Source organism: Ruminiclostridium josui JCM 17888, assembly GCF_000526495.1.
In the GTDB taxonomy this organism is placed as follows: domain Bacteria; phylum Bacillota; class Clostridia; order Acetivibrionales; family DSM-1351; genus Ruminiclostridium; species Ruminiclostridium josui.
The window spans coordinates 2,290,001-2,405,343 of the sequence record NZ_JAGE01000001.1 but is presented as its reverse complement, the minus strand read 5'-3'; the positions used below and the strand labels follow the sequence as shown (position 1 = coordinate 2,405,343).

Annotated in this window: 86 protein-coding genes, 2 rRNA genes and 2 pseudogenes (2 of these 90 running past the window's edge); 9 read left to right on the top strand and 81 right to left on the bottom strand. The window is 36.4% G+C overall.

What is annotated here, in order from left to right; all coding sequences use genetic code 11:
• The 4 genes from K412_RS20670 to K412_RS0111050 all read right to left on the bottom strand — a co-directional run.
• Nucleotides 1–39, bottom strand: partial view of a DEAD/DEAH box helicase family protein gene (locus K412_RS20670; protein ID WP_340139726.1) — the 5' portion only. Its footprint begins 348 nt before the window's first position; 39 of the gene's 387 nt are visible here — the first part of the coding sequence; its start codon is at nucleotides 37–39; the stop codon falls past the left edge of the window.
• 3 nt (nucleotides 40–42) lie between these two features.
• Nucleotides 43–156, bottom strand: a complete 114-nt coding sequence (locus K412_RS22990; RefSeq protein WP_340139725.1) for an AAA family ATPase — start codon at nucleotides 154–156, stop codon at nucleotides 43–45.
• Nucleotides 157–190: 34 nt separating this feature from the next.
• Nucleotides 191–1,048 carry a PHP domain-containing protein gene (locus tag K412_RS0111055; RefSeq protein ID WP_024833173.1) on the bottom strand — a complete coding sequence of 286 codons (858 nt, stop codon included), beginning with the start codon at nucleotides 1,046–1,048 and terminating at the stop codon, nucleotides 191–193.
• A gap of 66 nt (nucleotides 1,049–1,114) precedes the next feature.
• The gene (locus K412_RS0111050) at nucleotides 1,115–1,597 is read right to left on the bottom strand and encodes a DUF402 domain-containing protein (RefSeq protein WP_024833172.1); all 483 of its coding nucleotides are present in this window, start codon (nucleotides 1,595–1,597) and stop codon (nucleotides 1,115–1,117) included.
• 185 nt (nucleotides 1,598–1,782) lie between these two features.
• On the opposite strand from K412_RS0111050, the gene K412_RS0111045 reads away from it, so the two are divergent.
• Both K412_RS0111045 and K412_RS0111040 read left to right on the top strand, forming a co-directional pair.
• Nucleotides 1,783–2,088, top strand: a complete 306-nt coding sequence (locus K412_RS0111045; protein WP_024833171.1) for a hypothetical protein — start codon at nucleotides 1,783–1,785, stop codon at nucleotides 2,086–2,088.
• Between the two features lie 94 nt (nucleotides 2,089–2,182).
• Nucleotides 2,183–2,905, top strand: a complete 723-nt coding sequence (locus tag K412_RS0111040; protein WP_034847442.1) for a lytic transglycosylase domain-containing protein — start codon at nucleotides 2,183–2,185, stop codon at nucleotides 2,903–2,905.
• A 257-nt stretch (nucleotides 2,906–3,162) separates the two neighbouring features.
• On the opposite strand, the gene tsaD is transcribed toward K412_RS0111040, so the two are convergent.
• The 18 genes from tsaD to K412_RS0110945 all read right to left on the bottom strand — a co-directional run bounded on the left by tsaD (nucleotide 3,163) and on the right by K412_RS0110945 (nucleotide 21,561).
• The gene (gene tsaD, locus K412_RS0111035) at nucleotides 3,163–4,224 is read right to left on the bottom strand and encodes a tRNA (adenosine(37)-N6)-threonylcarbamoyltransferase complex transferase subunit TsaD (RefSeq protein ID WP_024833169.1); all 1,062 of its coding nucleotides are present in this window, start codon (nucleotides 4,222–4,224) and stop codon (nucleotides 3,163–3,165) included.
• A 124-nt stretch (nucleotides 4,225–4,348) separates the two neighbouring features.
• Nucleotides 4,349–4,540, bottom strand: coding sequence for a holin (locus K412_RS0111030; protein ID WP_024833168.1), 192 nt, complete (start codon nucleotides 4,538–4,540; stop codon nucleotides 4,349–4,351).
• A gap of 259 nt (nucleotides 4,541–4,799) precedes the next feature.
• The gene (locus tag K412_RS0111025) at nucleotides 4,800–5,468 is read right to left on the bottom strand and encodes a thermonuclease family protein (RefSeq protein ID WP_024833167.1); all 669 of its coding nucleotides are present in this window, start codon (nucleotides 5,466–5,468) and stop codon (nucleotides 4,800–4,802) included.
• 282 nt (nucleotides 5,469–5,750) lie between these two features.
• A complete protein-coding gene (gene lonB / locus K412_RS0111015; protein ID WP_024833166.1) occupies nucleotides 5,751–7,433 on the bottom strand; it encodes an ATP-dependent protease LonB in 1,683 nt (560 codons plus the stop codon).
• A 154-nt stretch (nucleotides 7,434–7,587) separates the two neighbouring features.
• Complete coding sequence (gene clpX, locus K412_RS0111010) at nucleotides 7,588–8,883, bottom strand: ATP-dependent Clp protease ATP-binding subunit ClpX (RefSeq protein ID WP_024833165.1); 1,296 nt, start codon at nucleotides 8,881–8,883, stop codon at nucleotides 7,588–7,590.
• A gap of 13 nt (nucleotides 8,884–8,896) precedes the next feature.
• A complete protein-coding gene (gene clpP, locus K412_RS0111005) occupies nucleotides 8,897–9,481 on the bottom strand; it encodes an ATP-dependent Clp endopeptidase proteolytic subunit ClpP (RefSeq protein WP_024833164.1) in 585 nt (194 codons plus the stop codon).
• A gap of 105 nt (nucleotides 9,482–9,586) precedes the next feature.
• Entirely contained in the window at nucleotides 9,587–10,873 is a 1,287-nt protein-coding gene (gene tig / locus K412_RS0111000) for a trigger factor (RefSeq protein WP_024833163.1), read from the bottom strand.
• A gap of 234 nt (nucleotides 10,874–11,107) precedes the next feature.
• The gene (locus K412_RS0110995) at nucleotides 11,108–11,809 is read right to left on the bottom strand and encodes a metallophosphoesterase (RefSeq protein ID WP_024833162.1); all 702 of its coding nucleotides are present in this window, start codon (nucleotides 11,807–11,809) and stop codon (nucleotides 11,108–11,110) included.
• A 21-nt stretch (nucleotides 11,810–11,830) separates the two neighbouring features.
• Nucleotides 11,831–13,672 (bottom strand): excinuclease ABC subunit UvrC, encoded by a 1,842-nt coding sequence (gene uvrC, locus K412_RS0110990; RefSeq protein WP_024833161.1) that lies wholly within the window; start codon nucleotides 13,670–13,672, stop codon nucleotides 11,831–11,833.
• A gap of 170 nt (nucleotides 13,673–13,842) precedes the next feature.
• Complete coding sequence (locus K412_RS0110985) at nucleotides 13,843–14,100, bottom strand: HPr family phosphocarrier protein (protein ID WP_024833160.1); 258 nt, start codon at nucleotides 14,098–14,100, stop codon at nucleotides 13,843–13,845.
• Nucleotides 14,101–14,180: 80 nt separating this feature from the next.
• Nucleotides 14,181–15,086, bottom strand: coding sequence for a hypothetical protein (locus K412_RS0110980; RefSeq protein WP_024833159.1), 906 nt, complete (start codon nucleotides 15,084–15,086; stop codon nucleotides 14,181–14,183).
• Nucleotides 15,083–15,649, bottom strand: a complete 567-nt coding sequence (locus K412_RS0110975; protein WP_024833158.1) for an anti-sigma factor family protein — start codon at nucleotides 15,647–15,649, stop codon at nucleotides 15,083–15,085. The genes K412_RS0110980 and K412_RS0110975 overlap by 4 nt, the downstream gene beginning before the upstream one ends.
• Nucleotides 15,646–16,200 carry an RNA polymerase sigma factor gene (locus K412_RS0110970; protein WP_024833157.1) on the bottom strand — a complete coding sequence of 185 codons (555 nt, stop codon included), beginning with the start codon at nucleotides 16,198–16,200 and terminating at the stop codon, nucleotides 15,646–15,648. The genes K412_RS0110975 and K412_RS0110970 overlap by 4 nt, the downstream gene beginning before the upstream one ends.
• A gap of 109 nt (nucleotides 16,201–16,309) precedes the next feature.
• A complete protein-coding gene (locus K412_RS0110965; RefSeq protein WP_024833156.1) occupies nucleotides 16,310–18,712 on the bottom strand; it encodes a Lon protease family protein in 2,403 nt (800 codons plus the stop codon).
• 42 nt (nucleotides 18,713–18,754) lie between these two features.
• Complete coding sequence (rimI, locus tag K412_RS0110960; RefSeq protein ID WP_024833155.1) at nucleotides 18,755–19,207, bottom strand: ribosomal protein S18-alanine N-acetyltransferase; 453 nt, start codon at nucleotides 19,205–19,207, stop codon at nucleotides 18,755–18,757.
• Nucleotides 19,200–19,913 carry a tRNA (adenosine(37)-N6)-threonylcarbamoyltransferase complex dimerization subunit type 1 TsaB gene (gene tsaB / locus K412_RS0110955; RefSeq protein ID WP_024833154.1) on the bottom strand — a complete coding sequence of 238 codons (714 nt, stop codon included), beginning with the start codon at nucleotides 19,911–19,913 and terminating at the stop codon, nucleotides 19,200–19,202. Before tsaB ends, rimI begins: the two co-directional genes overlap by 8 nt.
• A gap of 12 nt (nucleotides 19,914–19,925) precedes the next feature.
• A complete protein-coding gene (tsaE, locus tag K412_RS0110950; protein WP_024833153.1) occupies nucleotides 19,926–20,378 on the bottom strand; it encodes a tRNA (adenosine(37)-N6)-threonylcarbamoyltransferase complex ATPase subunit type 1 TsaE in 453 nt (150 codons plus the stop codon).
• Entirely contained in the window at nucleotides 20,371–21,561 is a 1,191-nt protein-coding gene (locus K412_RS0110945; RefSeq protein WP_024833152.1) for an amidohydrolase, read from the bottom strand. The genes tsaE and K412_RS0110945 overlap by 8 nt, the downstream gene beginning before the upstream one ends.
• 219 nt (nucleotides 21,562–21,780) lie before the next feature.
• Between K412_RS0110945 and K412_RS0110940 the strand changes: the two genes are divergently transcribed.
• Entirely contained in the window at nucleotides 21,781–22,260 is a 480-nt protein-coding gene (locus tag K412_RS0110940; protein ID WP_024833151.1) for a metal-dependent transcriptional regulator, read from the top strand.
• 407 nt (nucleotides 22,261–22,667) lie between these two features.
• Here the strand turns inward: K412_RS0110940 and K412_RS0110935 are convergent, their stop codons facing one another.
• The 14 genes and pseudogenes from K412_RS0110935 to fabD form a co-directional block, all read right to left on the bottom strand.
• On the bottom strand, nucleotides 22,668–44,825 hold the full coding sequence (locus K412_RS0110935) for a non-ribosomal peptide synthetase (RefSeq protein WP_024833150.1): 22,158 nt from the start codon (nucleotides 44,823–44,825) through the stop codon (nucleotides 22,668–22,670).
• 45 nt (nucleotides 44,826–44,870) lie between these two features.
• Nucleotides 44,871–45,572: pseudogene (locus K412_RS20665) on the bottom strand (thioesterase II family protein).
• A 28-nt stretch (nucleotides 45,573–45,600) separates the two neighbouring features.
• Nucleotides 45,601–53,196 carry a non-ribosomal peptide synthetase gene (locus tag K412_RS0110925; protein WP_024833149.1) on the bottom strand — a complete coding sequence of 2,532 codons (7,596 nt, stop codon included), beginning with the start codon at nucleotides 53,194–53,196 and terminating at the stop codon, nucleotides 45,601–45,603.
• A gap of 130 nt (nucleotides 53,197–53,326) precedes the next feature.
• Entirely contained in the window at nucleotides 53,327–55,903 is a 2,577-nt protein-coding gene (locus K412_RS0110920) for a B12-binding domain-containing radical SAM protein (protein WP_024833148.1), read from the bottom strand.
• Between the two features lie 55 nt (nucleotides 55,904–55,958).
• On the bottom strand, nucleotides 55,959–57,077 hold the full coding sequence (locus tag K412_RS0110915; protein WP_024833147.1) for an ABC transporter permease: 1,119 nt from the start codon (nucleotides 57,075–57,077) through the stop codon (nucleotides 55,959–55,961).
• Nucleotides 57,074–58,201 (bottom strand): ABC transporter permease, encoded by a 1,128-nt coding sequence (locus tag K412_RS0110910; protein ID WP_024833146.1) that lies wholly within the window; start codon nucleotides 58,199–58,201, stop codon nucleotides 57,074–57,076. The genes K412_RS0110915 and K412_RS0110910 overlap by 4 nt, the downstream gene beginning before the upstream one ends.
• 17 nt (nucleotides 58,202–58,218) lie before the next feature.
• Nucleotides 58,219–59,148 carry an ABC transporter ATP-binding protein gene (locus K412_RS0110905; RefSeq protein WP_024833145.1) on the bottom strand — a complete coding sequence of 310 codons (930 nt, stop codon included), beginning with the start codon at nucleotides 59,146–59,148 and terminating at the stop codon, nucleotides 58,219–58,221.
• Between the two features lie 20 nt (nucleotides 59,149–59,168).
• Nucleotides 59,169–60,137: an HAAS signaling domain-containing protein gene (locus tag K412_RS0110900; protein WP_024833144.1), complete on the bottom strand. Its 969-nt coding sequence runs from the start codon at nucleotides 60,135–60,137 to the stop codon at nucleotides 59,169–59,171.
• A complete protein-coding gene (locus K412_RS0110895) occupies nucleotides 60,127–60,459 on the bottom strand; it encodes a PadR family transcriptional regulator (RefSeq protein ID WP_024833143.1) in 333 nt (110 codons plus the stop codon). Before K412_RS0110895 ends, K412_RS0110900 begins: the two co-directional genes overlap by 11 nt.
• A gap of 196 nt (nucleotides 60,460–60,655) precedes the next feature.
• Nucleotides 60,656–62,566 (bottom strand): beta-ketoacyl synthase N-terminal-like domain-containing protein, encoded by a 1,911-nt coding sequence (locus K412_RS0110890; RefSeq protein ID WP_024833142.1) that lies wholly within the window; start codon nucleotides 62,564–62,566, stop codon nucleotides 60,656–60,658.
• Nucleotides 62,567–62,583: 17 nt separating this feature from the next.
• Entirely contained in the window at nucleotides 62,584–63,546 is a 963-nt protein-coding gene (locus K412_RS0110885) for an ACP S-malonyltransferase (RefSeq protein ID WP_024833141.1), read from the bottom strand.
• Nucleotides 63,547–63,583: 37 nt separating this feature from the next.
• Nucleotides 63,584–68,425: an SDR family NAD(P)-dependent oxidoreductase gene (locus K412_RS0110880; RefSeq protein WP_024833140.1), complete on the bottom strand. Its 4,842-nt coding sequence runs from the start codon at nucleotides 68,423–68,425 to the stop codon at nucleotides 63,584–63,586.
• 18 nt (nucleotides 68,426–68,443) lie between these two features.
• On the bottom strand, nucleotides 68,444–73,150 hold the full coding sequence (locus tag K412_RS0110875) for an SDR family NAD(P)-dependent oxidoreductase (RefSeq protein WP_024833139.1): 4,707 nt from the start codon (nucleotides 73,148–73,150) through the stop codon (nucleotides 68,444–68,446).
• A gap of 93 nt (nucleotides 73,151–73,243) precedes the next feature.
• Nucleotides 73,244–74,476 carry an ACP S-malonyltransferase gene (fabD, locus tag K412_RS0110870; RefSeq protein ID WP_024833138.1) on the bottom strand — a complete coding sequence of 411 codons (1,233 nt, stop codon included), beginning with the start codon at nucleotides 74,474–74,476 and terminating at the stop codon, nucleotides 73,244–73,246.
• A gap of 746 nt (nucleotides 74,477–75,222) precedes the next feature.
• Here fabD and K412_RS0110865 point away from each other — a divergent pair.
• Together K412_RS0110865 and K412_RS0110860 are read left to right on the top strand one after the other, a co-directional pair.
• Nucleotides 75,223–76,812, top strand: a complete 1,590-nt coding sequence (locus K412_RS0110865; protein ID WP_024833137.1) for a recombinase family protein — start codon at nucleotides 75,223–75,225, stop codon at nucleotides 76,810–76,812.
• A gap of 9 nt (nucleotides 76,813–76,821) precedes the next feature.
• Nucleotides 76,822–77,982: pseudogene (locus K412_RS0110860) on the top strand (Nramp family divalent metal transporter); the annotation flags it as partial.
• Nucleotides 77,983–78,063: 81 nt separating this feature from the next.
• On the opposite strand, the gene K412_RS0110855 reads toward K412_RS0110860, so the two are convergent.
• From K412_RS0110855 to K412_RS0110840, 4 genes are all read right to left on the bottom strand, one after another.
• On the bottom strand, nucleotides 78,064–79,728 hold the full coding sequence (locus tag K412_RS0110855; RefSeq protein ID WP_024833135.1) for an HD domain-containing protein: 1,665 nt from the start codon (nucleotides 79,726–79,728) through the stop codon (nucleotides 78,064–78,066).
• Between the two features lie 10 nt (nucleotides 79,729–79,738).
• Nucleotides 79,739–80,119 (bottom strand): hypothetical protein, encoded by a 381-nt coding sequence (locus tag K412_RS0110850; protein ID WP_024833134.1) that lies wholly within the window; start codon nucleotides 80,117–80,119, stop codon nucleotides 79,739–79,741.
• Nucleotides 80,120–80,388: 269 nt separating this feature from the next.
• Nucleotides 80,389–83,175 carry a WG repeat-containing protein gene (locus K412_RS0110845; RefSeq protein WP_024833133.1) on the bottom strand — a complete coding sequence of 929 codons (2,787 nt, stop codon included), beginning with the start codon at nucleotides 83,173–83,175 and terminating at the stop codon, nucleotides 80,389–80,391.
• 240 nt (nucleotides 83,176–83,415) lie between these two features.
• A complete protein-coding gene (locus K412_RS0110840; protein ID WP_024833132.1) occupies nucleotides 83,416–85,980 on the bottom strand; it encodes a beta-L-arabinofuranosidase domain-containing protein in 2,565 nt (854 codons plus the stop codon).
• 589 nt (nucleotides 85,981–86,569) lie between these two features.
• On the opposite strand from K412_RS0110840, the gene K412_RS0110835 reads away from it, so the two are divergent.
• Nucleotides 86,570–87,424: an AraC family transcriptional regulator gene (locus K412_RS0110835; RefSeq protein ID WP_024833131.1), complete on the top strand. Its 855-nt coding sequence runs from the start codon at nucleotides 86,570–86,572 to the stop codon at nucleotides 87,422–87,424.
• 156 nt (nucleotides 87,425–87,580) lie between these two features.
• Here K412_RS0110835 and K412_RS0110830 read toward each other — a convergent pair whose 3' ends face one another.
• The 6 genes from K412_RS0110830 to K412_RS0110800 form a co-directional block, all read right to left on the bottom strand.
• A complete protein-coding gene (locus K412_RS0110830; protein WP_024833130.1) occupies nucleotides 87,581–87,799 on the bottom strand; it encodes a hypothetical protein in 219 nt (72 codons plus the stop codon).
• A gap of 384 nt (nucleotides 87,800–88,183) precedes the next feature.
• Nucleotides 88,184–88,576 (bottom strand): 30S ribosomal protein S9, encoded by a 393-nt coding sequence (rpsI, locus tag K412_RS0110820; protein ID WP_024833129.1) that lies wholly within the window; start codon nucleotides 88,574–88,576, stop codon nucleotides 88,184–88,186.
• An 18-nt stretch (nucleotides 88,577–88,594) separates the two neighbouring features.
• Entirely contained in the window at nucleotides 88,595–89,029 is a 435-nt protein-coding gene (gene rplM / locus K412_RS0110815; protein WP_024833128.1) for a 50S ribosomal protein L13, read from the bottom strand.
• A 231-nt stretch (nucleotides 89,030–89,260) separates the two neighbouring features.
• On the bottom strand, nucleotides 89,261–89,998 hold the full coding sequence (truA, locus tag K412_RS0110810; RefSeq protein ID WP_024833127.1) for a tRNA pseudouridine(38-40) synthase TruA: 738 nt from the start codon (nucleotides 89,996–89,998) through the stop codon (nucleotides 89,261–89,263).
• 23 nt (nucleotides 89,999–90,021) lie between these two features.
• Complete coding sequence (locus K412_RS0110805; RefSeq protein WP_024833126.1) at nucleotides 90,022–90,825, bottom strand: energy-coupling factor transporter transmembrane component T family protein; 804 nt, start codon at nucleotides 90,823–90,825, stop codon at nucleotides 90,022–90,024.
• A gap of 25 nt (nucleotides 90,826–90,850) precedes the next feature.
• Complete coding sequence (locus K412_RS0110800) at nucleotides 90,851–91,693, bottom strand: energy-coupling factor transporter ATPase (protein ID WP_024833125.1); 843 nt, start codon at nucleotides 91,691–91,693, stop codon at nucleotides 90,851–90,853.
• A 196-nt stretch (nucleotides 91,694–91,889) separates the two neighbouring features.
• Here K412_RS0110800 and K412_RS0110795 point away from each other — a divergent pair, with 196 nt between their 5' ends.
• Nucleotides 91,890–92,486 carry a class I SAM-dependent methyltransferase gene (locus tag K412_RS0110795; RefSeq protein ID WP_024833124.1) on the top strand — a complete coding sequence of 199 codons (597 nt, stop codon included), beginning with the start codon at nucleotides 91,890–91,892 and terminating at the stop codon, nucleotides 92,484–92,486.
• Here K412_RS0110795 and K412_RS0110790 read toward each other — a convergent pair whose 3' ends face one another.
• The 33 genes from K412_RS0110790 to rpsJ all read right to left on the bottom strand — a co-directional run bounded on the left by K412_RS0110790 (nucleotide 92,487) and on the right by rpsJ (nucleotide 110,231).
• On the bottom strand, nucleotides 92,487–93,332 hold the full coding sequence (locus K412_RS0110790; RefSeq protein ID WP_024833123.1) for an energy-coupling factor transporter ATPase: 846 nt from the start codon (nucleotides 93,330–93,332) through the stop codon (nucleotides 92,487–92,489).
• A 151-nt stretch (nucleotides 93,333–93,483) separates the two neighbouring features.
• Entirely contained in the window at nucleotides 93,484–94,008 is a 525-nt protein-coding gene (locus K412_RS0110785) for a bL17 family ribosomal protein (RefSeq protein ID WP_024833122.1), read from the bottom strand.
• 67 nt (nucleotides 94,009–94,075) lie between these two features.
• Nucleotides 94,076–95,023 (bottom strand): DNA-directed RNA polymerase subunit alpha, encoded by a 948-nt coding sequence (locus K412_RS0110780; RefSeq protein WP_024833121.1) that lies wholly within the window; start codon nucleotides 95,021–95,023, stop codon nucleotides 94,076–94,078.
• Between the two features lie 122 nt (nucleotides 95,024–95,145).
• Entirely contained in the window at nucleotides 95,146–95,772 is a 627-nt protein-coding gene (rpsD, locus tag K412_RS0110775; protein WP_024833120.1) for a 30S ribosomal protein S4, read from the bottom strand.
• A 30-nt stretch (nucleotides 95,773–95,802) separates the two neighbouring features.
• The gene (gene rpsK / locus K412_RS0110770; protein WP_024833119.1) at nucleotides 95,803–96,204 is read right to left on the bottom strand and encodes a 30S ribosomal protein S11; all 402 of its coding nucleotides are present in this window, start codon (nucleotides 96,202–96,204) and stop codon (nucleotides 95,803–95,805) included.
• Between the two features lie 21 nt (nucleotides 96,205–96,225).
• Nucleotides 96,226–96,594: a 30S ribosomal protein S13 gene (gene rpsM / locus K412_RS0110765; RefSeq protein ID WP_024833118.1), complete on the bottom strand. Its 369-nt coding sequence runs from the start codon at nucleotides 96,592–96,594 to the stop codon at nucleotides 96,226–96,228.
• A 233-nt stretch (nucleotides 96,595–96,827) separates the two neighbouring features.
• The gene (rpmJ, locus tag K412_RS0110760) at nucleotides 96,828–96,941 is read right to left on the bottom strand and encodes a 50S ribosomal protein L36 (RefSeq protein WP_024833117.1); all 114 of its coding nucleotides are present in this window, start codon (nucleotides 96,939–96,941) and stop codon (nucleotides 96,828–96,830) included.
• Between the two features lie 98 nt (nucleotides 96,942–97,039).
• Complete coding sequence (infA, locus tag K412_RS0110755) at nucleotides 97,040–97,258, bottom strand: translation initiation factor IF-1 (RefSeq protein ID WP_004620820.1); 219 nt, start codon at nucleotides 97,256–97,258, stop codon at nucleotides 97,040–97,042.
• Between the two features lie 51 nt (nucleotides 97,259–97,309).
• Complete coding sequence (locus tag K412_RS0110750) at nucleotides 97,310–97,591, bottom strand: KOW domain-containing RNA-binding protein (protein WP_024833116.1); 282 nt, start codon at nucleotides 97,589–97,591, stop codon at nucleotides 97,310–97,312.
• Between the two features lie 108 nt (nucleotides 97,592–97,699).
• The gene (gene map, locus K412_RS0110745) at nucleotides 97,700–98,467 is read right to left on the bottom strand and encodes a type I methionyl aminopeptidase (RefSeq protein WP_024833115.1); all 768 of its coding nucleotides are present in this window, start codon (nucleotides 98,465–98,467) and stop codon (nucleotides 97,700–97,702) included.
• A 1-nt stretch (nucleotide 98,468) separates the two neighbouring features.
• Complete coding sequence (locus K412_RS0110740; RefSeq protein ID WP_024833114.1) at nucleotides 98,469–99,113, bottom strand: adenylate kinase; 645 nt, start codon at nucleotides 99,111–99,113, stop codon at nucleotides 98,469–98,471.
• Between the two features lie 100 nt (nucleotides 99,114–99,213).
• Nucleotides 99,214–100,506, bottom strand: coding sequence for a preprotein translocase subunit SecY (gene secY, locus K412_RS0110735; RefSeq protein ID WP_024833113.1), 1,293 nt, complete (start codon nucleotides 100,504–100,506; stop codon nucleotides 99,214–99,216).
• Between the two features lies 1 nt (nucleotide 100,507).
• The gene (gene rplO, locus K412_RS0110730) at nucleotides 100,508–100,951 is read right to left on the bottom strand and encodes a 50S ribosomal protein L15 (RefSeq protein WP_024833112.1); all 444 of its coding nucleotides are present in this window, start codon (nucleotides 100,949–100,951) and stop codon (nucleotides 100,508–100,510) included.
• A 15-nt stretch (nucleotides 100,952–100,966) separates the two neighbouring features.
• Complete coding sequence (rpmD, locus tag K412_RS0110725) at nucleotides 100,967–101,146, bottom strand: 50S ribosomal protein L30 (protein WP_024833111.1); 180 nt, start codon at nucleotides 101,144–101,146, stop codon at nucleotides 100,967–100,969.
• Nucleotides 101,147–101,158: 12 nt separating this feature from the next.
• Nucleotides 101,159–101,659 (bottom strand): 30S ribosomal protein S5, encoded by a 501-nt coding sequence (gene rpsE / locus K412_RS0110720; RefSeq protein ID WP_024833110.1) that lies wholly within the window; start codon nucleotides 101,657–101,659, stop codon nucleotides 101,159–101,161.
• An 18-nt stretch (nucleotides 101,660–101,677) separates the two neighbouring features.
• Entirely contained in the window at nucleotides 101,678–102,046 is a 369-nt protein-coding gene (rplR, locus tag K412_RS0110715; RefSeq protein WP_024833109.1) for a 50S ribosomal protein L18, read from the bottom strand.
• Nucleotides 102,047–102,063: 17 nt separating this feature from the next.
• Nucleotides 102,064–102,615, bottom strand: a complete 552-nt coding sequence (gene rplF / locus K412_RS0110710; RefSeq protein ID WP_024833108.1) for a 50S ribosomal protein L6 — start codon at nucleotides 102,613–102,615, stop codon at nucleotides 102,064–102,066.
• Nucleotides 102,616–102,731: 116 nt separating this feature from the next.
• Complete coding sequence (rpsH, locus tag K412_RS0110705) at nucleotides 102,732–103,130, bottom strand: 30S ribosomal protein S8 (protein WP_024833107.1); 399 nt, start codon at nucleotides 103,128–103,130, stop codon at nucleotides 102,732–102,734.
• Between the two features lie 24 nt (nucleotides 103,131–103,154).
• On the bottom strand, nucleotides 103,155–103,340 hold the full coding sequence (locus K412_RS0110700) for a type Z 30S ribosomal protein S14 (protein ID WP_004620848.1): 186 nt from the start codon (nucleotides 103,338–103,340) through the stop codon (nucleotides 103,155–103,157).
• 15 nt (nucleotides 103,341–103,355) lie between these two features.
• Nucleotides 103,356–103,898, bottom strand: coding sequence for a 50S ribosomal protein L5 (rplE, locus tag K412_RS0110695; protein ID WP_024833106.1), 543 nt, complete (start codon nucleotides 103,896–103,898; stop codon nucleotides 103,356–103,358).
• 27 nt (nucleotides 103,899–103,925) lie between these two features.
• On the bottom strand, nucleotides 103,926–104,276 hold the full coding sequence (rplX, locus tag K412_RS0110690) for a 50S ribosomal protein L24 (RefSeq protein WP_024833105.1): 351 nt from the start codon (nucleotides 104,274–104,276) through the stop codon (nucleotides 103,926–103,928).
• An 18-nt stretch (nucleotides 104,277–104,294) separates the two neighbouring features.
• Nucleotides 104,295–104,663: a 50S ribosomal protein L14 gene (gene rplN / locus K412_RS0110685; protein WP_024833104.1), complete on the bottom strand. Its 369-nt coding sequence runs from the start codon at nucleotides 104,661–104,663 to the stop codon at nucleotides 104,295–104,297.
• Between the two features lie 43 nt (nucleotides 104,664–104,706).
• A complete protein-coding gene (rpsQ, locus tag K412_RS0110680; RefSeq protein ID WP_020816383.1) occupies nucleotides 104,707–104,964 on the bottom strand; it encodes a 30S ribosomal protein S17 in 258 nt (85 codons plus the stop codon).
• Between the two features lie 120 nt (nucleotides 104,965–105,084).
• Nucleotides 105,085–105,285 (bottom strand): 50S ribosomal protein L29, encoded by a 201-nt coding sequence (gene rpmC / locus K412_RS0110675; protein WP_004620858.1) that lies wholly within the window; start codon nucleotides 105,283–105,285, stop codon nucleotides 105,085–105,087.
• Nucleotides 105,275–105,712 (bottom strand): 50S ribosomal protein L16, encoded by a 438-nt coding sequence (rplP, locus tag K412_RS0110670; protein ID WP_024833103.1) that lies wholly within the window; start codon nucleotides 105,710–105,712, stop codon nucleotides 105,275–105,277. The genes rpmC and rplP overlap by 11 nt, the downstream gene beginning before the upstream one ends.
• The gene (rpsC, locus tag K412_RS0110665; protein ID WP_024833102.1) at nucleotides 105,712–106,380 is read right to left on the bottom strand and encodes a 30S ribosomal protein S3; all 669 of its coding nucleotides are present in this window, start codon (nucleotides 106,378–106,380) and stop codon (nucleotides 105,712–105,714) included. Before rpsC ends, rplP begins: the two co-directional genes overlap by 1 nt.
• 19 nt (nucleotides 106,381–106,399) lie before the next feature.
• The gene (gene rplV, locus K412_RS0110660; protein WP_024833101.1) at nucleotides 106,400–106,744 is read right to left on the bottom strand and encodes a 50S ribosomal protein L22; all 345 of its coding nucleotides are present in this window, start codon (nucleotides 106,742–106,744) and stop codon (nucleotides 106,400–106,402) included.
• A 195-nt stretch (nucleotides 106,745–106,939) separates the two neighbouring features.
• Entirely contained in the window at nucleotides 106,940–107,221 is a 282-nt protein-coding gene (gene rpsS / locus K412_RS0110655; protein WP_024833100.1) for a 30S ribosomal protein S19, read from the bottom strand.
• An 84-nt stretch (nucleotides 107,222–107,305) separates the two neighbouring features.
• Complete coding sequence (gene rplB / locus K412_RS0110650) at nucleotides 107,306–108,139, bottom strand: 50S ribosomal protein L2 (RefSeq protein ID WP_024833099.1); 834 nt, start codon at nucleotides 108,137–108,139, stop codon at nucleotides 107,306–107,308.
• Between the two features lie 31 nt (nucleotides 108,140–108,170).
• Nucleotides 108,171–108,524 carry a 50S ribosomal protein L23 gene (gene rplW, locus K412_RS0110645; protein WP_024833098.1) on the bottom strand — a complete coding sequence of 118 codons (354 nt, stop codon included), beginning with the start codon at nucleotides 108,522–108,524 and terminating at the stop codon, nucleotides 108,171–108,173.
• Nucleotides 108,524–109,147, bottom strand: a complete 624-nt coding sequence (gene rplD / locus K412_RS0110640) for a 50S ribosomal protein L4 (protein WP_024833097.1) — start codon at nucleotides 109,145–109,147, stop codon at nucleotides 108,524–108,526. Before rplD ends, rplW begins: the two co-directional genes overlap by 1 nt.
• A 24-nt stretch (nucleotides 109,148–109,171) precedes the next feature.
• Nucleotides 109,172–109,810 (bottom strand): 50S ribosomal protein L3, encoded by a 639-nt coding sequence (gene rplC, locus K412_RS0110635; protein ID WP_024833096.1) that lies wholly within the window; start codon nucleotides 109,808–109,810, stop codon nucleotides 109,172–109,174.
• A gap of 109 nt (nucleotides 109,811–109,919) precedes the next feature.
• Nucleotides 109,920–110,231: a 30S ribosomal protein S10 gene (gene rpsJ / locus K412_RS0110630; RefSeq protein ID WP_004620876.1), complete on the bottom strand. Its 312-nt coding sequence runs from the start codon at nucleotides 110,229–110,231 to the stop codon at nucleotides 109,920–109,922.
• A 453-nt stretch (nucleotides 110,232–110,684) separates the two neighbouring features.
• Between rpsJ and K412_RS20660 the strand changes: the two genes are divergently transcribed.
• Nucleotides 110,685–111,629 (top strand): helix-turn-helix domain-containing protein, encoded by a 945-nt coding sequence (locus tag K412_RS20660; protein ID WP_242835602.1) that lies wholly within the window; start codon nucleotides 110,685–110,687, stop codon nucleotides 111,627–111,629.
• A complete protein-coding gene (locus K412_RS22740) occupies nucleotides 111,587–111,985 on the top strand; it encodes a hypothetical protein (RefSeq protein WP_242835600.1) in 399 nt (132 codons plus the stop codon). Before K412_RS20660 ends, K412_RS22740 begins: the two co-directional genes overlap by 43 nt.
• A 325-nt stretch (nucleotides 111,986–112,310) precedes the next feature.
• Here the strand turns inward: K412_RS22740 and rrf are convergent.
• Nucleotides 112,311–112,427: ribosomal RNA gene (gene rrf, locus K412_RS0110620) — 5S ribosomal RNA — on the bottom strand.
• Nucleotides 112,428–112,544: 117 nt separating this feature from the next.
• Nucleotides 112,545–115,343: ribosomal RNA gene (locus K412_RS0110615) — 23S ribosomal RNA — on the bottom strand (it continues 256 nt past the right edge of the window).

Here is a 115,343-nt window from a genome sequence, read left to right as displayed (position 1 = left end):
CATTGCTTTCGTTTCATCATTAACCGTAAACGGAGTCATGTCCTAGCACCAGTCACCGTCAAGAAAAACATTTAGCGGCAGGATTTTTTGTAGTTCTCGACACGTAGTTGTTTTACCTACACCCATTGTGCCATTTATTATTACTAAATTCTTCACACAAAAACCTCAAAAATACAAATATTCTTCGTTTCTATATATTCATATTATTCCGGTATTCTCTAAGTTTGTCCAGCAATTCATATGAAACTTTGAGACCGCCTCTTCCGCATCCCAGCTTAATTCCTGGTTTAAAACTTCCGTGAAAATCACTTCCCCCGGTTACAACCAATCCATGCTTAATAGCAAGCCTTAAAAAGTTACCAGTATCTTCATTAGTATTTTCACTATAATATGCTTCTATGCCTCCTAGACCGTACTCTTTGAGCTCTTGCAGCAGCTTGTCCATCTCATCATAGCTTTTCCTCAAAAAAACAGGATGGGCAATAATCGGCACACCTCCAAATTTTCTTATAGCCTTAATTCCATCCACAGGCTCAAGTTCAAATCTCTGAAAATAAGCAAGACCTTCCTTAGATAAATAAATGTCAAAGGCTTCATCTATGGTTTTGACATAACCTTTAGCCACTAAAACTCTGGCGATATGGGGTCTTCCGGTAATATCCCCCATGGCTTCGTCCTTTACCTCATCCTCGGTTATTTCAATTCCCAACTCATTAAGCCTATTTATTATCTTTCTGTTTCTGTCTTCCCTTCCTTTTTTTACAGTCAACAGCTCAGAACGGATATCAAGATAATTATCAGAATCGGGAAACAAGCCCAAAATGTGCATTTCAGGCTTATATCTGACACTCATTTCTATCCCGGGTATAACTTCAACACCTGACCGTTTTCCTTCTTTGATAGCCTCTTCAATTCCATCCACAGTATCATGATCGGTTAACGCTATTGCTGCAAGACCTATATCCTTAGCATGGCGGACAAGCTCTGCCGGACTCATGCTTCCGTCTGATGCTGTACTATGCGTATGCAAATCTATAAATTTTTCCATCCAATCATCTCCGTGTTTAAAGTAATCGGGATATCCCTCTTCGTTTATCCTAAATCGTAATATTAACTAAACCTTCCAATACATTTCTTCCATACATATTGCAGGTGGAAAAACACCTTTATAAATCTGCTGTAGAATATTGTCCATTTTTTTTAGAGAGCTGCAGGCCTGTTCTTGGGTTATCAGGCCCTTTTCCAGTGCTTCTGCAAGTTCGTCGGCATCAAGTACTTTCATAGTACCATCCGGCATCAACTTGACATCTAAAAGTAAGTCAATCAATGTAAATCTGTCTGCTTCATTATCATATTCAACATCAATTATATCACAATACCAATACGCAAATCTTTTTTCTGCGTCGTAGAAACGACTTATCTTAATGCCTTCTTTCAAAAAAGTATATGAAATTCCACCGGAAATATCATTTCTAGGTCTAATTGCCTTCCACCTTGTAATTAATAACTCCTCATCCCTAAACAAAAGCTCGTCGCTGGAAATATCAACAGTCTCAAATGGGATATATCTAGTTCGAAATATGCTTGGCTTATTCATTTTATCTCCTAAAATCGTCAAAAAATTCTTATGGTTAATTATACATTACAACTAATTATTTTTGAAGTATCTATATTATTATATGCTATATGTATTTCCCATTTTATCACTTTTATAACAGTTAGTGCTATAATGTAGTAAATCATTTTATTTTATGGCAGTTTGGGTCACGGAGGTTTAAAAATATGAAACACAAGAAGTGCTGCAAAAGCTGTGAGAGAGGGTTATCCCTGCATCTGACAAATGATATTTTATGCAAATACCACGGGGTTGTAACGGCAGATTACGTTTGTTTCAGATACAAGGAGAGTACTGTTTTAACCGCTTCAAAAGACGTTAACCTTAAATGTATTCACTGTGAAAATTTTATTGTACATATTGACTCTCCAAATGAAAATGTAGGCCGTTGCAAGCTCTTCTCAGAAAGGCATTTTGATGGTACAAACAGGAAATCTTGCTCAAAATTCAGCAAAAAAATATTAATATCATAATGCAGTATATAAAATGCATATTAAATGTTTATTCAGTTATACCGATATAATTAATGTAGTTTATACTTACAAATGAAAATGTTAAGGTGATTATATGAATATAGATATAGACGCAATTTTTAAACAAAAACTGGCAGAGATAGAAAGCAGACTAGCTGGTATTCCCGGAATTAATACAGGAAACTCCAGCAGCTCAGATATTCCTTTTAAAAAGTATCTTGATGACGTAACTCAGTCAGGTTTAGCTAATTCCCTTAACGGGCTTGAAGCAAACTCTTTGCAGGATACGTCACTGACAGACTTACTAGGTCAGCTTAGTAACAGCAGTACAAGTAGTAGTAGTACCAGTAACATTTTAAAAGCCCGTACGGCTCTGGCAAATTCAAAAGCATATATACCCACTGATATAACTGAACTGATGAACTTAATCAATTCAAGTATTGACAATGCCTCGGCAAAGTACGGAGTAGACAAAGAATTAATTAGAGCAGTCATTAAGCAGGAGTCCTCCTTTGACCCTACTGCTATTTCTACCGCAGGAGCACAAGGTTTAATGCAGCTTATGCCAGGTACCGCAGACGGACTTGGTATAAAAGATCCTTTTGATATTGCTCAAAACATCGACGGTGGAACCCGTTATTTAAAAACTCAGTTGGAAAGATTCAACGGAAATATAAGTCTTGCCTTAGCAGCATATAATGCTGGTCCAAACAGTGTAAACAAATACGGAGGAATTCCCCCCTATACAGAAACGCAAAATTATGTAAAAAATGTCACAGAGTATTTTAATCAGTACAAAATGTCAACAAGCAGGTAATCACCTGCTTGTATTTTATTTCTAGCTATTACATTTCCTGAATTTTAGAACAGTTAACCCCAAACTTATTCACAATATCCACAAATTTATCCACAAGTCTCAAACACTTATTTCCCAAATGTTCTACCGGGTTTCCACAGAATCTATAAATTATTCACAGTTTTTTATTCACATTTAAGACTTCAAAGGCCAGAACACCTATGTTTACATGGTTTAACGGTGATTATAAAAATTGTGTAAAAAAATGTAATACTCTTCTACTTACTAATATCACTGTGAAAGGGGGCACTCTTGTCTTTGGAAATACTTGTGGATAACTTTAATCCTGGAACTGCATTTAAGTCCATCCCTGCTCTTTTTCCATTAATAAATTCGTAGTAAGCTGCACACCCTATCATAGCAGCATTATCTGTACAAAGAATCAATTCTGGATACATTACCTTGATACCTTGCTTTTCGGCTGTATGCTTCATATCATTTCTAAGTTGTGTATTAGCGGCAACTCCGCCTGCTAAAGCTATTTTATTAATATTTTTCATTTTTGCTGCTGCGATTGTATTTCTTACCAAAACATCCACAACTGCCTGCTGAAAGCTTGCTGCAACATCAGGAATATTAATCTTCTCCCCTGTTTGCTCCATCCTGTTAAGGTAATTCAAAACCGCTGTCTTAAGCCCGCTAAAACTAAAATCCAGAGAACCGTCATCAAAGGTTACACGTGGAAATTGAATTGCTTTACTGTTGCCAGTCAGCGCATTTTTATCAATTAAAGGTCCTCCCGGATATCCCAATCCGATAGCTCTGGAAATCTTATCAAAAGCCTCTCCAGCAGCATCATCCCTGGTTTGTCCAAGAATTTCAAATTCGCTGTAACTTATAACATGGACAATATGACTGTGCCCCCCTGAGGCTACAAGGCATATAAAAGGCGGCTCCAACTCGGGCTCCTGCAAGTAGTTTGCCGCAATATGCCCCTCAATATGATGTACGCCAACAAGAGGCTTGTTAGCAGCAAATGCAATTGCCTTGGCAGCAGTCAACCCAACAAGTAGAGCTCCTACCAATCCGGGCCCATAAGTAACACCTACAGCATCTATTTCTTTTAAGGAAACACCTGCCTCCTCTAGTGCCTGATGGATAACCGGCATAATCAATTCTACGTGCTTTCTTGATGCGATTTCAGGAACAACTCCGCCATACTTTTTATGCAAATCTATTTGAGATGAAATAACATTTGACATTATATATCTTCCGTTTTTTATAACCGAAGCAGCGGTTTCATCACAGCTGCTTTCTATACCAAGTATAAGTGTATCCATTTATTTTCCTCCGACTTTATATGCTTTATTTTATCATAGCTTAATGAATCTCAATAATCAAGGATTGGGAAAAGTGGTGGTTTCAAAATAAAAACTTTCTGTTTCGTAACCACCACTTTTGCTTCTAGAATGAATCTTTATCTGTTGGGTTGTTAAAAATACCAAAGGCTGTAAGGGCAGCAAAAATAAGGGTTGTCAATTCCTTAAAGCTATCCTCACTCAAACCTATAGGTGCAAGAAAGTTAAATGTTTTCAGTACAAACAATACTAAAGCTGCAAAAGCTGTCCATGCAACCGGGCTTCTTAATCTGTTCATAAATCCTCCTATTACGTACCATTTGAATATCATAGTACATAATATGAAAATCTCTGTTTTATGTTTACTTGTTCCATTAATTTGAAAAAAAGGGAAACAAAAAAACATGGAGCCTTCGGGCTCCATGCCCCTAAAAAGGAGAAATGCTAATGTTCAATATTATATTACCAAAAAAACCTTATACAATATATAGAAAAAATTTACCAATAATGATAGTTCTAAAGTCCCAAATTTTGTGAAATTTCGATTAATAACTATATTATTTACTATTTTTGTATGACGCTACATATTTTCCCTTTTGGTTTTTAATATATGGTCGCTGGTTTTCTGGCAGTTCCCAGAAGCCCTTCCCTTCTTTGATAGCATCATTTTGCAGCTTATCGAAAAAGGACTTTAAAAGGGTGTTAGGACTATAAAAAACTGAAATAGCATACCCTCCGTTTACCATCATGGCATTATAAAAGCTTCCGTCCTCAAGAACTACATGAGCAAGAAGTCTGCCATACTGGTCTGTTGTATCCTTTTCAAAAATCAGTTTTACAGTCTTATTTGTAAGGGTATCTTTAGTTAAATCTGATGCCTCACCAGAAAAAGGTTGGGGATCAACACCTGATTTAACTGATTCTGGAGTATCTATGTCAAGCATTCTAACCTTGTATTCCTTTTTTTTGTATTCCGCACGAAAAGTGTCACCATCAATTACCTTTGAAACAGTTACATTTATGTAGCCAAAAGGTTCAATTCCCTCTCCCGACACATCAAAAACATAATTTGGAAATTCAATTTTTTCCAGCGTCTGAGCACTGCTATACGTACCTATTTTTCTATTAACTGCTGTTTTATTTTCGTCCTGATAAAAGTAGCCACCAAAAACCACAAAAACAGCAGTTATTATTGATGCTACCGATGCTATAGTTTTTTTCTTCATGTGCTTTCCTTTCGATATGCATAATAAAAATTTGCTCTTGATATTCTATCATTTTTACTTGAAAAAGAACATAGTTTCTTTTTCTGCTATAATAAAAGGAGATTTATGCCATAAGGGCAGGTTTATTCATGTACATTGAAGTTTATGAAGATGATTTATTAATGAATATGCCAAAAGCCCTGTTCCTTCCTATGGGGAACAGGGCTTTTTCTGCGAGGGTTCAAATTGTATTGGCCGATATCACGTAAGCTGGTTTAAATTGCTTAGGGCTGTTGAAAACACCTATGTTCCTTGTGCGGTAAGCACTGTAATAGGAGTAGAACCATTGGAAATTGCTTCGTCTTTTTTTTCTATTAAATCAACATCAAATACCGCCTTCATAACTTCACTAATATTTTCAACCGGTATAACGTCAATATCCATATCTTCGAATATCTCTTGATAATTATCTTTGGGAATAAACACTTTTTTTATACCCGCAGCTTTAGCAGCATCTACTTTGGCCACAACGCCTCCAACAGGCTTTACTTTTCCCTTTATTGATATTTCACCTGTCATTGCTAGTTCTCCACTTACAGGTATATTTTTGACCGCAGAGTAAACAGCTGTAGCAATAGCTATTCCCGCGGAAGGTCCATCAATAGGAATACCACCTGGAAAATTCAAATGTATTTCATAATCCTTGAAGTCAACATCCATATATTTTCTTAAAACAGTTAAAACATTTTCAACAGAAGCTTTGGCTGAACTTGTCCTTTTGAGCTTATGGCCCCTGTTATCCATTTCTTCTTCTTCAACAATTCCTGTTATTCTTATATTACCTGTTCCACATGCAACAGGTATTGCCGTTACCTCCACATCTATAACCATACCGGTACTGTCTCCAAAGACAGCTAGACCATTTATACATCCTACCTGATTTACCGGACTTACTTTCTTATCAAGTCTGGGGCTATAGTGACCGAACTCTATAACCCATTCTATATCTTTAATATCAATAGTGCTTCTGTTCTCTACCATGGAAACACCACCAGCTATCTGGATAATGTTCACTGCATCTCTGCCATTTTGGGCATATTTTGATACAAGTTCGCTGCATCCGGGTTTCAGATTAAACCCTCCTTTTGCTGCCGCATTTTCACATATTTTACATATCTCGTCAGGCCGTAAGGAGCGGAAATGTATTTCTACGCATCTTGACCTTATGGCGGCTGGTATTTCATCGGGAGTTCTTGTAGTAGCTCCTACCAGTCTAAAATCAGCGGGCAGGCCCTTTTGGAAAATATCGTGTATATAAGAGGGTATGTTGCTGTCCTCGGCACTGTAATATGCACTCTCTAAAAATACCTTCCGATCTTCCAGAACTTTTAGAAGCTTATTCATTTGTATTGGATGAAGTTCTCCTATCTCATCAATAAAAAGAACTCCTCCATGTGCTTTAGTAACAGCCCCCTGCTTTGGCTGAGGTATTCCTGCTACACCATATGCTCCGGCTCCCTGATATATCGGGTCATGTACTGAGCCTATCAATGGGTCTGCAATTCCTCTTTCATCAAATCTCAATGTTGTAGCGTCCATTTCTATAAACTTTGCTTCCTTCCTAAAAGGCGACATACTGTTCTTTTTAGCTTCTTCAAGTATAACTCTAGCAGCTGCAGTTTTACCTACTCCAGGAGGGCCGTATATTATTACGTGCTGTGGATTTGCTCCGCACAAAGCAGCCCTGAGTGCCTTTATGCCCTGCTCTTGTCCTACTATGTCTGCCAAGGTTGCAGGCCTTGTTTTTTCTGATAAAGGTTCTGAAAGATGAATATCCCTCATTCTTCTCAATTTTTCTAGTTCTTTTTTTGATTCCTTTTCTATAGCACTTTTGTTTCCTTGCTGGTTTTTTAGAAGGGATAAAAAGTAAATTCCGATAATAACTGAGAAGAAAAACTGTATAATAAACAAAGTCGTCGTAAGCATCATATCCTCCTTAAGCTTGGATAAATTCCTATAAAGATATTATTGGCAACATGTTTTATTTTATCCAAAAAATGTGGAAAATCTGAAAATAAAAAACAGGGTGTATATGTTCTAATAAACACATACATCCTGTCTGTTTTAAATAAAGAATAAATTAGGAAACGGATTCCTTCTTAACTCTCGTTTTTTTAGCTCCGGCTTTTTTTAAGGATTTGCGGTTTTCATTAAGAATCAATTGAGGTTCTGAATGTTCCGCAATCACGTCCTTCCCTATAATACACTTCTCAACATTAGTCATTGAAGGAATGTCATACATGACTCCCAACATAGCTTCTTCCAGAATAGCACGCAGTCCTCTTGCCCCTGTGTTTCGCTCTATTGCTTTTTCAGCAATAAGTTCCAAAGCTTCATCCTCTATTTCAAGTATAACATCATCCATTTCAAATAACTTCTTATACTGTTTTACCAAAGCATTCTTTGGCTCGGTAAGTATTTGAACAAGAGCATTCTTATCAAGAGACTGGAGAGTTACAACTATTGGAAGTCTTCCTACAAACTCAGGTATAAGACCGAATTTCAACAAATCTTGAGGAAGTATATCTTTCAGTAATTGTCCCACATCTTTATCCTTGTTGCTTTCAATTTTTGCACCAAAGCCCAATGATTTCTTACCTATTCTATTTTGAATTATCTTATCTATTCCATCAAAAGCACCACCACATATAAACAAAATATTAGTAGTATCTATTTGAATAAACTCCTGATGGGGGTGCTTTCTTCCACCTTGGGGTGGTACTGAAGCCAAAGTGCCTTCCAGAATCTTCAAAAGTGCCTGCTGAACACCTTCGCCGCTGACATCTCTTGTTATGGAAGGATTCTCTGATTTTCTTGCAATCTTGTCAATTTCATCAATGTAGATAATTCCCTTTTCAGCCTTTTCAATGTCATAATCCGCAGCCTGTATAAGCCTTAAAAGAATATTTTCTACATCTTCACCTACGTAGCCTGCTTCAGTGAGAGAAGTAGCATCGGCTATAGCAAAAGGAACATTTAGTATCTTAGCAAGTGTTTGAGCAAGAAAAGTTTTCCCGCTGCCGGTTGGACCCAGCATAACAATGTTACTCTTCTGAAGTTCTATATCAGAGGTCTTAACGTCGCTGTTTATTCTCTTATAGTGGTTGTAAACAGCCACCGAAAGAGACCTTTTAGCCGCATCCTGACCAATTACATACTGGTCTAGAATCTCTTTTATCTCTTTTGGTTTCGGTATCTCATTAACTTCTGCATCAATCTTTGTGTCTTCAAATTCTTCCTCGATTATTTCAGAACACAGCTCGATACACTCGTCACAGATATATACACCCGGTCCTGCCACCAACCGTTTAACCTGCTCCTGAGATTTCCCGCAAAAAGAGCACTTTAACTGCTTCTTCTCATCATATCTGGTCATCATTGCACCTCAATTATTTTCTTCTAACCATAATATCATCAATAATACCATAAGCCTTAGCCTCATCAGCAGACATAAAGAAGTCTCTCTCAGTGTCTTTCCCTATCTTTTCAAGAGTTTGACCTGTTCTTTCGCTTAGAATCTTATTAATCTTATCTCTAGTTCTTAATATATTCTCAGCATGAATCTTAATGTCTGAAGCTTGACCCTTTGCTCCTCCAAGAGGCTGGTGAATCATGATTTCACTGTTTGGCAGTGCAAATCTTTTTCCTTTTTCACCTGCCGCTAATAAGAAAGCACCCATACTTGCTGCCATTCCCATACATATAGTTGATACATCGCACTTTACATACTGCATAGTATCATATATTGCAAAACCTGATGCTACTGACCCTCCAGGGCTATTTATATAAAACTGAATATCCTTATCAGGATCCTGAGCCTCAAGATAAAGCATTTGTGCAACAATCAAACTGGCTGTAGCGTCATTAACCTCATCACTTAATACAATAATCCTATCATTTAATAGTCTTGAAAATATATCGTATGACCTTTCACCACGATTAGTTTGTTCAACAACCATAGGCACTAAACTCATATGCATACCTCCCTTATTTAATATATGTTTAGTCATAACTGATGGAACCTTAACATTGGTATTTATATAATGATACCCATTTCATCAACAATTAACTAATACAAATTAGTTAAATTTTGCATTATCTGTTAAAAGTTTGATTGTCTTTCTGAATGCGATATCATTCTTTACATATTCAATATCTTCAGGTCTCAATGTCTTCTTGAGTTCCTCAGCTGATTGCTTGTAAGCTTCTGCTGTCTTTGTGATTTCTTCTTCTACGTCAGCATCAGTTGCTTCAACATTTTCAACCTTGCTGATCTTTTCTATTACCAGCTGAATCTTAACTTCATTTGCAGCTCTCTCTCTGAACTGTTCTCTGAAGCCTTCAAAATCAGTCCCCATAATTTCCAGATATCTCTGAAGGTCAAGTCCCTGATAGCGAAGTCTCATATCAAAATCTCTTGCCATGGCATCAATATGTTTTTCAACCATAACGTTTGGTATATCAACAGTTGCATTTGCTACAACCGCTTGGATTACGCTTTCTTCATTTTCACGTTCCGCTTTGTTTTTAGCACTTTCTTCAAGTTTATTTCTCAAGTCCTTCTTATATTCTTCCAGAGTGTCAAACTCGCTTATATCCTTGGCAAATTCATCATCAACTGTAGGTAATTCCTTTACTTTTATTTCCTTAATCAATACTTTGAATAATGCTTCTTTACCATTTAATTCTTCTTTGCCGTAATCTTCAGGGAAAGTAACCTTTACATCAACATCATCGGCAATATTCTTTCCGATAAGCTGATCTTCAAATCCCGGAATAAATGTTTCAGAGCCTATAACAAGGCTGTAATCTTCGCCTTTTCCGCCTTCGAAAGGAACTGAATCAATAAAGCCTTCAAAATCAATTACAGCTGTATCTCCTGACTGTATAGGTCTGTCTGTAACAGAAATAAGACGTGCATTCTTTTCAACAATCTTGTTAAATTCATTTTCAAAATCTTCATCTGTTACATTAGCTTCAGCCTTTTTAACCTCTACGCCCATGTAAGCTCCAAGCTCAACTTCAGGCTTAACAGTAACCTTAGCAGTAAAAATCAGGTTCTGTTTATTTCCTATTTGTACTATATCAATTTCAGGTCTGTCTACTGGATGAATATTGTTCTCCTCTATAGCATTATCATATGCTTCTGAGCATACAATATTTATTGCATCATCATAAAGTACCTGTTCGCCGTAATAACGTTCAACAATGTTTCTTGGAGCTTTACCTTTTCTGAAGCCAGGAACATTGAACTTATTTGCATTCTTCTTGTATGATTGCTGCATGCCCTCTTCAAATTTAGCTGCATCAACTTCTATCTCAAGCTGCACAACATTCTTTTCAACATTTTCAACTTTTACTTTCATTTAACAAAATTCCTCCCGGTATTTAGTTTTATTTTATTAATTTTATCCGTCATTTACGTTGGCTGCACTAACTGCCGTGCAAACATTTTACCTCTTATTACCTTAAAACTCAAAAAATTAACCACTCAATTATACCACAAACAATATTACAATTCCAAGTGTAACCTTAATTATATGTTAAATTTTAGACTTTCACTTATATCAGTCTTTTTACCACCTTTTTGTTTGGAAAATCTATATGATTTTAAAAGGTTTAAAATTCAAATAATCTGATGAAACAAGTTTTAAATTGATACCTTCATACTCTCCTTCGATTGCCCCTTTTATACCTTCGCCATGCAAATGACCGTAATAACATTCCTTTATTTCGTATTTCTTCATTATGTCAATAAATCCTGTCATAGGACTTTTAACAGTAACCGGAGGATAATGCATAAATACCAGCATACGTGAAAGTTCCAGCTTTAACGCCGCCTTGATAGATAACTCCAGTCGTTCTATTTCCCTCTTGTATATTTTCTCATCATCTTTTTTAAAATCATCTTCTCCGGGGCCCTTCCATCCCCTGGTACCACATACTGCAACTCCTTCAAATTCAAAAGCATTGTTATGCATAAAAGATATTGTACTAAAGTTGTTCTCTGCCAGATACTTATTAAGCTTTGACGAAGTTGTCCACCAATAATCATGATTTCCCTTAGAAATTATTTTTTTTCCCGGCAAATTCTCAATAAACCTAAAATCTTCATATGCACTGTCAATATATGTGGCCCAGGAAACATCTCCGGGAATAATTACAGTATCATTTTCTGAAACATTACTTATCCAGTTTTCTTTAAGCTTTTCCATATAGTTTGACCATCTTCCTCCAAATACATCCATTGGCTTATCTATTCCCAATGCAAGATGAAGGTCTGCTATAGTAAAAATTGACATATAAACTTTTCTCTTTCTTATTTAATTAAAATATTCATAAATCTTTTTTGCTATTTTCTCGCTTATACCGTTTACTTCCTGTAGCTGTGTAATATCTGCCTTTTTAATGGCAGCAACTGATTTAAAATGCTTGATAAGGGCCTTTTTGCGAGTTTGACCTATACCTTCTATTTCATCAAGTTCTGACTTAACATAACGTTTTTCTCTAAGTTTTCTATTATACTCAACAGCAACCCGATGAGTTTCATCTTGTATTTCAGTAATCAACCTTAATAATGGCATATTCGCCGTCAAATCATACTCATTTCCCATATAAACCAGAGACTTTGTACGATGTCTGTCATCTTTGGCCATGCCCGCTATTTTAAAATTATAGCCAAGTTCCTCAATAACCTGTCTGGCTGCATTCACATGGTTTAAGCCTCCATCCACAAGTATTAAGTCCGGTAATTTTGAGAATTTACCATTTTCTACATTATCTTCCTTTTCACGTTTTGCACGGTTTAACCTTCTGAACAAAGTCTCCTGCATACTTCCATAATCGTTTTGCTGGTCTATTGACTTCATTTTAAATTTTCTGTATTCCTGGCGAGCTGGTCTTCCATTTTCGAATACTACCATAGAGGCAACTATTTCTGATGAACCCGTATTGGATATATCATAGGATTCAATCCTTGCCGGAGTTTCATCCAATCCTAACAGTTTTACCAACTGAGACATTCCTTCCGCATGCACTGTACCATCCCTGCTTTGGCGCTCCTTGTGAAGCTTTAACGTAATTTCGGCATTTTCCGAAACCATATGAACAAGCTTTACCAAGTCCCCTCTTTGAGGCACCCTTAAAGTTACCTTAAAGCCTCTCATTTCACTAAGCCATTTTGATATAGTTTCGCTATCATCTATTTCACTCTGGAGCACTATTTCCGAAGGAACATACTGAACTGTAGTGTAAAACTGCTTTATAAAGGTTGAAAGGGAGTAACTAATATCCTCGCTGGCCTCACCTTCAAAAATAAAATGCTCCCTGCCCAAAACTCGCCCATTCCTTACAAAAAACACCTGTACACAGAGGTCTGTGGAATCTGCATAGTAACCTATTATGTCCCTGTCTTCTAAATCTGTAGACAATACCTTCTGTGACTCCGACAGTTGCCTTATACTTGATATTTTATTTCTTAGCATTGCAGCCTTCTCAAAGTCTAACTGTTCTGCCGCACTTTCCATTTGTATACGTATGTCATTAATTATTTCGTCATATTGCCCCCCAAGAAATCTGCATATTTTCTTCATCATTTCCCTGTATTCATCTCTGTTTACCCCTCCTTGACAAGGAGCCAGGCACTGCTTCATATGGTAGTTCAAGCAGGGACGGGTTTTACCAATATCTCTGGGTAAAATTTTATTACAAGTTTTAAGAGGAAAAAGTTTATTTAAAGTATCTATGGTATCATTAACCGCAAAACCACTGGAGTAAGGGCCAAAATATTTGGCACCGTCTTTTTCTACTCTTCTGGTCTTCAGAATTCTGGGGTATTCCTCATTTAAAGTTACCTTTATATATGGATAATGTTTATCATCTTTAAGAAGAATGTTATATTTGGGTTTGTACTTTTTTATAAGATTACATTCAAGCATAAGTGCTTCAACTTCCGAGTCAACTACAATATACTCAAATTCGCTGACTTTAGAAACCATTGCCTGAACCTTTGGCGGGTGTTTTGCAGACTGCTGGAAGTACTGTCTTACCCGGTTTTTGAGTACAACTGCCTTACCTACATAAATAACCACTCCGTTAGCATCCTTCATTATATATACACCTGATTTATCGGGTAACTTTTTCAGTTCTTCCTGAATATCAAACAATTATCTCACCTCTTACTATGTTTGTTTTGTATTAATAATCACAATGCCGCCTGTATCACGCTTTTTGAGCGGTTGCAGAAGCGGCATATAGGACAAAAAGCTGTGACCTTAATATTCTAAGCCACAGCCCGTAATCAATATCAAATAAATTTAAAATTTATGGTTTATCTCTAAAATCCAACAGTAAAATATTCCGCTATTTCATCTGCTGCTTTTTTTTCATCTTCTCCGTCAGTAATTATCGTAATGGCAGCGTTCCTTTCAACTCCCAGTGAAAGCAACCCCAAAAGGCTTTTTGCATTTGCTCTTCTCTCACCCTTTTCCAGCCATATGCTAGAACTATAACCGGATACTTTCTGAACAAGCAATGCCGCAGCTTTAGAGTCCAATCCTGCAGGGCAGTTTATTGTAACTTTAGTAGATATCATTCTTGCGCTCCCCCATTTTTTTTATAAACTCGCCAATATATCATCTATTATACAAAAAACAACCCATAAAATCAAATATGTCATTTTTTATTTGCAGAAATTGATTCCTTTCCGAAACCGGTATCAATAATAGTACCTATTCCAAAAAACGCCATCGAAAATTGCAGTATTATAAAACAGATTCCATATATTAGCATAGCTGTATAGGAGCCGCTTGGTATTAGTATTAAAGGAACTATTTTAAGTATACTTACAAGTATTTCCCCTACTAAAAACTGAAGGTATATTGTTGTCCTATCATAATTTTCTTTAAAAATAAATGTCCCTACAAAAATACTGGCAACTATATCAGCAAACATAAGGAGCAATATATAAATTATAGGAGCTACTATCAAAAATAAAAGAAATATTACGATAATTGTAAATCCTATAACTATCAAACCACCCATTATTATACGTCTGGATATTCCTTGCCTCATTTTATAGGACATAACCCGGTATCTTCCTGAGAATATACTTATCAGTATAAGTCCCGCGACAAGTGTTAGTAAAGCCAGTATAATAAGGCCATTTATAATTATTCCGTGGGATTTAAATAATGATATAATATCAACGTTTATATCAACTTTAGTTCCGTTTATTACTACATCATTATCACTTTTTAGTTTTCCCATGGATACAACGTTTCCCTGTATTAAAGATCTATCCTTAATATAAACATCACCAAAAATCGAAACAACATCTCCGCCAATTATGCCGTTTATAGAAGCTTTCCCCAAGACAACAATTACACTACCGTTTATACTGGTCTTGATATCAGCATCTCCTATAACCACCGTAACATTTCCCTTGTTATCCTGTGTTATTACCTTATCTTCAAAAAATACCATTTTATTTGAAAAGTCAAACTGCGATGCTGATGCTATACAGGGTATAAATAGTATGAACAATAGTGATACCAAAATTGCCTTAATCTTTCTGTTCATCGAGCTCCTCCATTACCCGCTTTTACCATTCGGATAAATAGTCCTTGTGTTACCAGTAGTAAAATACCCAGTATCAAATATGCATAATAGTAGGTTTTGTAAATTGAAGCGGTAACACCAACAACAGCTATGGTTAAGCCCTTAATCATACTTACGGTTGCTGATAAAAAGTCCTTAACCGTCTCAAAAGCAAGGTGAGTCTGCTGTATTAATCCAATAGGCTTGTTTAATGCTTCCCATAATATACTTCCAAAAACAATTACAAATATCAGGGAAACTGCTACTAATAATATATTGTACACAAAAACATTATCATCTTTTTGCTTTTGGTACATATAAGCTTCTTTCTCAATCCTGTTCATAACTTGAAGTTCAAAGTCTTCAGGAGGTTCCGGAAACTCTGTATCCTGTTCAATTTCTGTAAATATCTGCTGCATATTAGAAAATTCTTCAGAACACTGCTCACAATTTTTGAGGTGTTGTTTTAGCTTTGCCTGCTCAATATCATTTAAGTCTTTGTCAAAATATCTCATTATATAGTTTTGTGATTCGTTACAGTTCATAATACCTCCTCCTTTCTTGCACTTTCAAGCTTTTCCTTTAACATTAGCCTAGCTCTGTAAAGGCGATTTTTTACAATTGACATGGGTTCGTCTAATATCTTTGTCATTTCTTCATATGACATTCCTCTGTTATGAAAGAGTATTATTAATATTTTATACTTTTCAGGCAATTCATCTATAGCCTTTTTTATCAATTGAGATCTTTGGTGCTTTATTACTGCTTCTTCAGGTGTATCAATCTCACTTGAAACTCCGATTGCATCGTCCAGTGCAACAGTGTCCTGTTTTTTCTTTCTGAGAGTATCCAAACATAAATTTGAGGTGATTTTTACAATCCATGTAGACATTTTATACTCTGGATTGTATTTATCAAGAGAACGGTATAGCCTTATAAAAACCTCCTGACATACGTCATGTACCTCTTCTTTGTCCGATATCATCTTATATACAACGCTGTAGACCAGCTTCTTGTATCTAGTAACTATTTCCTCAAACGCACTGCTATCACCATTCACGCACTGAGACACCAGTTCTGCATCCGTAAGTGCCAAGAGTCGATTCACCCCCTTTGAATATCATCTTAAAGGTTCTTATTTATATTTCCCTAAAAGAGCTAATACAATAGTTACGTAAATAAATAAAATATGTCTGAACTATTATTTATCTCTTTATTTTTTCTGATGATACTATAGCAGCAAATCTTCTCAGCTTTTTACTTACTAGGTAATTTATGGTACCAGCTTTATATTCTCCATTCTTCCCTTTTTCACCTGCTTTTTTGCCGGTTAATATTTCAATTCCCTGATCAATTGTCTCAACAGGGTATATATGAAACAGTTTTTTCTTTACTGCATCTATTACTTCGTCCTTTAAAACAAGATTTTTTACATTCTGGCAGGGTATAATTACTCCCTGCTCACCTGTCAAGCCTCTGAGTTTACATAGTTCAAAAAATCCTTCTATTTTATATGCTACACCGCCTACAGGTTGTATTTCACCTTTTTGATTAACAGAGCCAGTTACAGCTATTGATTGCTTAATAGGCACTTCCGCCAAACTGGATAATATTGCGTACAACTCAGCACTTGATGCACTGTCTCCGTCTACACCTCCATACATTTGCTCAAAGCAAAGGCTTGCAGTAAGGGAAAGAGGAAACTCTTGGGCATATTTTTGACCTATATATCCGCTTAATATGAGAACGCCTTTGCTGTGAGAAGTTCCGCTTAAATCAACTTCTCTTTCAACATTGACTATTCCGCTTTCTCCAATGTAAGTGGATGCTGTTATTCTGGAAGGCTTTCCAAAGGAGTAGTCTCCCATATCCATTACTGTAAGTCCGTTAATCTGGCCAATTTCGCTGCCTTCGGTATCTACCATTATTGTGCCCTCATTGAGCATTTCCAAAAGCTTTTTATCCAAGCGGTTACATCTGTAAGCTTTTTCAGAAATAGCCTTTTGGACATGCTTTGCTTTTACAAGCTTTGCACCATCGTCCTCTGCCCACATACATGATTCACAAAGTATTTCAACTATTTCATTAAACCTTGTAGACAGTTTGTTTTTATCCTCTACCAGCCATGAAGCATATTCAACTACCTTGGCTACTCCTGATTTATCAAAATGAAGAGTATTCTCTTTCCTGCAGAAGCCGCTAATAAATTTAGCCAACTTTAATATGTTTTCATCATTTCTCTCCATTTCCTCATCAAAGTCTACTTTAACCTTAAATAACTTTCTAAAATCCTCCTCATACTCATAAAGCAGCTCATATATCGCAGTACTTCCCACCAATATTACTTTGATATCTACAGGTATAGGCTGAGGCTTGATTGCAGTAACAGCCACTACACCTGTTTGATCCTTCATATTCTCAATTATTATTTTCTTTGTTTTCAGTACTCTGTTTATAGCTTCATATGCCTGTGGGTTACCAAGAACATCCTTCGCTTGTAATATTAAATATCCTCCGTTTGCAATATGAAATAATCCGGGTTTTATCTTTGTATAATCCGTTGATATAGAGCCAAATTCATTCTCATATTCTATTTTTCCAATGAGATTTGAATACGTTGGATTGGAATCCAGAATTACCGGAGCTCCTTTTAAGTTGCTATTATCAACCAATACATTTACCTTATATTTTGCAACGGATGTTTCCGGTTTTTGCATCCAAGGAATGACCAGCTGCTGCTGTTCTTCAGAAACTTCTTCATCTTTAAAGTCTTCCAGATTGTCAAGAATGTCTTTTTGTACTTCTTCAAGGTATTTTTGTATTACTTCAAATTCTTTGTATTTTTCCTTTAAATCATCTATATGCACGCCTAGTGCCAGTAAAGCAATTTTATTTTCCCATTCTGACACCTTCTTCTCTGTTTCTTTATCGTTGTTTTTTAGCTTTCTTATTATATCCAGAGTTTCCTGTTGAAGTATATTTGTTTTTTGGGTTATTTCATCTTTTGTTTCCTCATCCAAATTGCTGAATTCTTCTTCACTGATGGTTCTTCCTTCTACTATAGGCAAGAAATATATTCCAGAACTTCCTGTGTTTACCTTAAATCCATGTTCTTCAGCATCTTTGCTCAGTTTATCAAGAAGCTCTTCTTTTTTATCCTCGTACTCATCCATTATTTCTGATTTTTCTTTTTCGTACTGGTCATTGTCAAATGCATTAACTATTTCCTGTTTTATTATTTTTGTAAATTCATCCATGTCTTGCTGAAACTGCTTTCCTGTTCCGGCAGGAAGGTTTATAGCCAACGGTTGATTGGGCTGACTGAAATTATATATATAGCACCAATCATCAGGTGTCTTCTGATTTGCAGCAATTTCATTCAATATTTGTTTAGCAAAACTCGTTTTTCCGGTTCCCGTAGGCCCCGACATATATATGTTGTAGCCTCTCATTTTCATTTTGAGACCAAATTCCATAGCCTTGGAAGCTCTTTCCTGACCTATTATTCCTTCATAGGTTTCTAACTGTGATGTATTCTTAAATGGTAATGATTCCAATTTACATCTATTGTCAAGTTCTTGATATGAAAGCTCTTTTAGCTTTGACATGTTTAACCTCCGCTTTACATTTTATGTTTGAAGCTGATATTTTTAGATACCATGTTTCCACATTATCAGTGCATCCTCTCCGGTATCAGAATAATACCCTTTGCGAATGCCCTCCGATTTAAAACCATATTTGCAGTACAGATTTTGAGCTGCAACATTGCCTTTCCGAACTTCAAGGGTAAGGCTTTTTATCCCTTTTCTCTCAGATGTTTCAATTATTTTCTCTATTATACAAGAGGCTGCCCCATAGCGGCGAAATTCAGGGTGTACGGCGATATTGGTTATGTGTCCCTCATCAAATATTTTCCACATTCCTCCATAGCCAATAACCTGCCCATTACATAACGCTACAAAATATATGGCCATATCATTAGTAGTTATCTCATCCACAAAGGCCTGTCTTGACCAGGGTATTTTAAAACTGAGATTTTCTACAATCATCACACCATCTATATGGTCAGCTGTCATTTCCTTTATTTCAAATTTATTAATCATCTGATTTTACCTTTTGATTCTCTCTTTCTCTTTCAGCTTGGGATTTTCTCAAATAAAAAGGTACCATATCATAGCAGCTTTCCAGTTTTCCTTCCCTATAGGCTTTCCCCGCTAATATGGCTACTGATGATGCTTTTGCCAGCGCTATGCCAGGAGGTGCAATCTTTACTCTATTGCCTAGTTCACTCACAAAGAAATCCCTGTGCATATTGCAGGCATCTCCCAGAAAGACCGTTTCTCCTTCCATCTTACTTAATATTTCAGCCAATTCCTTAACGGGTATTCCCATGTAGTCGGTAAGCCTTTCAAATTTATCCCCTATAAATTTATATATGGCGGTAAACACCTGATTGTTACGTGCATCTATCATGGGACAAATAAGATTTTTTTCAAATGGGATATTATATGCTAGTGCATCAAGGGTGTGTACGCTTATTACAGGCTTTTCTGCTGCAAATGCCATTGCTTTTATTGTTGTAACACCAATTCTAAGGCCTGTAAATGAACCCGGCCCTATTGATGCGGAAAAGGCGTCAATATCATTCACAGTCAGTCCTGCTGTCTCCATAAGGTGCTGTACCATAGGCATAAGCCTTTGTGAATGTGTTTTTCCCCTGTTGCAGTTATATTCTCCTATTATTACATCATCTTCTAATATTGCAGCTGACGCAACATTTGTTGAAGTGTCCACAGCAAGTATTCTCATATTAGCCTCCGCTTAAATCCTGTAGTCGGAATACCGACTGCCGATAAATTCTATTGTTATTTCTCTTACATCCAATCCCTTTTGGAGATTTTTCTCAATAGTAACACGTATTATATCTGACGGAAGAATTTCTGATATCTGCTCTCCCCACTCAATTACCGTCACACCGCCATTATTTAAATATTCGTCAAAACCGATATCAAACATCTCATCCGGGTCAGCAATCCTGTATACATCAAAGTGATATAACGGCAGTCTTCCTTCATATTCATTTACCAGATTGAATGTAGGGCTAGTTATATAGTCGTCTATTCCCAAGGCTTTTGCTATACCGTTAGTCAAAGCGGTTTTCCCTGTTCCCAAGTCTCCTGACAGCCATATAACATCGCCGGGCTTTAGAATATTACCGAGCTTTAGTCCTGCTTCAACTGTTTCTTCAAATGAATGTGTTTCTATTTTATTCATCCTGTTCCCTCTCGTAAACTACAACACCGTTTATTATAGTCTTCTGTACGGTGGTTTTCAATTCCAACGGATTTCCGTTAAATATAACGATGTCGGCATCTTTTCCTTTTTCTATAGAACCTACTCGGTCACTGATACCTGTTATTTCAGCAGCGTTAATTGTTATTGCCTTTAAGGCTTCTTTTTCATCCATGCCTTCACGGGCAGCAATTGCAGCACATAAGCATAAATGGTGTTCCGGCACACAAGGGTGATCGGTCATAATTGCAACCTTTACTCCTGCTTTTGAAAGAATCCCCGGTGTTTTCAGGTTTTGATTTCTCAATTCTATTTTTGACCTATCGGTAAGCATAGGTCCAATAATTACAGGAAGTCCTGCTTCTGCTAGAATGTCTTTTATAAGGTATCCTTCTGTACAGTGGTCAAGTGTAATATCTACATCAAATTCTTTAGCTATCCTAATAGCAGTTATTATGTCATCGGCTCTATGTGCATGAGCTTTCAAAGGTATCTGCCTGTTTAATACCTGAAGCAATGCTTCCATTTTGAAGTCAAACTCAGGCTTATCATATTCTTCAGGGTCTTTTTTATAGTTTTCCCAAAGTTCCTTATATTCTTTTGCCTTAAACAAGTTCTCTCGTAGTATAGCAGCAGTAGCCATTCTGGTCATAGGTGTTTGATGTTTTTCGTTATACACTGTTTTAGGATTTTCTCCGAATGCCACCTTCATTGCTAAAGGATGCTTTATAACCATTTCATCTACACATCGTCCGCAGGTTTTCAGAGCAGCAAACTGCCCTCCTATTACATTGGCACTGCCAGGGCCAGTAACAACAGTTGTTACGCCACTTTCATAGGCTTCCACAAAAGACCTGTCTGCGTGATAGACAGCGTCTATTGCCCTTAATTGAGGCGTTACCGGATCAGTAGACTCGTTTCCGTCATCGCCTTCAAAGCCAACTGCATCCTCCCACATTCCAATATGACTGTGGGCATCTATGAAGCCAGGTAATACAAAGCCTCCCTTTGCATCTATCTTTTTTGTATCAGGAGTCAGTTTTTCTTTAACCTCTGATAAATCCTGCCCTACCGCCATTATTTTATCTTTATCAATTAGCACGTATCCATTTTCATAATCTATATCTGACATTGTTACTATTTTGCCGTTATATATTAAAAGCATTATTAACCTCCACATTTATACATAACAATACCCTTTATTTTTTACCATCCTAATTTTATTATATTATGACATCAAAAACAATATAATAAATGGTTGGTTTGTGCTCGGCACCTATAGTTCATGCACTTTCCACGGAATTTTATGTTATAAATTTTTATATATTGAATATAAATGTCTATGTGGACTTTTTAGGCGGTTATGCGGAAGGAAGTGTCATTAATGGAAGAAACATCGAAATTTCACACTGTTAGAGGATATCAGCTTTTAATGCAAAATAAAAATCTCCTCACCTCTTCAATGGAAGATTATCTTGAAATGATATACAGAAATAGCCTGACAGAGGGTTATGTGAGAATTAATACCATTTCTGAACTTCTTAACGTAGCAGCTCCCTCTGCAACTAAAATGGTTCAAAAGCTAAGCAAGCTTGGATTGCTACAATATAAAAAGTATGGGATTATTCTTTTGACTGACAATGGACGTGAACTTGGCAAGTTTTTGTTGGAAAGGCATAATATTATAGAAAGCTTTCTAAAAAATCTAGGCGCTGATGAAGATTTACTAGTTGAAACAGAATTGGTGGAACACAATATTTCTGCCGGAACCTTATCAACTTTAAATATGTTTAACAAATTTCTGTCGTTAAATCCCGATTTGATCCAAAAATTTCGGGATTTCTGTAAACAAGAGACCAAATAAAAGGTTTTTATTTCAGCTGTTTTGTGACTAATCACAAAGCAGCTTTTTTTTATATCCATATGTAACACTTTTATTTTTTCATACATATTTTAGATTAGGTAAACGAAATTAGACTTAGCTAAAGATATTAGTTAAGTATAAAAATGTCAAGAGGTGTTAATTTTGTTGGATGAGGGCTTTTCACCAGCATTGGGCTCACAAGCTGAATCTTTAAATGTTGGAAAGGTTATGACACATAATAGTAAATCAATTGGTAGAATCAGAACCGTACTTAAATTTTTAGGGCCTGCTTTTATAGTAAGTGTGGCATATATTGATCCAGGTAATTTGAAATTGGAACACTTTTTCTTTTCAATAATATCTGAAAAAACAAGCCGGAGGGGTACTGCACCCCTCCGAGAAAAATGTTATAGCTGTCCAAAAAGCTTAAGTATAATGTTAATGTATGAATTTAACATATTCTCCATATATTGTCCGTTAAGTCTTTCATTGAATTGAATCAAATCAAAGGAGATTTCATCCTGCAAGATTTTAATACAAATCTCATAGTCAAATAACACGGCCTCTTCTTTTGAAGATTTATTGCCAAACTTCAAAAGAGGTATCACTTGGTTTTCATCCATATTTTCCATAAAGGCCCTTGATATTTCACTTAAATCATAACAGTTCTTTACAGCCTCCTCCTTAGCCTCTTTTACCTTATTTACTATACTGTCCAGCAAATGATTATTTTCCAAGTCAATATCCAAAGAGTAATATTCACTGTCACTAAACTTGCATTGAATTTGAATTTGCTCCTGTTTACTGATATTATTCAGCAGGTAATAGTATACACCTGTAAATATATTCTGTAATTCAGTGTAATCATCTACTTGTCCGAGTATGCCTCTCACTTGTTCCTGCGTGCACGAATAGTTGAATCTTCCAGAGCTTCCTTTGCCCTGTTCCCCACTGAAAAATACCTCCGGTAAAGAGATTCCCTTTATTTTACTGTGTTTTCCATTTTTGCTTTGGTGTTTTCCAATAACTTCTGCCAGCATAACAATTGAAGGGTTTGCAAAAATGTCGGAAATACTAAGTGCTTTTGGATAAATTTCTTCTAGTTTTTCGTGCATACTAATCAATAATATAGAATTTCCGCCTACATCAAAGAAGTTATCGTATACACCTATATTTTCTGTCTCTAATACTTCTTTCCATACGTCCAGAACATTTTGCATTATTTCTGTCATTTCAACTGTAATTTCTACTTTTTCTTCAAAATTCTCCGGATTAGGCAACCTCTTTTTATCAACTTTTCCGTTTGAAGTTACAGGCATATTATCTAAACAGCAGTATGCATTAGGTATCATATATCCTGGGAGGAACCTTGCAATGAAAGCTTTCAATTCCTGTGTATCTATAGTCTCAGAAGCACAGTAATACAAGGCTATCCTTTTATCAGCTGATTTTGTCTCCCACACAGTTACCACACAATCTGTAATACCTGGGAACTGCAATGCCACTTTTTCAATTTCGCCTATCTCAACTCTGTTGCCTCTTATTTTAACCTGCTCATCGCATCTTCCCAGATACTCTAGATTTCCATCTTTCGTCCATCTGACAATGTCTCCAGTCAAGTATATCCTTGAATCATAGGAAAAGGCATTTTCAATAAATTTCTCCTTTGTAAGGCTTTCATTATATAAATATCCCCTAGCAAGGCTGTCTCCTGCAACAGCAAGCTGACCTGGTACTCCTTCAGGAACCAACTTATAATTTTTATCTATTACATAAGCTCTGACGTTGTCCACGGGCTTTCCTATTGGTATATTTTCATATTCTCTGTCAACCCTAAAGTAGGTGGAAACAACAGTATTTTCCGTAGGTCCATAGTTATTCACCAATGAATAGCCCCGGGAAGTAAAACTTCTCAGCTTGTCTCCTCCCGTTAGCAATATCCTGAGAGAACTGTTATCCTGTTTTATAAATTGTTCACATATCTGAGTTGGCAGGAAGCTGATAGTAATACCGTTATCCTCAAAATATTTATTCAATCCGGCCATATTCATTCGTAAGTCCTTCTCAATTATGTGGATCTGTGCACCTACTGCCAAATAAGGATATATCTCCCATACTGATGCATCAAATCCAAAGCCAGCATACTTGGTGGCAATGTCTTTCTCATTAACACCATATACTCGGTTGTGCCAATAAACCAGGTTTGTTATACATCTGTGTTCAACCATTACCCCTTTTGGCCTTCCTGTAGATCCCGATGTATATATGACATATGCCAAATCAGAAGGTTTATTTTCTGATACAAATTCCTTTGATTCATATGTGAAATCACTGTCAATGCATATTGTCTTTCCCGAAAACTTAACTTTATCCGCCAAGCTTTGCTGTGTCAGTAAAATTCCCGCTTTGCTGTCCTCAAGCATATATTCTATTCGTTCCTCAGGGTAATCAGGGTCGATGGGTAAATATGCTGCCCCCGATTTCAGTATTCCAAGTAATCCTGACAATATCAACTCTGAAGGCTCAAGCATTATTCCTACTATGTCTTCCCTGCCCACATTATTTCTCTTCAAATGGTTGGCAATACGGTTTGCCGCACTATTCAACTCCGAGTAGGACTGCCTGATACCCTTATATACTGCTGCTGTGGCATCCGGAGTTAATTCAGCCTGTTTTTCAAACAGATGACATATTGTAAGATCTCTTGGATACGTTGTCTTAGTATTGTTGAAGGCATTCAGAAGTCTGTCCTTTTCTTCCGGGCTCAGAGTCTCAATATCCATGATTTTTTGCTCCGGATTTTCCAGTGTATTTTTAAGTATAATCATAAAATGACTGATAATATTCCGGATGGTATCTTCTTTGAACAAGTCTGAGCAGTAGCCTATACTCATATCATAGCCCGAGCTTTCAGATTCTCCGATATATATTGTCAGATCAAACTTCTGGCTTTCCATACAATGCTCTACCGGTTCCATTGTTATATTATCTATTTCCAGTATTGCATTATCATTATTCTGGAATGAAAACATAACATCAAACAGTGGATTTCTGGAGAAATCTCTTGGTATGTCCAGTGCTTCCACAAGATCATCAAACTGATAATCCTGATTTTGGTATGCCTTCAATGCTTTATCTTTGATTTCCTTCAGAAAATCAATATATTTTTTATGTCCTTCCGGTTTGCCTCGTAGTGCCAGAGTATTGACAAATACACCAATGAGGTTCTCAATATCCTTGTGGGTTCTTCCGAATATAGGACTTCCCACTACAATATCCTCCTGATTGCTGAACTTGCTCAAAGTAATCATAACAGCTGATAAAAGCACCATGTATTCCGTAGCTCCGGTACTCTTCGCCAGTTTTTTGACACTATCTCTTATGCTTTCTTCAATGGATGAATTTATTATTTTGCCATTAAAGCTTTGTGTCTTTTCACGTTTAAAATCAAGAGGTAACTCAAGTACAGGTATTTCATCAGAAAATTCCTGCAACCAGTACTCTTTCTGCTTTTCAATAGCCCGTGTTGTCATCCATTGACAATAATCTCTGTACTGAATTCTCAGCTCTGGCAATTCCTTGCCCATATATAAGTCGGATAACTCTCTAAACATTATTGACACGCTCATACCATCTGAAATTATATGATGAGTGTCGATAAACAGGTAATAACTGTCACAGTACCTTACTACTTTTATCCTTAGCAGGCATCCCTCCATGAAATCAAAAGGTCTTACAAACTTTCTCACGGCTTCATCTACATTAAAGTTGCTGCTTTCTTCGTATTCAAAATCTATCCGGCAGGAATCCATAATTTCCTGTACCGCCTCATTCTGTTTCATGTAAAAGCGTGTACGCAATACTTCATGGCGGCATACCAATCTGTCAAAAGCATACTTCAGTTTTTCTATATCCAAATCACCGTGAACAACGTATACCATTGGCATATTATACGCTGTATGGGTTTCATCAAACTGGCTTACAATAAATATTCTTTTTTGTGCAGAACTCATGAGATAGTACGGTTTTTCTTCATATACCGGTATTTCAGCAAAATCGTTATTGCTTTTATCTACTATTTCACTGAGTTGTTTCACTGTAGAATACGTAAATATATCCTTTAGAGAAACTCTGCAACCTACCTCCGCTTCAAGTCTGTTTATTACCTTGGTGGCTTTCAGAGAATGTCCTCCCAGTTCAAAGAAATCGTCTTTAATTCCCACTTTCTTAATACCCAGTACATCTTCAAAAATACCGGCTATTATTTTTTGGGTATCATTTTCAGGTGCAACATAGGTATCTGTTTCCTCCATAACAATCTCAGGCAAGGCCCTAACATCCAGCTTTCCATTTCTAGTCATTGGAAGGTAATCCACTTTAGTAATATATGAAGGTATCATATAATCAGGGAACACGTTTCTCAGTGTTGCTTTGATATCAACTTCTTTGCCAGAACCATCCTCTACGGTAAACGCACATATTCTCTTGTCACCCTTATCATCCTCACGGACAATGACAGCACAATCCTTAATACCCTCAATACCCTTTATTACTGTCTCAATTTCACTAAGTTCAATTCTGAATCCTCTTATTTTTACCTGCTCGTCAATTCTTCCAAGGAATTCAATATTTCCGTCGGGAAGCCATCTTGCCAAATCTCCTGTACGATACATCCTGCCTTCTCCGAAAGGATTATCCGTAAACTTCTCTTTGGTAAGTTGTTCTCTGTTAAGATACCCTCGTGCAACACCATCTCCCGTTGTACATAATTCTCCCGGTACATTTATCCCACAGAGGTTGTTATTTTTGTCAAGTATATATACCTTTGAATTTGAAACCGGGCTGCCTATGGACATTCTTTCAAACTTGTCCGGTATGGAATATGTTGTAGTAAAAGTTGTATTTTCAGTAGGCCCATACCCGTTTATAAGCTTTGTTAATACATTATTTTGCTTAAACATTCTCACATGCTTGTCTGACAATTTCTCTCCGCCTATCAGCAAATACTTCAGAGGATTGAATATTTCACAATCTGTTTCAACAAGCTGATTGAACAAAGTAGAAGTCAGCCACATTGTATTTACATGATATTCTCTTATAGCAGCACCCAGAAGACTAGCGTTTAATATTACCTCCTGTTCTGCAAGAACAAGCCTTCCTCCGTTCAGCAATGAACCCCATACTTCTAATGTTGAAGCATCAAATGCCATAGCTCCTGTCTGCAAAATGACAGTGTCTTTATTCAACTTTAAAAAATTATTGTTTTTAACAAGGCGCAATATACTCCTGTGTTCAATCATGGTTCCTTTAGGATTTCCTGTTGTTCCAGATGTATAAATAATATATGCCAAATCTGTAGGCTTATTAATAACCTCAATCTTATTATTATCCCCTTCAAATAAATTCGCATCTGCCAGATCTATCAGTGGAACATCTGTGTCAACCCATGCATTATATGTAAGTACAACCTTTGGATTACAGTCTTTTATTATAAACTGTACTCTAGCCTCCGGATACCTGATATCAATAGGTACATACGCTCCTCCGGCTTTCAGTATAGCGCATATACCAATAATCATTTCTACACCAGTTTGCGCCAGAACAGCAACCGTATCATCCCGTCCAACACCCATGGCCCTCAGTTTAACTGCCAGCATATCGGACTTTCTATCAAGTTCCGCATATGAAATCTTATCATTGCCGCATATGACTGCTATAGCATCAGGGGTTTCTTCCGTCTGAATGTTCAGGATTTCAGACACTGTCTTATCTCTTGGATACTCGGTGTCTGTGTTGTTGAATATATTCAAAATTTTATGCTTTTCATCACAACTAATCCTATGGATGTCTTTGATACTCTGATAAGGATCCTCTACCATGCTGCTGATAATAGTATTAAGATGAGATATCATAACATTCATTGAGGACTCTTTAAACAAATCATTTCGATACCCAAGGGTAATTATATATTCATCGTCCTGCTCCCCTACAGCTATGGTAATGTCAAATTTCTCAACCTTAAAGTCTGCTGAAATATCTGTTATTCTGATGTCATTGGCATCAAACATATATTTTTCATTATTCTGCATAACAAACATAACATCAAATAACGGATTTCTGGATATATCCCTTTTAATCTCCAGCTTGTCCAGCAATTCATCAAAGGGGTACTCCTGATTTTCAGCAGCTTTTAAAGAAGTATTCCGTATTTCATTTATAAACTCCAGACATTGCTTATGCGGTGCAGGATTACCGTCAATAACTACTGTGTTTACAAACATGCCTAGCATTTCCTCAGTGTCTTTATGAGTTCTGCCGGACATTACAGTTCCTAATAGTATTTCCTCCTGTCCACTGTGTATAGAAAGCAGTACCATAGCCGCTGACATAAACACCATATATGGAGTCACCTTTTCAGTTTTACAAAATTCCTCTATTTTTTGCTTTAGTTCTTTTCCGATAGAATACTCCACCATATCCCCGCTGAATCCCTGAACTCTTGAGCGAGGATAATCCAGCCTTAAATCAAGCTCTGGAATGTGATTCTCGAATTTAGATACCCAGTACTCTTCCTGAGGTTTCATATCCCTGGAAAGCATCCATTCACTGTAATCCTTGTACTGTAGGTTTGATTCATTAGGAATCATTTCCATGTAGTATTGCATTACTTCTTTCCAGAATAATGAACTACTCATTCCATCCGATATAATGTGATGGATATCAAAGAGCATGTACCAACAACCACCATTTTCAATCAGCTTAACACGGAATAGCGGTGCCTTGCTTAAATCAAATGGGCGAACAAAGTCCTTTATGGTTTTTTCCAGTTCAGCATCACTTAACCTACTATATTCAAAATCTAAGTTTGCTGAAGCATCTATCTTCTGAACCATTTTTCCGTCAAGCATCATAAAGGAGGTTCTTAGTATTTCATGCCTTTGAATCATACTTATAAATGCTTGCTTCATTTTTTCAACATCCAAAGTTCCCTCAATCTTCATAAACCTTGGCATATTGTATGCGATTCCATCCGGCTCTATTTGATTCAGCAGATAAATCCTTCTCTGAACAGAAGACATATCATAATATGTTTTAATTTCTGCCTTTGGAATGTGTTCATATTTACTGTTGATTTTATTTTCAGATATTAATGAACAAAGCATTTCAACTGTAGGATAAACAAATATGTCTTTTAATGAAACCTTTGCTCCGGCGACTTCTTCAATACGATTAATAAGCCTTGTTGCACGTAGAGAATGACCACCTAGTTCAAAGAAGTTGTCTGTTACTCCTACTTTCTCAATATTGAGAATATCCGCAAATATTCTTGCCACAGTATTTTCAAGTTCATTCCTGGGGGCAATATATTCTGTATCTTCGGTAAAATCAACCTCCGGGAGTCGTCTTCTATCTAGTTTTCCATTTATAGTCAATGGAAGTTCATTCAATTGAACTATTTTGGCTGGTATCATATATTCCGGCAAAGTTTTACGGAGCTCACTCTTCAATCCGGAAGCATCATCTCCCTTTTTCGTTACCACATATGCACAGATATACTTTTCGTTATCGAGCTTCTCTTTTAATACAACGGCTACATCCTTTACAGTGTCACTTTTTCTTATTGTTGCTTCAATCTCACCCAGCTCAATTCTAAAACCTCTTATTTTAACCTGTTGGTCTATTCTCCCAAGGTACTCGATATTTCCGTCTGGAAGCCATCTTACAAGGTCCCCTGTATGATACATGTTTCCTTCGCCGAAAATATTGGCTTCAAACTTCTCTGCAGTCAACTGAGGATTATTGAGATAACCATTAGATAAGCCATCCCCTGATGTGCATAATTCTCCAGGCATACCTATTCCGCATACCTCATGCCCATTCATTACGTAGACCTGCGTATTTGCAATGGGGCGTCCAATGGGTATCTGGTCCATGCATTCTTTAATCTCGTATGTTGTTGTAAATGTGGTATTCTCTGTAGGCCCATAGCCGTTAATCAAATGTGTTGAATTATTTACGGCTCTGAGCATATTAACATGCTTTTCTGACAACTTTTCTCCGCCAATCAAAAGATATGAAATACTGTCAAACATATTACTGTTGTCTGAAACCATCTGATTGTAGAGAGATGCTGTCAGCCACATTGTATTAACACCCTTGTTTATTATCTCCTTATACAGATATTTCTCATTTGTAAGTACCTCATTAGATGCAATAACCAGCTTTCCGCCGTTTAACAATGCTCCCCAAATTTCAAATGTGGAGGCATCGAAGGCAAGTGAACCTGTTTGCATTATTACTGTATCCTCGTCAAGTGACACATAGTTTGTATTTTTAACTAATCTGACAACATTCCTATGCTTCACCATAACACCCTTTGGGGTTCCCGTTGTTCCCGATGTATAAATCAGATACACCAAATCATCTGGGCTGTTGATATTTTCAAGAGTTTCCAAAGGATAGTCATCTATATCTGTAATATCAATAACTTTATATCCTGTATCAAGAGGTAATTTTTCCTCGCCTTGCAGACAAACTTTGGGTTTGCAATCCTCAAGAATATATTTGAGTCTTTCCTCTGGATAGTTTAAATCAATAGGTACATATGCTCCTCCTGCTTTTACAATACCCAAAATTCCTATAATAGTCTCTAATGTTCTCTCAGTGGTGACCGCAACAAAATCACCAGCCCTTACTCCCTCATTTCTCAGGGCAGTCGCTATTTTACCCGATAGCAGGTCAAGCTCTGCATATGTTATGGCAGTGCTGTCAGACATTAATGCAATGGATTCCGGTGAACGCTTTGCCTGTTCTGCAAACAACTCTCCTATTGTCTTATGTGAAGGATAACCAGTTTTATTGTCATTAAACTTATGTATTACTTTTGTATACTCATCGTTATCCAAAGCACTTATTTCCCTGAGCTTAAGACTTGTATTTTCAATAGCATTTTCAATAACATTTTTAAAGTGTACCAATAATAAATCAATTGACTCTTCTCTGAAAAGGTCTGTACAATAGCTTGCAGATACGGTATATCCCTTCTCCGAAGGACTTATAATTATAGTCATATCAAATTTTTCAATATCTGTACCAGAAGCACACGGTTCAAGGCTGAATTCCTCTGTCTTTAAGTTTATCTTCTCGTTATTCTGGTAAACAAACATTACATCAAACAATGGATTTCTGGATACTGTTCTATCTATATTCAAATCTTCTAGCAATTCTTCAAATGGATATTCTTGATTATCGTATCCATTCATGACAGTGCTTTTTACCTCTTCCAAGAACTCTCCAAAACTCTTTTCCTTTTCTGGGAACGTTCTAAATGCCAGAGTATTTACAAACATACCTAGCATACTTTCTGTATCCTTGTGTGTTCTTCCTGATATAGGGCTGCCCACAATTATATCTTCCTGTCTGGTGTATTTGCCCAACAGCAGTGTAAATGCAGCCAACAACACCATATATTCTGTTGTCCCCGTATCCTGAGTCAGCTTTATTATCTTCTTTCTCGTTTCTTCAGTAATAGTTGTCTCTACAATTTTCCCTCGGAAGGTTTGGATCTGTGGTCTTGTAAAGTCCAAAGGAAAATCAAGTACCGGTATATCTCCATTGAATTGATCCTTCCAATACTGTCTTTGAGTCTCAAAATCTCTCGAGTTAATCCACTGGCTGTAATCCTTGTATTGAACCCTTAATGGTACAAGCTCCTGTTTACCATACAGTTTCATAAGTTCATCAAATAAAATTACTGAGCTCATTCCGTCAGATATAATATGGTGCATATCTAGCATCACATATTCTTCGGATTTCGTACGAACCACCTTTAATCTTATTAGTGGTAGTTCATCCAGTCTGAATTTTCTTACAAAACCATTAATTATATTTTCAAGAGAGGCATTACATTCCTCGTATTTGCAATCCAATACAGGATTATCCAGAATTTCCTGAACCAAATCGCCGTCTATCATTTTAAATACGGTTCTCAAAATTTCATGTCTTCTCAGCATTTCAGAAAAAGCATGTTCCAATCTTTCATAATCAAGCTGTCCTCCAGATACCTTCATTATAAAAGGCATATTATATGAAAGACCAGTTTCATCCATGTGATATATCATGTACATTCGCTTTTGAGCTGATGACATTGGATAATACTTGCTCTTTTCAACAGCAGGAATAGGCTCAAACACATCACATATAGATTTTTCTACATATTGAGATAGTTTCTCAATTGTAGGGTATTCAAAAATATCCTTTAATGAAAGTCGAATCCCCATTGCTTCTTCAATTTCATTAATGAGACGCATAGCCCTAAGGCTGTGTCCGCCCATTTCAAAGAAATCATCCTTTATGGACAGCTCATCTGTCTTCAATACATTGCTAAAAATCGAATAAATAACCTTCTCAGTTGGAGTACCCGGTGCAACCTGTTCTCTCAAGCTTGATGCCTTTATGTTATTTAGAGCCCTTTTATCCAGTTTTCCGTTTGCAGTTACGGGCAATTTATCCAACATAGCTATAAATGAAGGTATCATATAGTCCGGTAACAACTTACGTAATTGTTCCTTGACATCCATAACCGAAATTGTATTTTTAGGGACAATATATGCATATATTGCTTTCTGTGCTGATTCATCCTCACGAACGATTACTGCACAGTCACTAACTTCATCAAGTCCTTTTATAACTGCCTCTATTTCACTAAGCTCTATTCTGAAGCCCCTTATCTTGATTTGCTCGTCAATTCTTCCTAAATACTCAATGTTACCGTCTGGAAGCCACCTTCCCAAATCTCCAGTGCAATACAATACATTTTCACCCAGAATATCTGAAATAAACTTTTCCTTCGTGAGTTCAGGTCTGTTCAAATATCCCCGGGATACACCTGCTCCCGCTGTACATATCTCACCCGGAATCCCGATTCCACAAAGTTTTTTCCCTTCATCAACAATATAAACTCTGGTATTTGCTATAGGAGTTCCTATCGGGATCCTATCAAAGTTATCCGGAATACAGAAGGTTGTTGTAAATGTAGTATTTTCTGTTGGGCCGTATCCGTTAATCAGTTTTGTTTTAACATTTTCTTTTTTAAATGTCCTTACATGCTTATCTGACAGCTTTTCGCCCCCTATTAGCAGTGTATCAAGAGAGTCAAAAATACTGCATTTCATTTCTACCAACTGGTTAAATAACGTTGATGTAAGCCACATGGTATTGACCTTGTTCTTCAAAATAACATTTTCTAGTGCATTTGCTTCCAGTATTACATCATAGTCAGCCAGAACAAGCTTTCCGCCATTCAACAATGGCCCCCAGACTTCCATGGTAGAAGCATCAAAAGCCATTGCACCTGTTTGCAGGATTACCGAATCAGTGCCAAAAGAGATATAGTTTGTATCTTTTACAAGCCTGATAACACTCCTATGTTCTATCATGGAGCCTTTTGGATTCCCGGTGGTACCCGATGTATAAATAATGTATGCTAAATCCGAAGGTGTATTGACTCTAGGCAGATTATCACTAATACCATCCCATGTGTCTTTTTCAGCCAAATCAATTACAGGAACTTCCGCATCAATTAAGTTCATATGGACAAGAACTGCTTTTGCAGAACAATCTTCTATAATGTATTTGATTCTTGTTTCGGGGTACCTGGTGTCTATAGGTACATATGCTCCACCCGCTTTAAGAATCGCACAAATACCTATAATCACTTCTGCGCTTCGTTCTGCCAGAACAGCAATCCTATCATCCGGCTGTACTCCCATACTGCGCAGCTTGTTGGCCAATATATTTGCTCGTTTATTCAATTCATAATATGTTATATTTGTGTCATCGAATACTACAGCTATATTGTTTGGAGTTTTGCTTACCTGCTCCTCAAGGAGTTCCACTATAGTTTTGTCCTTTGGATAGTCTGTTTCAGTTTCATTGAACTTTGCAATGCTAGCTCTGTCCTCCTCTGTAAGTATTTCGATATCACCAATGAATCCATAATAGTCGGCTGTAATAGATTCGATTACTTGTATATAATGATTCATTATTCCGACAACACTGTCTTCTTTGTACAAATCCGTACTGTATTCCAATGTAAGCTGGTACCCAGTATTATGCGGCACCAAAGTAAACGTCATATCAAACTTAGATGTTGTGTGTCTGTCATCCAGTTCTGAGACGTTAAAAACAAGTCCATCAAAGTTCTCCGTATTCTGATCATTATTTTCCATTACAAACATTACATCAAAAAGCGGATTTCTTGATAAATCCCTGCTTACGCCTGCCGCTTCTACTATCTCTTCAAATGGGAATTCCTGATTTTCATATGCTTTAAGGCATGTCTCCTTTATTTCCTCTAGAAAATCAAGGTATTTCTTACCATCCTCCGGTTTAGCTCTCAAGGGTAGGGTATTTACAAACATACCGGCTATTCCCTCGGTATCTTTATGATTTCTACCTGATACAGGACTTCCAACTATAATATCATGCTGTCTGCTATATTTTGAAAGGAGTATCATCAAAGCACTAAAAAGCACCATATGCTCTGTAGTTCCCGATTTTTGTGCCAACTGAAGCACTCGCTCCTTCAGAGTTCCTCTTATGAAATATCTAACAGAACTTCCATTAAATTTCTGTTTTGAGGGTCTGGGATAATCCAATGGCATTTCCAGTACTGGAATCTCATCACTGAACTGGTTTTTCCAATATTCCCGTTGGGGTGTCAAATCCCTCGAAAGCATCCACTCACTATAATCCTTGTATTGTAACTCCAATGCGGGAAGTTTTTCACCGTTGTACAGTCTTATAAGGTCACTCTGAATAATATTCAAGCTCATACCATCTGAAATAATATGATGCATATCAATTAATATATTTGTAGTCTCATTTTTAGTATAAACAACCATTAATCGCATTAGTGGGGCTTTGCTCAAATCAAATGGTCTTACAAATCCCCTGTACAACTTCATAATATCAGCTTCCCCTGCCTCGGTAAAAGCTATGTCAATAACAGCATTTTCATTAATAACTTGCACCGGTTCACCATTTATAACGGTAAAGCTGGTTCTTAAAGCTTCATGTCTATGAATCAACTGTTCAACAGCGCTCCTGAACTTAACACTATCTAATTTTCCGGACAGCTCCAAAATACCTGAAATATTATAAGCTACTCCTGTATTATCAAGTTCATTAAGCAAGTACATTCTTTTCTGAGCCGATGAAACAGCATAATATTCTTTTTGTTCAGCCGGTACTATGCTACTGTACACCTTACTAGAATGTGCGTCAACCAATTCGGCAATAAGCTCTGGTGTAGGACTACTGAATATATCTTTCAATGATAACCTTACACCTGTATCGGATTCTATTTTATTTACCAGTTTGGTGGCTCTCAAGGAGTGTCCACCCAATTCGAAGAAATCATCATGGATTCCCGTCTGCTCTAAATTCAGCACAGAACAAAATGCAGCACAAATTGTTGCTTCAGTTTCGTTCCGTGGAGGCTGATACACACCGGAACTTCTAATTTCTATATCCGGCAGCGCACGCTTATCAACCTTTCCACTTCCGGTAACAGGAATGGAATCAATCTGCATCATATATCCGGGAACCATATATTCTGGAAGTGATTTTCTGATTTCATCCCTTAATATACCCAAATCAACTTCTTCATCAGACACCACGTATGCATAAATTGCGTTATCACCGCTAGTATCCGGCTTAGCTATTGCTACTGAGTCCTTTATATATGGGATTTTCCTGATAACATTCTCTATCTCCTCAAGCTCAATTCTAAAACCTCTAATTTTCACCTGCTCATCAATTCTGCCAAGGTATTCAATATTTCCATCAGGCAGCCAACGTGCCAAGTCTCCTGACCTGTACATTTTCCCTTCTCCAAAGGGATTATCAATGAACTTTTCACTTGTGAGATCGGAAAGATTCAAGTATCCTCTAGCCACTCCGTCACCTGTAATACATAATTCACCCGGTATGCCTATACCACACAGGTTGTTCCCGTCAAGAATATATATCCTGCTGTTGTATATAGGTTTTCCTATAGGAATATTATTAGGTATTTCAGTATTGGGAGTGTATTCCCAATGGGTTGCCAATACCGTATTCTCTGTAGGGCCATAAGCATTTATGAACCTAGTCTTTTCACCGTACTTTCTTATAACTTCCCTGTTCGCCGCAGAACCTCCGGTAGTCAACACTCTTAGTCCTTTTACCGAAGTCTGAAGACAGTACTGTGGCGGGAGAAGTGTAATTGTTACATTGTGCTCTTCTACATATTCTTCAAATAACTTTACATCGGCTATTACTTCCTGTGGTATTAAGCACAAACTAGCCCCGGTAAACAGTGAAATTGTAAGCTCCCAAACCGATGCATCAAATATGCAGTTTGCAAACTGCAGAACTACATCATCTCCACTCATTTGATACAAGTCGGCAAGATATGATGTCATTGATACAACACCCTTGTGCTCCAGCATTACACCTTTAGGTTTTCCAGAGGTACCCGAAGTATAAATTAAATACATTAAATCATTTGGTTTATTTACAACGGGAAGATTATCTTGTTCCCCTTCCCATAGCTTTTGGTTTGCAAGGTCAATTACCGGAATATCCGTTTTAATATCAGCATTATATACAAGGATAGCTTTTGCTTTGCTGTCCTCCAATATATAATCAATTCTTTCAGCAGGGTATGAGGCATCTATTGGTACATAAGCTCCTCCGGCCTTTATAACCGCCAGCATACCCACTATCATTTCCATACTGCGTTCAGCCATTACAGCCACAAAATCATCCGGCCGAATGCCCATTTCTCGTAGTCTAACCGCGATACAGTTTACCCTATTATTCAGTTCTGAATATGTTATTTTAATATCTTTAAAAATTATTGCCATACGGTCAGGTGAATTTTTGACCTGCTCTTCAAATAATTCAATTACGGTTTTTTCTTTAGCATACGGCTTTGAGGTATCATTAAATATGTTCAGTATGAGGTTCTTTTCTTCGTTTGTTGCAGTATTTATTTCTGCTAAAGTCAAATCTTTCCTGTCTGTTATTTCATCTATAATCTTTTTAAAATGCTCGGCCATTGCAAGTATGCTTTCTTTCTTAAATAAATCGCTGCAATATTCAAAAAGGACCAGATATCCTCCATTGCTTTCGCCGGCACTGATGGCTAAATCAAATTTTGCAATATTATGGTTTAAAACCTCTGCAGTTTCATTTATATATATACCTTCAAATTCATCATCAAAATTCCTGTTATTCTGCACTGAAAACATTACATCAAACATAGGGTTACGGGATATATCCCTATTAACCTTAACTTCTTCCAAGAGTTCTTCAAAAGGAAACTCTTGATTTTCATATGCAGATAAACAAATTTCCCTTATTTCTGACAGGAAATCAGTATACTGTTTTGTTGTTTCAGGTTTTGCCCTCATCACAAGGGTATTAACGAACATACCAAGCATATCTTCGGTATCCTTATGGGTTCTACCTGAAACAGGGGTACCTACTGTAACATCATCTTGTCTGCTGTACTTTCCAAGTAAGATAAACACCGCACTGAGAAGCACCATATATTCCGTTGTTCCGGTTCTGCGTGCCAGATTTTTGATTGCCGCAGTTCGGTCAGCTCCTATAAAAGTACTCACTCCGCCACCTTTAAATGACTGAACAGAAGGTCTCTTATAGTCCAAAGGCAGATTTAATACAGGTACCTCATCACTGAATCGACTGACCCAGTATTCTTTTTGCTTTGATAAATCCCTGTGTTTCATCCATTGGCTGTAATCCTTATAGTGAACTCTTACTTCATTAAGTTCTTCACCGTAATACAGTTTCATTAGCTCATTTTTCAATATATCCATGCTCATACCGTCTGATATAATATGGTGTATATCAATCAGCAGTACTGTTTCAGTTTCCCTTTTTACGGCACATACTCTCATAAGAGGTGCCTCCTGAAGGTTAAATGGCTTTCTGAAATCATCCTGAAGCTTACTCAGTTCAGTTTTATCATCTTCAATAACCGAAAAATCTATTTTATTATATTGACTTATTTTTTGAACCATTTCGCCATTTACCATATGGAAACTTGTTCTTAAAGTTTCATGGCGTGCTGTCAATTTTTCAACTGCATGCCTTATTTTCATTTCATTAAACTTATCAAAGAGAGAAAATGAACCAGAAATATTATATACAGTTGATACATCACCTATTTGGCTAATTAAATACAAGCGCTTTTGGGCTGAAGACATTGGATAGTACTCCATATCCTTTGCCTTAGGAATCGGTGTATACGTGTTTTCTCTTAATTTATCCAGTTCATGGGCTATTTCCTCAGGACTTCCAGCCCTGAAAATAGTTTTCAGAGGAATTCTAATCCCAAGCTCTGCTTCTATTCGGTTTACAAGTTTTGTGGCACTGAGGGAATGTCCACCAAGATCAAAGAACCCATCATGTACTCCGACTTTCTGTACCCCAAGAATCTCCTTAAAAATCCCGCATATTTTCTCTTCTGTCTCGTTACGAGGCGCTTCATATTCATCAGAACCTGACAGCTCAATCTCAGGTAGACTTTTCTTGTCCAACTTTCCATTCTTGTTCATTGGTAAAGATTCTATCTGCATTATTCTTGCCGGCACCATATAATTGGGCAATTCACTATTTAACAGATTTTTAATTTTACCAATGTCTATAGTTTTATCCGAAACTACGTATGCAAGCAGATACTTTATCCCATCCTTTTCTCTTGCAATTACAACCGCTTCTTTTATATCTTCAAGTTTCTTAATAACATTTTCTATTTCACCTGGCTCAACCCTGAAGCCCCTAATTTTTACCTGCTCATCAATTCTTCCCATGTACTCAAGGTTTCCATCTGAGGTCCAACGGGCCAAATCTCCCGAGCGGTACATTTTTCCATCACCGAAAGGATTATCAATGAATTTCTCCGCATTAAGCTCTGGTCTGTTCAAGTACCCTCTTGCCACACCAATACCTGCAATACATAATTCTCCAGGTACCCCTATACCGCAAGGCTCCCCGTCATTCATAATAAATATTTGTGTGTTTGCAATTGGCTTACCGATTGAGACAGTTCTGGTTTTAATCCCTTTATGATATATATAATCACAACAGCCTATTGTTGTTTCTGTAGGTCCATACTCGTTATGGATATCTATGTGCTCTCCATATTTCTCAACTATAAGTCTAGAAGTGTGTGAATCCAGTTCCTCTCCTCCAAGTATAAGGGAATTCAGATTAGGAAGTTTACCCACATTCTGAAGTGCCGCAGCTTCCTTCAGATGTAATGGTGTTAGCTTTACTGACGTCAACTCCTGATTTCGGAATACATTATTTATATCATTATCAACAGTGTCATTATACACTACTAATTTTCCACCAAAGCATAATGGCAGGAATATAGAGGTCTGAGTTAAGTCAAAGCTTGGATTGGTGAAAAATGGCATACAGATATCCGACTTTACATAGCTGTTTCTGGCATATGTAATATAATTCATTAAGGATTTGTGTTCAATCATTACGCCCTTAGGTTTACCTGTGGTTCCAGATGTATATATTATGTAAACATGACTGTCCTCCCTGCATATCAACGGCAAATTTTCCTGTATACTGCTGTAATTTTCCTGATTTTTTAAATCTATTATTTCTATATTCAATGTCAGTATACAATCCTTAACAGATTGTTCTGTCTTACCAATAAGTATAGCTTTCGGACTACAATCCTCAATCATAAACTGTATTCTGTCCACAGGATAGCCTGGGTCAATGGGAACATATGCTCCTCCGGCTTTAAGAACAGCAACAACTCCGAGAACTGTTTCAATACTTCTCTCTGCAATGATTGCCACTCTGTCATCAGTCTTCACTCCGAGATTTCTCAACTTAGAAGCAATACAATTTGCTCTTGCGTTAAGTTCACCATAAGTTAATTGGATGTCACCATATTCCAGTGCAATTTTATCTGGACTAATTTTCACCTGTTCTTCAAACAGCTCAATTACAGTTCTCTCAAGTGGATATGCTTTAAATGTATTATTAAACTGATGGATTACCTGGTCCTTCTCATCTAATGTAAGAATACCTACATCCTTAATTTTTTTACTGGTATCCGCCATCATATTACATAGAATTACTTCTAGGTGCTTCATCATGATTTTTATTGAATCTTCACAGAACAAATCCAAGCAATAGCTGAATGCAATTAGGTATTCATCATCCGTAACGTCTACGTGTATTGTCAAGTCAAACTTCTCAACATTTATTTCAGGAGCACAAGCCTCCAGAGTAAGTTTCTTTGATTTTAAATTTCGCTTTTCATAATTCTGATATACAAACATTACGTCAAATAAAGCGTTTCTTGAAATTTCACTTTGAATATTAAGGTCTTCCACAAGTTGCTCAAATGGGTATTCCTGATTTTCATAGGCTTGTAAGGTCATTTCCTTTACAGTATTAATAAATCCAAGAACCGTTTCATCTTTACGGGGTTTGGCCCTCATTGCAAGTGTATTGATAAACATACCCATCATATTTTCAATATCCTTGTGAGTTCTTCCGGATATAGGACTTCCCACAATGATATCTTCCTGCCGACTGTATTTCCCCAGCAAAATCATTACGGCAGACAATAATATCATATACTCTGTTGAACCTGTACTCTTTGAGACCTTCATAACTTGTTCTTTTATTTCTTTGCCGAATGACGTTTTTACCATTTTACCTTTGTAGCTACGATTCTGTGGTCGGGTAAAATCATAGGGCAGGTCAATAACAGGTATTTCTCCCTCAAAGGTCTTTATCCAAAACTCTTTTTGCTTGGAGAAATCTCTGGTATTCATCCACTCGCTATAATCCTTATATTGAATTCTGAGTTCTTCCAAATCCATGTCATTATAGCGCTTTAAAAGTTCATTGATAAATACGCCCTCACTTACACCATCTGAAACAATATGATGCATATCAAGAAGAATGTATGTTTCATCATATGATTTTGCAACCTGCATTCTTATAAGCGGAAGTTTTTCCAGGTCAAATCTTCTTACAAATGATGCTGCAAGTTCATCAATGGACAGCTGAGATTCAATATATGTAAAGTCAACAACAGGTTTTTCGTGGATTTCCTGAACCATATTACCATCTTGCATATGAAACTCAGTTCTTAAAATCTCATGTCTGTATAGAAGATATGAAAAAGCATCCTTTAGCTTTTCAATGTCCAGACTGCCCTTGACCCGCATTATATTTGGCATGTTGTAGGAAATACCTGACTCATCAATCTGGTACATAAAGTACATTCTTTTTTGGGTTGAAGACATGGGATAATATTTTTTTACTTCTGCTTTGGGAATTGAAGCATACTGGCCCTCAATCCGAGTTGTAAGTTCCTCTGCAATCCCCTCAACTGTAGGTTTGTTAAATATAAACTGCAATGGAAGTCTTATTCCGGTATTAATTTCAATCTGGTTTATAACCCGGGTAGCTCTCAGACTATGGCCTCCAATTTCAAAGAAATTGTCTCGGACACCTATTTTTTCTTTGTTTAAAACATCTTCGAATATGCTGCAAATACTTTTTTCAATTTCATTTCTTGGAGCTAGATATTCTGTACTGCTCATGACGTCTATTACCGGCAGCTTTCTCTTATCCAGTTTTCCATTAAGAGTAAGAGGTATTTCATCAATTGTCATCATATAATTTGGTATCATATAATCTGGGAGTATTCTTCTCATTTTTTCCCTTACCTGGTCATATCTCATAGCTATATCTGACACAAGGTAAGCATAAAGCTCATTTTCTCCGTTTTCGTCTTTTCTTGGTATTACTACCGCATCATTGATACCTTCTATGCTGCGCAGAACATTTTCAATCTCCGCTGTTTCAATTCTAAACCCTCTGATTTTTACCTGATCATCTATTCTATCAATAAATTCAATAGTTCCGTCAGGCAGCCATCGTGCCAAATCCCCTGACCTATACAGCTTTCCTTCTTCAAAAGGATTATCTATAAACTTTTCTGCAGTCAAATCATCATTATTTAAATATCCAGTAGACAGGCCTATACCGCTTATGCATAGCTCTCCCACAATGCCTATACCACAAAGTTTTGTACCATCAAGAATATAAATATGCATATTTTCAACGGGATTTCCTATTGTAACGATTTTCTCGCTGTCTTTTTCCATAAGAGTACTGGTGGCGAAAACAGTAGCTTCTGTGGGGCCGTATTCATTATGAATTTCAACCTCTTCCCCAAGAAGTTCATAGGCTTTATTTAAAAGTGCCTTATCCAGTTTTTCTCCGCCAAGAACAATACATTTCAGATTTTTAGGCTTTTTTAGATTGCTGTCCATACAAATTGTTTTCAGCAAAGATGGAGTAAGCTTAACCAATGTAATTTCATCATTTTTGAAAATATCTGCTATACCTTCGTCAATATTTTCATAAATATAGCACTTGCTTCCAAAGGAAATAGGTCCAAATATAGATGGAACCGTCAAGTCAAATGAAGGGTTGGTAAATAAAGGTGTTACCCCTACATCACCCTTGTAAAATCTGTCTCTGACGATATATAAATGGTTGACCACGGACTTATGTCTTATCACAACTCCCTTTGGTTTTCCTGTAGTTCCCGAGGTATAAATAATATATACCGGGTCCTCAGGTGAATTTACGATAGGCAGATTTGTATCTTCACATTTATAATTGTTGTCATCAATTAATGATATAAAAGGCACCTCAGTATTAAAACCAAGACAATCTCGGCGTGACAATATTACCTTTGGTTTACAGTCACTTACTATATACTCCAATCTTTCCTGAGGATAGGTGGGGTCTACTGGAATATATGTGCCTCCTGCCTTCATAACGGCATACAATGCAATCAGAAGTTCTATACTTCTTTCGGCCATGATTACAACTGTATCTTTAGGCATGACTCCAAGCTCTTTCAGCTTTCTTGCAATTTGGTTGGACTTTGAGTTCAACTGTCGATAGGTTATCTCAGTCCCCTTAAAATATGCTGCTATATTATCAGGATTTTCTTCCACCTGCTTTTCAAATAATTCATGTAGACATAAATTCTGGGGATAGTCTTTGTCTGTATTGTTAAATACATATTTTATCCTGTCTGTCTCTTCTCTAGAAATCAATTCAATGTCTGATACTTTTATGTCCTGCTTATAAAGAATCTGAGCAAGAATAATTTCATATCTCTTGAGTAATTGCTCTATCTCCTGATGTGTATATCTTTTAGGGTCATACATAATACTTAAATCTAAACTGTCCTCACCAGAAAGCAAAAATCCCTGATCTGAAAAAGAGGCTTTGAATGAGATAGCATAATTAGTCTGTTCCCTTGCAGACTCCAATTGCATACTTAGGTCATCTACGCCTTTTTCATAAGCTTCTTTATCTACATAATAATTTTCAAATACAAACAGTGTCTTTATCAAGTCCTTGCCGAGCCCGGTAATTTCCTGAATATCAGCAAGGGAATTATAAACATAATTGGAACTTTCCACTGATTGCTCCATTGTCTGGTCAACCAATTCTTTTATAGAAATATTTTCATCCGCCTTAATTCGGGCAGGAATTGTATTTATGAAAAGCCCTACTGTTTCGTTTATTCCTTTCAAATCAGCATTTCTACCTGATACGACTTTACCGAAAACAACATCATTTGTCCTGTTATATTTTTGGAGTAACACACCCCATGCAACTTCCAGATATGTATTAATTGTTATTTTATTCTTCTTACTAATATCTTTTATTGCATCGCACAGACCCTTTTCTACCTTCAGTTCAGCAGTCTTGACCTGTTCTTCAGTCTTTGTGCCCTCAGTCTGAGGTATAATATCCGCTGTACTTCCGTAGTCCTCTAGAACGCTCCTCCAATAATCCAAGCCTTCATTTCTGTCCTGCTTTTCAAGCCATTTCAAGTATTCCCCATAGCTTGTTCGTCCTGCATTACATTCTTTAATCTCCTTTACAAGCTCTTCCCTTGAGCTACCTTTTTGCAGTCTGTCATAGTTTGACATAAAGTCTTTAAGAATTAAGGAAAAGCACCAGCCGTCCATAATTATATGATGAAAGCTCCATATCATTTTATACTCATCATTGCTGATTTTTATAAGTATAGCTCTCATTAACGAATCTCTGGATAAATCAAATCCCCTGGCAACATCTTCTTTCTTAATTCTCTCTAATTCAGTGCTTATATCTTGAACATTTGATAAATCAATGTATTGATATTCAAGCTTTCTTTCTGTCATAACAACCTGACGTGGCTTGACAACCTTTTTATACAAAAATACCGTTCTTAAGGCATCATGTTTTACGGCCAATAAATCAATGGCTTCCTGGATGTTTTTTATATCAACAATACCCTTCAGATTTAATACAGATTGTATAACATAACTGGTATCTTTTTCATTCAAGTTTTTATAAAACAACATTCCTTCCTGCATGGAAGTCAAAAGATATATACCTTCAACCTTATTGTTTATTTCTTTGCTCATGTATAACACTCCCCAGTTTTTATATTCATACCTTAAGCAATAGTTTTATTGTCCGATTAACTGTTTTTGGATTGAAGAAGTTATTCCGTTAGCATCCTCATTCAGATAAAAATGTGACCCTTCAAATGCCACAAGCTTAAAGCCGGAACCAGCAACCTCCTGCCATGCAATCATATCATCATAAGTAACGCTGCTGTCATTCCTGCCATAATATACCACTATATCTGTTTTGATTTTTTCTCTTCCGGGAACAAATTTATATTCCTCATATATGCGGAAATCAGCTCTTAGAATTGGAATAAACAAATCACATAAATCTTTGCTTTTGAATACGTCTTCGCTATTACCACCGTAATGTAGAACCACTTTCATAAATTCTTCATCCGGTAACTGATACCTTTTAATTTCATTTTGAGGAAGGTATGGTGCCTTGGAACCCGAAAAGAAAATCTTTATGGGTTCCTTAAAACCTTTTTCCATTAACTTCTAATAAACCTCATATGTTAAACGCGCTCCCATACTGTGTCCAAAGAGTGCATAATTAATATCTTTAGCCTCATCAATAATTGTATTTGATAAATCCTCTGCTGCTTCGTCCATATCGTTGTAGAATTTGTCGTTGAGTCTTCTTCCCCTTCCGGCAAGTTCCAAAGGGAATACCTCAATTTCTTTATTTATAAGTTTACTCCATCTGGAATAGACCGTGGCAGATGCCCCTGAATATGGTATACAAAATAGTTTTATCATAGAAATCACTCCTGAAATATTTTATGTTTTACAATAAATCCATTAGTTTGCTCAGTTCATCCAGTTCAAAATCCTCCAGACTTTCTGCGCCAACGTCAGATACCGTTTTTATAACCTCATCGTTTTCAGTGCAATGTAAAATAATCTCCTCCAACATTCCTTTGAATTCCTTTATTATTCCGGCAATAAATTCCTTACCGTATTTACTGCAATCATACAGGATTTCAAATACAAGCTTTCCGTTAATTATTTGACCATCAATTAATATTGAGTTATCGAAATAATTGTCTCTTCCTCTGTTTTCTCCTGTTGTAAATTCAGAACTCTTTATATCCAAACTGGTTAAAGTCTCAGATTCATTGATTTCCCCAAGATAATTAAAAGCAACTTCTGTTTTCACGCCTTCCATTTCTTTAAGCAGACTAAACCCAATACCATTATCCGGAACCTTTCTGAGAGTTTCTTTAACTGAAATAATATCTTTTTTCAAATCTCCCGACATAACAAGTACAACAGGATAAATGTTTGTAAACCATCCTACCGTTCGTTCAACCTGTATTGAAGCATCTATTTCATGTCTGCCGTGGCTTTCCAATGTAATTGCAATACTCTCAGAATTAGTTACTTTATAGAGAGTGCGACCCAGAGCAGTCAGCAGCAAGTCGTTTATCTCAGTATTATATTTTCTCCAGGCAGAACGGGTGAGCTTATATGTAAACTCCTGGTCTATACATAACTCCTCTTTTATCAAATTTCTCTCTTCTTTGACTTCAGATGGTAAAAATCTATCGCCTAAAGAAAACTCCTGAACTTTATTTTTTACATTATTCCAATATTCAAATTGAGACAGTATCCCCTGACTTTGAGAATACTGCTCCAACGTATCAGACCACACTTTGTACGACGTAGATTTAGGAGGAAGCTTTATTTTTTGTCCTGATATATGCTGTCTGTATCCACTATTCAAGTCATCAAGTATTATCCTCCAGGATACTCCGTCAACTACCAGATGGTGTATGCAAAGCATCAAGTGGTCTTCCTTATTACCAGAAAACAAAATAGCTTTTATTAGCGGGCCTTTTTCCAAGTCAAAAGAGCCTTGTACTATATTACACTTCTCACTTATATACCCTTGCAGCTTTTCAAATGGAATCTGAGAAACATCGTATTCATAAAGTTCATAAAGACTACTCTCCTCCACGCTTAGTACGTATTGTCTTCCGTTGTAAAAAACTGCCCTAAGCATATCATGGTGAATGACTATTTCAGTCAACACAGCCTTTAGTGCCTCCCTGTCAAAACGTTGGGTCTTTACCATAACTGATTGATTCAGGTGATTTAAATTCGACAGTTCCCATCTATAAAATAATTTTTGTATAGGTGTAAGTTTAACTTCGCCTGTAAGTTCACTATCATCTTGTAATATAACAGAAGTATCTTTCTTGATATATTTTGATATGTTTCTTATACTCCTGCCCAGCATAATATCCTTTACAGATACTCTATATCCTAAATCCTTTAATTTGGATATGATTCGTATTGCCTTTATTGAATCGCCTCCAAGTTCAAAAAAGTCAACATTAACACTGACTTTTTCAATAGATAGTATCTCTTCAAAAGTCTGACATAGCACTTTCTCATCCTCATTTTGAGGAGGCATATAATCTTCCCCTGCCATTGACTGTATTTCTGGAAGCAATTCTTTATTTACTTTTCCGTTGCGGTTAAGAGCTATGCTTTCTACCTGCATTATAAAGGAAGGCATCATGTACTCGGGCAGAATATTTTTTATCTGCTCCCTTATACTATCTATATTTTGATTCTGCTCAGATACAATATAAGAACAAAGGAATTTTTCATTGTTTTGCTCCCGGATAATAGTAACAGCATCTTTTATTTTGTCGAGACTTTTAAGAACACTGTCTATCTCTCCCAGTTCAATACGATATCCTCTTATCTTTACCTGCTCGTCTATTCTGCCTAGATATTCAATATTCCCATTAGGAAGCCATCTTGCCAAATCTCCTGAGCGGTAGATTTTACCCTCACCATATGGATTGTCTATGAACCTCTCTAAAGTCAGCTCAGGACGGTTCAAGTATCCTCTTGCTACTCCCACCCCTGCAATGCACAATTCTCCCGGTATTCCTATACCGCATAATTCCATACCATTTAGTATGTAAACCTGTGTGTTGGGTATGGGTTTTCCAATTGGAATACTGTCCTTTATATCTTCCGATGTCATATACTCCCAATGTGTAGCACAAACTGTGGTTTCTGTAGGGCCATATGCATTTATGTACCTTATTTCGCTTCCCGCTTTTTCTATTATCTTTTTACTTGACTCAGAACCTGCTGTTATCAACAGTCTTGGAGCAAAATTATTCAATGTCTGATAGTACTGGGGAGGCAGAGTTGCCACCGTTACACTATTTTCGCTGCAGTATTTTTCAAACAATGCTGTGTCCATAATACATTCTGATGGAACAACTATCAGTGTCGCCCCTGTCAGCAGTCCCATGGTCATTTCCCAAACAGATGCGTCAAAGGATATGTTTGCAAACTGCAAAACATTATCTTTAGGGGTGATTTTAAAGCTTGTCTCAAAATAGCTCTTTAAATTTGCTATACCATGGTTTTCTACCATAACCCCTTTGGGCCTGCCTGTTGTTCCTGAGGTGTATATAATATATGCTATATCTTCGGGTTTGCTTACAATTTTCGGGTTTTGTCCATCGCCTTCCCAGATAGTTTTATCCTGTAAGTCTATTACAGGAAGCTCTGTTTCAATTTCTGTGTTGTACACAAGTATTGCCTTGGGACTGCTATCAGATATCATGTACTCTATTCTGTCTCTTGGATAGCCTGGGTCAACAGGCACATAGGCCGCTCCTGATTTTATTATGCCCAGAATACCCGCAACCATCTCCACACTGCGCTCCGTCATAATCGCCACAAAATCATTTTTCCCTATTCCCATATTACGGAGCCTGTTTGCAAGGCAATTTGCCCTTCTGTTTAATTCTCTATATATAACCTTTTCTTCTCCGAATACTACCGCCAAATTGTCTGGGGAGCTTTCCACCATCTCCTCAAACAACTCTGCCATGACCTTGTCCTTTGGAAAATCCATTTCTGTTTTATTGAAGTCATATAGGATTCTCTTCTTTTCATTCTCATCCAGAACTTCAATTTTGCCTATGAGCTGTTCACAATCTGAAGCTATTTCCTTCACAAGGTTGATATAGTGATTTTTCAGAAGTTCTGCTGTTTCTTCTGTGTATAAGTCTTTACAATACTCCAAAACAATCTTGTATCCGTCACGTTGTTTGGTAATAATTACTGATAAATCAAACCTTGCCGACCTGTGCCATTCACACTTGTCAAGTTCCTGCATTTCCATTGTGTCAAAGCTTCCGACACCATAGTCATAATTTTGCAAAACAAACATTATGTCAAACAAGGGATTCCTGGATGATTCCCTGTTTACATTCACTGCTTCTACTAGCTTTTCAAATGGGTAGTCCTGATTTTCATATCCATTCAGGCATATTTCCTTTATCTCTTTCAAGAACTCGGAATATCTTTTTGCTTTTTCTGGCTTTCCTCGGAATGCCAATGTATTTACAAACATACCAGGAATATTTTGAGTGTCTTTGTGAGTTCTTCCAGACATAGGGCTGCCTATGACTATATCCTCCTGTCCTGAATATTTTGACAGTAGGATCATTAGTGCACTCATAAATATCATGTAATCTGTTGTCTCTGTCTTACGTTGGATTTTCTCAATATCCGCAGCTAACTCTCCTTGTATGCTAGCTGCCACAGCCCCGCCTCTGAAGCTCTGTACCGATGGTCTCCTATAATCCAAGGGCATATTTAGAACAGGAACTTCATCTGAAAACATTCCTTTCCAATATTCTCCCTGGGCTGTAGTATCCCCTGTTTTTAACCATTCACAGTAATCCTTGAACTGCACTCTCAGTTCTGGAAGGGTACCGTTGCCATACAGGCATGACAGCTCACTAAGCAGTACATTCATGCTTATTCCATCTGTAATAATATGATGGATGTCTAGTAAAAGGAGACTTAAACCATCACCCGTATTTATTACCATAACTCTCATAAGTGGAGCCCTACTTAAATCAAAAGGCCTTACAAAATCTTTAAGTATTTCATCAATATCTTCTTTTTGAGCATCTACAAACTCCAAATCTACATGGGCATCTTCCGAAATATTCTGTACTGGTTCTCCATTTACCATTGAAAAGCTTGTCCTGAGAATTTCATGACGTTCCACAAGCTTCTTTACTGCTTTTTCAAATCTCTCTCTTTCAAGAATACCTTTGATTTCATACACACAAGGCAAATTATATGCAATGCCTGTCTCATCTATCTGAGCAACCATATATAGTCTTTGCTGAGCCGAGGACATAGGATAGTATTCCTTTGCAGCAACAGCAGAAATAGGGTTATATTCGTTTGCCACACATTGATTTACTGCATCAGCAATCTTTTCCGGTGTTCGGTACAAGAAAATATCCTTGTGTGACAGACGTACTCCTGCTTTTTCTTCAATGAGATTTACAAGCATTGTTGCTCTTAAAGAATGTCCTCCTAATTCAAAGAAGGAATCAAAGATGCCTACCTTATCTAGTTTTAAAACCTCACAGAAAGACTGACATATTATATTTTCCAGTTTATTTCTTGGAGCTTTATAACCGTCAGTACCAGCTTTAATAGCCGGTAGTGCTTTTTTGTCAACCTTTCCGTTTCTATTAAGGGGTATGTAGTCAAGCTGCATTAAATATGCCGGAATCATATAGTCTGGAAGACTTTTGGCAATAATACTTCTGATTTCTTCTGAATCTATTTTTTCAGCTGAAACCATATATGCAAATATTGCTTTCTCTCCTTTTGAATCTTCCCGAGCAATAACTGCGGCATCTGTAATATAATCTATCTTTCTGATTACATTTTCTATCTCTCCTAATTCAATACGATATCCTCTTATCTTTACCTGCTCGTCTATTCTGCCTAGATATTCAATATTCCCATTGGGAAGCCATCTTGCCAAATCTCCTGAGCGGTAGATTTTACCCTCACCATATGGATTGTCTATGAACCTCTCTAAAGTCAGCTCAGGACGGTTCAAGTATCCTCTTGCTACTCCCACCCCTGCAATGCACAATTCTCCCGGTATTCCTATACCGCATAATTCCATACCATTTAGTATGTAAACCTGTGTGTTGGGTATGGGTTTTCCAATTGGAATACTGTCCTTTATATCTTCCGATGTCATATACTCCCAATGTGTAGCACAAACTGTGGTTTCTGTAGGGCCATATGCATTTATGTACCTTATTTCGCTTCCCGCTTTTTCTATTATCTTTTTACTTGACTCAGAACCTGCTGTTATCAACAGTCTTGGAGCAAAATTATTCAATGTCTGATAGTACTGGGGAGGCAGAGTTGCCACCGTTACACTATTTTCGCTGCAGTATTTTTCAAACAATGCTGTGTCCATAATACATTCTGATGGAACAACTATCAGTGTCGCCCCTGTCAGCAGTCCCATGGTCATTTCCCAAACAGATGCGTCAAAGGATATGTTTGCAAACTGCAAAACATTATCTTTAGGGGTGATTTTAAAGCTTGTCTCAAAATAGCTCTTTAAATTTGCTATACCATGGTTTTCTACCATAACCCCTTTGGGCCTGCCTGTTGTTCCTGAGGTGTATATAATATATGCTATATCTTCGGGTTTGCTTACAATTTTCGGGTTTTGTCCATCGCCTTCCCAGATAGTTTTATCCTGTAAGTCTATTACAGGAAGCTCTGTTTCAATTTCTGTGTTGTACACAAGTATTGCCTTGGGACTGCTATCAGATATCATGTACTCTATTCTGTCTCTTGGATAGCCTGGGTCAACAGGCACATAGGCCGCTCCTGATTTTATTATGCCCAGAATACCCGCAACCATCTCCACACTGCGCTCCGTCATAATCGCCACAAAATCATTTTTCCCTATTCCCATATTACGGAGCCTGTTTGCAAGGCAATTTGCCCTTCTGTTTAATTCTCTATATATAACCTTTTCTTCTCCGAATACTACCGCCAAATTGTCTGGGGAGCTTTCCACCATCTCCTCAAACAACTCTGCCATGACCTTGTCCTTTGGAAAATCCATTTCTGTTTTATTGAAGTCATATAGGATTCTCTTCTTTTCATTCTCATCCAGAACTTCAATTTTGCCTATGAGCTGTTCACAATCTGAAGCTATTTCCTTCACAAGGTTGATATAGTGATTTTTCAGAAGTTCTGCTGTTTCTTCTGTGTATAAGTCTTTACAATACTCCAAAACAATCTTGTATCCGTCACGTTGTTTGGTAATAATTACTGATAAATCAAACCTTGCCGACCTGTGCCATTCACACTTGTCAAGTTCCTGCATTTCCATTGTGTCAAAGCTTCCGACACCATAGTCATAATTTTGCAAAACAAACATTATGTCAAACAAGGGATTCCTGGATGATTCCCTGTTTACATTCACTGCTTCTACTAGCTTTTCAAATGGGTAGTCCTGATTTTCATATCCATTCAGGCATATTTCCTTTATCTCTTTCAAGAACTCGGAATATCTTTTTGCTTTTTCTGGCTTTCCTCGGAATGCCAATGTATTTACAAACATACCAGGAATATTTTGAGTGTCTTTGTGAGTTCTTCCAGACATAGGGCTGCCTATGACTATATCCTCCTGTCCTGAATATTTTGACAGTAGGATCATTAGTGCACTCATAAATATCATGTAATCTGTTGTCTCTGTCTTACGTTGGATTTTCTCAATATCCGCAGCTAACTCTCCTTGTATGCTAGCTGCCACAGCCCCGCCTCTGAAGCTCTGTACCGATGGTCTCCTATAATCCAAGGGCATATTTAGAACAGGAACTTCATCTGAAAACATTCCTTTCCAATATTCTCCCTGGGCTGTAGTATCCCCTGTTTTTAACCATTCACAGTAATCCTTGAACTGCACTCTCAGTTCTGGAAGGGTACCGTTGCCATACAGGCATGACAGCTCACTAAGCAGTACATTCATGCTTATTCCATCTGTAATAATATGATGGATGTCTAGTAAAAGGAGACTTAAACCATCACCCGTATTTATTACCATAACTCTCATAAGTGGAGCCCTACTTAAATCAAAAGGCCTTACAAAATCTTTAAGTATTTCATCAATATCTTCTTTTTGAGCATCTACAAACTCCAAATCTACATGGGCATCTTCCGAAATATTCTGTACTGGTTCTCCATTTACCATTGAAAAGCTTGTCCTGAGAATTTCATGACGTTCCACAAGCTTCTTTACTGCTTTTTCAAATCTCTCTCTTTCAAGAATACCTTTGATTTCATACACACAAGGCAAATTATATGCAATGCCTGTCTCATCTATCTGAGCAACCATATATAGTCTTTGCTGAGCCGGCAAAATAGCGTAAAATTTCTTATCTTCACATTCGGGAATCATGATATCATCACAAGATAAATTATTTAATGTAAATTTATCTTTACCGCGATAATTGACCATAGGAATCTTGTCTTCATAACGTTTGTTTTCTTCCATTATTTCTTCCAAACTCCTTTTGTACAATTAATCTATTTTACAAATCTCCTTCATTTGCTACTGTCTATAAAATAAAAACATTTTCAAGTACTCCTAATCTTTGATTTCTAAACTGGCAAATTTAGTTCCACTATAATGTAATTAGCACATTCACATTCAAATAAATGTGTTCTAATAAACTTTCTGGAGCACTCAAATCTCCGTTGTAACTTCCGAAAATTTCTTCCAACTGGGAAGCAAGTTTGACATTTTTCTTAACTAACCTATCTAAAGTTTCACCCTCGGTTATATATTTCTGGAGCTTAGTTGTATCAAAGCACTCACCATTATTTATATTTACCATTGCCAAAGCTATATCCTTATCATAGTGACCTGTACTTAATATCAGCGCAACACAATCATTTACAAGTCTATTTATTAATTTATCTCTACTTTTCAAGCTGTTTTTTGAAGATAGGTAAGATGAAAGTTGCTGAAATAGTCTGATTTTTGCATTTAACTGGATATTTTCTATTGAATCCGTACTGAGTTCAGGATAACTATGAGTCTCACCCAACTTTTGACTACATACAATAACTGTTTCCGTATAATTTTTTCTGTTACTAAGGAAAACACTCAATTCTTTTTCCCACTCATTTCCTCCCTGTCGGACATATTCATTTTTGTGCTCTCTAATCTTCTCCCAGTTTGTAACTCCATTAAGAACAAAAACGTTTGATTTGTCAGGAATATGTACGGGTTCACAGCGATATGCCATTACTTGAATAAATCTTTCATAGTCAGTACGGTTATGTATATAAATAAGTTCTATTGGTTCAGACCTTGTATCCAAATGAATCATAAAATCTTTATCCGAAGTAATAAACAAATTATCACTATTTCTATATACTTTCCCCCTGTTCACAACATCTCGGTATAATTCAGTTGAGGACATACCCTTTTCAACCGGCAACAGTAATTTAGGATATCTTCTCTCCAATGCTTTATACAAGGAAGATTGTCCGCCTTGGCTCTGATTATTTTTATTAGATTTGCCTTTAAACATTGAAGCATACGATTTAATTGTTTTCATGATGTCTGGATTTTCTTCAAGGGCTTTTTTACATACCGGGCTCTTCTGTACGAAACTATCCAGTATACTTAAGAAATCACCCAACTCTTCATATTTGGGTAGTATTCCCCCAATAGTTTTATTTTGGAAGAAGCTTACTACTTCATCCCTGCTGAATTTAAAGAAATCCAAATACATTTCCAGAATATTGTTATTATAATATTCTATAATCAAATCTATTGCTTCATAAATAAATGAATAGCAGAAATTAAACAAGTACATTATTAAAACATTTAAAAATTTAAACTCTTCCGTACTGTTTTTTTCAATACTGTAAAAATTTAGAAATATTTGTTTGTTTTCTTTTACAAGATTGCTAACTTCGGGACATCGGGTATAATCACTATTATTAAAATCCATTCCCCGAAATTCATTGAACTTTAGATCATCATAATAGTTTTGTCCCATAATTGTACCCGGAAGGAATGCCAGTGGCCATAATTCGATTAGAAAAGTTCCTTTAAAGTTTCTTGTAATCGTACTTTTTTTAATTCGGTGTATCATAGTAAGAGTATCATTCAGATCTTCATCCAACTCAGTTGGAAATCCATAAATAAAGGAAAAAACCGCGGTTATATTACTTTCTATCAACCCTTTTAAAACCTGATCCACCTTTTCAAGCTTTAAGTTTTTATTTACAGTTCTTTGAACTGTTTTTGACCCGGTCTCAACACCAAAAAATATTCCTGTGCACCCGGACTCAGACATTTTAAGAAGCATTTCACTGTCTACTGTGTCAATTCTTGCACTGCACTTCCAAGTTATATTCATTTTCCTTTTAATTATTTCATCACAAAATTCAAGTATGTATTTCTTATTAAAAGTAAATAAATCATGTTGGAAATTGAAGTCCTTAATCTGAAGTTTTTCCATATAAAACTCTACTTCAGAAATAATTTTTGGAATACTTTTGACTCTAAAATGGTTTCCCCAAAATTTTTGGGTTGAGCAAAATGCACATCTAAAAGGACATCCTCTTCCGCCTTCAATGTCAACAGAACCAAGTGCCCTGATTTTATCAGCTTCAACTCCTACCTTAGTAAAGTCAATCACTTCCAGATTTTCAATATCTGCGATATCTGTCCTGTTCCAGTTGACTATAATTTTTCCTTCACTGTCTCTATACGCCAAACCAGCGATTCCCTCAACATTATTATTAAAAATTCCATTTAGTATTGGGACAATTGTTTCCTCACCTTCACCCAAACCAATGTAATCAATGGAATTAAATCCGCTTAGTGTTTCTTCTGCGACCATAGTTGCATGAGGGCCCGCAAGCAATGTTATAATATTGGGATTCTTTTTTCTGATAGCCTCACACAGAAACAGAGCTATGTGATAATTGTTACACATTGTGTAAACACTTATTAAATCAGGATTCTTTCCAATAATATAATCAACCATGCAATCAATATTCTTCTGGAAACCATCATCCTGTAGAATACCATCATAGTAAACATCATTAAAATCACATATCTCCACATCGTAATCAGTTTTCTTCTTTAAAATAAAGTATAAAGACAATAATCCCAATGGGGTCTGTATACGTTTTAAGCTTGAAAAATCATATAGATTTATAAACATTACCTTTTTCATATAACGCTCCTCTATTAATACAATACTTACGGGCACTATATAATTAGTCAGTGAATCAGGACTTTGCCAAATCAACCTTTCGGAAGAAAGTCAATATGAACATTACAAGGGTAAAGACAAGCATTAATCCTATCTGTAGAGCACAATCAGCTATACTCTTTCCCTCAAATATTTTTGTTGTAGCCAACATATACCATCTGGTAGGTAACAATTGCCCTATCCTCTGTAGTGATTCTGGCATGAAATCAAATGGCCACAGACAGCCCCCCAACATAAGCATTGGCATAGTCAATAAAGTAACTGTTGCATTTACATGGGATGACTTTTTTGCATATCTTGAGATTATTATTCCTATAGAAACGCAGGTAAGCGCAAACAACATGGATAATAAAATTAATTGTGGGAACACCTCTCCAAAATCCATGTTATACCCTTTCCATAATATGTACAGTACCACTACAATTTGGATAAAGGCCACAAGTGCAAAGCTAATGATATTCTGGAGGAAATAACTCCTAGCTGAAACAGGAGTTGTCATAATTCTTGTAAAGGTCTTATATTCCTTATCCTTCATTATCAATGTTGTAGCTGACATCATAAGTAGCATCAGACCCATTGCAAAAAATCCTATTGATAATGACTTTCTCTCACTGTTTTCTGCTTCCCCGTCAAATTTCTTGTTGTCTAGTTTCAATGACCCATTGATATATTTATCCATAGATTGATAGAATAGATTTTCATCTTGATTTACAGATTTGCTTATTGTCTTGGCCGCACTGAAGAAACTGCTTATTGACAGCTTTATAGGTTCATTTGCGTTAGTTCCTTCCAGCATGTAAAAATCTACATTATCATCTTTTCCACTTATGACATTGTTAGTGAAGTCTTTATTTATTACAATTCCACAATCAATTTTGGAATTTATCACTGCATTTTTTATTTCGTCTTCTTTGAAGTCTACCAGCTTAATATTATCACTTTTATCCTTCAAAAAATCTAAAAACAACTGAGTCAGTTTTGTATTGTCATTATCCACCAAAGTCACTTTATATACCGCATTACCTGTTGAACCAACCACAACTATAACAGTTAAAAGAACCGGTATAACCAACATAAAAAGAAAATTCAATTTCTTTTTGAAAATACGTCTTATATTACTTAATAATACTGTCAATTTGTTCTCCTCCTTGCCAATATAATAGAAACAGTCGAAATAACAACGGTAGCTATAAGCAGTGCAAGAACATTGGTTACTACCAGATGCTGATCCCCATTGTAAATGGTATTGAAAAACGCAGTATGTGCCCATTGGTTTGGTGAAAGGTATTTAATAGGTCCAAAATCAATTTTTATATACCCTCCTGCAATAAATGTAAATATGGGAACAAGCAGACTTGATAAAGCCCCAGCCCGGTTTACATCATTGAAAATTATGCATAGCATAGCACCTATCGCTGTAGCAAATACTGCCACTAGTAATGTGAAAGCCAATATTAAGAATATATTGCTTCCCCAATTAGCCTTTAAAACAAATTTAGTAAACAAGACCATTACAAGTCCCTGCGCAAAGTTTGAAAGACATGCTCCAATCATCTTTCCTGCATATTGTTGAACAGGACTAACTGGAGTACTTTTTATTCTCTTTCCCATTACTCCTATGTAATCTTCTCCCACCAGCTCACATCCAAATGCTGCACCTGACAACAGGGACAGAACAAGTATCGTGACTGCATAATAGTCAATAGCCTTTGGTCTGTTACCGTCTATGGAAATTGGTATTTCATTAATACTGGAAGAAGAATCGTATTCTGCAGGTTTACCCGTTACCATAGCAACCGCTATATTTGTGTTAACAATATTGACATAAGAATCCATAATGTTCTGTACCACTGTCAGTTTATAGTCGGAATATTTGCTGGAGTATATTGTAACACTTGATTTCTCACCACTTTCTATTTGCTTCGTATAATCTTTATCAATAAATATGAAGGATGAAATTTTGTCGTCAGAAATCATTTGCTCGGCTTTGTCAACCGAATCAACCGGAACAAGACTGATAAGTTCTTTAATAGATTTATCCTCTTTTAAGATTTTTACAAGGTTCTCTCCCTGTTTTCCATTATCAAGATTTAGATACCCAACCTTTATAATGTCCATGCTTGATAGCTCAAAAGAGCTTTTTAATGCCACACCCAATATTACTATAGCAACAATCGGAATTAATATTTTCATAATATTGGTTCTTTTATCAAGCATGATTCTTTTTATCGTATAATAAGCAATATGTAATGTATTCATTGCTCTCCTCCAATCACTTAATCTCTTAGTGTTTTACCTGTTAATGACAGAAATGCAGCTTCCAATGTTGGTTGCTCAATATTCACAGATATGATTTTAACTCCACCTTTTACAAGCTTTTCTATCATAATAGGAAGATTATCGATGTCTTTCTTTGACTTTACCAGAAGAGCATTGCCACTTTCATTAACTTTGCAACTGATTACACCTTCTATGTCTTTTATGATATTCTCACATTTGCTGTTGTCGTCCTCAACTTCAAATTTTGTTAATCTCTCAGTTAGAATACTATTTTTAATACTCTCGCTTGTTCCTTCTGCAATAAGCTTTCCTAAGTCAATAATCGCTACTTTTGTACATATTTCTTCTATTTCTTCCATGTAGTGGGAAGTATAAATGACTGTTGTCCCATTTTCATTGAGTATTTTAATTGTTTCCAGGATATTATTTCTTGATTGCGGGTCAACACCTACTGTCGGTTCATCCATTATCAAAAGTTCAGGTTCATGTACAATAGCACATGCAATATTTAAACGTCTTTGCATTCCCCCTGAGAATTTTTTTGGATTTTCCTTTCTTCTGTCCCAAAGTCCGGTGAACTCCAATGATTTTTTTACTGCTTCCTTCAACTTCGCTCCTCTTAGGCCATATAATTTTCCAAAGAATACAACATTGTCATATGCATTAAGCTCATAACATATAGCAATCTCCTGAGGCACAAAACCAATTTTCTTTTTAGCAGCCCTTGAAATTTTATTACCGAAAATCTCTATGGTTCCTTCATCAACTTTTGTAAGTCCCAAAATCGCATTGATAAATGTTGACTTACCTGCACCATTGGGTCCAAGCAATCCTAAGATGTCCCCTTCATTAACCTGCAAGCTTATACCGTTTACTGCAACTAATTTATTGTAACTCTTAACCATGTTTTCAACTTTTAAAACCACTGTATACCCCTCCAAACTTTTTATTTTAACTTATATTTTATATTTGATATTACACAGTTCCTAATACAGCTGTACAAAAACAAAACAACCACTATGACCATAACTATATTAAGATAATTCATACCTTCCAAAGCATCCTTAAATTCCGGAACCTCATTCCGGTAAAATGTTATGACGTTTATAGCAGCCCATAATAATATGAATCTAATGGTTGTCAATAAAATCTCTCCTGAGATTTTTCCTGATAATGCTTTAAAGAGGTAGTTGATAAAATGAATTCCCGTTACTACTATAATTGCTATAGAAACAGCCTTGCATATTACACTGTCGGCAAGAATTACATTGGAATCCTTTAATGAAGATATAACAAACAGCGTATTATATTTTGCATAAACTACTAACTCTACAGCAAATACAACTATGCTGACCACCGTCATAATGATATTATCTTTTTTTTGCTTGGGACGGAAAAAACTAATATCCGATAAACTAGAACTCTCGTCACTGTCATTTGCAAATTTGAAGAACTTAATGTTAGACTTCTTTTTAAATATATAAGCTGTAATAGGCAGTAACAAAAGAGTGTCCATTAGCAAGACAACAAATATACTTAATATTTGTAAAAGAAGCTGTACATTAGCAGTATATGAATTGTCAAAAGCCAAAGTATCAATATTATAAATCATTAGAAACATATAAATGCTTGAGTGAATTGCAAATACTATACTCAGAAGCATCATAAAAAATCTTTTCCTGGGGATTGTATTCTCTTGGAGTTCATGCATATACCTTTTTGCTACCTCTCTTGGAGAGCCGAAATCTTTTGTTACTTTAAGGATTCCATCTTCCGTTACTTTCTGATAGGTATTTTTGGTTTCTTCAAGAATATACGCCTCAATCTCTTTCAAAATATCTTCTTTGTCCTTTGAATTATTTGTGTAAAGATATTGACTGATTTCATTCAAATAGGTTTTTAAATTATTCGTCATACATTCTCCCCTTTACTTTCATCATGATATTACATTGCTTTTTCCATATTTCATTTAACTGCTTTCGTACACTTATCCCTTCAGCTGTAATAGTGTACTTTTTCTGTGGCTGACCATCGTTAATTGTCCATTCGCCACTTGCCCAGCCGTTTTTCTCAAATCGGCACAATAATGGATATAGAGTATTTGCTTCTATCGAATCATACCCAATATCTTTTAACTTTTTGATGAGCCCATAGCCATGAATTGGTTCACAAAGGCATTCCAAAACTATCAACTGCACATAGCCCCTGTTCATTTCACTAATAAGTTTCGCGTCCAAATTACCCCCTCTTTCCCTTTAATCAACACCCTCTAGGTGCCTTAAAGTATTTCATATTACAAAATGTTTTGTACTATATACTATTGTGTATGACACAGTAGTATATAACATATTATATTATTATATGAAATATATGTCAACTAAACTATTAAAAGGGTATGTGCTCAAATTAATACTCGTAATACACTTATTGGATTTATTTTTTCTTATATTGGTCAAGTATGCAGCATCTTTTTCTATCAAAAGCATAATTGGGCAAGGTACATATCCTAACTTTTTTTGTTTCGTATAATTTACTGAAACTCATATTACTTCCCTTACAAAATTCCTTGGCCAAAATATCTAAATCTCTATCTTTAAGTAAAGATTCAAATCTCATATCTGGTCTTGCTGACCTTGTATTAGCTTGTTCATTACACTGGTAATAAACTTTATCAAGAATCTTTCCTTCTTTAAAAGCCTTTAGTTTTAAATACAAATCCTCACAACTGTTTGCAACTATTGCTAGCCTGTAGTTTAGGTAAATAGCTCTACCCACACTTGCAGTATAGCAAATATCAACTATGCGGTTATTTGTTTCTGCTTTTAAAAACTCAATATAAGAATCAATATTTTTATTGAAGGAATAGTCTGATTTAGCTGTCAAAATAAATAATTCATCTTCATGGGATTCTTCTAATATTTCAGATTCCGGTGCTTCCTGGAAAAATGTAACTATATTATTTCCACCGTATCCAAATGAATATATGCCTGAATATCGTTTAGTATCAGGACGTTTTTCCCATTTAACAGGAAAATCATTCACATAAAAGGGAGTACTAGCAAAATTAAGCAAAGAAGTTGGTTTAATAAAGTGGTATACAGGTGGGATTATATTATGCTTCATAGACAAAATACCCTTAATAGCGCAGAAAGCTCCCATTGCAGCCTGTATATACCCTATATTGGGTGGTACACTTCCTATTGCACAATATTGCCTCTTATTAGTAAGCATCTTAATTCCCTCACTCAGTCCGGTGGTCTGTATCATTTCCTCATGTCTGTCAGAAGAGCCTTCCCCATCAAAGCAACCAACATCTTCAATATTGATTCCTGTTTTTTTAACCGCACTGAGTAAAACATTTTTAATTGCAGCGACGCTACTGCCGTTAAAATCACACTCTTTTCCATTATTGTTAATGCTCCCACCTTTAAGTACAGCATGAATCCTGTCTCCATCTGCAATAGCCTTTTTTAACGGTTTCAAGAAAAGTGCTGCTGCCGCCTCACCGTGGTAAACGCCACCCGGATTATCATCATAATCTCTTTGAATAACATCATTTCCGTGTTCGAAAATCTTATCATCGGTTCCCGGTATACGGATATTGGGTTTCAGAATTATATTTATCCCACCTGCAATTGCCGAGTCACATTGCTTGTCCAATATTGCCTTATACGCATTAAATATGGCAAGTGAAGAAGAAGCACAACTTAAATCAATGACATAAGATGGTCCTTTCAGGTCAAATTGCTTTGATATCCTTGTGGCCAAACCGCTGGACCAATTGTACATAATGGACTCAAATCCCCCGACTCCAGCTTGTGCAACTATGGAAGCGTGTGAAATCAATAATTCCGAGGTAAAATTATTGCCTATATAAACTCCTGTCATATTTTCTTCTAATCTTTCACCCAGATAGCCTGCATCTTCAAGAGTTCTATATGCAACCTCTAGCATAATCCTTTGACTGGGAGCCATTATCATTGCATTTTCAAAGGTAAGATCAAATAGCTGATAATCAAAATCAAATAGGTTATTGATATAGGAGCCTTTACTATGGGTTGTAACATCATCCATAATCCCTTCTGGCAGGATTTTTTCCATTGAATGAACCCTTTTTTTAGCACATCTATCCACTGCAGTTCTCTTATTTACAATTAAATTCCAAAAAGATTCATAATCATCAGCCTCTCTAAATCTGCAGCCAATCCCTACCACAGCTACTTCACTGTCCTGAGGATCTGTATAGTTTATCTGCTTTACCAGTTCTATAGCTGTTCCCTTTGTTATATTTCCGTTTTTCAATTCATTTAATATGTACTTACTTAATTTCTTCTCGTCAATCATAATATTCTCCTGAGTTATTAATTCATATCAATATAATCATTGATACAAATTAGCGTTTCTTCAGTAAGCATTCTATAACGTTCCTCTATTTCTTCCGCTGGTACCTGCTTATACACTAGAATACTATTTAACAACTTTACAGCTTCACAAACATCTTCCTTCGATACTTCAACTCCGGTATTTTCAAGCCTGCCGCATAAATCCTTGAGTTTTCCGTAATTTATTACTACTTCCGCCTCATAACTTGAATAGTCTGTATTGAAGTTCTGTGTTGATGCAGCTATACCAAGCAGCCTCATAATAACATACTTCATATTGAAGAATTTTCTGAAGCCCATATTCTCAAGTGTATAGTTACGGTCCTTCATTGTATCAAAGTAACCATAAATAATTTTTTGGGGCATAACACTGAATTCTTTAAATAAACGGTTATCAGGTCCTATTTCCAATAAACAATCTATTTGTCGATTTACTAATACAGTCGTACACTCTTTTATATTCAAACTTTCGAAATCTAAACTCTTTTTTACGATGCATGGAATATCTTCCTTTTTAAACTCTTTGTATCCATTAGCTTTACAAAGTATTGGATATTCTGGGTTTTTGAATATAAATTTTTCCACATTACATGTATTCTGAATAATGCATACAGCATCATTTATAGTGATTGCTCCGGCACATACCAGTGCCGGAACAATCCCCAAACCCTCTGCAACAAAACATTCAGGGCAAATTCTATATTTCTCCTGCCATAACTTGAAACCTATGATCTCAGCAGCTAACAGAGATAGTCTCTTTTCCTTTAATGTAAACCCTTCACAGCAGTAACTGTCAAAGAGCCTGTCGGTTAAATTGCACCCGGTAAGCGATTCTATTTCCCTGTATGTTTCCATTGCAATGGGGTAATTTATATACAATTCTTTTCCCATTCCGGCGTAAAACGATGCCGTTCCCGGAAAAATAACTCCTAGTTTTTCCATAGGTTTTCCTTCCTGTTCTTATTATCGGGTATGATTATTACTCATCCTCTGATTCAAAGAATTGAATCATATCTTCTACTTCGATTTCTCCCTCTTCAAATTTCTCCAGCATGTCATCCACATTTTCATTCTGCTCCAATACTGAAGGTCCGCTACTAAGCAGTTTGCTATCCACGTATTCCGCCATCTCAGCAACTGTTGGATAAACAAACATATCTGAAACCTCTAATAACCCTGGATAATAGTGATTTAATATTTTGAATACTTCTGTTGCAATAATAGAATCACCGCCCATTGCATTGAAGCTGTCATAAATATCAATCTCGTTAAGTTCCAATACAGCTGAGTATATTTGTGCCAGTTTGATTTCAGACTCAGTGAGCTCGTCAGTGGGCTTTCCAAGTATAACTATTTCTCTTGATTGCAGGGATTCATAAGAAGTCGCCTTGCCAGTCTTAACCTCACTGTTTTTCTTTCTTCTAGATAATGCCTTGGTAAATTCTTCGGATAACAGCATTGGCATAGCATCTACCAACGATGCCAGAATATCGTAATCAATTTCTCCTGGAATTACATTTGAAATACCAGTGTTGATTATTGTATCCAATGCAGAAAGTGCTCTATTGGTAGGAATTGATTTAAACAACGTAACTGCATTTGCTATGTTGTAATCAACTGCCATACCAGTTTCACTCCAACCAGACCAATTAATAGCAAAGGTCCTCTTGCCCATTTTGTTTCTGTATTGGGCATATGCATCAAGATATGCATTTGCTACCGTGTAGTCACCTTGGCCGGGGGCGCTGAAAAACGTAGTCATAGAGGAGAACAAGATTAGGAAATCCAGATCCTGACCTTCGGTTATATGCTCTAGAACCTTTGTTCCAGCTATTTTAGGATTTAATACATTAGAGAATACTTCCACTTTTTTATTGAACAAGAAGCCATCTCCTGCAATACCTGCACAATGGAAAATACCGTTTATTTTCCCAAATTTCTTTATTATGTCTTTGGAGATTTCCTCCATTTTAGATTTATCACTTGTATCGGAGCTATATGTTGAAACAACAGATCCTTGTTCTTCTATCTCTTGGATTTTGCTTATTATCTTGCATAGTTTTTTATCCGAAGCTTCTTGCAATATATTACTCCAGGTATCTCTAGAAGGAAGCTCCTTTCTTGATACAAGACAAATATTTGTTTTATTTTTCATAGCCAGATATCTGGCAACTTCCAAGCCAAGACCGCCTGTGCCTCCAGTAATTAAATATGCTCCCTGATTCTTGATTTTGATTCCAGTTACTGATTCTTCCGAGCTGTTAACGTCCCTCTTTACAAGGCATTCTCTATATCTTATGTTATTTCTGTAAGCAGTTCTCAGGCGATATTCAGCATTGTGGATTTCTTTGTAGACCAATTCAATATCAGTGCTTTCATCTATATCTATACTTCTAATCTTGATATTCGGGTATTCCATAACAATTGTTTTGGCCAGTGATATAAATGCAGCATTCAGCGGTTTAATAGTCTTTTCACTACCGTTAACCTCTTGAGCATTATCAGTAACTAAAACAAAATTTATCTCTCCACTTATTTTGTTTTTAAGCATAGTTCTCGAAGTAAACAGCAGACTATAGATACTGTTGTTCTGAGCCATTTGGTAGTCCTCAATTTTACTGTCCGAAATGTCAAAATCTACAGTTCCCATATGAATTATGTCAGTAATACCATCAGAAGATAACTCCTTCATAAGCATATCGTAATCTTCTTCCTGCTCTCCAACTATGTATTGGTTTGCATTTACTTTCTTGAACTCATTGCCAAACTCAACAGTAACAAGGTTTTGTGCACTCTCTCTAAGTTTAGCTTCAACCTTTTGGGATAAATCACTGTTTCCTTTGAATAATAGAACTTGTTTTCCGGTATCTCTCAAATTAATGTCACTGTCAGTTTCCACCCAATCTATTCCATAGAATGAATTTGCTACGTAATCATTAAGTGCATTTACCTTTTTAACAACATAACCTTCTATTTCGGCTACAATTTTTCCGTTTGTATCAGATATAACAACATCATATGTTTTTGTTTCGTCATTATGGGTGTTCTTATCCAAAAGGGTAGCCTTACTAAATACATGTGCAGGCAGAGGTGCATACATAGTGAACTTCTTGTAATAATAAGGCAAATACATTCCGGTAGTAAATTCCTGAACCGGTCTGTTAACCGCCATATCCAGCACACTTGTATGGTATTTGAATCCCTTTAAATCCTCTGCATATTTGTCAGACAATTTTATTTCACTCACTGCCACATTCTTGTGTCTGTATGTTTTGAGTACATTGTCCCATCTATCTCCAAGTCCCATCAACCCTTGTGCATTAAGAGCAGGAAGATTAGTAGGTGATTCCTGAGCTTCTTTGGAACTTATAACACCTGTAAAGTCAAGGATTTCCGCTGTGCTCTTTTTGTGCTGTGTTATTTCACCTTTTGCATGTGTAACCCATCTTTCAACACCGCTTTTCTCATCCTTAACCTTGCTAGCTACTGTAATCTGAATTTGCTCATCCTTTTTGGAAACTATAATCTGGGGTTCCACTTGTGTACCATTTGGTACTACCAGCGGAGTCAGAAAAATAAAATTATTGATTTCCAGTTCATCAGTATTAAAATAAATTTCTCCGATAGCCCTGGCAATCTCTATGTATGCTGTTCCAGGAACAGTGCTGTTTCCAAGGATAACATGTTCTTTCAATACCCAGTGAGTTTCAGGAGACAACTTAACACGGTATATATCCTCGTTCATTGAGGAGATAACAAGTTCGTCGATAAGGTAATGCAGTTTTTCATTGTTTTCTGTTTGAACACTGCCTGTAATTTTCGTTTTCTTTACGTCAGCCCAATAATGTGTTTTGTCGAAAGGATATGTAGGCAGACTTACTCTGCGGTTCTTTCTGCCTGAGTGCAACTTTTTCCAGTCTATGTTGGCACCCTGTACATAATATGTACACATTTTTTGAAGCATACTGTTATAGGAATCTTTATCAGCCTTCAATAACTCTGACATCATTTGCTCAACTTCAGTATTTAATGCCCGTAGACTTCCTTCTTTGATTTCATTATCCTGCAAGGATTGTCTTTTATCCGATACAATTTTATGCTGACCAAAAAAGATGTTTTCTTCAGCATAAGTAGCTATTCCCCGTTCTGCTAAAATATCAATTTTTTCTTTTAATGAATTTAAATCATCAATCAGCATTATAATCCTGTATTCATAATGCCCTCTACCTGTATTGGCTGTATAGCAGGCATCTTTAATATCAAGTTCTGTCTTGTCACTCAAAAATTTCTGATACCGTTTAACAAGATTGTTTATAGCTGTATCGCTTTTTGCTGAAAGGGTAATAACATTAAGCTTTCCGTCTTTTATATCATCTCTTTTTTCCAATGCAGGAGCTTCTTCAATGATTGCATGTGCATTTGTTCCACTGAACCCAAAGGAGCTGACTCCAGCCCTTCTTGGCAAGTCCCCTTTCTTCCATGGCATAGGTTTGTCTACAACAAACATAGGTGATTCAACAAAATTAATGTGTGGATTTGGTTCCTCAAAATACATGCTTGCAGGAATAACATTGTTTTGTAGGCTTAATACTACTTTCATTACACCCGCACATCCTGATGCTCCAACCATATGCCCCATATTAGTCTTTAATGAACCCAGACCGCAGAATTGCTTTTTATTGGTAAATTTTTGAAAAGCATTAGTAAGACCTTTTACCTCAATAGGATCTCCCAATAGAGTACCTGTTCCATGAGCCTCCACATATTGAATTGTCTCGGGATTAATGTTCGCCTGACTCCATGCCTCTTTTATTACATCTTCTTGGGCAACAGGATTTGGTGCTGTAATACCGTTAGAAGCCCCATCATTATTCAGAGCGCTTCCTTTTATTACACCATATATATTATCCCCGTCTTTTATAGCATTTTTTAAGAGCTTTAATACAATTGCTATACATCCTTCTCCGAAAACAGTTCCTGAGCACTTTTTGTCAAAAGCTCTTACAACGTCATCAGATGCAACTGCAGTTAATGCATCTTCTGTGGCATCTTCATCGTCAGGTCCGGTTCCTGTTGTTCCGCCACCCAACGAAATACCACCGGCAATAGCCATTTCACAATCATGGTTCTTTAATGCATTACTTGCCTCATGAATAGCAACCAAACCTGAAGAACATGCTGTATCCAAAACCATAGCAGGTCCCCTTAAGTTAAATATGTAATTTATTCGGCTTGCCATTATTCCTTCCCATGACCCAGTCAAATGCATCTGGTCAGGTTCTGTTATATATTTGTATAAAAGTGTATTATTATGGTCTTCACCCACAAACACACCTGTGTTACTGCCCTGTATGGTATCTACTCCATAACCGGCATCTTCAATGGCAGACCATGCAGTTTGCAGAAATATTCTTTGTCCCGGGTGAATATATTTTGCCTCTCTGGGAGGAATTCCAAAAAAAGCAGCATCAAACTTATCAATATCAGTAATTACAGAAACAAGACTGGTATCCTCTGTTTCTGTTCGTCTTGGTATGGCTTTCATTCCTAAAAATTCAGCGTAATGAGGATTTCTAAATGGGTCATAAAAATCGTGCCTTTCAGAAGGCATTGGAATAAAACACCTATACTCACTTATAAGGTTATTCCAGAATTCCTGTGGACTTTCTGCCTCTGGAAGCTTGCAAGCCATACCAATTATAGCTATTTCATCCTTTGCATAATTGCTCTCCTGGAGTTCTTTTAACATTTTAAAAGCATCATCTTGGGACAATTTTTTACTTCCGACCTGCTCTAAAATGTACTTTTTTAAATTACTCATATTTTTTCTCCTCCCGATTTATAGCAGCCTTTTCTCCGCTTCTTCAATATCAATGGAGCCGGAGTTGAGTTTCATTAATAAATCTCTTAACTCATCATCCGTCTGAACTTTATTATTTTCCGTTACCTCTGGTCCTGGTTTATTTATTTTACTGTCAATATATTTGGACATTTCGTAAACGGATACATACGTAAACACATCTGTAATATCAACTACATTAGGAAATAATTTGTCTAGCTCCTTTTTAAAGGAAGCTGCCAGTAAAGAATCCCCACCCATTTCAAAGAATTTATCATATATATTAACTTCTTCAAATTTGAGTGTTTTAGCTACCGCCTTTGCAACCTGATATTCGGTAGGTGTTATATCACCGCTGCTTTTACCTGTAACGCTTATTTTTATTTCCCCTTGATCATCTTCTTCATTACTCAAATTTTGATATTGCCTTAGCTTGTTCTCAATGCTATCTGAAAAAATAATTAAATCATCTAGAAAGTTTCTGCTATTTTGAATCATTTCGTAGTTGGGCTCACCAATAATAATTCTCTGTTGTGTGGAGCCCAGAGCAAATTCAAAAGCTTCCTGTCCCCTTGCATTATCAATAAATTTGAATAAGCTTTCCCCCTGATCAACCTTGTAATCTACTGCCATACCGGTTTCTTTCCAGCCTGTCCAATTTATTGCCAGAGTGTTCTTATTCCTTTTACTTCTTAGTTCTGCAAAGCTGTCTATATAAGAATTGGCTGCTGAATAATCGCTCTGGCCGCTTGATGTGAAAATAGATGAAATGGATGAGCACATGATAAAGAAGTCAAGCTCATCACTTTCAGTAACCTTGTCTACCATCCATGTACCATATATCTTTGGTCTTAAAACATTTTCAAACTCATCCCATGTTTTTCTCAACAAAAATCCTTTTCCGGCAACACCTGCACAATGAATTACACCATTAATTTTTCCATACTTTTCTCTTAGTAAGGATATTTCACGGTTCAGACTTTCAATGTCGGCAATATCCACGGATATGATTTCCAGTAAATTTTTATCTCCTGTAATTTCATAAATCTCCTCAAGAGAGCCAATAGTCCTGCCATCTTTTTCTGAAAGTACTTCTTGTGGAGCCTTGCTTCTGTTTAGAAGTGCTATCTTTACGTTTCTATTCATTTCAGCCAACTGCTTTGCAATAACAAGACCAACACCGCCAAGGCCTCCGGTAATTATGTATACTCCATCATTTTTGATTGAAATTTCCCTTCGTTCACTTTGAACAAGCTCAGAAAAGGCTTCAATAAACCTGGAATTTCTCCTGTATGCTGACAAAACCATATCTTCACCGTGTAGTACTTCATCCAATACCACACTGCTATCCGTTTGTTTATCAATATCAATAATTTTGAATTGGATATTATCAAATTCTCTGGAAGCTGACTTAAGCATTCCTGATAATGCTCTATTCATAGGCTTTATTTCTTCTTCATTACCACTTATGGTAATTGAATTATCTATACACGCCATAATATTTTTTACTTTGACCTGATGCTTAGCAATACTCTGCAAGAAAACAAAAGTACTTTTCATCCCCATATCAATACTGTGTTGGAGATTCTCAAGTGTATCTTCATTATTTTCTTCCAATGATGCAATGTGGAATACATAGTCAATGTGTCTATCCGAAAAAGAATCAAATACTTCTCCAAAATCCTCTTCGCAGCACCTTATTTTATAACTGTCAGTACTGAGCTTCTTGTACTCATCCGAGATAGCTACATCAATTATAGCTTTTGCATTCAAGGTTTTTATTTGCTTATAAATCCTGTTATCCTGCTGGTTTTCTCTTCTAATCATTAATATGGATTTATCGGCAAACAAACTACTATCAGCAGTTTCTATTCTTTGACTTTCAATCCACTTTACTGAGTAAAGCATTTCTCCTTTAACTCTGCTCATCTCCCTCTCATCTACCTCTTTTAAAATATAATCAAAAATCTCAGCAATAATCTCACCTTCATTTGATATTATGCAAATATCAAATATTGTAATTTCATCGCTGTTTTTTAAATTTTTTACTTTTAGATAGCTGTAAAATTCCCCTGGCAGCGGCTTGTAAAACTTTGCGTTACCATATGACAGAGGGAGGCAAAACCCACTTTTTGTAAATATATTACCAATATTAACTGCGCCATCTAATAAGGGAGGATATAAATAATAGTCATTTAATTCTTCATGGTACTCTTTTGACAGTTCAAATTTTGCAATCAATTCGGTCTCATTAAAATGAACCATCCTGTTAGTTTTCCATCTGTCTGTAACAGCAACATGTCCATTTTGCGAATGTCCTTTTGAATATACATCTAAAGTCTCCGGACATCTTTTGATAATTTCAGCTATGTCAAACTTGCGGACAACATTAGGAGAAATTTTTCTCACTTTCGCCGTTACATGGCTAATCCATGTTTTTTCAATTTCATTTACGTCAGCACTGACAATTCCTATCTCGATACAATCATTTGCATTCTTTCCTATAACCTGTATTTTTCTTTGCTCTCCTTCATTACATGAAAAAGGCATTAAGAACATCAAATCATCTATTTCAATACTATTTGTCTTAAAATACTTGCTTCCCGCCTTATGTATCATTTCCACAAATGCGGTACCAGGCAAGACATGGTTTCTTCCAATGACATGTTCCTTAAGTTCCCAGCAATTATCTACATGTACATTTTTTGAAAAAACTACAATATCCATTGAATCAACGAGACATTGATCCAAAAGAGGGTGAATTCTTTTTTCATACTCTTTTTTTGATGTGGAACTAACCACTGCAGCACGCTTTTCAGCACTTATCCAATATCGCTTATGATCAAAGGGATAGGTGGGAATGCTTAATATTTTACAGCATTGCTCTTTGTATAATATATCCCATTCAACATCTGCACCCGATACATAAAGCAAGGCCAAATCCTGTAATAATATTTTCTTCTTTTGCTGAGATTTTTCAGAAATTAAGTTATTAACAATTTCTTTAGCCTTTTTAGTATACTCAGCCTTTTGCTGAATAGTTATACTTCCTTCGTGATTATGTGGTTCACCATTGGTACTAATTTGAAATTCCCCGTAATATGTAAATGCTCTTTCTGGTTTTAAGTCGCCCACATTGTTGATTACAAGGGCCATACGGCAATTATAGTGTCCTCTTCCTACGTTTGTCGTATAGCATAAATCTCTTAAAGAGATTTCCTTATTTCTATTCACCCATTGGCAATATTTATTTAATATTTTATCAACTGTATTTCTATTCTTTGCAGATATTGTTAAAATATGGTAATTACTTTCTTTCTCACTTTCTATTACAGCAGGAGCTTCTTCCAGCACCATGTGACAATTTGTGCCGCTTATACCAAAAGAACTCACGCCGCATCTTCTAGGTGTCTGGCATCTTTCCCAGTTATCAAGTTTATCATTTATGTAAACAGGTGAATTGATAAAGTCTATCTTACGATTTCCGCTCTTAAAATGAATATTAGGCGGTATTTTCCTATTTTTAAGCATCATAACCCCATTAATGAGGCCTGCAATACCTGCTGCACAATCAAGATGCCCTACATTTGTTTTTACTGATCCAATAGCACAAAATTGGGTTCTATCTGTATATCTTTGAAAGGCCCTGGTAATTGATTCAATCTCTATTGGATCTCCCAGATTAGTAGCTGTTCCATGTGCTTCTATATATTGAAGGGTTAGAGGATTTATTTTTGCATCCTCCCATGCTGCCAGCAACACATCTGTCTGAGCCTGTGAATTAGGAGCGGTAATGCCTACAGAGGCTCCGTCCTGATTTGTTGCAGTCCCTTTTATTACTGCATGTATATTATCACCATCTTCTATCGCCTTGTACAATGGCTTTAAAAGAACTACTCCTGCTCCTTCTCCGGCTCCGGTTCCATCAGCCTCATCATCAAAGGTCTTTGTTCTTCCCGTAGAAGATGTGATTCCTATGTCATTTTCATTGCTTACAGTCCTCGGAATCAAACCGATTTTTATTCCTCCGGCAAAAGCCATATCAACTTCACCACTTCTGAGAGCTTGACAAGCGGTATGTACTGCCACTAATGAAGATGAGCACGCAGTATCTATCACTTCTGCGGGGCCTCTTAAATTGAATAAATAGCTGAATCTGCTTGCTACTACTGAATTTAAATTCCCCGCTAATGCCAAGCCCATTTTTGAAGGCGAAAGCGCTGATATCATAGAAAAGTAATTATCATTTGTATTACTGTTGCAGCCAACATAGACTCCAGTCTTTGATCCGAATAATCTATTGCCGCCATAACCCGCATCTTCGGCAGCTACCAGCATACACTCAAGAAATATCCTTTGTACCGGATCCATTAATTCTGCCTCCACAGGAGTCATATTAAACAGTCCAGCATCAAACAAATCCACATTTTTCAAATACGCCATCTCAATGAAACTGCTACTTTCTTTTCCAAAACATGTCTTAAGATACCTATCAATATCTCTCTGCCTGTCTGGCGGAAAGGTATCTATTAAGTCGTATCCATTACATATACAATCCCAGAATTCATTAACATCTTCAGCACTACCAATTTTTGCACTAATTCCTATTATTGCTATATCATTTGTTGAAATGGGTTTTTGTTGGACCAATTTATTTTGACTATTAATAGCTGATATAAAATCTTCCATATCCACATTTAAATTCATAGATATTTTTTCCTCTCCCTAGCGATAACCATACTCACATTACGCTGATTTTTTTATATCTAAATTTAAATCTTTGAGATTTTACTATAACGTTTACTCAGCCTTACAGAACATATCCATTGTGTCCGTATCCCAGAAAAATTGCTCCATTCTTGCTTTGATTTCATCCTCAGATGTACCTTTGGTCTTAAGAATCATCAATAACATATCAACAGCTTTCTTCATATCTTCAATTGATATCTCTGAATTTTCATTTTCGGCTTTTTCATTGAGTTTTTGTATTACTCTGTATGGCTCAACCACGCCTTTTTGGTATTCTTCATTATCCCAATTTTTATTAGGAGTTGCCACAGCTATACCCATAGCTCTAGAGAAAAATGGGTATTTACTAGTTAAATCTATCTCTCCCAAAGTCTTAATATCATTATCATTGTCATATGTAAATACACGAATAGAAGGTGTATTGTATAGCATCAGATTTTTAAGTACACTTCCTGCCCCTAATTCAATCCCTAATTCAACTGTTTTTCTACGTAGGTATAACATGGACTCAATCCATTGAACAGGGCTTACAATCTGCTTTACAAGATTTTCTATAATTGATTCCTTTCCTTCATAAGGTCGAGCAGTAACATTAGAAATGACTTTATATCTCACATCTTTAAATGTGTATTTCTCCAGTTCAGTCTTAAACTTATCTGCAGCCGGCTGCATTAGTGGACAATGAAATGGTGCACTTACTTGAAGCATTTTGGCTTCGGCGCCCATATTAGTCAGGATTTCAGTTACCTTCAGCACATCTTCCTTATAGCCGGATACTACAATTTGATTTCTGGAATTATAGTTGGAAACAGAGACTGAATCTTTATCTCCTGCAACCTGTTTGCACGTTAACTCAATTGACTCTTTGTCTATATTACGAATTGCAGCCATTGCACCAACATTTTCGGCAACGGCCTCCTGCATGAACTTTCCTCTTAGACGGGCTATTTTTACTGCATCTTCAAAAGCTATTGCTCCAGCACACGTCAAGGCTGATATTTCTCCCAAGCTGTGTCCTGCCATATAATCTGCCCTTGCTCCAAATTGCTCAGTAAAGGCTCTGAATGAAGCAACACTCATAGTCAATATTGCGGGCTGAAGATTTTCAGTTTTTGTAAGTTCGGTAAGCTCCCCATTGAAACATAATTTTTTCAAATCGAAATTCAGTATTTCACTTGCTTCATCAAATGTTTTTGATGCAATTTCAGAACGTTTGCATAGCTTTTCTCCCATACCTACGTATTGTGACCCTTGTCCCGGAAATAAAAATACTTTTCTTAACATATCCTATCCTTTCTTTTGCTTCAACTTACAATACTCCATTTACATAACTTAATAAGTAAATGTTTCATTAATATTAAGTTTGAAGCAGTTAATTCAGATTTATTTTTACATTTTCACTTAAGGTGAAAAAATACTAATCTGTTAACACAAAAGATTTCTGTTAATTTCAGTAAACTTATTATGTTTGAATATAAAAATTTAATTATATATTTTAACCTCGTAATATCCTATTATTAATTACTTGATGGCATAAAAATACCAATGTATAACGCGAATATTATAGCTGAAACTTAGAGTCCAATATCTATTTAATCTTTTCTGTTGAGAGAATACTTTATGCTGTTGTCTGTTATAATAATTTGTTATTAATAATTTATCACTTAAATTATATTTTGTCAATTTATGTTATAATTGTTTCTACTTTGTTGTTTTGTATTATATTTTATAATATAAAGTAAAATAGTAAAATTACTTCATCATTCCTTTTATGTAAAATAAGCTTTCTAAGTCTATTAATTTACTTATCTTCGCATTCTGGCTACTAAGACAAGCATTTTAAGTCATATACATTGTAGAGGGTGATAGTTATGGGTAAAAAAAGTAAGTCATTTCAATGCAACGTAATATCTGAGTATAAATCGTCAGGCAAACCCTTTGAGAAGCTCGTTTTGGAAAGTTTAATATTTTATTTGCTAAATACATTACCTAATAATCCCGATCTAAGAGTTTAAAAGGAGGAATGGATTTTGTTTTCATTATCTGAGAATTATGTCGAAAATAGTAATGACTTTTTCAAAGTCGGAATATATGCCCGTTTATCACGAGAAGACAAAAATTCTGAGAGCATTGAAAATCAGATACAGTTTTTAAAACCTATAGTCTTAAGTAAGCCTAACTGGAAATTGGTAGGTATTTATTATGATGACGGTGTGTCTGGCACGACTTTTGACAGACCTGGCTATAATAGACTGATTCATGATGTTGAAAACAATAGTGTCAACTTAATAATTGTAAAGGACCTGTCACGTTTAGGCAGAAACCTCTTGGAATCATTAAAGTTTTTTGAGTATTGCTCAACGAATAATGTCAGATTAATTGCCGTTAATGACAGTACCGATTCATATTGCCGAAATTTTCAGACAGACATCATGCCGGTTTTAAGAAGCTTTTTGAATGAGATTTACTCATCCGATACCTCCTCCAAAATAACAAGTATTCTTAAATCTAAAAAAGAAGAAGGCAGTTTTATAGGGGCATTTGCCCCATATGGTTATCTTAAGGATAAACATAATAAGAATTTACTTGTGGTAAATCCCGAAACCTGTGAGGTGGTTAAAAGAATATATCAAATGTATATTCAAGGTATGAGTTTTAATGGAATTGCAAAAATACTAAATCAAGAGCACATTATGTCACCAGCAAAATATAAAGAAAATACCACTTTATACAGATGTGGAAGATCAAAAAACTATCTTTGGAATCCCGAAACAATAAAGATTATACTTTCAAACCCCACTTATGCAGGTTCACTTTCCCAAGGCAAGCTTCAAAAAGTAAGCTATAAGTCAAAAAAATTCAAAAATATACCTAAAGAAAATTGGATTGTCGTTGAAAATACTCATGAACCCATTATATCAAAAGAAGATTTCGAAGCAGTTCAATGCCTTATGAGTAAGAGAAACTACCACAGAAACAATATAGTGCACCACCACTTACTGTCAGGTCTAATTTTTTGTGGAGATTGTGGGGGAACTATAACATTTTCTAAGACAGGCAGATATTTCTACACAATATGCTCCAACTATAAAAGATATAGAACATGTACAAGGCATACTTTTTCAGAGGAAATTCTCTGCAATATTATAAAAAAAGAATTAGGCACAATAGCTGAACAAATCTTGGATATTAAAACCTTAACTTCTATGGCAGAAAAGTACATTAATTCACAAATAAATGCTAAAAATCGCAGTAAATTGTCTACCAGCAAGAAGGAAATCCGAGATATTGAAAAAAGACTAACAGAAATTAAAAAGCACTTTTTCAAATTGTATCAGGACAAAAATAACGGTGTGATTACTGTAGACGAATTCAAAGACATCAATAGCATGTTATCTGAAGAAAAACATTATTTGAACACAAGGCTCAATAATCTCAAAAATAAATTTGAGTCTAAAGAAAAAATTAATCAGTCAAGTGACTCAATTAAAAAATATGTTGATGACTTTGCAAGTTTTAAATATATTGAAAGACATACCGTTGCTAAATTAATCAATAAAATAGAAATCTTTGAAGATATGACTATAAAAATTCACTATAACTTTGAAAACCCTTTTTAGTGTGCCAATGCGTACATAGCACCAGGTAATTTTGCAACAAATATCAGTGGAGGCTCCAAGTTTAATTATAATTTGGTGTGGGTTATTCTTTGGAGCAACATAATGGCAATATTTTTGCAGTCCTTGTCTGCAAAACTTGGTATTGCTACAGGATACAATCTTCCTCAGATGTGTGGCAAGGTTTTTACCAGAAAAGTAAACTGGTGCTTCTGGGTTGTAGCTGAACTTGCCGCTATTGCTACAAATCTGGCAGAATTTCTTGGATGTACTCTTGGTTTGTATCTGCTGTTTCGAATACCTATGGAAGTTGCAGGATTGATTACTGCTGTACTTACTTTTTTTATTGTATATATGGGCAAATACGGACAGAGAGTTTTGGAAGGCATTATTTCCGTTTTAGTTGCAGTCATATGCATTTCATATACCTTAGAAGTATTTCTTGCAAAGCCTGATTGGACCTCGGCAGGTCTACACGTTTTAATTCCATCACTTCCTAATGGTGAGGCAGTCATGATTGCTGTTGGTATGTTAGGGGCAACCGTTATGCCTCATGTTATATTCCTGCATTCTCAATTGGTACAGCCGAGAAACAAGGGCTTGACAGATGAGCAAAAGAAAAAGCATTTCAAGCTTGAAAGGCTGGATATTACTATTGCAATGAATATTGCCTTTATTATAAATGCATCAATGGTCATTGTTTCAGCCGCTGTTTTCTACAGAAACGGTTTGGTTGTTGAAACTATTGAGCAGGCACACCAATCACTATCACCACTTTTAGGAGCTGCCTCAAGCGGTGCTTTCGGTCTTGCACTTATTGCTTCGGGACTCTCATCCGCTGTTGTGGGCACTATGGCAGGTACTACCATCATGCAAGGTTTTGTAGGCCTTAAGATAAACGATAACGTCACAAGGCTTGTTACAATGCTTCCAGCAATGCTGATAATAATCTTGGGAATTAATCCAATGCAGGCTCTTGTGATAAGTCAGGTAGTTCTCAGCTTTATTCTCCCTGTTGCAATCATTCCTATGCTGTTAATTACTAAGAGGAAAGACCTTATGGGTTCCTTGGTAAATAAACCTGTAACAAATGTGGTAGGCTGGATTATAACTTCTGTAATCCTGGCAGCAAATGCAGTACTTTTGATTCTGACATTTACAGGTGGAGTGTAAGGTGAACCTCCCATCTTGATTGTATGTAAGATGGGAGGTTTTGCACAAATACCAATTCAAATTATAAGCAAAACTATTAAATTATACTCTTTCCTTAATCTTTTCCTTATTCTTAACTTCTTTCTTCTTATTTTCTTTGATTTTTTTAATAAGGCCATCTTTAAGCTTTTCTATCTGTTCAACCGAAAACTTTTCCTTTGAATAAATATAAAAGAATCTCTTACTGTCTGAATCTCTAATATCACCTTTCAGAAATTTATATGTAACATAATTATTTTTATCTCTGCAGGGCAGACTTCCAAATCTTATAAAAACCCGCTCCGGGTCAAAGCTTGGAGCAAAGGAATTTGAAGATGATAATATTACAAAATTAAACTCTATTTCGTTTTCATTGCAAAATTTCCATAAAAATTTAGCAGCTTCTTTAACTGCTGGCGGGGCCTTTTTTTTCAAATTAGTATATAGCTTTTTATCCAAAACAAAACTGTCATTAGTCTTCATATAATCTATTAAACCTTTAAAATATAAGAATATGTTTTCCTCGCCAGATTTTCCATCATTAAAAAGATACTTATATTCATAGTACGATTTCCAGATTGGATGTCGACGCAGACCTCTTTCATATAGCTCACTCATTAATTCATTACCTAAGCAGCATTTCTTTAAGTCAGAATTAATATCTATATCACTTAAAAGTCTGTAAGTCTTATTTTCATATTCTATTCCCTTACTGCCTAAAGCTTCTAGTGAGAAAACTTTTTCAATATACTCTTCGCCAATACATTTGTTTAAAGAATTTATACAAAATGACAGCAATTCCGAATCATAAAGTACAACGGGGTGAGAAACCATCCATAAGCTTTGTTCTATTTTAGCCCGGAATACATTGTCAATCACACTTAATGCGTTTTTACGAAAAGCCGGATAAATCCACCCATCTTTTTCTTTTATTGCAGTAACTGATTTGACAAGCCTTTCAATATCAATAGGTACATTATCAAAACCTGACATACGAGTATCTCTAGTAATATAATCCATTTTATCTACATCTACAGTTGAAGAATTTAGTAATCTGATAAAACAATTTTTTATTCCCAAAATATTTTTGTCATCACCATTTTCAAGTAAGTAGGAGTTATAATCATATGTACATCCTATAACCATTCTTGCCGCTAGCTCCAAATATACCCTGTCTTTATTAGCACCCAAAAATTCATCTGCTTTATTTATAAGAATTGTTGCACTCATTATTTCGTGTGGTGATGGTGAGCATCCTGAAAATTCCTTAATAAAATTCTCTAAGCTATCTTTACCTACGACTCTCTTGACAGCCTTAATCAAGTCTTCATAAATCGCAACTTTATTAAATTCATATTCCCTGTCCAACAATTCTTTCCGCTTAAAGAATTTCTCGGTAGTATGTGAAAATGGGGCATGTCCGATATCATGTAATAATGAAGCATAATAAAAAGTATTTTGAATCTTATCTAGTTCAATTTGAGATATACTTATGCCCAAGTCTTCCTTTATATTTATAACGAAATGCTCGGAAAATTTTCTGGCCAGATAGTATGTGCCTAAAGAGTGAATAAATCTGTCATGACGGGCGGCAGGATATAGTACACGAAAACTTCCCTGTTCTACAGATTTTAATCTTTGAAATTCTGCACTGTTAACTATTCCTGTAAACATATCATCAAGGGTTATATATCCATGTACAGAATCTCTGATAATTTTATGTGACATTAGTTTTACCTCAATAGCACTTTTTTAATGCACTTTCTAAAACCACATTAACGGTATCATTAATATCCTCAGGTATTCCGGCTGAAAAATATGTTTTTAAAGTTTCAACAAAATATTCTTTATCTTCTGGTGACTGAATTTTTTGTTTCATTCTATCGCATATCTCAATGCAATTTTCCCTTACTTGAAAAAAATCCTGATATTCATCTATTGCAGAATAAAGTTCCTTACTTGAAACACAAAGGATTGCATTGTTTTTTTTACGTATAGAGCAATCTACCTTTTTTTCTATCTCGCTAAACAATGATAATTCAATTTGCTGCAAATTATTTTGCAATAAATTAACAAAAGTAACCCCCAAAAATTGTTCAGTTTGAATATACCTGCACATATAATCACTACCTTTAGTCTTATAATTTATTATTGTGGTTATTATATTATATCATATGATGTTACCCAATTAAAATGTTTTTAAACTATTATTTACATTTAATTCCTATTGAGTTATTCAGAATATCTATAATAGCAAAAGAGTTGTTACACTATGAATAGGTTTTTCATTGGATAGCATCACCTTTTTATTCCTAAAATAGAAAAATGCGGGTCCTGCATGACCCGCAAGTATTGTATATACTGTAAGAAATCCCAATATATTTTCTCTTACTTTGCCGGAATAAAGACTACCTTTCCGTGTTCTGGTGCTGAGCCGGTATGGGACCAAACAATAACTTTTGTACCATTAGCACTCTTCTCACCGCTTGCATTGACAAGCAGCTTTTGGTTTCCATAATCTCTGATTGTACAGAAGGAAGTATATTTATTGATTCTCCACGTATGAGTAAGAGCAGCTGATTGCAACTGAGCTCCGTTCTTTGATGATGGTTGCCCTATAGCTCTTCCGTTATAGTGAATGGTGTACGCCGGCCCTCGGTCTTCAATGTAGTTCACCAGCTTTATAGCAAAGGGCTTTTCAGGTTTTTTGTCCGAAAGTTCCAGCCAGTAGGTACCATTTGCCATTACAGGATAAATATATTTACCAAGTATTTTCATATAATACTCGCCATTTGTCACGATACTACTTTTCGTTTCTTTTAACACCCTAACGTCAAAAGTATCAACCTTTTTGTCTTTATACCGTACCTCCACCGTTTTAACTCCGCTGGTTGTAAATGCTCTGCCTTGGGTCAGTTCCACTGTACCGGATGTGTAAAACTTAAGCTTTGAATTATCAATAATGCTGCGAACTCCATTTTCATCTTGATAATGTACGATAAGGCCCTTAACATCAAATCCGTCGCCTATTAAATACATCCGATTTTCCGGATACGCAACAATGTAGAATTTAGCATTTATAGGCTCTGGCTTAGGTTTAACATAGGTTGTAGTAGGCAGCTTGCCATTTATTTTTAGTCTTGAAATATTAATAGAGCCAACCTTTCCGTCTTTCACCACAAGTGTATAGTTTGTATCATCTTCTGCTCTGTTAAATACAATTCGTCCATCTGCTCCAAAGTAATCATTATAGGTGTTATAAAACAATCCTCGGCTTGATGGTTTCATAACCAAATAAGTTGAAGTGACTTGTTGCCCAATATCCATGTCAAATAGAGCATTCAAACTATTTCCTACATTAATAGGAACTGTACCACCAATATTTCCCCAACCCTCTTCTAAAAATTCCTTGGTGTTAATGGCTCCTGGTAAACTGCAGGGAGTTGTAATTTTGGAGGTATTGAAGTTGAATATGCCATACTTCCCTGTGGTATAATCCTGAATATTGTAATAACCATCCTCGCCCCATGAAATAGATTTATAGTTACATGCTAAAAGCACTTTTCCTGTTGCATCAACCATACCCCATTTCCCATTTTTCTTTACAAGTGCATAGGGTTTTGTTTTTTCTTCCCAAGATGAAACATTTATATCCTCATACTCGAATGGAAGAATTGTTTTACCACTCACATTAACAAGCCCCCACTTGTTGTTCTTCCTTATCCAAAGGGTGTCCTTAACACTGACCGTAGTACAAGCAGAACCTTTTATACTTTCAATAGAATAGGTTTTACCGGTCTTTATTGCCATAATCTTCTTCGGTGATAATATATAACCATTGGTGTCTACTAAAGTACCAGCTTCTTTACTGGTCTTGCCAAATATAATATACCCATTCACAATATCATAGGTTGCCCTGTCTGCTGTTCCAGCAATCTTGCTCCCATTGGGCTTATAAATAGGTTTTAATAAATCTGCAAGAATCACCTTATTCTCAGAATCATAGTTTAAAGATTGAGAACTTCCAAATGGAATAATTACCTTGTTGCTGAAATTAATAACACCCCATTGAGCAGCAGATTCTTTGATACCTTCGTAACCACATTTATATGTTAAAGCCAATGATAGTTCAGGGATTAACTTCATTTGGGCACCGGGGGGATACCATCCTACAGCGGAGTTACCCCAAATACCTCCATGATATTGGGCAGTTACAAGAATGCTCTTCGGACCCACGATACCGGACTCAAGGTGTGATTTATAGATTACCTCTCCCCCTGTGTCCATTTTCATGCGAATCTTTTTTGTGGAGAACTGGTCATATACCATATAGGCTCCTGCTTGTGGGTAATCTCTAGTAGTAGCTGGATTTATATTAAAAGGGTACGGTCCGCCTTTTAGCACTTCCTTGCCGCTTTTATCAATAATTTGAGCATAGACTAGTGTTCTTTTACGAGAGTCTCTATTATTTGTACACTCTTCAGTAACATTAACCACTTTTCCTGTTGGCACTAAAGCATATCCGTCATAAAAATCAAATGCCACAGCAATCCTGTTTTCACCAATATCAGGCATATAGAATCCATATATAGTACCTCCTTCGGGATCTCCTAAATTTTCATACCCGCTAGGAAGAACATACTTATTTGGCGCTACAATCTCTTTGCCTTTAGTTAAGCTCCAAAAGCCAAGGTAAGTCTTTCCGTTTGTTTTTTTTACAATACGGCATATGCCTTCAGATGGCAGTCCTACCGCATCATAATTACATGGAATGACTTCTTTTCCCTTCATATCAAGCAATCCCATTTTTCCATTCCGTGTTGCTTGAGTATATCCTCCAACAAATATGCTTTCTGTTTTTTTATTTTGGTTGGTTGATTTTGTTTCGCTGCGTTCTTTATGTAAGTAATATGCCTCTATATTATCATAGATTGGCTGTACGACGAAGGCTCCAGATTGCTCCACAAGCCCGTACTTCTTGCCGACAGATACCTTTCGCAATCCTGCATCAAAGAAACCCTTGAGTGTTTTTTGATACTCAGTGGTAGTACCAAGCCATGTAACATCTTCGTCATAGTAGTTTGCATCATTATTCGTGTCTGCCAGTGTCGTCGCAGGCAACAAAGTAAGAATCACACACAGCATGAGTAAAATACTCATAAGTCGTTTCATCATATATTATTCCTCCTATCTAATATTTGTTGGTTAATGGTAGGAAGTCCTCTATTCCATGTTAAGTTTATCAAGAATATTACCAGGAAAACTGTCTGCGGCATGAAACATGGTTTTTTTGGAGTGAAATGTATATTTTTTTACATTATATAGGAAACACATAATAAAACTGGGGTCTAAGTTGTACACAAATACCCCAGTTTTAAATTGAACTCTCTATATTTTATTTTTATTTATCCCAACTTAATTGGTATAAGGCAAATTTTCTATACTACCTAGTAAGTATTTCTTGAACACAGCAAAATCAAGTGCGTTTATTACACCATCCTTATTTAAGTCTCCTGCCTCAATATCGTTTTGTGCAGGTAAATCGTTAATTAGTCCAAGAAGATACATTTTCATCATAGCAAAGTCAGTTGCATCAATAGTATTATCTCCGTTGAGATCTCCTGCAAGTACTGTAGAGACATCTTCTTTTATAAATTTAAACCAGTTAATATTAAATAAGTATCCACTATCTCCAACAAATTTAAGATAAATATCATGTTTACCTGTTACGTCACTAACACTGCATTTTGAATCAGTGAAAATTTGCCATCCTCCTGTACTGGTAACTTTACACGTACCTACCAAAGGACCGGTAATGCTGTCAAGTCTAATCTCGATTTTCCCATCATTTTGAGCGCTAGATGTTCTTGCCACAAACTCTATTGCCCTAGAATCAAAATCCATATTTTTGTAAACTGCATAATCACCGTTTTCTATATACCCTATTGCACTTGTTCCCTCATCACATGTTACATCTTGGATACCTGACTGAGCATTATAGCTTTCTGCTTCAATCTTAGTAAAGGGATTCCTTGGGCCTGTAAACGAACCTTTTAATGTAAAGTAGATACCATATCGTCCAGTATAATGTTTGTAATAAGGCGTGAATACCAGACTATTATCACAATCTGTTTCTTTAAAAGTAAATTCCAATTTTCCAGGTGTCTGAACCAAATATTTATTAATATTACCTAGCCAGTCATCTAAACTTGCAGAGGTAGAGGAATTTATGTTTATTGTATCCCTCACATTAACAGTTTTGGTAGCTGTTGTTACATTCCATCCAACAGAAGATGTAGTCATACTTTCACTTCCCAGTCCTGCGCATAAAACTACAGGGCCATAGGTGAAGGCTGCTACACTCTGGTTGTCAGTACATCTTGAAGTCTGTACCTCGGCAGGAATGGTTAACTCTATTTTATCCTCGACTTTCCATACCCTGCTTACATCCAGATATCCGTTAACTGCTGAAACATTAACTGATGAACCATTAACCTTAACAGTTACCTTTTTACCAGTAGCAACCCAATAAGGTGATCTAAATTTTAATCTTACTTCGGAAGAAGGAGCACTGTCAATTGTAAAGGTTACAGTGTCCGATAATGGTACATCTGCCTTCTGTGTCAATGAAAGGCCTTTTTCACTCCAGTTCAAGGTAGAACTGATATACATATTTATATATAAGTCTGTACCGTTATTAAAATATATGCTGTCATTTAGCTTTGTAAAATTCTCCATGCCAGTTCCTGTACAACACCAGAAGTTATCAAATGGCTTACTGAATACTTTAAAATATCCTGTTCCCATTGGTTTAAAATATGTTGTCATTCCTGTTTCAGGATTTTGAGATGCTAAAATTTCATTTATAAATGCTCTTTCATAGAAATCTGCATATTTGACATCCCCTGTCACTTGAAATAGCTCACGGGTTAACTTTAGCATATTGTAGGAATTGCAGGTCTCATTATTTACTTCGTCACGATATTGATCAAGTTTTCCTGCTGCTCTGAAGGCTTCCCATTGACTGTTACCACCTGTAACATATGTATGATCTCTTACTACAAAATTCCAAAATTGTTGTGCTGCTGTAAGGTAAGAAGTTTCAGATGTTCCCAAGGTACGATAACGATTAATTGCACCAATAAATTTCGGTATTATAGTATTGGCATGTTTACCCGGCAACACATTATTTCCCGAAGCAATGGTATTTAGTAAAGAAGGTTCTTCAAATTTCTTGGCAGCTGCTAAATGATTACTTTTACCGGTGAGCTTGTATAATTCAAGGAGACAATCATTCATTCCCCCGTACTCTACGCTCAATACCTTAGCCTGTGTTGCAGAGTCCCACGCATTTACACGGTTGTAAATCCAGTCTCCCAATTTGCTTGCCACTGTTAACGCTGTTGGATTACCTTCTAATTGGTAAATTGAAATAAGCCCTGCCATTATTTTATGCATAGTGTACCAAGGTGCCCAGAGTGTACCTGTTGCTTTTCCTTCCACAACATTAAACTGTGCCGGTGACTCGGCATATATATATCCGTCACCCCTTTTGTTCTGACAAGCTTGTAATTCAGAAATAATTAAATCAATCCTCTTTTTAATATCTGCATTTACTGTAGAATTGGATTTAGTGTTTTTGTAGGCCTGTGCCAATGCTGACATGTAATGACCCAATGTATGTCCTTCAAGAGGTGTACTCTCCCACCCCCCATACTTACTATAACTTGTGGATAAGCCTGCGGTTTGCTTATATCCAACCAGTAGACGGTTAGGATCAATAGATTGCAGATACGAAATCTCTTTGTTAAATGCATTTACCAAATATGGATCGGTTACATTAACCTGTTCCATATCAAATGGCTGAAGTTTATCAACACTTTCCGCATACACAATTGAAGGTGTCAGAAAAGCCAATAACAGTAGTACAAGCATATAAAATATTGATGAACAAATGAACTCTTTAGGAATTTTAGACATGTTAAATCTCTCCTTCTTTTTTAATAATGTTGGAGTTTTTTAGTCAATGCCATGCATCCATTATTATATTTTTAACTTGGCCATACTAATTGGGAATATATACTGTATAGTTCAGCAAATTAATTTGTACATTACATAGCAGTGCCTTATACCACCAGTTTTCGTTTCACTGACGTAAAAAACTCTCATATACTTATTAAGTGCCTCTCCAAATTCCAATGTAAGAAAGCTACTTATCAAATATTTGATTTAGAATATAAACTTTTGATATAATTTAATAAATGAGTTATTTTATACCAAATACACTAAACTGCTACTCATTATACAGTCTTTGCTATCAACTTCCTATCACCCGGGTAGTTTTCTGCTTTAGGTGTTAGGCCTCTTTCTATAAAGCAGAAAATAAGTTGTTGCAGTCAAAGGCTTTGGAAATACCAAATTTTTTAGGATGCATTTAGCTTATATGGATGATATGAATTCCATCCCAGTAGATGCATATTTATGAATTAACTGGTATTTCTATTTAAGTGTACCAATTTGCGAATATAAATTAAATGTATTTTCTACAGAATTGGTGGTAAAAAGTCATATGACATATTATGAAATTTCACTCGAAACCCCATTGAAATACGATTTAACAGGCAAATTCCAGGCTCCTTCTCCTGAGTGGATGCATTTTACAAGGTACATGCAGAATTTTGAGCTTATTGTGGTTACGGAAGGTACGGCTTACTTACAAATAGATGAGCAGTTCTTTAATGTATGTAGGGGTGAATTTATGCTCTTTCCACCGCTATCTAAACAATCAGGATATAAAAGCAGCAGCTGTGCTTTTTATTGGTTACACTTTACATATGAGAATTCATTTCAAATATTATCTTCAGATGAAATTCCATTGGAATTTCCTATTGAAAAAATATATATTCCCAGATACGGTAAAACAACAAATCTTGAGAAGATTATAGTTCTGATGAAGCACCTTCAGGATAGTGTCAGAAGCTATCACAACAGCATTCAGAACAATTATCTGTGTACAGCCGTTCTATGCGAATTATTCTGCCAGTTCAAGGAAAGAAATTCTCCTCAGAATTCAAGTATGAAGAAAAGGCAACTGTTTAATGATATACAGGATTATATTAAATGGTATCGAAATACTGATATTAAAGTATCTGAAATAGCAGAGTATTTTGGATATAACAAGCGGTATCTATCGGAGTTTTTTAAATCATATTCCGGATATTCTCTTAAGCAGTATATAATTAAGGAAAAAATCGATTTGGCCAAATATTTGCTGTGCGAGACTAATGACAATATCAGCGACATAGCTTACAGTCTTGGTTTTAATGATAACCATATTTTCATGAAGGTATTCAAGAAAACTGTAGGACTAACGCCTACACAATACCGAAATGCCAACTCAAAAAGGTTATTATTCTATAAATAGTACAGCTTTTTTCGTAAGCATTTAGCTCAAATAAGATGGTATTCTTTTCATATTCCAGAAAATACGTTGAATGTTTTTCTCTGATAGAAAACCATTTTGAAAGTCATTAAATATCTGAAGATAATTTCATAAAACTTATAGTTTTATTCTTTGTATCTACTTTTTAACAATTTTTACAAAATAACCATCATTAGTAATATTTTGATTTATAAGAACATTTACAGCAAATGATTCCAATGCTTCAACAGCTTCTTTTCCATGGAGTTTTTGAAACATAGCAAATGTTTTTGGTTGAACATCATATAGTTGTGCATCATCTGTTCTAATTTGACCATGTGCATCTATTCCAAACATTTTTCCTGAGAAACTAAGCATATTAATTACCTCTTCATATCTATTTTATATTTCGAATTTCTTTTTTCTTATAAAAATTACTCAAAGAATCAATTGGTAAATCTTAAGATATGATTAATCATTTTCTTCTCATCTTTACTATATTAATAATTGAAATAATTAATCCCAATTTTAATGTAATAAAATAGAATGTAGCTCCATTATATCAAATTTACTTTATGATACAAGAATTATTTATATATTTCACCTTGCGTGCCAATGCTAATTCCAACCCAATTCCGTTAGTCTCACACAGAGACAATCAGGCTACATCTCTGTCATCATCAATATTGCCTATAAGCACAAAAAAAGAACCATTGGTGAATGTATTCTCCATGGTTCTTTTGTATGCGCTTGCACGCAATATTATCTCTTTGAGAACTGTGGTGCTCTTCTTGCTTTTTTGAGACCGTATTTCTTTCTTTCCTTCATTCTTGGGTCTCTTGTCAAGAATCCAGCTTTCTTCAATGCTGGTCTTAATTCTTCATCAGCCTTTAAGAGAGCTCTTGAAATACCGTGTCTGATAGCACCGGCTTGACCTGTAAATCCTCCGCCGATAACTTTGCATATAACATCAAACTTTGTAAGAGTGTCAGTGAGGGTTAATGGTTGTTTAACTATAACCTTCAAAGTTTCTAATCCAAAGTAATCATCCAATGTTCTATCGTTTATAACAATTTTTCCTTCTCCAGGAACAAGTCTTACTCTTGCAATTGATTTTTTTCTACGTCCTGTACCGTAGTAATATACCTTAGCCATTATTTTTTCCTCCCTCCATTAAATGTCCAAATCAAGTACTTCTGGTTTTTGTGCTTGATGGTTATGTTCAGATCCTCTGTAAACCTTGAGTTTTCTGTACATTTGTCTTCCAAGACTGTTCTTTGGAAGCATTCCCTTTACAGCTACTTCAATAGCTTTCTCTGGGTGTCTTTCCAGCAAGTGTTTGTACTTGATTTCCTTTAATCCGCCTGGATGAAGAGTATGGTATCTGTAAAGCTTCTGATCCAATTTCTTACCAGTTAAAAGCACTTTTTCAGCATTAAGTACTATTACATGATCTCCAGTATCAACGTGTGGAGTGAAAATTGGCTTATTTTTTCCTCTTAAAATGCTGGCGATTTCACTTGCCAATCTTCCAAGGGGCTTACCTTCTGCATCAATAATGTACCATTTTCTTTCAACTTCTTGTGGCTTTGCCATGAAAGTTTTCATTTCTTAATACAACCTCCTTAAAATCTATAACCTATTTATGTTAGCAGTTAGTTTCAGAATATTCACCAAAAGTAACCGTTTAGGACACTACAACATTTTAATATACAGAAATTTGTCTGTCAAGTAGAAAATGCGATAAATTTAATTTACCTCTCATTATCTCTCTATTTTTCTAAATATATCTCCATATCTCTTATATAATCGTTCTTCATTTCACTTTTTTTTTAGTTTTTAATAGTATATCTCCATTAGATATAATCCCTGTGCAGGGGCGGTCTTACCAGCCTTTGTCCTTTCAAGTCCTGCAATAATCCCAGGAATTTGAGACTCATGCAGCTTTCCCATTCCAACATATATTAGAGTTCCTGCTATTATTCTTACCATATTATATAGAAATCCGTTTCCGGAAACCTCTATGTAAATTATATTATCTTCTTTCCTAGATACCTCCATACTATAAATCTCTCTTACAGTACTTCTAACCTGTCCTCCAGTGGCCTGAAATGCTGCAAAATCATGTTCCCCTATGAAATATCTGGCGGCTTTTTGCATTTGCTCAATGTTAAGTTCAGGTCTTACATGACAAGACCTGTTTCTCATAATAGCTGAAGGATGTGGAGCATTATATATCATGTACCTGTATTTTTTGCCTTTTGCAGAATATCTTGCATGAAATTCATCTGAAACCTCTTCTGAATACTTAATAACTATATCATCAGGAAGCAAATTGTTTATAGCATAAGAGAATTTATCTCCAGGTATTTTTGAATCTGTAAGAAAATGTGCAACCTGTCCGTATGCATGTACTCCAACATCCGTTCTACTGCAGCCCGTAACTCCAATTTCTTCACCCAATAGCTTAGAAATCGCATTTTGAATTACTTCCTGTACTGTTTTAGCATTTTTCTGAACCTGCCAACCATGATAATTTGTACCGTCATATTCAATAGTAAGCTTAATTTTCCTCATAAATTTATCTGATTATTCCTTTTCTAAAATAACACATATTCCATTAATAATACCCACGTCATAAAAGCAACCGTTATACCTGTTACAACAACGTCACTTACTGAAAAATGAAGTTGCTTCATCCTTGTCCGTCCCTCACTGCCTCTGTAACATCTACCCTCCATTGCCGTAGCCAATTCATCAGCTCTTCTGAATGCACTAATAAATAACGGAATGAGAACAGGTATAAAACTTTTTGCACGCTCAATCATATTTCCAGAATCAAAATCTGCTCCTCTGGATGACTGTGCTTTTATAATCTTATCTGTCTCATCCAGCAGTGTGGGAATAAACCTTAAAGCTATAGTCATCATCATTGCTATTTCATGAACAGGTACTTTTATGCGCTTTAGCGGTCCTAATAGCTTTTCAATTGCATCCGTAAGAGCAATGGGTGTAGTAGTATAGGTTAACAGACTTGCTGTAATTATAAGCAGAAATAGCCTTATAGCCATCTTAATAGCTACATTAATACCCTCATATGTTATGCTTAAAAAGCCCCAACTCCAAATTTCATTTCCTTTTATTGTAAAAATGTTTATAATCCCAGCAAAAATAACAATAAATAATACCGGTTTCAGGCCTTTAATTACAAATTTAACAGGTATGTTTGAGGATATTACCGTAATAGCAGTAAATAATGTCAGTAACAAATATCCCCAGTAAGTATTTATTAAAAAAATGAATATCATCATTATAAAAGTCAAAATTATTTTTGTTCGAGGGTCAGCCTTATGCAGAAGTGAATCTCCCGGCACATACTGCCCTATGGTTATATCTTTTATCAATTGCCTATCTCCTTCCAGTACACTTCTAATGGTTTAAATATTTTACCAATTCTTTTGCTGCATCTTCTACTGTAAATATATTCTCATTTATTCCGGGATAAACTGCTTTAAGCTTCTTCATTAGGTATGTTACCTGGGGAGCTGAAAGCCCTATTTTCTCTAATTCTTCAGGCTGTGAATATATCTTATTTGAAGGTTTGTCCATATATACGGTACCCTCATTCATGACAATTACCCTCTCCGTTAGTCTTGCAATATCTTCCATGCTATGTGAAACAAGAATAATAGTCATGTTTGAATCTTTGTGCAATCTTGTTATATAACCAAATATTTCATCTCTTCCCTTTGGGTCAAGCCCCGCCGTAGGCTCATCCAATACCAAAATCTGAGGAGTCATTGCTACAACCCCTGCAATTGCAACCCTTCTTTTCTGTCCTCCAGAAAGCTCAAAAGGTGATTTTTCAAGAACTGATTCATCAAGACCCACCGATTTTATCGCAGCCATTACTCTCTCATCAATTTCATTCTGTGAAAGCCCTTGTTTCAATAATCCAAAGGATATATCTTTTTTTACTGTTTCTTCAAAAAGCTGATGTTCCGGGTACTGAAATACAATGCCCACCTGTTGTCTTAATTCCTTCAGGTTCTTTTGCTTTGTATCAATTCCATTAATTATTACCCGTCCCTTCGTGGGCTTTAAAATACCGTTCAAATGCTGTATTAATGTAGACTTTCCTGAACCTGTGTGTCCTATAATTCCTATAAAGGAGCCATCACTTATTTCAATATTTACGTCATGGAGGGCATTTTTTTCAAAAGGTCCTCCTTCCATATACGTATAATATAAATCCTCAACTTTTATTGGCATGTCCTACTCCTCTGGTTAAATTATCTTATAACATTACAAATTATAATACCATAAATTAGTTATATTAGTGAAGGGTTACGCATTTTAATGCTTTATACCTTAAACTATATATTTAATATTCATATTGATGAATGAAATATTTCAAATTATATATTATAATATTTATTATTATAAGTTACGGAGGCTGTTAAACTCTATGAGTCAGCATTATTTTACTGAAAATCCTGAATCTGAAATAAAAGAAAAGAACTTTACAGAGAGTATATGCGGTTCTACCCTTACTTTTACCTCCGTAAGCGGTGTTTTTTCATTTGATACAAAAATAGACAGGGCCTCAGAAAATCTAATTAAAAATTTTACTCCAAGTGGCTTGTCAATACTTGATATCGGTTGCGGATACGGGGCTATAGGACTTTTTATTAAAAGCATATTTCCTCAGCAAAAAATTACAATGATAGATGTTAATAATAGAGCATTGGACTATACCAAAAAAAATGCCGCAATTAACAACCTTTCCATAGAAGCATTAAACAGCAATCTTTTTTGTTCTCTTGAAGAAAGAACATTTGACGATATAGTGTCAAATCCTCCATTAGCCGCTGGTAAAGAATTAAACACCAGATTAATAACCGAATCCTACAAACACCTTTCAAAAAATGGTGCACTATGGCTTGTAGCATTTCATAATAAAGGTGGTTCCACTTTAAAGAAGATTATGGAAACAGTTTTCGGCAATGTAACTGATGTAGACAAAAGTGGCGGGGTAAGAGTATATAAATCTATAAAAAAATAATTATATTTTCTTTAAAAGTTCAAAAGCTTCTTCCACTGTCAACGGTAGTTTATCAATCTTTATACCGTAATTTTTCAGACGATAAATCAGTTCAGTAACCTGAGGAACATCAAGTCCAAGATTTTTTACTGTATCAACATTACTAAATACCTCTTTAGGAGTCCCATCCAGAACAACACTCCCATTATCTATAATTATAAGCCTATTTGCAATGGCTGCTTCGTCCATATGATGGGTTATATGTATTATAGTAATACCCTCTTCTTTGTTTAGTTTTTTTAATACATTTATAACTTCTTTTCTCCCTATAGGATCAAGCATAGAGGTAGCTTCATCAAGAATAATACATTGCGGCTTCATGGCAAGGATACCTGCAATAGCAACTCTTTGCTTCTGTCCTCCTGACAGCATATGGGGCGCACTTTTCTTATAATCTGCAATGCCTACTGTCTGTAGTGCTTCATCAACCCTTTTTCTTATTTCAGAAGGTTCTACTCCCAGATTTTCCGGTCCGAATGCTACATCTTCTTCAACAGTTGTTGCAATTATCTGGTTGTCGGGGTTTTGGAACACCATTCCTGCAGTGCTTCTAATATCCCATAAATTGTTTTCATCAGCGGTATTTTTACCTAAAACAATGACCTTGCCTTCAACTGGCTTCAAAAGAGCATTAAGAAGCCTAGCAAATGTTGACTTTCCTGAACCGTTTCTGCCTAAAATTACTACAAAATCACCTTTTTCTATAGTAGTATTTACATGTTCCAATGCAGGAATATCAATATTTACTTCTCCGTATGATTTATATGAAAAACTGACATTATCAATTTCGAAGATATTATTACTCATTGAAAAGCCTCCCAAATAACAACCCTATTATATATTTTACAGTTATTTTGTTTTCTATCAAAGTATATAAATATAGGGATTAAACATTTTTACTGTTTAATCCCCACATAATAATCACTTAGATATATGTTGATACAGATATTTAAGTATATTAAACCAATTCAAGTATTACCATCTCTGCAGCGTCGCCTCTTCTAGGTCCGAGCTTATAGATTCTGGTATAACCGCCCTTTTTGTCCTTATATTTAGGAGCTATTTCATCAAAAAGCTTGTCTGTGATGTTTATGTTCTTTCCATCAGCAGTTGTTGGTCTATATACCCAGTTCATTATAAGTCTTCTTGCATGTAGTCTTGAAGGATTATCAACAGAAACCATATCTGTCTTAACTTCTCTGTCTACTACAAAATACTTCTTACCGTTCTTTGATGTCTTAGAATCGGTAAGCTTCTTTCCTTTGCTATCAACTTTTGCAGCACTAACTTTTACTTGCTTTGAAGTAAAGTTATCTGCTTCCTTGATTGCTAAAGTGATAAGTTTTTCTGCTATATTTTTAACTTCTTTGGCTCTTGCCTCAGTAGTTTCAATTCTACCACTTACAAATAAAGCTGTTGTAAGATTCTTTAAAATTGCCTTTCTCTGGTCTGTTGCACGCCCCAACTTTCTTTGACCTGGCATTACCTATCCCTCCTTGCCTCGTATTTTACACTACTATATAATATTAGCATCTAATTTTTGTAACAAACTATTCTTCACTTGGTGCTAAGTACAATCCAAGTGCCTGAAGTTTTTGAAGAACCTCTTCAAGAGACTTTCTTCCCAAATTTCTTACCTTCATCATATCCTCTTCGGTTCTGTTGGTAAGATCCTCAACTGTATTGATTCCTGCTCTCTTTAAACAGTTATAAGATCTAACTGACAAATCAAGCTCTTCAATAGTCATTTCGAGAACTTTCTCTTTTTTGGTTTCTTCCTTTTCAACCATAATCTCAGTATGCTTAGCTTGATCAGACAAATCTACAAATAGATTTAAATGCTCGCTAAGTATTTTTGCCCCAAGACTTATAGCTTCATCAGGATTAATACTTCCGTCAGTCCATACTTCAAGTGTCAGCTTATCATAATCAGTAATCTGACCAACACGTGTATTTTCAACCGTGTAATTTACTTTCTTGACGGGAGTATATATTGAATCAACAGGAATGACACCTATTGGTTGACCAGCCTGTTTATTCTTATCGGCAGACACATATCCTCTGCCTTTACTGATTACCATCTCCATGTAGAATCTATGATCGCCATTCAGTGTTGCAATATGAAGGTCAGGATTAAGTATTTCTACATCCTGGTCAGTGATAATATCACCAGCTGTTATTGGCCCTTCTCCATTTGCATCAATATAAATAACCTTTGATCCTTCGCCATGAATTAATAATGAAAGAGATTTGATGTTAAGTATTATCTCTGTTACGTCTTCTACTACTCCTGGAACTGTGGAGAATTCATGCAATACTCCATCAATCTTTATTGAATTGACAGCAGCACCGGGTAATGAAGAAAGTAATATTCTTCTTAAAGAATTACCGAGGGTAATACCATAGCCTCTTTCCAAAGGCTCAACTATAAACTTGCCATAAGTGTTATCATCGCTATTAGATACACATTCAATTCTAGGCTTTTCTATTTCTATCACCAAGAACCCTCCCTTAACAACTTTTTATTTTTTGAGGGCAACTGATTCTAAACGCACTTTTCATAGAGAATTATAAATAATTCTTTCAGTTGCTTCCAAGTTATTAATCCATCTAGTATATATTACTTGGAGTACAACTCTACGATTAAGTGTTCCTTGATTGGTAAATCAATGTCTTCTCTTGCAGGAAGAGCAACAACTTTTCCTACTAAGTTTTCTTCATTAAATTCCAACCACTTTGGAACTACTTTTCCACCGGCAATTTCTCTAATCGATTTAACTTTTGGTGAATTCTTGCTCTTATCAGCTACTGCTATAACATCTCCAACCTTTATCAGGTATGAAGGTATGTTAACACGCTTACCATTTACTGTGAAATGACCATGTGTAACTAACTGTCTTGACTCAGGTCTTGATGTACCAAGTCCAAGTCTGTATACTACATTGTCAAGTCTTGTTTCAAGGATTTGAAGCAGGTTTTCACCTGTTATACCCTTACGTCTTGAAGCCATTTCAAAGTATTCACTGAACTGACCTTCCAAAACGCCATAAAATCTTCTTACCTTAGCCTTTTCACGAAGCTGTATGCCGTATTCTGACATCTTCTTCTTAGCCTGTCCATGTTGTCCAGGTGCATAAGGTCTTCTTGCTACAGAACATTTATCAGTATAGCATCTCTCACCCTTTAGAAAAAGTTTTTCGCCTTCTCTTCTGCAGAGTCTGCAAGATGCATCAGTATATCTTGCCATCTAAGTTTACACCTCCATAATAATTATCAATTATACTCTTCTGCGCTTAGGTGGTCTGCAGCCGTTGTGCGGAATTGGTGTAACGTCCTTTATAAGACTTACTTCAAGTCCAGCAGCTTGCAAAGCTCTAATTGCTGCTTCTCTACCTGCTCCAGGTCCCTTTACGTATACTTCAACAGTTTTAAGTCCATGTTCCATTGCAGCCTTTGCAGCTGTTTCAGCAGCCATTTGTGCAGCAAATGGTGTGCTCTTTCTTGAACCTCTGAAACCAAGTCCACCTGCACTTGCCCATGAAAGTGCATTTCTGGCAGTATCTGTTAAGGTAACAATTGTATTATTAAAAGATGAACGGATATGAGCAGCTCCACGTTCAATGTTCTTACGTTCTCTTCTTTTTCTGGTAGTTCTTTTAGCACCAGTCTTAGTTGCCATTTGTTCGCAAACCTCCTTTAACTATTTCTTTTTGCCGCTAACGGGCTTTGAAGGGCCTTTTCTAGTCCTTGCATTAGTCTTTGTACGCTGACCTCTTACTGGAAGACCCATTCTGTGTCTTCTTCCTCTGTAGCATCCGATTTCAATAAGACGCTTAATATTTAATGCTACTTCTCTTCTAAGGTCACCTTCAACCTTGTATTCTTTGTCGATTACTTCTCTGATTTTGTTTATTTCATCATCAGTTAGATCTCTAACACGAGTATCAGGATTAACGCCAGTCTTAGAAAGAATTTCATTAGACTTAGGTCTTCCAATACCGTAAATATAAGTGAGACCAATTTCTACCCTTTTTTCTCTGGGCAAATCTACTCCGGCAATACGTGCCATCTTTACTTACACCTCCATTAAAATTCGTGCCACCATATTCGGGCACTCAAACTAATTCTCCACCGAATGAACCATGATGTAATATAATGCCATTCCCATAGGCTCATGTTCAAACGATATCGTCAAATATTTAAAATATCAACAAGAAAACAATGAATCGGGAAATTCTTTTGTTCAGCCGCTTCTTGCCGAGATTTTACGAAATTTAATAAAACATAGATGTGGGTTCAATATTAACCCTGTTTTTGCTTATGCTTTGGGTTTTCGCAGATAACCATTACTCTGCCTTTTCTTCTAATAATTTTGCACTTTTCGCATATAGTCTTAACTGATGGTTTTACTTTCATCGCTATATCCTCCTTATAATAAGAAAAAAATCTGCTTAATTAGTTAATCGGGTAATACTTTAATTTTTATATTAATAAATAATACCTTTAGGTATATATTATTTTGCTCTCCAAGTTATCCTTCCTCTGGTAAGGTCGTATGGTGACAATTCAAGGGTTACCTTATCTCCCGGAAGAATCCTTATGAAATTCATTCTGAGCTTACCTGATATATGAGCCAATACCTTATGTCCATTCTCAAGCTCTACCTGAAACATAGCATTCGGTAATGCTTCAATAACAGTACCTTCAACCTCTATAACATCATCTTTTGCCAAACTAACACCTCCTCCAAAGGATAAATACATTTATAAATTTATTGCTCTCAACTAAACGTTACTGTCAACAGGTATATTATATTCAACAAGTGCCTTTCTTACCTCGGCATTTGTGCATTTTTCTCCTGAAGAAATTTTCTGTGCAATAGCTTCGATAACATTGTCTGTAATAATCAGGTGCTTTAACTTCTTTTTTTTAGGATTCTCTAATCTCCTAGAGCTTCCATCACTGATAAGTACATAATTATCATCAATAAAACCTGTTACTACAAATGTTTTTCCTGCGTCCCGCCCTGCTTTAGAATGTACAACCTGTCCCAGGACCACGTTCAATGTAATTCACCTCTAAGCATAAAATTTACACAGTCAAACCAAATATAAATTATACAGGAAAACTAAAATTATAACAATACAATTTATAAAAATATCTAAAAATATTTATTAGAACCTTGTCAATATAATCGGTCCGTTATTAGTGATTGCTACTGTATTCTCATAGTGTGCAGAAAGCGATTTGTCAGTTGTAACAACAGTCCATCTATTTTCTAATACTTTTACACTATAGCTACCTGCATTAATCATTGGCTCAACAGCTATTGTCATTCCGTTTTCAAGCCGTGGGCCTCTTCTCTTTGTAACATAATTAGGTATATCAGGCATCTCATGCAATTCTCTTCCAATACCGTGTCCTACAAAATCTCTTACAACCGAGAATCCCTTACTCTCAACATGATTTTGAATAGCTTCTGAAATATCTCTTATGTGATTGCCTATAACCATTTGTTTTAATCCTTCAAAAAAACTCTGACGCGTTTCATCAATAAGTCTTTGCGCTTCAGCAGTTATATTTCCAACGGCAAAAGTCCTTGCTGCATCCGCATGATATCCGTTTAAGTACACACCTACATCTATACTGATAATATCGCCATCTTTTAAAGGCTTTAAACTTGGTATCCCATGAACCACTTCCTCATTGACAGATGTACATATACTGCCGGGAAAAGGAACCATTCCAGGAATACCAGCATCATATCCTTTAAAAGAAGCAGTTGCATGATTCTTTTTAATATACTCTTCAGCAATTCTATCTAATTCCTTTGTGGTAACACCAGGTACAGTATTTTTCTTTATTAGCTGCAGAGTTTCATATAAAATCTCTCCAGCTTTTTTCATCTTTTCAATTTCAGATTGTGATTTAATAGTAAACATTTTAAATACCTAAAACTTTCATCACACGTTTTGACGTTTCTTCAACTTCTCCGGCACCTTCTGCTACTTTCAGCTTGCCAGCTTTCTCATAATAACTGATAAGGGGCTGTGTTTGCTTGTGGTATGTCTCAAGTCTGTTTAATACTGTTTCTGCAGCATCATCGGCTCTTTGAATAACTGGAGATTTGCACACATCACATATTCCTTCTTCTTTTGTGGGATTGAATACAACATTATATGTTGCTCCACAATTTGTACAAACACGTCTTCCAGACATTCTTTGTATGATATCTTCATCCTTTACATCTATTAAAAGAGCGACATCAAGATTTATGTTCATTTGTACCAATACCTTATCAAGATATTCGGCCTGAGGAATTGTTCTTGGGAAACCATCTAAAATAAATCCATTTTCGCAGTCTGAATTTCCCAATCTGTCCTTTACAATTTCCACAGTCAGTTCATCCGGTACAAGCTCTCCCTTATCCATATATTCTTTTGCCTTCTGTCCAAGAGGAGTATTTCCCTTTATGTTTGCTCTAAAAATATCACCGGTTGAAATATGTGGAATATTAAGTTTTTCAGATATAATTTTTGCTTGAGTTCCCTTTCCTGCTCCGGGAGCTCCTAATAATATGATCCTCATTATTGTCACCTCTTTACAATTACTCATAACATCAAGTTTAGGGCTTATGACGTATCATAAACCCCAAACCATTTGCTAACTAATCTAATTTGATAGGACCTTATTCTAAGAATCCTTTATAGTGTCTCATAAGCATTTGTGACTCGATTTGTCTTACGGTATCAATTGCGACACCAACTAAGATCAGAACGCTTGTTCCTGCGAACCATACTCCTTGTATCCCTGTAATCCAACCAATAATGTAAGGGAATATAGTTATAAGTGCAAGGAACAATGCACCAAACCATGTTATTCTATTCAATACTTTTGCGATATAATCGGAAGTTGGCTTACCAGGTCTTATACCAGGTATAAAACCACCATTCTTCTTCATGTTATTAGCAAGCTCAATTGGATTGAACTGTACGTATGTGTAGAAAAATGTAAATCCGATAATTAGTAAAGCATAAAGAACTGCATAAGACCAATGATTTCCCCAATCCTTTATAAATGCTGCAACTCCGCTAGTTGCATTTGGTCTTGCAAATCCAACAATTGTTGATGGCAGCATCATAATTGACATTGCAAAGATTATAGGAATAACTCCTGCCCAGTTTACCTTTATTGGTAAATGAGTGCTTTGTCCTCCGTAAACCTTTCTACCAACAACTCTTTTTGCGTATTGCACAGGTATACGACGCTCAGCCTGATTGACCCAAACAACACAAGCAATAACAGCAACGAATACAACAAGTATTCCTATTATTGATAAAATACCTATTGCACCACTTCCCAAGTTACCCAAAGTGTAGTTCTTTATAATGTAACTAGCCCCTGTAGGACCAGCTGATAATATACCTGCAAAAATCAACATTGAAATACCGTTTCCAATACCGTACTCAGTGATTTGTTCACCAAGCCACATCAAAAATGCTGTTCCGGCAGTAAGTGTAAGTGTTACTGTAATGAAGGTTATAACGTTAAGTCCTGAAATAAGTGCACCTCTTAGACCAATAGTAATGGCTGTTGCCTGTAAGAATGCCAAAATAACTGTTGCATATCTTATCCATTGACCTATCTTTTTCCTGCCCTCTTCGCCTTCCTTTGATAACTGTTCCAATTTTGGAATAGCAATCGTTAACAACTGCATAATAATTGATGCATTGATATATGGTGTTATGCTCATTGCAAAAATGGTTGCATTCTTAAAAGAACCACCACCAATGATATCAATAAAGTTAAACAACTGTCCACCCTTTGCAATAAGCTGTGCAAACCAATTAGGGTCCAGTCCAGGAACAGGGATTTTTGATCCTAATCTAAAAACTAAAAGAAGGCCAATTGTTATTAATATTTTTTTCTTTAAATCAGGAATTTTCCAGGAATTCTTAAGTGTATCCATCATTCCACTCACGTTATACCACCTCGACCTTTCCTCCCGCAGCTTCTATCTTTTCAGTAGCTGTTTTTGTAAATTTAGTCGCTTGAACTGTTAACTTTTTAGTTAACTCTCCGTTACCTAAAATTGCTACTCCGTCTATAATCTTTTTAGCAAGGCCCGAAGATTTAAGAAGTTCCTCAGTAACAACTGTACCTTCATCAAAAATATTTAAATCAGATACGTTAACTTCAGTATACTTTTTAGAAAATTCGTAGTTATTAAATCCTCTTTTTGGTAATCTCATATACAAAGGCATTTGACCACCTTCAAAACCTGGTCTAACACCACCACCAGCACGGGCATTTTGTCCTTTATGACCCTTACCAGCGGTTTTACCATTACCACTGCCTATACCTCTACCTTTTCTATTAGGTAGCTTTTTTGATCCAGGAGCAGGCTGTAATTCAAATAATTTCATTGACTACACCTCCCTTTATATTTCTTCTACACAAACAAGATGTGAAACTTTTCTAATCATTCCTCTAATTTGAGGGTTGTCATTTTTTTCAACTGTAGTTCCGATTTTACCTAAACCAAGAGCTTTTACAGTTGCGGCCTGACTTTTAATAGCCTTATTTGTGCTCTTCTTTAGAGTTATCTTTAACTTAGCCATTTAATGTCCCCCCTAGCCCAGAATCTCTTCTGCTGTTTTTCCGCGAAGTCTGGCAACTTCTTCAGCTGTTTTTAACTGAGCAAGGCCTTCAATAGTTGCATTAACCATATTAATTGGGTTGTTTGAGCCCAATGACTTCGTTCTTATATCACGGATTCCTGCAAGTTCAAGTACGGCCCTTACAGGTCCTCCGGCAATAACTCCGGTACCTTGTCCAGCAGGCTTAAGTAATACTTTACCTGCTCCAAATACTCCCAATGCTTCGTGTGGAATTGTTGTATCAACAAGTGGAACTTTAATCAGGTTCTTCTTTGCATCTTCAATACCTTTACGAATAGCTTCAGGTATTTCAGCAGCTTTACCCATTCCACTTCCAACATAACCGTTCTCGTCTCCTACTACTACTAAAGCACTGAAACGGAAGTTTCTACCACCTTTAACAACCTTTGTTACACGTCCTATATTAACAACTTTTTCTTTAAGCTCTAAAGTGCTGGCATCAATTCGTTGCATGTATTCCCCTCCTTCTCCTTAAAAATCCAAGCCTGCTTCTCTAGCAGCGTCAGCAAGCTCTTTAACTCTTCCATGATAGATATATCCGCCTCTATCAAATACAACTTTCTTTATACCCTTGTCAATAGCTTTAGAAGCTATTAATTTTCCAACCTCTTTAGCTGCTTCCTTATTTCCGCCGTTAGCAAGCTTTCCTTTTAATGCGGCATCAAGGGTTGAAGCGGATACAAGAGTATTACCGGTTGTATCATCGATTATCTGAACATAAATGTTGTTTAAACTTCTAAAAACGTTCATTCTTGGACGTTCAACAGTTCCAGTAATCTTTTTGCGTACTCTCAGATGCTTTCTGAGTCTTACTTCGTTTCTATTTGTTTTATTTATCATTTACTCTCATCTCCTTTCTACTTTTTACCCTTGCCACCAGTTTTACCTTCTTTACGTCTTATAACTTCAGTTTCGTATTTGATACCCTTACCCTTATAAGGCTCAGGAGGTCTCTTTTCACGAATCTTAGCAGCTACTTCTCCAACTACCTGCTTATCAATTCCCTTAACAATTATCTTGTTAGGTGCAGGTACTTCCGTTGTTATACCTTCAGGATCTTCCATTTCAACAGGATGTGAATATCCTAGTGTTAAAACCAACTTCTTACCCTGTTTTTGTGCTCTATAACCAACACCGTTGATATCAAGAGCCTTTTGATATCCATTGGTAACACCTTCCACCATATTGTTAATAAGTGTTCTAGTTAAACCATGAAGTGATTTGTGCATTTTTAAATCAGATGGTCTTTCAACTACTATCTGATCAGCTTCTACCTTAATAATCATATCCTTATGGAACTGCTTTGTAAGAGTTCCTTTTGTACCTTTTACAGTCAATAAATTTTCGCCGTCCAGTTTAACTGTTACTCCCTTTGGAACAGCTACTGGCAACTTTCCTATTCTTGACATGTCATAATACCTCCAGTTCTTAAAATTATGAGCATTTTTTAGCCCTTTTCAGACCTTAGAGTATTTTCAAATTCTTAAATAAGAATTTGAAAATACTTTACCTGAGGATTTATAACTTACCAAACAAATGCCAGAACTTCTCCGCCTATACCTTCTACTCTGGCTTTCCTGTCAGTCATTATTCCTTTTGATGTTGAGATAATTGCTATACCGAGTCCACCCAATACCTTTGGTAACTCGTCTTTTCCCGCATATACTCTCAAACCAGGCTTACTAATTCTCTTTATTCCAGTTATAACGTTTTGCTTATTGTTAGTGTACTTTAAATTAACTCTAAGTACGCCTTGCTTTCCGTCACTAATTTCTTCAAAATTCTTAATATATCCTTCTTCCAGCAAAATGTTTGCTATAGACCTCTTAAGGTTGGAAGCGGGTATATCAACTGATTCATGTTTAGCAGAACCTGCATTTCTTATTCTGGTTAACATATCAGCTATTGCATCAGTAATTTGCATATGTTTAACCTCCTTCCAATGATATTACCAGCTTGCTTTTTTAACGCCAGGTATTTGACCTTTGTACGCTAATTGTCTAAAGCATAAACGGCAAATTCCAAATTTTCTAATGTATGCGTGTGGTCTTCCACATATTTTACATCTATTGTAAGCCCTTGTACTAAACTTAGGTGTACGCTGTTGCTTTATAATCATAGATTTCTTTGCCATGCCTTCAATCCCTCCTTAGCTCTGGCTGAATGGCATACCAAGTAATTTTAAAAGCTCTTTAGCTTCTTCATCACTCTTAGCCGTAGTTACAAAAACGATATCCATTCCTCTTAGCTTATCAACCTTGTCATACTCAATTTCAGGGAATATTAGCTGGTCCTTGACACCCATAGAGTAATTTCCTCTACCATCAAATGAGTTGTTAGAAAGACCTCTGAAGTCTCTTACTCTAGGAATGGCTACATTAAAGAGTTTATCAACGAATTCATACATTCTGTCGCCTCTTAATGTAACCTTACAACCAATATTCATTCCTTGTCTTAATTTAAATGCCGCTACTGACTTTTTAGCCTTGGTTACAATCGGCTTTTGTCCGGTAATCAATGTCAAATCATTTACTGCTGAATCCATAGCCTTTGGGTTGTCTTTAACTTCTCCAACTCCCATGTTAAGAACTACTTTTTCAAGCTTTGGAACCTGCATGATACTGCTATATTTAAACTTATCTTTCAAAGCAGGAACTGCTTCATTAAGATATTTATCTTTTAACCTTGCCATTTGCTATACCTCCTTTCGGCAGTGCTATTAACCGTCTTTGTTTTTATCTAATACTATATCAATAATCTCGTCACACTTCTTACAAGTTCTAGCCTTCTGCCCATTGTCGAGAATTTTCTTTGCAACTTTGGTAGGCTTACCACATTTATCACAAACTAACATAACGTTTGAACTGTCTATATGTGACTCCTGATGAATTATGCCACCTTGTTGATATTTTCCTCTGGGCTTTTTGTGCTTTGTTGACATGTTAACGCCTTCAACAAGTACTTGATTAGTAGAAGGATTTACGCTTAATACCTTGCCCTTCTTGCCTCTATCTTTTCCTGAAAGCACAAGAACTGTGTCATCCTTTTTTACATGAACTTTATTTGCCAAATTAAGCCGCCTCCTTCCTTACAATACTTCCGGTGCAAGAGAAAGAATTTTCATAAAGTCCTTATCTCTTAATTCTCTTGCAACAGGTCCAAATATACGAGTTCCTCTTGGGTTCTTATCTTCTTTAATTATAACTGCAGCGTTTTCATCAAATCTGATGTAAGAACCGTCAGGTCTTCTAACGCCTTTCTTAGAGCGTACAATAACGCACTTTACAACGTCACCTTTTTTTACAACACCGCCGGGTGTTGCATTTTTAACTGAAGCTACTACAACATCCCCTATATTAGCATACTTTCTCCAAGAACCGCCAAGAACTTTTATACACATAAGTTCTTTAGCTCCGGTATTATCAGCTACTTTCATTCTAGACTGAACTTGAATCATAGTGGTACCTCCTTCCAAAATTTCTGCTCAGACTGCACATACATTATTGTGCCTTTTCAACGATTTCAACAAGTCTCCATCTCTTTTCCTTACTTAATGGTCTTGTTTCCATTACTTTAACTTTATCACCAATCTGGCATTGATTTTCTTCATCATGTGCCTTTAGTTTGTAAGTTCTCTTAACAATTTTTCCGTATAACGGATGCTTTACACTAGTTTCTATAGCAACAACAATAGTTTTATCCATCTTATTGCTGACAACTTTGCCAACCCTAGTCTTTCTTAAAGCTCTTTCAACCAAGTGGAATTACCTCCTTCCGAATACTCATCTTTGTAATACTATCAATTGATGTACTACAAAGAACATAACTGACGTTATTCATTATGGTTAAGGTTTTTCAATTACTTTAGCAAACAGCTATTACTTGTTATCGCTAAGCTCTTTTTCCCTTATTATTGTTTTAACTCTGGCAATGGATTTTTTAACATCCTTAAGTTTCATTGGGTTCTCAAGCTGATTTGTAGCAAGCTGAAATCTAAGCTTAAAGAGTTCAGACTTTAATTCGCCCAATTCCTTGTTTAATTCAACAATATCCTTTTCTCTGATTTCACTAGCTTTCATTTGCTTCACCACCCATTTCTTTCTCGCGGGTTACAAATTTACATTTAACCGGAAGTTTGTGCATAGCGAGTCTTAATGCCTCTCTAGCTGTCTCTTCAGGTACTCCCGCAATCTCAAATAATACTCTTCCAGGTTTTACTACTGCTACCCAATACTCCGGTGAACCTTTACCACTACCCATACGAGTTTCAGCTGGTTTCTTTGTTACCGGCTTATCAGGGAATATTTTAATCCAAACCTTACCACCACGTTTGATGAAACGAGTCATCGCTATTCTGGCAGCCTCAATCTGGTTGCTTGTTATCCAAGCAGGTTCTAAAGCCTGAATTCCGAAATCACCGTTGCTAACGTAGTTACCTCTAGTAGCTCTTCCGGTCATTCTACCTCTGTGAACCCTTCTATGTTTTACTCTTTTGGGCATTAACATTACTTATCTCCTCCTTCCGCTTTTCTGTCTCTTTTGACAGCAGGAAGAACTTCTCCTTTATATATCCATACCTTGACACCAATCTTACCATAAGTTGTGTCTGCTTCAGCAAAACCGTAGTCTATATCAGCACGAAGTGTTTGCAGAGGAATAGTACCTTCATGGTAATGTTCAGTTCTTGCGATTTCAGCACCGCCAAGTCTTCCTGAACATGCAGTCTTGATACCCTTTGCGCCGAGCTTCATTGTTCTTGACATAGCTTGCTTCATTGCTCTTCTGAAAGATATACGTTTTTCGAGCTGTGATGCAATATTTTCTGCAACAAGCTGAGCATCCATTTCAGGAACTTTAATCTCTGTGATATTAATCAGAACGCTCTTTCCTGTCATTTTTTCTACTTCTTTTCTAAGCTCTTCAATACCTTGGCCACCCTTGCCTATTACAAGTCCTGGCTTTGCAGTATTTACATTAATTTTCACCTTATTAGCGGCACGGTCTATCTCAATTCTAGAAATACCTGAAATATAAAGTTTCTTTTTTATGAAATTTCTTATTTTCACATCTTCAACAAGATAGCTGCTAAAAGATTTATCATTAGCATACCATTTTGTATCCCAATCTTTAATGATTCCAATTCTTAATCCATGAGGATTTACTTTCTGGCCCATTACCCAACCTCCTTCTCGCTTATTCTCTTTCCTTTACAACCAATGTTATATGGCTGGTTCTTTTTTGAATTCTAAATGCTCTACCTTGAGCACGTGGCATAATTCTTTTTAATGTTGGCCCTTGAGTTGCAAAAGCTTCTGCAATATAAAGGTTATCATGATTCAAGCTATTATTGTTAACAGCATTTGCCTCCGCTGATTTTAGAAGCTTGTACAAAACTTCTGATGCAGCCTTAGGTGTAAATTTGAGAATAGCATAAGCCTCATCAATACCCTTATTTTTTATCAAATCTAAAACGATTTTAACCTTTCTGGACGATATACGTGCATATTTTAAAACTGCTCTTCCTTCATCTTTACCAATTCCAAGAACTTTTCTCTCTTTCTTAGTAAGAAGTGTAGGCTTATTTGACTTAGTATGCTTAGCATTTTGTTCAGCCAAAATCTGATCTTTATTCTTTAATAGCTCCTCTTTGGACAATACTTTTTTCTCCAACTGAATAGCCTCCTTTCAGTTCTAATCTTAAACTTAAACTCTCAGTATCAAAAAATTTTTTTGTTACCTTAGAGAAGTAGACTTCTCGTTACCACTATGTCCCTTATATGTTCTAGTTGGTGCAAATTCACCAAGCTTATGACCAACCATTTCTTCTGTTATATATACAGGAACATGCTTCTTTCCGTCATGAACAGCAATTGTGTGTCCGACCATCTGAGGGAATATAGTTGAAGCCCTTGACCAGGTCTTGATAACTTTCTTATCATTTGCTTTATTCATTTCTTCAATTTTCTTAAGTAATGAATCAAGCACGTAAGGTCCCTTTTTAACTGATCTACTCATTATTCTAAAATCCTCCCTTCGCCGCCATCTCATAGGATTTGGCGGAGCGGTTAAACCGCTCTTACTTCCAAATATCCCGATATATTACTTTTGATTTCTTCTCTTAACAATAAACTTATCTGACTTGTTTTTCTTCTTTCTAGTCTTCAAGCCAAGAGTTGGTTTACCCCAAGGTGTTACAGGACTTGGTCTACCGATAGGTGATTTACCTTCTCCACCACCGTGAGGGTGATCAACTGGGTTCATAACAACACCACGTACTGTAGGTCTGATACCCATCCATCTTTTTCTTCCTGCCTTACCTAAAGACACATTTTCATGTTCAAGGTTTCCAACTTGACCAATTGTAGCTTTACAATTGATTCTAATCATACGAACTTCACCAGAAGGAAGTCTTACCTGAGCATAATCGCCCTCTTTAGCCATTAACTGAGCAGCATTTCCTGCAGCTCTAACCATCTGGCCACCCTTACCTGGCTTAAGTTCAATATTATGAATCAATGAACCTACAGGAATATTTGCAAGAGGAAGTGCGTTACCTGGTTTGATATCCGCTGATTCTCCTGATTCAACAATATCGCCTACACTTAATCCAACTGGTGCAAGAATATATCTCTTTTCACCATCTAAATAGTTAAGAAGCGCAATATTTGCAGTCCTGTTTGGATCATACTCGATTGTAGCAACCTTTGCCTTGATTCCATCTTTGTCTCTTTTAAAATCTATAACTCTGTATTTTTGTCTGTTACCGCCGCCTTGATGACGAACAGTAATCCTACCATAAGAGTTTCTTCCTCCATTTTTCTTCAGAGGTTCCAGCAATGACTTTTCAGGTTCAACTTTTGATAACTCTGAGTAATCCATTACTGTCATAAACCTTCTGGATGGAGAAGTAGGACTATACTTTTTTAATGCCATCTCTTCTCACTCCTTTTATAACCTGGCTTAATTACTGAGCAACGCCAAATTCTTCGATGCTAGTTTTATATTTCTTATTATTTGTTACAGTCTTGCCGCCCTTTGTCAAGTATTCAACAGGCTTTGGATCAGTATCGATTTTAACGATTGCCTTTTTCCAAGCTGGACGAGGTCCTTCGTGAACACCTGTGCGCTTAATTTTACCGTCAAAGTTCATTGTATTAACTTGTAATACTTTAACGCTGAATAATGCTTCAACTGCCTTTTTAATTTCGGTTTTTGTTGATTTTACATCAACGATAAAAGTGTACTTACCAGCAGCTATTTCCATATTACTTTTCTCAGTTATATATGGCTTTAAAATTATGTCTTGTGGTAATCTCATTATGCGTACACCTCCTCAACCTTTTCAACAGCATCCTTTGTTATAATGAACTTATCATATTTCAATATATCAAATACATTAAGAGTATTTACATATGCTGTTTTTACTCCTGGTATGTTTCTAGCAGACTTAACAACGTTTTCATTCTTTGAGTCAATTACTATTAAAGCACTTGAATCAACCTTCAAACTGTTAAGTACACCCACCATTGACTTAGTCTTAATTGCATCTAATGTCAAAGCATCCAAAACAAAAATTTCATTTCCTGAAACCTTTGATGTTAATGCTGATTTCATTGCAATACGTTTTACTTTCTTTGGCATAGTGTATCTGTAGCTACGTGGCTTAGGTCCTAATACTATACCACCTTTAATCCACTGTGCTGAACGGATACTTCCCTGTCTTGCACGACCGGTTCCCTTTTGTCTCCATGGCTTCTTACCGCCACCTCTAACTTCACTCTTGGTTTTTGTTGACTGAGTACCTTGCCTTTTATTTGCTAACTGATTTACTACTACTGCGTGAAGTACTTCTTTATTTACTTCTGCACCAAAAACATTATCGCAAAGTTGAATATCTCCAACTACTTCACCTTTCATGTTATATAAATCAACCTTTGGCATGTGTTACTTCCTCCCTTCACGTTATTATTTACCGGATTTAACCGTACTTTTAATAACAAGCAATCCACCTTTAGGTCCTGGAAGAGCACCTTTTACAAGAATAAGGTTTCTTTCTGCATCAACTCTAACAACTTCAAGATTTTGAACTGTAGTGTTGTCCATACCCATATGACCTGGCAACTTCTTGCCCTTAAATACTCTTGCCGGATTGGTGTTAGCACTCATGGAACCAACTCTTCTATGATACATTGAACCGTGAGTTTCTCTACCACCCTTTTGACCGTATCTCTTAATAGTACCTTGAAATCCTTTACCTTTTGAAACACCGCTTACATCTATTTTATCTCCAGATTGGAACATATCCTCAACTTTAATTTCCTGACCAACTTCAAAACTTGATATATCTTCCAGTCTGAATTCTCTTAGATACTTCATTGGAGCAAGCTTAGTCTTACTGAACTGACCTAAAGCAGGTTTGCTGAGTTTTTTTTCTTCAATCTTCTGATATCCAACCTTTATAGCATCATATCCGTCAGTTTCAACAGTCTTCTTTTGAACAACTGTTAATGGGCCTGCTTCTACAACTGTAACTGGTATAACCAAACCATTTTCATCAAATATTTGAGTCATTCCAATTTTCTTACCTAACATTGCTTTTTTCATTAAAATTACCTCCTATGGTTATTGGTTCATATTTTCTATGAACATGACCTACTATTAACACTTAACTCTGTAGACTAGCTTGACATTAATTTCTTCAAATTATTTAAAATTATAATTTAATCTCAATGTCTACACCAGCTGGAAGATCCAACCTCATTAATGCGTCAACAGTCTTTGGCGTTGGTAAAACTACATCTATCAATCTCTTATGAGTTCTCATTTCAAACTGCTCTCTTGAGTCCTTATATTTATGTGGAGCTCTCAAGATTGTAATAATCTCTTTCTCAGTAGGAAGCGGTACAGGTCCTGAAACCTTCGCGCCTGTCCTTTTAGCAGTTTCAACGATCTTCTCAGCTGACTGATCAAGCACCTGATGATCGAACGCCTTTAGTCTGATACGTATTTTCTGTTTGTTTGACATACATAAACCTCCTCGTACGTTGGATTTTGTCACGTACAACAAGTTTTGTCTGTACACTATGCCGGGTGTTTCATAACGTTTTATATAAAAACCCAGGATCGTTCTTATCCTAATTGGACAAACTTAACCTGGGCATTTAAAGCGATTATATTACACTTCAAAATGTACAGTGACTTGTCGCCCGGTTTCTTGAATCGGACATTCTCAGCAAAAGTTACCTATTTCTAAGAATAGCAATCTCCTGCGTCATCGTATGCCACGCCACAACATTCAATATTTTACTACATATTTTTTATATTTGCAAGTAGTTTTAAAATATATTTTTATTTTATGTTGAATGAAAAAGTAAATTCCACTTTTAAAAAATTAGAGTAGAATTTAGTCTTACGTAAATTCCACTACTTCATGTATAATTAATTTTGGTTTCCCAATCCGCAGTGAAAGGAGTTAATTATGTCTAATTTAATACCAGGAAACCAAAAACATCTTACCCTAGATAATAGGATTTTTATTGAAAAATCACTAGACAACAATTTACCTTTTAAAGTGATTGCGAAATATTTGTGCAAAGACCCTACTACTGTTTCAAAGGAAGTCAAGAAACACCGTTCTCTTACTTCTAGAAACAATTTTGTATCCCATAATCATTGTGTTCATCGTGGTAAATGTGGCCTTACAAATGTCTGCAAACGTACTGTTGCTTGTAAGAAGCAATGCAGAACATGTAATGCTTGTAATACCCATTGTGACCAGTTTAAAAATGAAATATGCAGTAAAGTAGTAAAGGCTCCTTTTGTTTGTAACGGTTGTTCTAAAAAAGCTGGATGCAGGCTTGATAAATATTTCTACAAAGCAACTCAGGCTAATCGTCAATATAAGACTATCCTTGTTGAATCTAGAAATGGAATCAATATATCTGAAGATTCACTTAATCAGATGGATGCAATTGTCACACCTTTAATTTTGCAGGGGCAGACTCCGTACCAAATACTTAAAAATCATCCCGAAATAAAATGTTCTGAAAAAACAATTTATAATTATATTGCATCTGGTGTGTTATCTGTGAAAAACATTGATCTCCCCAGAAAAGTAAAGTATAAGCCTCGCAAACAAGACAGACCAAAAGCCAAAGATACAGGGATTTTTGAAGGACGAACTTATAATGATTTCATGAAATATATGGAAGCCCATCCAGAGACGAATGTTGTTGAAATGGATACAGTAGTCGGTTGTGAGGGTAGCCAAAAAGTACTACTTACATTATTCTTTCGCAGCTGCAAATTGATGTTAATTTATCTATTGCCAGATAAGACAGCAACTTCTGTTAAAAAACATTTGACCATCTGGAAGAAAAAATGTCTCCTATCGGCTTCTACAACACATTTCCAGTTATTTTAACAGACAGAGGTACGGAATTTTCAAACCCAGAAGGACTGGAATGTGGGATTGATAATACCATACGCACATCCATATTTTTTTGTGATCCTATGGCTTCGTGGCAAAAACCAGGTATAGAAAAGAACCACGAATATATACGTTCTGTTCTTCCCAAAGGCTCATCCTTTGATAAACTAACGCAATGGGATGTAACAAGACTTGCAAATCATATTAACAGTACAGCAAGAGCCAGTCTAAATGGTAGAACCCCATTAGAACTGGCTCAATTGCTACTGGAAAAACATGCATTAAATGCATTCGGACTAAGAGAGATATCCTGCGACGATATCATCCTAAAACCAAAACTGCTGAAATAGAAACACAAACCAAGAGTTAAAACTGCGGATAGAAACCTCAATATCAACTCTATTCCGAGTGGAATTTAGTTTTACAAAAAATCCTCCAGTCGGCTGTTTGCCATGCAATTTTTTCTTCAGAGCAATTTTCTGTATGCTTATTATACTATATTTCAGGCACAAAGAATATAGTTCAAAGACTTGATTTAGTGGAATTTACTCTTCATTGTGGAATTAAAATTTACAGTGGAATTTAACTTTTCAATTAACGTATTTTTATTTTACTTGTACATTTATCAGATAATGTAAAAAAGCCTCAAGCAATGAACTTGAGGCTTTCATATAAATCTGGCAGAGACCTACTTTCCCGGGCCGTCTCCAGCCAAGTATTATCGGCACTGAGATGCTTAACTGCCGTGTTCGGTATGGGAACGGGTGTGACCATCTCGTCATTTCCACCAGAAGATTTATTAGGTACTTTGTACCTTCAGAACTGATTAATGTTACTCTTCTAAGAAGATGTGAAGCTCTCTCATTGTCTAGTTTTAAGACCTTCTACTTTTTTGATACCTGTTTCTTTTGGGTCAAACCCTCGACCTATTAGTATCAGTCAGCTTAACACATTACTATGCTTACACTCCTGACCTATCAACCATGTAGTCTACATGGGGTCTTACCTATTGCTAGTGGGATATCTCATCTTGAGGTGGGTTTCACGCTTAGATGCCTTCAGCGTTTATCCCTGCCGAACTTGGCTACCCAGCTGTGCCATTGGTATGACAACTGGTGCACTAGAGGTTCGTCCATCCCGGTCCTCTCGTACTAAGGACAGATCCTCTCAAATATCCTGCGCCCGCGACAGATAGGGACCGAACTGTCTCACGACGTTCTGAACCCAGCTCGCGTACCGCTTTAATTGGCGAACAGCCAAACCCTTGGAACCTGCTACAGCTCCAGGATGCGATGAGCCGACATCGAGGTGCCAAACCTCCCCGTCGATGTGGACTCTTGGGGGAGATAAGCCTGTTATCCCCAGGGTAGCTTTTATCCGTTGAGCGATGGCAATTCCACTTTCATACCACCGGATCACTAAGCCCTACTTTCGTACCTGCTCGAGGTGTCTCTCTCGCAGTCAGGCTACCTTATGCCTTTGCACTCGCTGTGCGATTTCCAACCGCACTGAGGTAACCTTTGGACGCCTCCGTTACTCTTTGGGAGGCGACCGCCCCAGTCAAACTGCCCACCTGACAGTGTCCCTAGACCAGCTTATGGTCTCAGGTTAGAGTTCCAGTACTTTTAGAGTGGTATCCCAACGTCGACTCCATGATGGCTGGCGCCACCACTTCTCAGTCTCCCACCTATCCTGTACAAAAAATACCGAAACCCAATATCAAGCTACAGTGAAGCTCCATGGGGTCTTTCCGTCTAGTCGCGGGTAACTTGCATCTTCACAAGTACTACAATTTCGCCGGGTACGTTGTTGAGACAGTGCCCAAGTCATTACGCCATTCGTGCGGGTCAGAACTTACCTGACAAGGAATTTCGCTACCTTAGGACCGTTATAGTTACGGCCGCCGTTTACTGGGGCTTAAGTTCATGCCTTCGGGTTTCCCCTAAGCAATTCCCGTAACCTTCCAGCACCGGGCAGGCGTCAGCCCCTATACTTCATCTTTCGATTTAGCAGAGACCTGTGTTTTTGATAAACAGTTGCTTGGGCCTATTCTCTGCGGCCTCAATCTCTTGAGGCACCCCTTTTCGCTAACTTACGGGGTCAATTTGCCGAGTTCCTTAACAACGCTTCTCCCGCTCGTCTTAGGATTCTCTCCTCACCTACCTGTGTCGGTTTGCGGTACTGGTACCTTTAATCTGGATAGTGGTTTTTCTCGTCAGTGTGGAATCTGTCACTTCGGTACTTGTTTTCCCTCCGCATCACGTCTTCGAAACATCCGGCGGATTTGCCTACCGGACTATCTACCCCGCTTGCACGATCTTTTCCAGCTGATCGCTTGACTTATCCTCCTGCGTCACCACCTCTCTCATAACGATTAACGGTAGTACAGGAATTTCAACCTGTTGTCCATCACCTACGCCTTTCGGCCTCAGCTTAGGTCCAGACTTACCCTGGGCGGACGAACCTTCCCCAGGAAACCTTAGGCTTTCGACGGTAAAGATTCTCACTTTACTCTCGCTACTTATTCCGGCATTCTCACTACTGTCTCGTCCACAAGTCCTTTCGATCTTGCTTCAACCTACTACAGTAAGCTCCCCTACCACCCTCGTACATCCAATACTACTGCTAACGGTACAAGTTTAGCTGTATGTAATTTGACGAAATGTTTTGATTTATTTTTCATTTGTTACATTTCGTGAAATTACCTCTTCGCTTCTTATTTCATTTAGCAATACTATTGGATGTACGCTGATCCATAGCTTCGGTACACAGTTTAGCCCCGGTAATTTTCGGCGCAGGCTCACTCGACTAGTGAGCTATTACGCACTCTTTGAATGAGTGGCTGCTTCTAAGCCAACATCCTAGTTGTCTTAGCAAACCCACATCCTTTTCCACTTAACTGTGATTTTGGGACCTTAGCTGATGGTCTGGGCTGTTTCCCTTTTGACCATGGGACTTATCTCTCATAGTCTGACTCCCAAGTAACATCATTACGGCATTCGGAGTTTGATAGGGTTCGGTAACCCGGTAAGGCCCCTAGCCCATTCAGTGCTCTACCTCCGTTTGATTTTCCCTTGAGGCTAGCCCTAAAGCTATTTCGGGGAGAACCAGCTATCTCCGAGTTCGATTGGAATTTCTCCGCCACCCACAGCTCATCCCAGACCTTTTCAACGGTCATGTGGTTCGGTCCTCCACGAGATTTTACTCCCGCTTCAACCTGTCCATGGGTAGGTCACCCGGTTTCGGGTCTATAGCATGCAACTTCTCGCGCTTTTAACACTCGGTTTCCCTTCGGCTCCGTACCTTCTAGTACTTAACCTTGCTGCATACAATAACTCGCCGGACCGTTCTACAAAAAGTACGCTGTCGAGCTTTAACGCTCTTCAACTGCTTGTAAACATAGGGTTTCAGGTTCTCTTTCACTCCCCTCCCGGGGTTCTTTTCACCTTTCCCTCACGGTACTGCTTCACTATCGGTCACCAGTTAGTATTTAGCCTTGGATGGTGGTCCACCCTGCTTCCCACGAGGTTTCACGTGCCTCGTGGTACTCTGGATTCTAGCCTGCCTCTCAACATTTCGCTTACGGGACTTTTACCCTCTATGGTCTCAGCTTTCCAGCTGCTCATTCTGCTATGTCTCAAGGATCATTATGCTAGTCCTCAACCCCAAAAGATATTGCTATCTTTTGGTTTGGGCTCTTCCGCTTTC

Excerpts from the sequence above, each read along its gene's own strand:
- rplR (WP_024833109.1), bottom strand. The coding sequence starts at position 102,046 with ATGATAAATAAAACAAATAGAAACGAAGTAAGACTCAGAAAGCATCTG.
- K412_RS0110935 (WP_024833150.1), bottom strand. The coding sequence starts at position 44,825 with ATGAGCAAAGAAATAAACAATAAGGTTGAAGGTATATATCTTTTGACT.
- K412_RS0110925 (WP_024833149.1), bottom strand. The coding sequence starts at position 53,196 with ATGGAAGAAAACAAACGTTATGAAGACAAGATTCCTATGGTCAATTAT.
- fabD (WP_024833138.1), bottom strand. The coding sequence starts at position 74,476 with ATGTTAAGAAAAGTATTTTTATTTCCGGGACAAGGGTCACAATACGTA.
- K412_RS0110965 (WP_024833156.1), bottom strand. The coding sequence starts at position 18,712 with ATGTCAAAGCTAAAAGAGCTTTCATATCAAGAACTTGACAATAGATGT.
- rplD (WP_024833097.1), bottom strand. The coding sequence starts at position 109,147 with ATGCCAAAGGTTGATTTATATAACATGAAAGGTGAAGTAGTTGGAGAT.
- K412_RS0110845 (WP_024833133.1), bottom strand. The coding sequence starts at position 83,175 with ATGATGAAACGACTTATGAGTATTTTACTCATGCTGTGTGTGATTCTT.
- rpsS (WP_024833100.1), bottom strand. The coding sequence starts at position 107,221 with ATGAGTAGATCAGTTAAAAAGGGACCTTACGTGCTTGATTCATTACTT.
- rpsI (WP_024833129.1), bottom strand. The coding sequence starts at position 88,576 with ATGGCTAAGGTATATTACTACGGTACAGGACGTAGAAAAAAATCAATT.
- K412_RS0111030 (WP_024833168.1), bottom strand. The coding sequence starts at position 4,540 with ATGAACAGATTAAGAAGCCCGGTTGCATGGACAGCTTTTGCAGCTTTA.
- rpsK (WP_024833119.1), bottom strand. The coding sequence starts at position 96,204 with ATGGCAACTAAGACTGGTGCTAAAAGAACTACCAGAAAAAGAAGAGAA.
- K412_RS0110830 (WP_024833130.1), bottom strand. The coding sequence starts at position 87,799 with ATGCTTAGTTTCTCAGGAAAAATGTTTGGAATAGATGCACATGGTCAA.
- K412_RS0110850 (WP_024833134.1), bottom strand. The coding sequence starts at position 80,119 with ATGTGCAGGTATATTCAAACTGAACAATTTTTGGGGGTTACTTTTGTT.
- K412_RS0110835 (WP_024833131.1), top strand. The coding sequence starts at position 86,570 with ATGACATATTATGAAATTTCACTCGAAACCCCATTGAAATACGATTTA.
- K412_RS0110840 (WP_024833132.1), bottom strand. The coding sequence starts at position 85,980 with ATGTCTAAAATTCCTAAAGAGTTCATTTGTTCATCAATATTTTATATG.
- rpsD (WP_024833120.1), bottom strand. The coding sequence starts at position 95,772 with ATGGCAAGATATACTGATGCATCTTGCAGACTCTGCAGAAGAGAAGGC.
- K412_RS0110875 (WP_024833139.1), bottom strand. The coding sequence starts at position 73,150 with ATGAATTTAAATGTGGATATGGAAGATTTTATATCAGCTATTAATAGT.
- rplN (WP_024833104.1), bottom strand. The coding sequence starts at position 104,663 with ATGATTCAAGTTCAGTCTAGAATGAAAGTAGCTGATAATACCGGAGCT.
- K412_RS0110985 (WP_024833160.1), bottom strand. The coding sequence starts at position 14,100 with ATGATATCTACTAAAGTTACAATAAACTGCCCTGCAGGATTGGACTCT.
- rpmJ (WP_024833117.1), bottom strand. The coding sequence starts at position 96,941 with ATGAAAGTAAAACCATCAGTTAAGACTATATGCGAAAAGTGCAAAATT.
- K412_RS0110785 (WP_024833122.1), bottom strand. The coding sequence starts at position 94,008 with ATGCCAGGTCAAAGAAAGTTGGGGCGTGCAACAGACCAGAGAAAGGCA.
- rimI (WP_024833155.1), bottom strand. The coding sequence starts at position 19,207 with ATGATTAATAAATTTGAAATAAAGGAAATGACAGCTGACCATATAGAT.
- clpX (WP_024833165.1), bottom strand. The coding sequence starts at position 8,883 with ATGACCAGATATGATGAGAAGAAGCAGTTAAAGTGCTCTTTTTGCGGG.
- tig (WP_024833163.1), bottom strand. The coding sequence starts at position 10,873 with ATGAAAGTAAAAGTTGAAAATGTTGAAAAGAATGTTGTGCAGCTTGAG.
- rpsC (WP_024833102.1), bottom strand. The coding sequence starts at position 106,380 with ATGGGCCAGAAAGTAAATCCTCATGGATTAAGAATTGGAATCATTAAA.
- rpsH (WP_024833107.1), bottom strand. The coding sequence starts at position 103,130 with ATGCAAATTACTGATGCAATAGCTGATATGTTAACCAGAATAAGAAAT.
- rplP (WP_024833103.1), bottom strand. The coding sequence starts at position 105,712 with ATGTTAATGCCCAAAAGAGTAAAACATAGAAGGGTTCACAGAGGTAGA.
- K412_RS0110740 (WP_024833114.1), bottom strand. The coding sequence starts at position 99,113 with ATGAGGATCATATTATTAGGAGCTCCCGGAGCAGGAAAGGGAACTCAA.
- K412_RS0110855 (WP_024833135.1), bottom strand. The coding sequence starts at position 79,728 with ATGTCACATAAAATTATCAGAGATTCTGTACATGGATATATAACCCTT.
- K412_RS0110890 (WP_024833142.1), bottom strand. The coding sequence starts at position 62,566 with ATGATTGACGAGAAGAAATTAAGTAAGTACATATTAAATGAATTGAAA.
- K412_RS0110700 (WP_004620848.1), bottom strand. The coding sequence starts at position 103,340 with ATGGCAAAGAAATCTATGATTATAAAGCAACAGCGTACACCTAAGTTT.
- K412_RS20660 (WP_242835602.1), top strand. The coding sequence starts at position 110,685 with ATGTCTAATTTAATACCAGGAAACCAAAAACATCTTACCCTAGATAAT.
- tsaB (WP_024833154.1), bottom strand. The coding sequence starts at position 19,913 with ATGAGAATACTTGCTGTGGACACTTCAACAAATGTTGCGTCAGCTGCA.
- K412_RS0110800 (WP_024833125.1), bottom strand. The coding sequence starts at position 91,693 with ATGCCAATAAAAGTTGAGGATTTATATTATACGTATATGGAAGGAGGA.
- K412_RS0110975 (WP_024833158.1), bottom strand. The coding sequence starts at position 15,649 with ATGAACTGTAACGAATCACAAAACTATATAATGAGATATTTTGACAAA.
- K412_RS0110920 (WP_024833148.1), bottom strand. The coding sequence starts at position 55,903 with ATGAAAAAGGTAATGTTTATAAATCTATATGATTTTTCAAGCTTAAAA.
- rplE (WP_024833106.1), bottom strand. The coding sequence starts at position 103,898 with ATGGCAAGGTTAAAAGATAAATATCTTAATGAAGCAGTTCCTGCTTTG.
- rpsE (WP_024833110.1), bottom strand. The coding sequence starts at position 101,659 with ATGCAACGAATTGATGCCAGCACTTTAGAGCTTAAAGAAAAAGTTGTT.
- K412_RS0110980 (WP_024833159.1), bottom strand. The coding sequence starts at position 15,086 with ATGAACAGAAAGATTAAGGCAATTTTGGTATCACTATTGTTCATACTA.
- K412_RS0110885 (WP_024833141.1), bottom strand. The coding sequence starts at position 63,546 with ATGGAAAAACTAGGAGTTATTTTTCCGGGAACGGCATCGTTTTACGCC.
- rplC (WP_024833096.1), bottom strand. The coding sequence starts at position 109,810 with ATGAAAAAAGCAATGTTAGGTAAGAAAATTGGAATGACTCAAATATTT.
- K412_RS0110995 (WP_024833162.1), bottom strand. The coding sequence starts at position 11,809 with ATGTCAATTTTTACTATAGCAGACCTTCATCTTGCATTGGGAATAGAT.
- K412_RS0111055 (WP_024833173.1), bottom strand. The coding sequence starts at position 1,048 with ATGGAAAAATTTATAGATTTGCATACGCATAGTACAGCATCAGACGGA.
- K412_RS0110795 (WP_024833124.1), top strand. The coding sequence starts at position 91,890 with ATGAGTCAGCATTATTTTACTGAAAATCCTGAATCTGAAATAAAAGAA.
- K412_RS0111040 (WP_034847442.1), top strand. The coding sequence starts at position 2,183 with ATGAATATAGATATAGACGCAATTTTTAAACAAAAACTGGCAGAGATA.
- rplO (WP_024833112.1), bottom strand. The coding sequence starts at position 100,951 with ATGAAATTATTTGAATTACAGCCTGCTCCTGGATCAAAAAAGCTACCT.
- K412_RS0110880 (WP_024833140.1), bottom strand. The coding sequence starts at position 68,425 with ATGAGTAATTTAAAAAAGTACATTTTAGAGCAGGTCGGAAGTAAAAAA.
- clpP (WP_024833164.1), bottom strand. The coding sequence starts at position 9,481 with ATGAGTTTAGTGCCTATGGTTGTTGAACAAACTAATCGTGGTGAAAGG.
- tsaE (WP_024833153.1), bottom strand. The coding sequence starts at position 20,378 with ATGAATAAAATAGAAACACATTCATTTGAAGAAACAGTTGAAGCAGGA.
- K412_RS0110940 (WP_024833151.1), top strand. The coding sequence starts at position 21,781 with ATGGAAGAAACATCGAAATTTCACACTGTTAGAGGATATCAGCTTTTA.
- K412_RS22740 (WP_242835600.1), top strand. The coding sequence starts at position 111,587 with ATGTCTCCTATCGGCTTCTACAACACATTTCCAGTTATTTTAACAGAC.
- rpmC (WP_004620858.1), bottom strand. The coding sequence starts at position 105,285 with ATGAAAGCTAGTGAAATCAGAGAAAAGGATATTGTTGAATTAAACAAG.
- rplB (WP_024833099.1), bottom strand. The coding sequence starts at position 108,139 with ATGGCATTAAAAAAGTATAGTCCTACTTCTCCATCCAGAAGGTTTATG.
- K412_RS0110900 (WP_024833144.1), bottom strand. The coding sequence starts at position 60,137 with ATGACGAATAATTTAAAAACCTATTTGAATGAAATCAGTCAATATCTT.
- K412_RS0111050 (WP_024833172.1), bottom strand. The coding sequence starts at position 1,597 with ATGAATAAGCCAAGCATATTTCGAACTAGATATATCCCATTTGAGACT.
- rpsJ (WP_004620876.1), bottom strand. The coding sequence starts at position 110,231 with ATGTCAAACAAACAGAAAATACGTATCAGACTAAAGGCGTTCGATCAT.
- K412_RS0111025 (WP_024833167.1), bottom strand. The coding sequence starts at position 5,468 with ATGAAGAAAAAAACTATAGCATCGGTAGCATCAATAATAACTGCTGTT.
- lonB (WP_024833166.1), bottom strand. The coding sequence starts at position 7,433 with ATGCTTACGACGACTTTGTTTATTATACAGTTTTTCTTCTCAGTTATT.
- map (WP_024833115.1), bottom strand. The coding sequence starts at position 98,467 with ATGTTTACTATTAAATCACAATCTGAAATTGAAAAGATGAAAAAAGCT.
- rplF (WP_024833108.1), bottom strand. The coding sequence starts at position 102,615 with ATGTCAAGAATAGGAAAGTTGCCAGTAGCTGTTCCAAAGGGAGTAACA.
- rplW (WP_024833098.1), bottom strand. The coding sequence starts at position 108,524 with ATGAGATTACCACAAGACATAATTTTAAAGCCATATATAACTGAGAAA.
- tsaD (WP_024833169.1), bottom strand. The coding sequence starts at position 4,224 with ATGGATACACTTATACTTGGTATAGAAAGCAGCTGTGATGAAACCGCT.
- K412_RS0111045 (WP_024833171.1), top strand. The coding sequence starts at position 1,783 with ATGAAACACAAGAAGTGCTGCAAAAGCTGTGAGAGAGGGTTATCCCTG.
- rpmD (WP_024833111.1), bottom strand. The coding sequence starts at position 101,146 with ATGGCTAAGTTAAAGATAACTCTAAAGAAGAGCACAAATAAGGCTATT.
- rpsM (WP_024833118.1), bottom strand. The coding sequence starts at position 96,594 with ATGGCACGTATTGCCGGAGTAGATTTGCCCAGAGAAAAAAGGGTAGAA.
- rplM (WP_024833128.1), bottom strand. The coding sequence starts at position 89,029 with ATGAAAACTTTCATGGCAAAGCCACAAGAAGTTGAAAGAAAATGGTAC.
- K412_RS0110790 (WP_024833123.1), bottom strand. The coding sequence starts at position 93,332 with ATGAGTAATAATATCTTCGAAATTGATAATGTCAGTTTTTCATATAAA.
- truA (WP_024833127.1), bottom strand. The coding sequence starts at position 89,998 with ATGAGGAAAATTAAGCTTACTATTGAATATGACGGTACAAATTATCAT.
- K412_RS0110945 (WP_024833152.1), bottom strand. The coding sequence starts at position 21,561 with ATGCTTTTAATATATAACGGCAAAATAGTAACAATGTCAGATATAGAT.
- K412_RS0110910 (WP_024833146.1), bottom strand. The coding sequence starts at position 58,201 with ATGAATACATTACATATTGCTTATTATACGATAAAAAGAATCATGCTT.